This window comes from Loktanella sp. S4079 (genome assembly GCF_000967725.1).
Taxonomy (GTDB): domain Bacteria; phylum Pseudomonadota; class Alphaproteobacteria; order Rhodobacterales; family Rhodobacteraceae; genus Yoonia.
In genome coordinates this window covers 737832-852041 of record NZ_JXYE01000002.1, presented here as the reverse complement: position 1 = coordinate 852041, position 114210 = coordinate 737832, and the positions used below count along the sequence as shown (strand labels likewise).

Here is a 114210-nt window from a genome sequence, read left to right as displayed (position 1 = left end):
ACGATCGAGGTGATTAACACAGACGCTGAGGGCCGCTTGGTTCTGGCGGATGTCATGTGGTACGCGCAGGATCGTTTCCAGCCATCCGGTATGATCAACCTTGCAACGCTGACCGGCGCGATCTTGGTGGCGCTTGGCCATGAGAACGCAGGGGTGTTTTCCAACTCTGATGAGTTGTCTAAGGCATTTATCAAATCTGCAGAAACCGAAGGCGAGGGCGCGTGGCGTATGCCGATGGGTAAGGCCTATGATGACCTCCTTAAATCTCGTGTCGCCGACATGAAGAACGTCGGCGGACGTGTCGCGGGTTCGATCACAGCGGCACAATTTCTGCAACGCTTTGTCAAGGATGACGTCCCTTGGTGTCACTTGGACATCGCTGGTGTGGCAAGTGTGAAGTCCGAAACGGCCCTTGCGCCTGCTGGTGCGACCGGGTGGGGTGTGATGGCGCTGAACCGTTTGATCGCTGACAAATACGAGGGCTAACCGTTGGGTGCCGCCTATTTCTATCATCTGACTGATAGCCCGCTTGAGGTGACCTTGCCAATGTTGATCGGCAAGGCCCGCGGTGCAGGGTGGCGTGTTCTCGTTCGGACGCCCAACCCCATGCTGACCAAGCGACTGGATGATGTGTTATGGCAGGGCCCCGAAGATGGCTTTGCGCCACATGGCGTTGCCGGAGGCCCACATGACGCCGACCAGCCTGTTCTTATCGGGGATACGCCCACCGAGGGATTTCCCTGCGTGATGAGTGTCGCAGGTGCCGAAGTCACGGCCGAAGAAATCAATCTGGCAGAGCGCGTGTGCATTCTGTTTGATGGTTGGGACGAGGCTGCTCTCCAACACGCGCGCGGTCAATGGAAATCGCTAACCGATGCCGGCTGTGCGGCCCAATATTGGGCGCAAGAGCAAGGTAGATGGACTAAAAAGGCCGAGAAATAGGCCTACGTTCTAGAATTCAAAGCTTGGATCGAAATCTGCGGGGAGTTCGGTGGGAGCAGGAGTACAAGCAGCGAGCAAGAGTATCAAACAGAGTGTGTATTTCATCGGCTTAGGATCAGTTGGTTATTACTAATTTCAATGTGATTGAACCGATTGAGGTAAGTCATGCCCAGTAGGGAAATGTCAATTTCGCCACCATTGACGACGGCATTCACGTTTCGGTCGATGACGTTGCCCAGTGTGATGCTTTCTAAAATGACTGCGGCAGTACGTACCTCGCCATTGGCAGTCATCGCGTAACCCCAATAGTCTAGGTTATCAGGATCAAGCCCGATGTGACGCGCGTCTTCTTGACTAAGAACGATTTGGCTCGCGCCGGTATCAACCACGAATGTGAGCGGGCGATTGTTAACCTCGAGCGTCATGTAATAATGGCCATCTGGGCTACGCGGGACTTCGATGCGCCCATCGGCGAGGTAGGCTTGGCGATTGGTCGTATCACGCTGGATGTCTTCCCAGAGGCCGTAAGCCCCGATGACGCCAAGAAAGATGAACAGCCAAATCGCCGCTTGCTGGACTGTTTTGCCAAGGTTTTCACGCCCGGAAACAACAGCCGATCCCAAGACTGCCAAAACGAGGAGCGAAAGATAAATCAATCGCGCTGTTTGATCTGCTGTCATCTAGAATTCCTATCCGCCGATCCCAAAGCCCCGTAAACCATCCAGAATAAACTGCACCGCAAGCGCGGCGAGCAGCATTCCCAGAACCCTTGTGAGAATGTTAAGGCCGGTTTTTCCGAGCGCACGTTCAATTGCGTTCGAAGCCAAAAACGCCAAAAACACGATAAGCAGCACCGCAAGGATCACGCCAGCGATCGCAACAAAATCTGTAGCGGCTTGTGCTTGCCCCGCCAAGAGAATGACGGTGGTGATTGCACCGGGGCCGACGATAAGTGGCAGCGCCAGAGGAAATACAGAGGGATCATCGTGATGCTCGTCGAGACCCTCGGCAGCGTTGTCTTCGCGGCGCGCTTGGCGTTTTTGAAACAGCATCTCAAGCGCCGTAAGGAATAGCATAATGCCACCTGCAATACGGAACGCATCCATCGAGATGCCGATAAAGCCCAGCACAGCTTCGCCCAAAAGGAGAAAGACCATCATCAGGCAGGCCGAAACGATACATGCACGGATCGCGATGGTTCGGCGTTGGGCTGCGGTCATCCCTTGGGTCATGGCAATGAATACCGGTGCCAAGCCGGGTGGGTCGATAATGATGAACATCGTCGTGAATGCGGCGATGAGGGCAGGTAATTCTGTCATAGGAACCTTATGGTCTAGCCGCGATCAAATTTCTAGAAATTTGATGCCTCCGGCAGGGAGTATTTGGGGCAAGATGATGGGTTAGCTGTTTTCGGCCATTTCCAGTTTTTCCAGCGAACTCATCCAGAGCGCTTCGGCACGCGCGAGACCATCCATCACTTCGGCGTATTTTTTATTCCATGTTTCGAGTTCGCCAGCTTTGCCGTCCTCATAGAGCGCGGGGTCTGCAAGTTTCGTCGCAAGTTTGTCGCGCATATCATTGATTTTGTTGTAGCGTTCTTCGTTTTTGCGCACATCGCTTCGCATGGCTTGGAGCGCGTCGCGTGATGGTTTTGCAGGTTTCGCGGGCTTTGGTTTGTCCTTCTCTTCGCGTTTTTCCGGAGTGAGGAGAAGTTTGCGATAGGCCTGTAGATCTTCTTCGTATGGATTGACTTTGCCGTCTTTGACCAGCCAAAGCCTGTCCGCGACCATCGACAAGAGGTGCATGTCGTGGCTGACAAGTACGACCGCGCCGGAATAGGCGGTGAGCGCTTCAACAAGTGCCTCGCGGCTTTCGATATCGAGGTGGTTGGTTGGCTCGTCCAAGATTAACAGATGCGGTGCGGGTAGGGTCGCCAGCAAGAGCGAAAGTCGCGCCTTTTGACCACCCGAAAGCCTGCCCACTTCTGTTTCGGCCTGATCCGCGCCCAATCCAAAGCCTGCCAGTCGCGCACGCAGTTTGGCTTGGCCTTCTTGTGGGCGTTCACGCAAGAGATGTTCGAGCGGGGTTTCCTCGACACGGAGTTCATCGACCTGATGCTGCGCAAAGAAGCCGATGCGCAGCTTATTGGAGGTGACCATTTTCCCTTTGGCAACCTCAAGCCGTCCGGAGAGCATTTTGGAAAGCGTTGATTTACCTTCGCCGTTGCGCCCCAAGAGCGCGATCCGGTCGTCCTGGTCGATCCGTAGGTTCAGATCGCGCAAAATAATGGTCTCGCCGTAGCCGACTGCTGCACCTTCGGTGGCGATGATCGGGGGTGAGAGTTCCTCTGGTTCGGGAAATGTGAAAACAGTGCGGGCAGCGTCTTCGGGGGCGCGGATCGTTTCCATTTTCTCAAGTGCTTTGACGCGCGATTGCGCCTGTTTGGCTTTCGATGCTTTGGCTTTGAACCGATCAACAAATGCCTGCAGGTGCGCACGCTGCGCATCTTGCTTTTTGGCAGCGGCAGCTTGGACGGCACGGTTCGCAGCGCGTTGTTTTGCGAACATATCATAGGTGCCCGTGTAGTAGGTCAGCCCTTTTTCCTCGAGGTGCAAGATGCCACCCACAGATCGGTTCAAGAGCTCACGGTCGTGGCTGACGATCAGCACAGTGTGAGGGTATTTGACCAGATAGGCCTCGAGCCAGAGTGCGCCTTCGAGATCGAGATAGTTGGTTGGCTCATCGAGCAAAAGCAGGTCGGGTTCTGAAAATAGTACCGCCGCGAGCGCAACCCGCATGCGCCAACCGCCCGAAAATGCAGAGCAGGGCATCTGCTGTTCTTCATGCGTAAACCCAAGACCCTTGAGGATCGTCGCCGCGCGTGCTTCGGCGGACCAAGCGTCGATGTCGGCCAGACGTGTTTGTATTTCTGCGATGCGCTCTGGGTCAGTGGCTGTTTCGGCTTCAGCCATCAGGGCTTCACGTTCGGTGTCGGCGCGCAGCACAGTATCAATAAGCGAGACCTCGTTGCCTGGCACTTCTTGGCTGACGCCGCCGATCTTCCAGCCGCGCGGGATATCGACGCGCCCAGTGTCGAGCACCATTTCCCCGCGGATGATTTTGAACAGGGTAGTTTTGCCACAGCCATTTCGACCAACGAGACCCACCTTGTGGCCTGTCGGGATGGTAACTGTCGCATGTTCGACCAGCGTGCGGCCTTCGACGGAGTATGTGAGGTCAGAAATCTTAAGCATGGGTTGGCTATGCTTGATCCCAAGGGCCGGGTCAATCACATGATTTTGGTACTGTCATGAAAACGTCACCGAGGTGTTACGTGACCGTCGCGGAACGCGGGCAAGGGGTGGGCCACAACTAACCTGAGGACAATTATGACCTACCGTCTTTGCTGCCTGACATCCGTGCTGGCCCTAACTGCTGCCGCTGTGCAGGCCGACAGTTTTAACCGTATTTCTTCATTTCCGACGCATCTAAATATTGGCGAGGGCGACCAGTTGGTCGAAACGTCTGCTGAGATCATTGCCGCGACTGCGGATGGCATGACGCTGGTCTATACGGATAGCCCATTGGGTGCATTGGGCCGCGTTGATATCAGTGATCCGTATCAACCGATGCAGCTTGGCAATATCGCCTTAGACGGTGAGCCGACCTCGGTCGCTGTGGTTGGTGATGTGGCCTTTGTTGGCGTAAATACATCGCCAAGCTATACCGAACCATCCGGGCATTTGGCGGTGTTGGATATCAAATCTGGCGCAGAACTGGCGCGCTGCAGTTTGCCTGGCCAACCAGATAGTGTTGCAGTTGCTAAGGACGGATCGTTTCTCGCGGTCGCTATTGAAAACGAACGTGACGAAGATTTGGGTGACGGCCGTGTCGGGCAATTGCCGGGCGGCGCACTTAGCCTTGTCGCGGTGACCGATGGTTCGGCGGATTGTGCGACATTGATTAATGTCGATCTCAGCGGGCTTGCCGAAATCAGCCCCGAAGATCCTGAGCCAGAGTTTGTCGACATCAACGGCCAAGGCGATGTTGTCGTGACGATGCAAGAAAACAATCACATCGTGATTGTCGGGCGAGATGGCGCAATAAAGAGCCATTTCTCTGCGGGGACGGTTGATCTGACGGGTATCGACGCAACCGATGAACGCGGTGCCCTGATCTTTGATGAGATGCTGACAGGTGTGCCGCGTGAGCCGGATGCGGTGAAATGGATTGACGACACGCATTTCGCGACCGCGAACGAAGGCGACATGGACGGCGGCACACGGGGTTGGACCATCTTTGATGTGGATGGCAATGTTACCTATGACGCGGGCACCAGTTTTGAATATGCGATCATTCAGGCGGGTCACTATCCGGACAAGCGATCCGACAGCAAAGGTGTAGAGCCAGAGTCAATTGAGACAGCAACATTTGGTGAAACAACGATTGTCTTTGTCGGGGCAGAGCGCGCATCAATGGTTGGTGTCTACGACGTGAGTGATTTGGCCAATCCGGTGCTCACTCAATTGCTGCCATCTGGGATCGGCCCTGAAGGATACGTCTCAATTCCATCGCGTAACCTTTTGATTTCTGCAAATGAAACGGATTTGACCGAAGACGGCGGTGTGCGTAGTCATGTGATGATCTACGAATACACTGACCAAGCCGCAAGCTATCCGATGATTACCTCTGCGGGTGCTGATGATTTGATCGGTTGGGGTGCATTGTCGGGGTTGGCGGCTGTAGATGAAACAACGCTGGTAGCGGTGAACGACAGTTTCTACAGCTATCAACCAACGATCTTTACCATCGACGTCTCGCAAACGCCTGCGCGGATCACGGATGCAATCGCAGTCACGCGCGCAGGGCGGCCCGCGCAAAAGCTCGACATGGAAGGGATCGCCGTCGACGGTGACGGTGGTTACTGGATTGCGTCCGAAGGGCGCGTGGATCGAATGGTGCCGCACGCAATCTACCACGTAGATTCCGAGGGCGAGATTGACGCAGAAATCGGTCTCCCGAACGCATTGCTTGGCGTCCAGAAACGCTTTGGCTTTGAAGGGATTACAGTGATTGGTGATAGCCTATGGATGGCCGTCCAGCGCGAATGGGAAGATGACCCTGAAGGCCATGTAAAGCTGGTTTCCTATAACCTTGAGACCGAGGAGTGGGGTGCAGTTCACTATCCGCTCGAGACACCAGAAACTGGTTGGGTCGGTCTATCAGAAATCACGGTCCATGGTGACTACGCCTATCTGATTGAACGCGATAACCAGATTGGCGCCAATGCGGTCGTCAAACAGATTACGCGCGTCGCATTGGATCAACTTGTTCCTGCGCCACTCGGCGGCACATTGCCAGTCGTCACAAAGGAAGTGGTCCGAGACCTACTACCAGACCTGAGCGCGACTGGCGGCTATGTATTGGACAAAGTTGAAGGCTTGGCGTTCACACCCGGCGGTACAGCCTATGTCGTGACCGACAATGACGGTGTGGATGATCATTCTGGTGAGACCATGTTCTTTGCGATCACAGACTTGGCGCAATAATCGGCATATTTAACAATATCTGATCGCCTGCTTTCGCGGGCGATCATTGCGTTTCAGGCCAGCGGTGAAACCCAAAGATCGCGGTCATTTGCAAAAGCCCCCGCGCGAATGCGTATCGGAGCGAGCGACCCGCGCCCACAAACCCTGCGCCGACCAATCCATGCAATGGGCTGAGGGCCGTTGTTGAGCGTGAGAACCTGATCGCCCGGCTGGAGAGTTTCGATCCGGCGCTGTCCGGCGGGGGTGTCGATCAAGGTGCCTTCGCTAAAGCAGATAATGACATTTTCGATTTCGGAAAAAGTGACAACTGTCCCGTCAGCCAAGGTGGCAAAGCCATCCAGCCCTCCGGCGGCATCGTCAGTGTTTGTATAGGTGACATCGGCAAACCCAATGAGGTCTTGGAAGTTGAGCGTATCACCGATGGTTTCGCCACCTTCGCCGCCCACGATAGTAATCGTCGAAGCACCTGCCTCTCCTAGGTCAGTGATAAGAAATATATCGTCGCCATCGCCACCATCTGCGCTGTCATCTTCGGCAATAATGAGGGTGTCATCATCACCTTCTCCGAAGATCTGGTCAGCGCCTGTGCCCCCTGTGATCGTATCATCACCTGTGCCGCCAAAGACTGTATCGGCCTCATCACCTGCAAAAACAATGTCATCGCCCGCGCCAGCGCTAATCGTGTCTTCGTTCCGGTTGATACCTGTCCCATCTGCGGTATCGACAAAATCGTTCTCGGGGTCGCCATCGTAACTGCTATCAATAACATTGTCGCCCGAGGTTCCGCTGATCACGCCGTCTGAAGGCAGGCTTGCGCCGCCCACGACATCCATTTCCCAAGTACCGTCTGGGTCGCCGTTCCCGAAATCGGTTGTGTCATAGTTGGTTAGGGCGATGGCATTGCCTGAACCAGGGAGTTCTTCAACATTAGTTGCGCCATCCGTAAAGCCGACCGTTGCATTCCCGGCGGCAGGATAGCCTTCTGTCCATTCGATATTCTCGTAGATGAACTCGACCGAAAAATTGCCACCGCCGGTATCAGTGATGATCGCCTGAAACGAATTGCTGCCAGTACCCGAGAAGGGGGCGACGCTGTCCCAAGTGACAGTAACGGTCCCATTGGCTGGATCAAGATCCCAATAGATTTCCCCACCTGATTGAATATTGACGTCCGACCAAAATGGCGCAATCGCGGGATCACCGTAGCCAGCGATGCCAACAGGTGTATAGGTCGTTTCGGGTCCTTCGAATGTGATCAACCCATTCGAGTTGATGTATATCCCAAAATAGGTGGTCCCAAAGTAATTGATCCCACCACCGAACACAGAAGTGATATCGACGAGGATACTTCCGTCGTCCAAGTTTCCTGCTGTTAATGTTGTTGTCAAAAACTGATTTTCGCCATAGCCAGCAGGCCCGCCCAAGCCTGATACCATCGTGGCCATTGATTTGCCCCTTTTTACCCACGCCGCAATATTGCACGCATAGGGTGATTCGATCAAACCGTGTATCATTCATATGGTTGTGTGGTTGTCTCACCAAGGCGCGCATAACAGAAAATTTGCGGAAAGCAGTGCTTTCTCTTTTCACGCCGCACAACGCGTGCTAGGGGACGCCACAAAGTTAACCCTATGACATGAAAGACCGTTAAAAATGGCTATTCAGCGTACATTCTCGATCATCAAACCAGACGCAACCAAGCGTAACCTTACTGGTCAAATCGCAGCGAAATTCGAAGAAGCTGGCCTGCGCATCGTCGCAAGCAAGCGCATCCAGCTGACATTGGCACAAGCGCAGCAGTTCTACGGCGTTCACAAAGATCGCCCTTTCTTTGGCGAACTGTGCGAATTCATGATCTCTGAGCCGATCGTTGTTCAGGTTCTCGAAGGTGAAGACGCGATCGCGAAAAACCGTGAAGTTATGGGCGCAACAAACCCAGCAGACGCTGCCGAAGGCACAATCCGTAAAGAGTTCGCACTGTCCATCGGTGAAAACTCTGTTCACGGTTCTGACGCTCCAGAAACAGCAGCAGAAGAAATCGCATTCTTCTTCTCTGGTCTTGAACTGGTTGGCTAATCTGCCAAGAGGTTAGGGGTATCCCAACCAATTGTTTTTTGGGTCGTCCGCACCGATTTGGCGCGGGCGGCCTTTTTGTTTAGATTACGCTCTAGCGCGCGATAGTTCCGGATATTCGCGTTATATAGCACGTCAAAGATATCACCGATAATCGGGATACTGCCGACGGCAAAATCCAGTGCCGTATTAAAGATCATGTAGGCCAATGTTCCTGGACTTGCGCCCAGCCGATAGGCCTTGCGAATTGTCCAAAGGGCAGGGGCCGTTGCTGCGATGTCGCCGATAACCGGCACAAGACCCAGCAAGTTATCGAGGCCGATACTAATCCGGGTTCCGGGAATGAAGAATAATGCATCCATGCGCCACGCTATTTTGCGGAGCGCGGATAGTTCCAAATCAATGTCTTGTTCAATGTTCATGTTGTTAACATAAACGAATTCGATGGAAATGTGAAGGGTGTTTACTTCTCAGGTGGTGCAATTACACCAATCTGATCTAGAATACGTTCCAAATCAGAGCGTTGTGGGTCAAAGCTTTGTGATTTAAGGCGATCAAATTGTTTGCGAAGGGCAGATTTTTCAGCGCCTTTGCAGTCATTCCATGGGCGACCTTGCAGAGCCATGTGCAAAACATAGTACCCGATAAAGTGGGGCCGCGCCCCGTTTTCGAGCAAACGTTGATATGCCGCGTCCGCGCCAAGTGCGCGCAATTCTTCGGCGGTTTTGATACCGGCCGCCATCAAAGACTTTTCAAAGGCGGGGCCGATATTTTTGATTGTGGTCAGGGCGCTCATGCGTTGATCTTACGCGGCGCCCCGAAATCTGCAAAGTCTAGATGCTCGCGAAGTCAAAAAAGATCTGACGCGGAGGCAGCTTGGGCTGAGGGGCAGGGGGTTTCACTGGCTCAGCTTTTGAAGTCTTAGGGCGTGAACGGTCCATGGCTGGTTTCCTTTCTCCTGATATCAACAGCTTAGCAGCCGTTGATATGCCGATGCGCGGGGAAAAAAGGATCATTTCAGTTCATAACTGATGCACTACCTACCCTTTCGGGGAGGGGTGTTACCACCTTTGCGTGATTTTGACTTGCCGCCTGGAGGGGTAAAGCGCTTGGACGTGTCCTTTGCATTACCCTTGGGTTTGCCGCCACGTGGTGCGCTGTCTGACTTGCCTTTAAAGGGTGGTTTACCGCCCCCAGCTTTACCTTTGTGGTTGGGCTTTCCACCATCAGAGTTCCGCTTAAAGGGCGGTTTGCCACTGTCCGACCTGCGTTTCGGCCCCTCTGATTTTCCTTTTGGCTTGTGGCGTTTTTCGACCAAGGCGTCGCCATGATCGCGTCGCTCGGGCTTGTGACGTGGTTTGCGCTTGGTGTCATAGTCGTCTGCCGCACCGGGGATCGGTTGGATTGGCGCAACATCTGCCTGTTTCGAGGGTGGCGGCGTGCCACGATCGCGTTGCGGCGCGCGTTTTGCTTTATCACCAAAGTCACGCTTGGGCCGGTCATAATCGCGCTTGGTCTTGCGAGGACCACGCTCCCCTAATTGGGGCGGGCCGTCCAGCGCGGTCAAAGTTGCTTGGTTTTCAAGCTTCATGTCTTGACCGACCGCCCGCAGGAAACCATCAACAGCAGGCTCAGAAATCTCGATAAAGGTTTCGTTTGGCTGGATACGGATCGCGCCGATTTCTTTCTTGGTGATGTCGCCAGCCTTGCAAATCATCGGCAAGAGCCAGCGCGCTTCGGCTTTGCCTTCGCGACCGACATCAACACTGAACCATTTAGACGGGCCAAATGGCGCGCGCTCACGCGGCTGGCGGTCAGATTTTTCGCCGCGTTGTGGTGTGTCTTGGTATTCAGACAGGACCTCGGGTGCAGAGTTTTTACCAGCATAAAGCCGCAGATATGCTGCCGCGATCTTTTCGGCGTCTTGTTCGGCCAAGAGGCGCTGCGCGAATGCCGTTTCGCTTTCGCTGAAATCCTCGGACCAGATTGGATCAGTCAGCAGACGCTCTTCGTCTTTGGCTTGGACTTCTTCAGCGGTTGGCGGCACGGCCCATTCAGCGGTCAGTTTGCCCCATTTCAACAGGTTTTCGGCGCGGCGCTTCATTTTCGCCGGAACGATCATCGCCGAAATCCCCTTGCGACCCGCGCGACCTGTCCGGCCAGAGCGGTGCAGCAGCGTTTCTGCATTGGTAGGCAGTTCAGCGTGAATAACGAGCTGCAAGTTTGGCAAGTCGATCCCGCGTGCCGCGACATCCGTCGCAACGCAGACCTTTGCGCGACCGTCCCGCATCGCTTGCAGCGCATGCGAGCGTTCGTTCTGCGACAGCTCGCCTGATAGCGCCACGGTCGCAAAGCCACGGTTTGACAGGCGTGTTGTCAAACGGGTGACCATTGCGCGGGTGTTGGCAAAGACGATCGCATTGGGCGCATCATAATAGCGCAGGCAGTTGATGATTGCGGCATCAATATCGTGGTTGGCTACCCGCAGGGCACGGTATTCGATATCACTGTGTTGCTTTTCTTTGGTAACAGTCGCAATGCGTTGGGCATCACGCTGATAGGATTGCGCGAGCTTGGCAATCATTGGCGGCACCGTCGCCGAGAACAGCAGGGTCCGGCGGGTTTCTGGTGCCTGCTCAAGAATAAATTCAAGATCTTCGCGGAAACCTAGGTCAAGCATCTCGTCCGCTTCATCAAGCACAACAGCTTTGATGTCGCTTAGATCAATGGTGCCGCGCATAATGTGATCGCGCAGACGTCCGGGGGTGGCAACGACAATATGCGCCCCGCGTTCGAGGCTGCGGCGTTCGTCGCGAAAATCCATCCCGCCAACACAAGACGCGAGCGTGGCACCTGCGCCTGCATAGAGCCACTGCAATTCGCGTTTCACCTGCAGCGCCAATTCGCGGGTTGGGGCAATGATCAGCGCATGTGGGCGACCGGCGGGGCCAAATGTGCCGTCTTCGGCCAAAATGGTTGGCCCAATCGCCAAGCCAAAGCCAACCGTCTTACCAGAACCTGTCTGGGCTGATACCAAAAGATCCTGCGTCTCGAGGCCGGGTTCTGTCACAGCTTGTTGGACTGGTGTCAGCTCGGTGTAGCCTTGTTTGGCAAGTGCATCGGCAAGAGTTTGGATCATAGAGGTCATTTGGGGGCTTTCTGGCGGGTAAGCGTGCGCACTACGCCGATGCGTCGTGTTTGTATAGGGGAAAGACGCGCCAAATATGCGCTTTTGTGCAGAATGCTAGGTGTTTTGTGCAAACCAGCCGTCAATGCGGGCCTTCAAGGCTTCCCAAATCGCTGGTGCGCCGCGTTGAACCTTTGTGCCAACGCGGGTTTGGAGTTGCGCGGGGGTGACCTTGTATTCGGGCCACGTCCCGCCGTCAGTTTCAAGGTTGGAGATGACCGGCTGCACACGGTCTATCGACTTGGCAAAGATCGCATCATCGGTTTCGGCGGCTTCAAACTCGTCCCAGAGCGCGCGAAAATTGGCGCTTTGGTCAGATGGCAAAAGTCCAAAGATGCGATCAGCAGCGGCCTGTTCAACGGCGTCTTGTTCCGCGGGATCGTGGTCGCCATGAATCGGATTGTCGCCTGCGTCAATTTCAACGATATCGTGGATCAACAGCATTTGAATGACCCGGTTCACGTTAATCGGACGGTTGGAATGTTCGGCCATAACCATCGCATATAGCGCAATGTGCCAACTGTGCTCGCCAGAATTTTCGCGGCGCGATCCATCGCAAAGCGTCGTCGCGCGCAGGGTGGATTTCAGCTTGTCGACCTCAACAAGGAACGCAAGTTGGGCCGCGATACGTTCAGACATTAGCGCTTAATCCGGCGCGGCATACCGATGGTTGGTTTTGGGGCGGGTTCTGGTGCCGCAGGCGGTTCTTCGGCAACGGGTTCGGGTGCTGCAGGTTCTTCGACAGGCTCTGCCACCTCTGGCTCTGGGTCAGGCAGACCCTGCATGGGTGCTGCTTCGGGTTTTGGCGCCTCTTGGTAGCCATTGGCCAGTCGCGAATCCAGCAACGCACGGGCGCGTTCTTCGGCGCGGCGAACACGCACCGACGTCAGATAGGTTTCTTGAAGCGTCTGCGAAGACGCCCCAAGAATATCACCAATGGCATCTACGATCGCAATGTCACCTGATGCCTTTTGATCTGCCAACGCAAGGTCAGCGAGTTCATCTGCAACGCGTTGAACGTAGGATTCTGCCATTTTGATTACCGTGTATTTTCAGTGAGACGCCGACGCACGTAGGTTTTTACATTGTCGATCATAGGGTCCATGTGTGGATCTTCAAAGAAGTGTCCAGCACCTTCCATTTCCGTGTGGGTAATGGTGATACCTTTTTGTTCGTGAAGCTTGCTCACAAGATTCACAGTATCAGCAGGCGGCGCCACGCGGTCGTTCGATCCGTTAATGATCAAGCCTGAGGATGGGCAGGGCGCAAGGAAGCTAAAATCATACATGTTCGCAGGCGGGCTGACCGAGATAAAACCGGTAATCTCGGGGCGGCGCATCAGCAGTTGCATTCCGATCCATGCCCCAAACGAGAAACCAGCAACCCAGCAATGTTTTGAATTACTGTTCATTGATTGCAGGTAATCCAGCGCTGAAGCTGCATCAGAGAGCTCGCCCACGCCTTGATCATATTCACCTTGGGAGCGACCCACACCACGGAAGTTAAACCGCAAAACGGTAAAACCCATATTGTAGAACGCGTAGTGCAAATTATAGACGACGCGGTTGTTCATGGTGCCGCCAAATTGCGGATGCGGATGCAGAACAATCGCAATCGGAGCGTCGCGATCCTTTTGAGGGTGATAACGCCCTTCTAGGCGTCCTTCTGGTCCGGGAAAGATGACTTCGGGCATTTTAATCCGTCGCTGCTGTGGTGCATGAGCATTGTTGACGAAAATGCTTGGGCACCTTAGAAAGATTCTAATCTGGGTCTAATCCCAAATTGTCTGGTCTCGGTGGAGTAATGACGCAGCGCCTTGCCGTCAATAAAATTGCGCCTTTGCAGGGGAGAGAGAGATGAAATTAAGCACGAAAGGCCGTTATGCGATGGTCGCACTGGCCGATTTGGCGCTTCAAAAGCCGGATACGCTTGTGAATTTGACTGAGATTTCCAAACGGCAGGATATTTCGCTGCCGTATCTTGAGCAGCTATTTGTAAAGCTGCGTCGCGCCGGATTGGTGGAATCGGTGCGTGGACCTGGTGGGGGATACCGGTTGGCGAAACATGTATCGGAAATTCGTGTGTCTGACATTCTAGGGGCCGTCGATGAAACCGTCTCTGCGATGCATAAGGGGGCTGGTGCCTCGGGCGGGGCATCAGGGTCGCGTGCGCAGTCACTGACGAATCGTTTGTGGGAGGGCCTGAGCGCGCATGTTTATGTGTTCTTGCACCAAGCCCGATTGTCTGACGTGATTGGAAATGGTCTGGCGCCATGTCCGGCCGTGCCTGCGTTGTTTGAGGTTGTGGACGAGGAATAGGGGCGCTGCCCCCGGCCTGCGGCCTCCCCCGGAGTTTTTTTGGCAAGATGATGAGATGAGAACCTATCTGGATCATAACGCGACGACCCCTTTGCGGGCCGAAGCGCGCGGGGCAATGATCGCGGCGATGGATGTCGTTGGGAACCCGTCCTCTGTGCATGCTGAGGGCCGTGCTGCAAAGGCAATCATTGAAAAGGCGCGTTTGCAGGTTGCCGAGGCGGTCGGGGCATCCGGAGCAGATGTGGTATTCACATCTGGCGCAACAGAGGCGGCGGCTCTTGCGCTCGCGGGGCGCGATCTCAAGGCCGCACCGATTGAGCATGATGCTGTTCATGCCTGGATTGATCCTGTTTTACCCGTCGTGAACGGATTGGTGGAAGTTGTCGATCCCGGTCAGTCGGTCTTGCAATTGGCAAATTCCGAAACTGGAATTGTGCAATCGCTGCCAGAGGGTTTGGCCGTGAGTGATATTACCCAAGGGTTTGGAAAGCTGCCTTTTGCATTTGGTTGGTCGGGGGTGCAGATGGTGTTTCTTTCGGCGCATAAATTTGGCGGTCCTAAAGGCGTGGGCGCGTTGATCTTTCCGGCTGGCACCGATGTAGCGGCCCAGATCAAAGGTGGCGGCCAAGAGATGGGCCGTCGATCTGGTACAGAAAATGTTGTCGCAATCGCAGGGATGGGGGCCGCAGCAGTTGCTGCGCAAGCTGACCTTGCGGCCGGAAAGTGGGAACGGGTTGCACAACTTAGAAATATTCTAGAGAAGGCCATTGAGGCTGACGAAAAGAACACTATTTTTGTCGGGAAAGATGCGAACAGATTGCCTAACACCAGTTGCTTTGCAACGCCGGGGTGGAAGGGCGAAACCCAAGTGATGGCGATGGATTTGGCCGGTTTCGCCGTATCGGCTGGGTCGGCTTGTTCGTCTGGCAAGGTCAAGACGAGCCGGGTGCTGCGCGCGATTGGCCTTGATGATGATGGAGCAGCCTGTGCTTTGCGGGTGTCGCTGGGGATTGAGACAACAGAAGATGAAGTTTTGCGTTTCGCGCAGGCTTGGACAAAGAAACGTGCGCGCCTTCGGGCCGCTTAAGAGGAAAGTAAGATGACTGCTATCAAGGACATAGAGGTCAAAGAAGGCGTTGATCAGGAAACCGTTGATGCGGTCTCAAAGCTGTCTGGAACCTATAAGTACGGTTGGGAAACCGAGATTGAAATGGATTACGCACCTAAGGGCGTAAATCCTGATATCGTGCGGTTGATTTCAGGCAAGAACAACGAGCCCGAGTGGATGACAGAGTGGCGTTTGAGCGCCTTTGCCCGCTGGGAGAATATCGAAGAGCCAAAGTGGGCAATGGTCGACTATCCAGATATCGACTTCCAAGATATTTACTACTACGCTCGCCCAAAAAGCATGGAAGAAAAGCCGAAGTCTCTGGATGAGGTCGATCCTAAGCTTTTGGCGACCTACGAAAAGCTGGGCATCCCTTTGAAAGAGCAGATGATTTTGGCCGGTGTTGAAGGTGCCGAGGCCATGCCAGCTGAAGGACGCAAAGTCGCCGTCGACGCGGTTTTTGACTCTGTTTCAGTTGGTACAACCTTCCAGAAGGAACTTGAAAAAGCGGGCGTGATCTTCTGTTCCATTTCAGAAGCCATCGAAAAACACCCAGAGTTGGTCAAGAAATACCTAGGTACAGTCGTGCCACCATCAGACAATTTCTATGCGACGCTGAACTCTGCGGTGTTCTCTGACGGGTCGTTTGTTTACGTGCCACCTGGTGTGCGCTGCCCAATGGAGCTGTCCACATATTTCCGGATCAACGCCGAGAACACTGGTCAGTTCGAGCGTACATTGATCATTGCGGACAAAGGATCATACGTATCCTACCTTGAGGGTTGTACCGCCCCGAAACGTGATACTGCGCAGTTACATGCCGCTGTTGTGGAAATCATCGTCGAAGAAGATGCCGAAGTGAAATATTCGACCGTTCAAAACTGGTTCCCCGGTGATGAAGAGGGGAAGGGCGGTATTTATAACTTTGTGACAAAACGGGCGGATTGCCGTGGTGACCGCGCCAAGGTGATGTGGACCCAAGTGGAAACGGGCTCTGCCGTGACTTGGAAATACCCAAGCTGCATTCTGCGTGGTGACGATAGCCAAGGTGAATTCTATTCCATAGCGATTGCAAACAACATGCAGCAGGCGGATACAGGCACTAAGATGGTGCACTTGGGCAAAAACACCAAGTCTCGGATCGTATCCAAAGGTATCTCGGCTGGTAAGGCCCAAAACACATACCGCGGTCTTGTGTCGATGCACCCCAAAGCCAAAGACAGCCGTAACTACACCCAATGTGATAGCCTCTTGATCGGTGATAAATGTGGTGCGCACACCGTGCCCTATATCGAGGTCAAAAATAACAGCAGCCGCGTTGAACACGAAGCCACCACATCAAAGGTGGATGATGATCAACTGTTCTATTGCCGCGCCCGTGGCATGGACGAAGAGGAAGCGGTTGCATTGGTCGTGAACGGATTCTGTAAGGAAGTCCTGCAAGCGTTGCCAATGGAATTCGCAATGGAGGCACAGGCACTGGTTGCGATCTCTCTGGAGGGGTCAGTTGGCTAAGGAGGCAAAGGCTATTTCCGCAAAGGCACATGCGGCGATTTCGATGGGAGCTTTGCTGCCATCGGAGCCGTTGTGCGTGGTGGATGTAGCGGCCAATCCGCTGAGCGATCAACCTTCTAAGCCGCTGCTTGGTAAGGGGTTTTGTCAGGTGCTGGGGCATGAACCCCAAGACGATGAATTTGCAACAGATGTTCGTGTGTTGCGAGTTTCAGATTCGGTTATCTCTCAGCGGTTCAAAAAAACCGTAGTGATGGGCGATGACGTCGTTCTTAGCGCCAACTTGAATTGTTACCGCTTCAACAATCTAGTGCAGCGGAACGTCATTGGTCTGGATGTGATCTCGGACAATGTTACGACACTTGATGCGGGGTAAGTAGAATGGACACTGTATTCAAATACCCCGACACTGCCCATGTGCGGCCCCGATCTTGCCGTAGTTTGCGTTCAGTTATAGCTGCAAAACGACAAGACGAGAACGCGCAGCATGGCAAATTTGGGTCAATCAGAGTTTCAGCAACGGATCAAGCGTATCAACAATCCGCGCAACAACTCTTATTACGATCCAGACATGAAGATGCATGTCCCGAAACGTCTTGCACGTCCGCAGCCAGTAAAGAAGGCGTCGGAAGGCAATCAGATGTTGTCTGCGGCTCTGGTTGCGATGGTCATCGGCGGCGCGGCAATGTTTTGCGCCCAAGTCGTTCGGGTCCGCTACCTTGGTATGGTTGGTGGCAGTCCAGCCATCAGCTTTACCGATCTACTCGTCGGTCTTTGGATTATGCTGATGTTTTCCGCACTCATGAAGCGTCGCGGGTTTTTGGCGCGGTTGGGCCAGTTCGCCGGTCTCGGTCTGATGATGGTCGTGGGACACAATCTTGTCTGGAAATGGCCCGAGGTGATGACGTCGATCTTTTCTCCCGAGCACGTGGCATATGTCACCTCGCACACCTCCGTCGGTTCTGCGCTGATTCACGGAACAGTCTACGCGTTCTAGGGCAGACGCTCGCTTACAGTTCTCCAGCCGTAGTACGTCGCGATATTCGCGGCGCGCTCGGCCTTTCACACAATCAAAGTGATCACTTATTCGCAGCCTCGTAGCCCGAGGTTGTGTCACGTTATACGCACGTTCGTGCTGAAATCTTGAAGGAAGAAAAATGCTAGAAATCAAAGGCCTGAAGGTCAAACTTGAAGATGAGGATAAGCAAATCCTTAAAGGGCTCGACTTGACCGTTGAGACCGGCAAAGTGCACGCGATTATGGGGCCAAACGGCTCTGGTAAATCGACCCTGTCTTATGTGCTGTCTGGGAAAGACGGATACGAAGTGACTGACGGTTCGGCAGAGCTTGAGGGTGAAGACCTGCTTGAGATGGAACCCGAAGAGCGCGCAGCAGAAGGGCTGTTCCTTGCTTTTCAATATCCGGTCGAAATTCCCGGTGTTGGTAACATGACTTTCTTGCGGACAGCGGTAAACGCACAGCGCAAGGCACGTGGCGAAGAAGAGCTGAGTGCAGGTGATTTCCTCAAGGTCGTGCGCGAAAAGGCCAAAGAACTGAAGATCGACGCGGATATGCTCAAGCGCCCCGTGAACGTTGGTTTCTCTGGCGGTGAGAAAAAGCGTAACGAGATCCTGCAAATGGCGATGCTTGAGCCAAAGATGTGCATCTTGGACGAGACTGACTCGGGTCTGGATGTGGACGCGATGAAGCTGGTTGCGGACGGTGTGAACGCATTGCGCGATGCGGGGCGTTCGTTCTTGGTCATTACCCACTATCAGCGTTTGTTGGATCACATCAAACCTGACGTTGTACACATCATGGCTGACGGTAAGATCGTGAAAACAGGCGGTCCTGAGCTGGCCCTAGAAGTCGAAAACAACGGTTATGCCGACATTCTGGCAGAGGTGTCCTAATGGCGCTTGCAAAACTCAAATCTGAAGCGACAGAGGCGCGTTTGGCCGGGGTGACCTTGCCTGCGGGCGCTGCTTGGTCGACAACTGCGCGCGAGGACGCGCTTGCGCGTGTGCGCACGATGGGTTTGCCGTCTAAGCGCGATGAGTATTGGAAATATACCAACCCGACTGATCTCACGGTTAAGGACGCGCCAAAGGCTGCGGTCTTTGTGTCTGACGAAGCGCCGCTTTTTGATAGCATTGATCGCTTGCGGATCGTCTTTGTCGACGGTGTCTTTGATGAGGCGGCGTCCGATGATTTATCGGCTGAGAACGTCGTGATTGAACGTCTGGCCGATGTCATGGCTGCCGATATTCACTGGGTCAAAGATATCTACGGCGTGCTTGAAGCGCGTGGTCAAAACCCGGTAGAACGCCCGTTGGCTGCGTTGAATACCGCTGTGGCAACCGATGGGATTGTCCTGCATGTGACCGGTAAAGTGGCAAAGCCAATCAACCTTGTCTACCTGCACAAGAATGAGAACTCTGATGCGGTTCTGCATAACCTCGTCAAAGTGGACAGTGGCGCAGAAGTTACGTTGCTGGAAAACGGTCCAGCTGCGGCACGTTTCTCGAGCTGCCTTGAGGTGGACGTAGCAGATGGCGGAACCTTCCACCATGTGCGCGCCCAAGGGCGTGACCACGAGCGTCGCACTGCGACGTACTGCTTTGCAAAGATCGGTTCAGAAGCGACGTTCAAGTCTTTCACGCTCACGGTAAATGGCGTCATGACCCGCAATGAATGCGTGCTTGAGATCGTTGGCGATGATGCCGTCGCCCATGTTGCTGGTGCCTGTGTCGGTGACGGCAAGGATTTTCATCACGATGACACCGTGTTCATCACGCACGACGCCGTGAACTGCGAAAGCCGTCAGGTCTTTAAGAAGGTGCTGCGTAACGGTGCTACGGGTGTGTTCCAAGGCAAGATCTTGGTAAAGGAAGACGCCCAAAAGACCGATGGCTATCAGATCAGCCAATCGCTTTTGTTGGACGATGATGCACAGTTTCTGGCCAAGCCAGAGCTGGAAATCTATGCCGACGATGTGGCCTGTTCACATGGTTCGACTTCAGGTGCGATCGACGAAACGGCACTGTTTTATCTGCGGTCTCGCGGTGTGCCTCTGGCCGATGCGCGCAACTTGTTGACGCTCTCCTTTATGGCCGAAGCGCTTGAGGAGATCGAAGACGAAGCACTGGCAGAAGAACTTCGGGCGCGGCTCGAAGGTTGGTTGGCGCGGCGTAGCTAATGGCATTGACCGCTGATATCGTCCGGACATGGCGCGCCCCGCGTGCCGTGATCCGCGATTTGATGGCACAGGGACGGCGCGAAGATCGTGCCGTCGCCTTTGTTATGATCGCTTGCTTTTTGATCTTTGTTGCCCAGTGGCCGCGACTGTCGCGGATCGCCAATGGCTTTGAGCAATCACCATGGCCGCCAGAGATCAATTTTGAAGGGATGATGACCTACACGTTCTACGCTGTCGTGATCATGTTGCCCTTGGCGCTCTATGGGGTCGCCGCTGTAGCGCACCTTCTTGCCAAAATCTTGCGGGGGAAGGGGAGCTGGTATTCAGCACGTCTTAGCTTGTTTTGGGCGCTTCTGACAACGACACCTTTGCTATTGCTGCATGGTTTGGTCCGTGGGTTTATCGGACCCGGACCACAATCCGTGATCGTGGGCGGGATTTGGGCGGCTGTATTTGCTGTAATCTTCATCCAATGCATGATTGCGACGGAACGCGCGGAATGAAGCTGAGCCTCCAAAATTGGCTTCACGCGGTTGGTGCAACGCTGAATGATCCTGCGCAGACAGCGTCACAGGTGTTGTCCTACCAATTTTCGCGTCGTACCTTGATCCAGGCGGCTGCTTTTCTGGCCATTCTGAATGTGCTGGTAATGGCGGCTGTGTCGATCATCAGGCCACTCCCCGCAGAGGCGGCCTTGATCCAAGTTACGCCGATTTCACTGGGGATCGTTATTTTTGGCAGCATCGTTGTGCTTGCCTTGTCGTTGGCACAATCTGGTCAGGTCTTGGGTGGAATTGGTCAATTTGATCAGGCGCTTATGGTGGTGATTTGGCTGCAAGCGGTCGGACTAACGTTTGATGTAGCCCAAGTGTTGTTGATGGCGATCAGCCCCACACTTGCCGGTCTCTTTGGTATGATCGCACTGGCGATCTTGATTTGGTGCCTCGTGCATTTTGTCAAAACCCTCCATGGTTTCCAATCCACAGGTCGCGCCGTCGGAACAGTAGGCTTGGCGTTGATCGGAACAATTTTTGCAGTCGTCATCATGATGGCGCTGCTTGGTATTACCCCGACAGGAGAGCCTGTATGAGCTTTGATGTAAGTAAAATTCGTGCGGATTTCCCAATTTTATCCCGTCAGGTAAACGGAAAGCCACTGGTTTATCTAGATAACGGTGCATCTGCCCAAAAGCCGCAGGTGGTGATTGACGCCATTACGCGCGGCTATGCCGAAGAATATGCTAATGTGCATCGTGGTCTGCATTACCTGAGCAACCTTGCCACCGATAAATACGAGGCCGTCCGTGGCACGATCGCGCGCTTCTTGAACGCAAGTTCCGAAGACGACATCGTTTTCAACTCGGGTTCGACCGAAGGCATCAACATGGTTGCCTATTCTTGGGCGATGCCACGTCTGCAACCCGGCGACGAGATCGTACTGTCCATCATGGAACATCACGCCAATATCGTGCCTTGGCATTTTCTACGCGAACGATTGGGTGTCGCGATCAAATGGGTCGATGTGGATGCGAATGGCGATCTTGACCCACAAAAAGTCATCGATGCCATTGGCCCTAAAACCAAATTGGTGGCCGTCACACATATGTCGAATGTTTTAGGGACCGTGGTGGACGTGAAAACCATTACGGCTGGTGCACATGCCAAAGGCGTGCCTGTACTTGTCGATGGTTCCCAAGCCGCCGTTCATATGCCTGTCGACGTGGCGGATATTGGTTGCGATTTTTATACGATTACCGGGCACAAACTTTATGGTCCTTCATCTTCGGGTGCGATCTACGTTGCGCCTGCACGCATGAAAGAAATGCAGCCCTTTATGGGCGGTGGCGACATGATCCGCGAAGTATCACGCGATGCAGTGACCTATAACGATCCCCCGATGAAGTTCGAAGCAGGCACGCCGGGCATTGTGCAGATGATCGGGCTTGGCGTTGCTTTGGACTATATGATGGATATCGGTATGTCCGAAATCGCCGCGCATGAAAGGGCGGTTTGTGACTATGCGCGCAAGCGGCTTGATGGTCTCAACTGGTTGAATGTTCAGGGTAAATCAGCGACCAAAGGCGCCATTTTTTCATTCACGCTCGATGGTGCTGCACATGCGCATGACATTTCCACCGTCCTCGACAAAAAAGGGGTGGCGGTGCGGGCGGGGACGCATTGCGCGATGCCGCTGATGGAACACATGGGGGTTGGTGCAACCTGTCGCGCGTCTTTTGCGATGTACAACACCGCGCAAGAGGTCGACGCCTTGGTCGATGCGCTCGAACTCTGCCACGAGCTTTTTAGCTAAGCCAAGATATCTGCGGCGGCGTCCCACGTCGCCGCAACAGCACAAACTTCACCGCGCCCAATTTTCGAATAATTCTCATACGTTGAAGGTGGCGCACCCGAGAGGATTCGAACCTCTGGCCTCTGCCTTCGGAGGGCAGCGCTCTATCCAGCTGAGCTACGGGTGCCTAGCGCTCTGATAGCTGCGGTGAACGGCGGGTGCAAGTCATTCCAATCAAATCATCCGAGTTTCGAGAATTGTTTTGGCGATCGATAGGGTTGATCGCGAAATTACCCATATCTTGCGAACACCCGATTGCACCGGGCGATTGAGTGGGTTACTCAGCCGATATGAATCTGACATTTTTAGTCGGAATTACTCGCTTGTGACCTTACCAAGACTGGAAAACCAAATGAAATCATTTGCTTCGTCTATTGCGCTAGTCTGCGCACCATTTGCCTCTTTTGCCGAAGAGGTAACCATCGCTGTATTTGATGGAGAGGCAACGCTTGAGGCTGCGCCAGAAACCGTTGTTGCGTTTGATCTCGCCGCCATTGATACGCTTGATGCGCTTGGGGTGAAGGTGGACGGCGTACCTGCCTTTGGACCGCCTGCGTTTTTGGTGGGTGCGATGGGCGATGTCGACACGATGGGTACATTATTCGAGCCGGACTTTGAAAAGCTCGCTGTTTTGGGACCCGATTTGATCATTGCGGGTGGACGTTCACAGGCCGCAATCGAAGGCCTGTCTGAGGTTGCAACAACGATCGACATGACCCTGCGCGGGGCTGACCTGCTTGCTGATTCTCGCGCACGGATCGAGGCATACGGTACTTTGTTCAATAAGCAGGACGAAGCTGCAGAGGTGATCGGCACCATTGAGGCCAAGCTAGAAGCAGTGAACACCGCCGTTGAAGGGAAAGGCGGCGCACTGATCCTGATGACAAACGGTGGCAAACTCTCTGCCTATGGCGACGATAGCCGCTTTGGATGGTTGCACACAGCAACAGGTATCCCCGAGGCATTCGCGGAGATCACAGCGGAAAACCACGGTGAGTCAGTATCGTTCGAGTTCATCGCCGACGTGAACCCTGATTGGATTTTGGTGATCGACCGCCTATCCGCGATTGGCCGCGAAGGCGAAGCGGCAGCAGTGACGCTAGACAATCCTTTGGTGGCGGGTACGACAGCGGGACAAAATGGCCAGATCATCTATCTCGATAGCGCGCCGTTGTATTTAGCAGCAGGTGGCGCGAATGCTTTGCAGATCATCTTGGATCAGTTGATCGACGATTTCGGCGGCTAAGGCTTTGCGTGGGCTGACCGTTGCGGCGGTCTTGGGGTTCGTCCTGTTGATCGGGGCGAGCCTTTTGATTGGCGCAACCAATATTGTAAATGGTGATTTGGATGCCGGCCTGCTGCTCGCGGTGAGCCGCTTTCCCAGAACTTGTGCCGCCATTCTGGCTGGGGCAGGGCTTGCCTTGTCGGGCGTTGTGATTCAACAGACGGTACAGAACCGGCTGGTTGAACCGGGGCTTGTGGGTACGCCAGAGGCCGCGATGATTGGTCTATTGGCGGTGACAATGATCGCGCCGGGTGCGGCGCTGATCATCAAGATGTCTGCCGCGACTGTATCGGCATTGATCGGGACTTGCGGTTTCTTTCTGCTTGCGCGTTTGGTGCCTCGCAAAGATCCAATGCTGCTCCCGCTGGTTGGGTTGATCTATGCTGGTGTGCTCAGCTCGATCGCGCTTTATGCGGCTTGGCTCACGGATTTGGTGCAATATATCGGGGTTTGGCAATCTGGCGAATTCTCGGGCGTACTGAAGGGCCGGTACGAGCTGTTGTGGCTGGTGGCTGGTGTCGCTGGCGCGCTCTACCTATTGGCGGATCGGATCACGATCCTTGGCCTTGGCGAGGATTACGCGCGTTCGTTGGGTTTGAACTATCGACAAACTGTCTACTTGGGTTTGGCAATTGTTGCGGTTTGCGTTTCAGTCATCGTTGTGACGGTTGGCTCACTGCCTTTTGTCGGATTGGTCGTTCCAAATATCGTTTCACGGATTTGGGGGGATAATTTGCGGCAAAACCTGCCAAAAATCGCGCTTCTGGGCGGTGGATTTGTGCTTGCTTCGGATGTGATCGGCCGGATCGTTCGGTGGCCTTATGAAATTCCTGCAGCGACAATTTTCGCGATGATTGGCGCCGTCATTTTCTTGTGGTTGTTGAATATCCCAAGGTCGAGCAAACATGGCTGAGCGGCGATTGTTTATCTTGGGCGCGCTGCTCGTGGTCGCCTCGGGCATGTTCCTGTTTTGGAACTTGCGCGGCCCAACATGGTTTATCTTGAACTTGCGTGCTGAAAAACTGGTGACGCTTGTCGTTGTTGGGGCATCGGCTGGGGCGGCTACGGTTGTTTTCCAAACCATTGCTACGAACCGTTTGCTAACGCCGGGCGTTGTTGGCTTTGACGCACTGTTTGTCTTTGTTCAAACGATGTTGGTGCTGATCTTGGGGAGCTCTGCCTTTCTGGATTTGCCCGCGATGGCAAAGTTTGGCGTTGAAACCGCGTTGCTCACGCTTTTTGCAGTTGGGCTATTCGGCATCCTTTTTCGCAAAGGGGCGGGCGACATCATTCGTATGATCCTGACCGGCGTCATCATTGGCACGCTCTTGCGAGCGTTGGCGGGATTTGCGCAGCGCCTCTTGGATCCATCTGAGTTTGCTGTGCTGCAACAGGCCACAATCGCAAGCTTTAACGTCATCGATGACGAGCTGATCGGGATCGTGAGTATCTCTCTGTTTGTAGCCTTTGGGCTGTGTCTTGGGATTGCGCGCAAATTGGATGTCGTCGCTTTTGGACGCGACAAAGCCCGTACATTGGGCTTGGGGTATGACCGGTTTATCCTCATCGCGTTGTCTATCGTGTCGCTTATGGTGGCCGTTTCCACCGCGCTTGTGGGGCCTGTGGTGTTCTTGGGGTTGATCGCCGCCAGTCTTGCCCATGCCTGGCTCAAAGATCATCGACATTTGGTGTTGATCCCTGGGGCGGCATTGATTGGCGCGGTGATCCTCGTTGTTGGTCAGACAACCTTCGAGCGCGTTTTCGCATTCCAATCGTCGCTCGCGATTGTCGTCGAATTTGTCGGTGGCCTGCTTTTCCTTATTCTTGTGCTGCGGAGGCCCTCATGATCAGGGTAAATGATGTCAATCTGTCCAGAGGGGGCGTGGAAATCTTGCGCCAAGTTTCTCTGGAAATTCCCAAGGGCGGTATCGTTGCAATTGTCGGGCCAAATGGCGCAGGTAAATCCAGCCTATTGCATGTGATTGCCGGGCTCGTTCAGCCAGATAGCGGGCAGGTAACGATTGATGGTCAAGACCTACACCAATTGGGCGAACAGGCACGCGCCCGCGTCTTAGCGTTCTTGACCCAAAACCAAGGTGCGGTACCGCGTTTAACCGTGCGGGACTTGGTGGCCTTTGGCCGTTGGCCGCATCATCGGGGGCGCCTCAAAGCCGAAGACCACGCCGCAATTGCCGATGCGCTCAGCCGATTTGACCTCGAGACCTTAGCGCAGCGGGATATTGAAACGCTGTCAGGCGGGCAGAAACAACGGGCATTTGTGGCAATGTGTTATGCCCAAACCACGCCTTGGATGCTATTGGACGAGCCGCTGGCCGCGCTTGATCCGAAATATACGCGCGACATCATGGAACGTTTGCAAGGGTTGGAAGACCGCACTGTTTTGCTCGTGCTGCATGATCTTTCGATCGCGGCGAATTACGCTGACTGGGTCGTCGCCGTTAAGGATGGTTGCGTGCATTCGGTCGGCCCTTGCCAAGATATGATTACCTCAGAGCGGCTCACAGACCTGTATGATGTGCCGTTAGAGCTTGCAGAGGTTAACGGCAAATCTGCGGTGATTTGGCGGTAAGGTGCCGCCAAATCAATCGGGTCCTAGGGGGAAATCACCACGTCAAAGAAGACAGAGTCATCTTCGCCCGGTTCATATGTCCCCGTGCAATCCCAGCGTAGCGGTCCAACATATCCTGCCACATTGTTGGTTGGCTGTGACACAACGCAAATGAGGTTGTTGCCCAATGTTGTCGGCGAGGCGATTGGCGAAGCGAGCGCCGTGTATGACGGTGTCTTGTCATAGATAATCACGTTGGTCGCCGGAGCACTGCTTGGGTTGCGCAGGTAGATCTGGTAGCGCAAGACATCTCCAATCGCACCGCCATTGGACGCGCCTTCTGGGGTGTTTTGGGTGATGTTGCGTACGGTTTTTCTCAGTTCAAGCCGCCCAGCGCCACCGCCAGCCACGATCCGGTCGGTATTTTGGCTGGTGCTGACAACGGTTGTCGCGCTCAGTGCGGTAGATGCCACCAAATCGTATGTATAGCTGCTACCGGGGCCGATGCCTGAATTGGCGGTCACACGCGACACCAGACACAAGCGGTCTCCGGCGGACACCGTGATCGGAGCGTTTATCGGTGTGTCAGGTGTCGTATCGCAATCGGTATCGCGATAGAGCGTCGCACTAAAGCTATTCGGCGGAGCCATATTCGGATTGGCATAGCTAAACGTAACCGTACCCGATGTGAAGGCCGTGTATTCGTGCTGGAGTGTCGCGACTTGCCCGCTTTCGACGCTGGCTTCTTGATCGCGGGTGAGCGTCGGTGCACGTACAATCCCGATATTGAGGCCAGAGTAATTGCTACTCGCATCAGGGGTGAAGGTGAAATTGCCATCATGTGGGTCGCTGTTCGCCAAAGCTGGCAATCCGCTGTCATTTTCTGAAACCGTGATAAAGCCGGGCAGGGGTGCAACGCTGACGCTCAGCGGGCCGGAATAACTGCCATCCAATGCATATGCCCAACTGCCATCTGCGGCGATGGTCGGTGTGGCGATGACTGATCCCGAACCATCTAAGATCGTCAAAGTCGCGCTTTGAGTGCCAGTCTCGGACCCGTTAACGATGGCGTCATGGGCTGTCCCGCTATTCACACCGTTGTCGATAAAGACCCGACCAGACAAAAGCCGTTCACCATTATCGAGAGCGACTGTGACGGATGCTTCATCATCATCTGGAATTCCGTCGCTGAGGTCATCAGTTGCGGTCCCCACAGATGGGTCGCTATCGGGATCATCGACAGAGCTAAAGATGATCTCTGCGATGTTGGTGTGGTTACCACTGCCCAACATCGTCACAGTGATCCGCAAGGTCTTGGTTTCACCGATGGCAAGCCCGCCAACATCCCAGCGCCCGGTTGAGGCGTTGTAGGTATTGCCCTGCGATGCCGCGTCATCCGAAACATAGGCAAAGCCGCTCGGTAGAATATCGTTCACCAACACGCTGGCAACTGAGGCAGGACCGCTATTTGTGACGCTGATCACGAACTCTAGCTCGGTACCTTCGGCAGCAGATGTTACGGTAGCACCATCAGAGGTTCGTTCCACAGTTTTAGTGATCGACAGATCTGCCTCGCCGGGGGCAAAACCAAAGTCCAGTCCGCCGCGCGTACTGCCCGCAGTTACACGGATTGCAGTGAGCGGGTTGGGTGTCACGCTTTGATAGCCTGCAGGCATATCAGCATCGGCATCTTCGACCTCGATACGGTAGGTGTTCAAGGCGGAGAGATTTTCGACCAGATAGCTACCGTCGGCAGCAGTGACGACAGAGGTAACCAACACATCATCTACAATCGTGCCGGGTGTCCCGTTGTCGTTGTAGATATCGACCGAGATATTGGGAATGCCGGTTTCACCATTGTCAAAGGCGCCAGAGCCATCGGTGTCTTCGTATACCGTGCCGGCCAATGCGCCTTCTGGGGGCAGCGGGCCCAACCGAGACGGGCAGCCAGCGCCATCGTTGCGGAACTCTTCGCTGATGGTGATCACGCTAATCAACTCGCGATTGCCTGTGCCATTACCCTGAATGCCAACGTCAACTTCGTACATCTCATTCGAGGTGTTTTGGTTCACATACATCCGACCATAGAAATCAAACCAGATTGCGCCATAAGCTTCGGTCCAGATTGCAGGGCCGAATTCAACAGGTGTCCGTGTGCCGGGGGCACCATCCGCAGGATCAAAGTAGAACAACCGATCCGTCACATGGTTCACACCATAGATCATACCGTCATTGGGGTTAAAGGCGATGTCGAATGGATCAACCGCAGAGGTCAGCGTCACAAGCCCCGCATCAATTGGATTCGTCGGGTCGGTGATATCAAGGAGTTGGAAATCATTGGTCCCTTGGACCCGGTAGATCATGATCCCGTTCGACAGAATATCGCCCGAGTTATAACCGGTCGCGGCTGTCGGTGGCAGTGTTGAGACAACCGTAAATTTGCCAGTTGAATCGAGCTGTACGAGGTCGCGTTCAAATTCGCGCACACCGTAAAACAGGCCGTCAACTGCGTTATAGCCCCAACCACCGTTATAGGCGACCCCTGCGGGTGCACCGACATTGGTGGCGTCGATCGTGTAACCGCCTGATCCGTCTTCGCTAAAGACGAGCCGCTGCAACTGGGAATCCACTCTTGCGACACGGTAGAGTGTACCGTCGCATTCGAATGGCACCGCCCCAGCCGAGAGCACAACCTCGTAGTCTTCGACCTCACCGTCAAAGTTGAGCCCGTCAAATGGGTCCGACACCAGCGCGCTCGAGGTGGACCAACGCAAACGGGCGTAAGTATATCCGCTGCTAATGGTATTGGGGACGGTCACATCAAAGCTAATCTGGTTGTTGAAAATCCCGTCAGTGTCGCCGATGCCACCATCACGGTAGTTCGTGGCAACTTGTTCAGATGGCTCAAAGGTGCCGTTCTGATCAAAGTCGATCCACGCTTGCAGGTTTGTGACGCCACTCGTGACGGGGATGCCCAGCGCGTATTGTAAACTAAGTGTTTCATGTGTCTGGACTGTTACGGACACAGTGGTGCCGACCTCAAACACTGGGAAAACAGCGACAGAATCTTCATCATCTGCACCCGCGAAGTCATCGGCGTCCGCATCGACACTATTCTGTGGATCCGTTTCAGAGTCAGGAATACCTGCCCCAAGGAAAATATCATCGACAATGATATGACGTGGATCGCCATAGCTGGCTGGCGCGTCGCCGCGGTCAACCAGATCAGCTGCAGCAATAACCAGCGAATAGTCCTCGACTTCTCCGTCTGGGGCGAAATCCGTGGGTGATAGGCCTGGGCTGGTTGAATAGCGGAAACGCGCAAATGTGGTATCCGTAGTGGCGTCTGTTGGCACGGCAACGTCAATTTGGATGACACCGTCACCTGCGACATTGTCAAAGGCGGAACCATCGTCTCTGAGGTCGGTTGCGATACGTTCGCCCAGCGTTTGTTCAAACAGGCCATCGCCATTAAAGTCGATCCATGCCTGAAGTGTCCCGTTACCGGTAACGCCGACATCCAGTGTGCTGATTGTCCCTTGCGTCAGGATGGGGAACGATACCGCGTCTTCATCGTCGATGTTGAAAACATCGTCAGCCGTCGCTGTCGCGTCAGATTGCGCAACGAGTTCTGCGTCGGGTGGAACCACGCCGAGATAGATAACGGGCGTATCGGGGACGCCATGCGACGCCGTGAGGTAGCTGGGCGGCGCATCACCGAAATCAAATCCATTACCATCGTAAACCGATATGGTGACCTTTGCCCGGTCGCAATCCGTTGTATCCGTGGCATCGCAAAGCAGATATTCGATAAAGTAATTGCCAGCAGGTACACCATCGGGAACGACCACGCGGCCCTCATCGACACCACTTGTCACCAGCGTGGGAACCAAAGCACCCGTGGTGACAGGCGTGGCCTCTGAGATCACACTAATTGTTGCGTTGAGGAACGTTGCGGGCAGTCCGTTGATGGTGTCATTTGCCATGACCTCACCAGTGGTGCCACCACCAACAGAGTTGATCGGAGTTGCGGTGTAGTCATCATCTTCGGCGACCACAGTGGGCGAAGTATTGGCAATCGCACAGAGCAAGATACCAGATCCCCGGGTCGCGGGATTTATCGAAGTGCCAGTGTAGCCGTGAATGAAGGTTCCTTCTTGGAACGAGTCGAACTCGTAAGTGACGTAGTTGTCAAAGGCGGTCTCGTTTGGCTCGTCGGTCCAGTTGGTTGGGTCACCCGTTTTTGCGGGGTCCATGGCAATCGCAGTGCCAGCCGCTGGAAACGAAGCGAGTGGTGCAGTGTTGAAATGCGTGAGCGTGGTGGGGGTAAGAGAGACGCCAACAACGTCTGATGAATCGTCACCAGCACCGCGGCTATCGACGTCAGTTTGTTGCACGATCACGCCGTTGATGCGGCTTAGCTCGATTGGGGTACCCTGCGGGTTTGACGGTGTCGCGGAACCATCCTGCACTAGCCGCAAGCTATAGGTCACGTATCCGTTGTCGGCCGGAACCATCCGTGCCTCTAGACCGCTGCTAATCTCGACGTTGATAGCGTTGCTGATTTCTTGCAACTGCATTACGATATCAATTGGGTTCCCATTGGTGTCAAATGTGACGTCGTCATAGAGGAAAATGTCAGAGGTCGTCGGTGCCGCCGCACTGCCTGGACCAGCCAGTTGTGTGCGTGTTTTGCTGAAAACCGACTCTGGTGAGCAGGTCTGTGGACCAGGCTCGCCTGGCGGTGTGATTGTAACGACATTCAAGTTAGCCGTATTTGACTGTAGACGCGTTGCAAAAGGTTGGCCAATCGCACCAATCCCGGCAGTTGCGTTACTATTTACTGAACCAGTAAGCGCATCCGCAGGCGTGATCGTATAGGGGGCTGTACAGGTTACTGTGCCACCCGGCGCGACAGGTGCCGTAATGGCTGGGCAGGTCACCGTACCCAGTAAATCATCTTCGATAATCAGGTCTTGTCCGGTGTTAAATGGCAGAGCCCCGTTATTGGTGACGACATATTCATAAGTAACTGAATCGCCGGCCAATCCTGTCGTCGGTGTCACAGAACGGCTAAGCGAAATCGACTGATCGACATTGAATGCAATATCTCCAAGAACACCTATGCCACGCGCGGCTGGATCTTCTCCTAGAAAGAGCGGGCGTACATTGCCAATTGATTCATCGTAAAAAATGGTCGTTGACGACGTATCGTTGGGGTAGGTCGCTATGATCGTTCCGGTGTCGTCGTTATTCGACGTTGGTGATGCTCCAAAACCGTCGACATAAATACATTGCGCTTGGTTCGCAGCCAGTGCCCCGGTCCCGCCAGAGCCCGGACCCGGACCAACCAACACCGTCGGCGTTGCAGATGCAACGGTCAAGAGTGGATTACCGTTGTTCCCGGTCAAAGTGACAAAGTCGCACCGATCGGATGCGTTGTTATTATCTGTCGCGTCAATATCCAGAACTCTGAGCTCTAACCCATCGACGGGAAACACGATACCGCCCGATGAAAAGCTAAGGGTTGTACTGACTGTTGCATCCCCAACATTCGCTGAGCCGACGGGTGCATCTGACACCAAAATTAGGCTTTCGACGTTGCCGCCAAAGATGACGTCATCGTTTGGTGAATTAGCGGGTCCATAGCTCTCAAAAATGCCTGACATTTGGATTCGTGAATCAATCTGAAACCCATATTGGTCAGTCAATGTATAGGTATTTGGACCCAGTGACCCTTCGGGCCAATCTATAACGCTCCAATCAAACGTGAAATCACCAGCATCAAGCCGATCTGGCGTCACCAATGCGCTGCTCAGGCTGAGCGCGGCAAGAACCGCAATCGCTTTGCGGTCGAAGCGTTTCGGAAAAATCGTTTTCTGCGTAATCGTCACGATGGTAACCTTTCTGTCTGCGTTAACCCACCAACGCAGCATGATTTTAGTCTATCGCTCGTCCGTTGGAATTTAAACTCAAGATTGAGTTGATGAATGAATGGACGATCCAAACCTGATATCAATCCTAGTAAATTGCCAAGCCAATCCATAAAGTGCGGATGCACATCCTCTGGGTCATTTGAGTAAATAGCTATACTTTTGCATAGTTTTTGGCGATCTCGTCAGAAGTAGGGTAAAATGCAGATCTCCGAGGCTATTGCACCTATTAGTTGATCGAATAAAAATTTGCCCCCGGGCAGGGCAGGCCGGGGGCAAATACAACGCTCTGAGGTCGGTACTGGTGTCGTCGCTATTCTGATACGCGGGGGAAGAGTTTTATCCGAATATCGAAGACATTTCCCGGTTAAATGTGGACCAGCTGATGGTTGCTCGGTTGCCAGCATAACCATGATAGGCTGATCGTCCGGTACTTGTGGGCAGTCCAGCCCAGACCTTGGCGAGGTTGTTCATAAAAGCGGTACGGTTCATGCGCCCATCCACAAATTCCTGGAACCCTGCATCATGGAGCAAGATCCACGCAAGATTATCCTGAAGTTCGGCACTAAAGCGCATGTTGTGTGAATAGCCTGCGCGATACATCAGATCTCGCAGAGTGGAGGGGATAAATTGGTAGCGACCAATGGCATGCGGTTGCCCGGGCGTATCATCGACCCAAGCGAGAACCTGACCGACTGTCATTTCCGTCGGCAGTGACGGGGGCAGGCGTCGTGCCCCTTGATGAATGGTATCGTAGCCGCGTTGGTCGGCCTCGGCATAAGCAATGAGCGACAACAGCCGAGAGATCGGGCTGCCGCTTGTTTGAAGTGAGGAGGGGGCAGGAACGACTTGCCGTGTTGTCGGCGCACGGAGTTTACCTGCACGGGCGGCAGCCCAAAACTGCGAGGTCGATGCTGTATCCCATTCAAAATTTACGTTGATGGGTACCATTGTTACCGAGGGGCGCGGCTGCGCATGTGCCATGCTCCCCGAAATCAAACAGGCTGAGACCATTAAATGCCAGTTCAAACGTTTCATGGATGTACCTTTACCGCGTCTACTAAAACCCTTCGTCTCGTTCAGGTTGCCATGGGACATCACAAATATCTTGTCAGGGGACGGATAGTTGAAACGGATAAAGGATAGCCCTATCGCCTTTCGGATAGGTTTCAGACGGGATCGACGAGCTTTGTCATTTCCAGTAGTTGCTGGCGGGTCTCAATCCAGCAATCCTTTGCACGCTTTAAATTTTGCTCGACCGACGGTGAGTCAATCGATTGGCAAGCCTGTTCTACACGACCCAGAATTGAAACAATTTTCGTCGCGCCAAAGGTGCCGAGAGACCCCATAAGGCGGTGCGCTAAAGGTTCGATCTGATCCAGCGGAATTCCAGATTCGATTTGCCGAAACGCCTCGTCAAATTCGTTTTCCAATTTGACAAGATGCTCGTCAAAGCGCGCCGGGCCAAACAAGTCGAGCATGTCGTTCAAGACCGAATGGTCTATGAGATCACCAGCAGGCGCTGGGGGTTCGTGTGTTTTCGCCGCCTCAGTGATCGGCACCAACGCGCGTTCCAGCGTGCTGCGCAGAGTTTCCATGCGCACTGGCTTCGTCAAATAATCTGACATCCCGGCCTCTCGGAAGCGCGCCCGTTCGCTAGGCTGCGTATGTGCCGTCAACGCCACGATATAGGCATCCGAGCTCTTGCCGTCCGATTCGAGTATCTCGCGGGCAGCCGTGACGCCATCCATGACAGGCATGCTGATATCCATCAAAATCAGGTCAAACGCATGTTGGTTGGCCAGCATCACGCCTTCTTTGCCGTCATGCGCCTCGACGACGCGATGGCCGAGGTTTTCGAGCATCTCGCGCGCGACAAATCGGTTAATTTGATTGTCCTCAACTAAAAGAATCGAGCGATGATCAGCTTTGCCTCGGTCGAGGGATGGCGTGGGTTTCGGTGTGGCGGTCTCGGTGTGGCTTGTTTCACCCTCAATCATCTGTAGCGGGACGGTAAACCAGAACGAACTGCCTTCTCCGACGATGCTTTCGACACCGATCTCGCCGCCCATTGCCTTAACAAGGCGTTTGCAGATGCCAAGTCCAAGGCCAGTGCCGTCAGCACGTCGGCTGTACGACGTATCAAGCGCAACAAAATCGTCAAAGATCGTGTTCAACTGATCATCGGGGATGCCGATACCGTTGTCGGTGACCCGGAACTCAATCATCTCGCTGTCGTGGGCACCTTTGAGCGTACTTAGAGAGAATTCAATGTCGCCATTAGAGGTGAATTTGAGAGCATTGCCAGCAAGGTTCATGAGTATCTGACTGATCCGGAACTGATCACCGATGATCTTTTGCCCTGGAGCAAAATCACAATTCACCGAGACATCATTTCCCTGAGAGGCCGCTAAAAGCTGGCTGCCTTCTGCCATCTCTTGCAAAAGAGCAACAGGCGAGAAGCGATTGCTCTTGAGCGTTAGTTTTCCGGCCTCAAATTTGGAGATATCCAGAACGTCATTGATGTGACGCAACAGAAACTTGCTCGATTTCTGAGCGACTTCGACATAGTTGCGCTGCTTTGGTTTGATGTCACTTGCCGAAAGCAGATCAAGCGTTGCCATGATCCCATTCAGCGGTGTCCGCATTTCATGGCTCATTACTGCAAGGAACTCGGTCTTGGCCTTATCTGCTGCGAGGGCTTCGTCGCGGGCAGTTGTGAGTTCGCGTTTAGCCGTTTCACGCTGTGAAATATCACGTAGGAACGATACAAATATCATCCCGTCTGCACCTGCTGACGATGCGACCGACACTTCAATAGGGAATTCGTGCCCATCTTTATGCTGGGCCACGATCTTGGAGAGGCCGCTGCCGACAAAACCTGTACCTTCGTCAGAAAAGAGCCGGGCAAAGTCGGCGCTCCGTTCTTCGTGGCTTGAGGCTGGGCTAATCAAATCTGAAAGTGTGGCGCCAATGGCCTCCTTTCTTGCATAGCCAAAAATGCCAACGGCTGCATCATTATAGTCTAAAACAGTACCCGCTTCATCTGTCACGATAATCGCATCCAGTGAGGCCCCAACGATGGCTTGCAATCTGACATTGGTGAGCTTGTGTTGGTGACTTTCTTCTTGTGCGCTTTCAAACTGACGAAAAAGAACGGACAGCGACGCAATGAGAAATACAATCAGGGAAATGGCAAGCACCGATATCTGGTAGAGCAGGGACGATGCATGTTCGCGGTGTTCGTCGGCTTCTTCTGCAAAGCTTGTAATTCCGTCGATTGCAATTTGGCGGGCATCGGCGCGTAGATCGCGCAGTTCGTTCGCCATAATAAGGGTGCGCGCGGATAATTCTGTATCCGGCCCGTCAATGGTTGGCGTGTGAGTGACCAAAAAGGTTTCGATCTGTTGGAGCGCCGCGAGAGTGGTGGGGTTGACGCGAATGATTTCAAAAGTGCGGCCCGAACTTAACGCATTGTAGCGACTGTACAAAACATCAAACCGACGGCGTACATCCGTCACGGTTGTCGGGGCGACCGGGTTATTGAACCGATCAAGCGAATCTTGAAAGGTAAGCATATCTACCTCAAGTTGTGATAGGTTCCATTGAATATTATCGATCGACGCGCGTCTCAGGTGATGGATTTCATTGCGGACTTGGGTCCCCAGTGTAGAGAGAACGGCAATCGACAATAGCGTAATCACAGCGAGAAGCGCGACTTTACAACGGTGTCGCGTGCATTTGCAGGTCAATGCACCCGCTAAAAAATTCGAGATTCGTGCCGAAACAATCATGCTGAGACTGCCACAGGATGCGCAGTTTCATTGTTCACGCGCGCAGACGTTGGACCAATGCCGCGCCAGCCCGTTCGGCCACGCGATGCAGCGGATGATAGGATACCATTCTTGCACAGCAGAAGTTTTGATGTACGCGTTAACAAATTACTCTCCAAGTCTATATTTCTGCCTTTGGTTGTATTGACCCCGTGTTAAGATCGTACCTAAACTTATTGGTATAGATGTTGAGGAGACATCGAAATACTCTCCATGGGATAGTTCTGTACACGTTTGGATAGGTAAATTGCGTAGGCGAACAATATGCGTCCAAAAGTAAACAGGCTATTAATATGGTATCGCGTTTAGTCCGAATGGTGACGAGTATAGGGGGCTGTGCTCTGGTTGACGCTCGGAATGTTAGTTGGAAAGAGGATAGTGATGAAGATTCTGATCGCTGATGATCATGATATGGTACGCGAAACAATGGCCCTATATTTGCAACAAGAGCAGGGCGTGCAAGTTGCGCAGGCAGCCTGCCTTGACGATGCGCTAACCGAAATTGACAAAAGCTCCCCGATGGCGCTTGTTTTGCTAGATTATGCGATGCCGGGAATGAACGGATTGGCCGGACTGGAAAGGGCGCTGGAAACCAACGATGGTCGGCCAGTTGCATTGATTTCTGGTTCAGCAGATAAATCAATTGCTGAGAAGGCGCTCAGCATGGGGGCGGCTGGTTTCCTGCCCAAAACGATGGCGGCAAAGTCATTGATCAATGCCTGCAAGTTTATGGCGATGGGCGAGATTTACGCGCCACTGGATTTCATGACGGCGCAAGAAGAAGAAAACAGTGCGACCAGTCATCTGACCGAACGTGAAAAGCAGGTGCTCAAGGGGATTACCGAAGGGAAATCCAACAAGGAGATCGCCCGCGATACGGATCTCAAGGAAGTGACCGTAAAGCTGCACGTCAAGACACTCTGTCGGAAACTACAGGCCAAAAACAGAACGCACGCTGCGATGATTGCACGTGATCAATATATGGTCTGAACGGACAGTTAAGGCCTGACTTACTTTTCGGGCATTTCTTCAACGCCTCGCAGATCTTCTCGCGGGGCGTCTTTATTTGTTGAGATCGAATTTTAGACCAAAGGTCCAAAGATGGGCGAAGTCACCCATTTCGACGTCGCCCGGTAAATACTGGATAAAGGCTGGTACCGCTTCGTGCGTTAGCTCCAGCCCGACAATTGGAATGATATCAGACTTACCGACGTTGATGGGTACTTCATCGCCAGAACCCGGATAATGGGCAAATCCAAAGAACGGGTGGAGATCAAATCCAGCTTTGCTCAGTTTCAAGAAATCTGAAGTGAATGAAATAGAAGTGGATATTTCCGACATGCTATTGCGGTGAACCCCAACACGTGGATTTGCGATATCACAGTCCCACGACAGAAAGACGCCAGGGTTGAATTCATTAAAGTCCTGCTGCGCCTGAATGTGATGAGACCCGAGCAAAACCGCCACGCCGTCAGGCTGAAGAGGGCGACATCCACCCGCGATCACAGGGCTTGCGCTCAAGAGTGCAATCGCAGTTGCTAAAAGTCGGCGGGTCATGATTGCTCCTATTCGGGTTAACAGGTCTTACTAGAGATGGTCACGGGCTACATCATATCACGTGCGTTGGTTCAATGGTGACATGACAGTTTCACACGGTAGGAGCGAGTTGAGGCATAGTCACGTCGCACATCCGTATACTCCGATAGCCTTTCGTATAGTTCTCTCGTGGTCTGGTTGTCAAAAACGGACTCTGTTTTAGCCGTTCTTGCGTTGCGCACATGTGACAAATGTCACAAAGCCCAAAATTTGCTGAGAATCGCGGGAAAGCGTGTTCGGTAAAGCAATTTAATATCAGCAGGTTGTGTCGCTGCAATTGCGCCGTGCGGGCGCCTTGTTTCTGCCCGAATGCCTGTCGGTTTGGGTATCTCTATCTACACTTTCGGATAGTTATGAGCCGAAAGATACGCGCTGTGTCCTTTATTGAGGATATCGCGCGGTCACGTTTTCGCGAAATCTAGAGGCATCGAAAGCACACGTTTGAGTGGAGCTTTCTCGCGAGTGTATATGCCGGCGCGCGGCCGGCTGTTCAAAAAGGAAGAGATACAATGTCTATGCCTCATTTGGTTAAAGTCGTGACTGTTTCATTTGCTGCTTTGGTGTCAGTCGCGCCGCAAACTGTCGCGGCTCAAGAGCTGGTAAGTACCGCAGACTTTAAGATCGTTGAAGTCGATGCCGCAGGCGAAGAAACACTAGTCGCACGCAGTGAAGTGCGCCCTGGCGAGACGATCGAATACGCGATCACCCACAGCAACATGACAGAGGGCGATATTTCGGGATTGTCTGTTTTCGCGCCAATCCCCGACGGTGTCACGCTTGCTCTTGGAACAGAGTTCTCGAGCGTAGACGCGATCTTTGAAATTCAGGCCGAGATTGATCCGGAGCTGGAAGGGTTGGAATGGTCCACCTTGCCAGCTTTTCGCACTGTGATTGCAGAAGACGGATCAAAATCCCAAGAGCCTGTTCCCGCAGACGCGATTGCCGCTGTCCGCTGGAATTTGGAATCCACCTTAGCTGGTGGCGAGACGACGCTGAACACCTATCGGGTTGTCGTCAACTGAGAGGGCGAACCCCGCTCAGTTGATCGGGTTTGTCATTTTTAAATCGTAGAAAGGTAAAAGATAGTGAAACAGCAACGAAAAATCCTACTGTCTAGTAGCGCTCTGGTCGCTGCAACGCTTGTCGGATCGGCCGCATTTGCGGCGCCGCCCGATGCGGGTACGGTCATCGGCAACCAAGCGGTCGCAACCTATACCAATGCTGCTGGTGACACGATCACAGTGACGTCGAACAAGGTGGAAACAGTTGTTCAGCAAGTCGCAGGTGTGACCATTACTTCAGATAACACTGAAAACATCGCACCCGGTGGTAAGGCGTTCCTGCCGCATATCATCACCAACGATGGTAACGGTCCAGACGCATTTACGTTGACAGCAACCGAAGGCGCCGGTGGGTATGACTTCGACTCTGTCACGTTCTATGCGGATGCTGACATGGATGGTGTCGCTGATAACGCAACACCCATTACCCAGACCCCGACACTTGCTGCTGGCGAACGGTTTGGTGTTGTCATTGATGCAACTGCACCTTCGACAGCGACAGCTGGTCAGTCTGAAACTCTGACTGTTGCTGCAGCCAGTATTTTGACCGCAGCGGTGACGTCTTCGAACGTTGATACATTGACGGTTTCTTCAGCCGCTATCATGGAATTGGTCAAGTCGATGGTCGTCGACAAGAGCGCAGGCGATCCGAGCATCGTTGACGCGGGCGATACCGTTACAATCACTTTGACCTACACCAACACTGGTCTTGCAGCTTCGACGGCTTACTCAGTCGAAGATATCATTGACGCTAACCTGCCATTCACATCGGGTTCCGCACAATGGTCAGACCGTGCCGTAGCTGGTGGTTTGGACGAGACCAACGGGACGGGTGTTGATGCGACAAACGGCTCTGGCGAGACAATCGTCTTTGAGGTCAATACTGCAACAAACACAATCGACTTTACTATCTCAAACGTTGATCCAGGTCGGACAGGCTCGGTCACGTTTGAAACTACGATTGGTGCGCTGGCAGATGCGGGTTTGATCGAAAACACTGCAACGCAGTCTGACGTGAACGGCGCGTTCCCTCCGTCAAATACGGCCTCTGTCGAGGTTGATCCGCAGTATGCGCATGTGATGGATGACACCTACACCCAAGCTGACACCACTGTTGTTCGTTCTCTGACCGACGATGGCGCAGCGGGTGACGACGAAGTCACCGAAACGGGTGATGTTTCACAAGGTGGCGTGATCGCGTTTGAGTTCGTTATCGGTAACGACTCGAACAAAACAGATAGCTACACGCTCGACTTTGCGAACACTGACTTCCCTGCGGGTACGTCGTTCCGCTTTGTTGGTGCTGATGGGGTTACACCTATCGTCGGAAGTGTCGGTCCTCTGGCACCGGGCGAAGCAACTAAGGTGACATTGCTAGCAACACTACCTAGCAACACTGCGCCGACGGCTGCGGGTGCAACCAACTTTACCGCGACTGTTGATGCGATTTCAGAGGCATCGGGTCAGGTGAATAGCTCTACTGCTGAATTCACTGGTGCGGTTCAGGCAGCCTCAGTTGATCTCGAGAACAGCGTTGTTGGTTCCGAAGGTGACGGTGCTGCGCCGACAAATGGCGGCAATCCATGGGTGACAACGAACACCGATCCTGGTGTTGCTGTGAGCTTCCCAATGTCCATCGAAAACCTTGGGCCAACATCCGACAGCTATAACCTGTCGCTTGCGGCACCGCTGCCTGCGGGCTGGTCGTATGAGTTCCAACTGGCCGATGGCACAGTTGTAACCAATACGGGCACAATTCCATCAGGAAGCACCGCTGACATCGTTGTTGTCGTGACACCAGAAGATGGTGCAGCGCCACAAGATGTGCCGTTTGAGGTTGTTGTCAGCTCGCCTGTCTCTGGTCAAAGCGATAGCATCGTGAACCAAGTTACAGTCAACGAAGTTGTCGATGTCGCGATTGTGGCAAGCCAGACAGTGCAAGCCGCCCCAGGTGGTGTTGTCGATATCCGTCACACGATCACCAACGAAGGTAACATCACAATTACCGAAGGTGCGATCACCCAAACGGGACTGACTGACTTCTCGGGCGCGATCTATTGGGATCAAAATGCTGATGGTGTCTTGGATCCTTCTGATCCGGTAATCGACAACATTGATGACATTGGTGGCTTGGCCGCAGGTGCAACAGCAGCGTTGATCTACCGCGTGCAGGCTGGCTCTGTGCCGGGATCATCGGAAATCGGAACGCTGGCCCTTGCGACGAGCTTGAATAGTGCATCGGTAACTGACGGTGATACCGCAGACAACGCTGTTGAAGACCGCATCGTCGTGGTTTCGGGTGACGTGACACTGGTGAAAACACAAGCCATCGACCCAACCTGTACGGGTGCTGTCGGTGCGTTCTCAAAAGATCGTCAAGACGTGGAGCCGGGTCAATGTATCCGCTACCGTGTCGAGGCAAGCAACACAGGTACAGCCCCAGTTGCAAATGTGGAAATTAAGGACATTGTGCCTGCTTACACCACATTTGAAAACTGCGGCGGCGGTTGTGATGCAGCAGTGACACCAGTTGCAACGAGCACGGTCACCACTGCGACTGCTCCGAACATCTCGAGCACACACGGCACTGTAGAGCCGGGCAGCTTTGCGACGCTCGAGTTCACAGTGAAAGTGGACGAGTAGGGGGCTCTTTCCACATGAAATCGTTCCTTCCGGCCCCGGCCGGGAGGAGCACACCCAGCGTTTTTCTGGTGTTCCTTGGTTGAAGGTTACAATAATGGAAAATTTTAGATCTTTTTGCTCCTTAATCGCTAGTATTGGGATGCTATTGATCGGTTCCAGCGTGGAAGTGGCAGCGGCTCCGACAATGTCTGGTACACGGATCATCAACGTCGCAGGGGCGACATACTTTAATCCTAACTTGGGCGTTACCGAAACGGTCTATTCCAACACGGTCGAAGCCATCGTCGCAGATGTTCCTGCAATCGAAGTCGCTGGCTTTTCTGATCTGACACTGTCGCGTGGGACGGCGGATCAGCATCACTTTGAAGTCATGAATATGGGGAACACCGATCTTGCCGTTAACATGGCGATCGCGCTTTCTGGGGACACCAATGTTGTCGAAGGCGGGGTGTTATATTGGGATCAAGACTCGGATGGCATCATTGACGCCGATGAACCGATCGTTGAGGCCAGCGATGAGCTGATGCTTCCGATGGGCGGAAACATGAACCTAATCTATGCTTTCCAAGTGAACGAACTTACCCAACCGGGTGAAACCGCGACCGTAAGCCTTCACGTGGATTCACATAGCACAACAACCGGCGCACAAGCGACGGGTGTACAAACGGCGGCTGGCCGGATTGCGATCGTCCAGGGCGGTCTTGAGGTGCTCAAGTCAGTATCGCGCCGTGCACTAGACGATGGCGAAGAGCTAACCTACCGTCTGCGTTTTCACAACGACTCCGAAACCGACATCGCGCCCTATGCTGAGATTGACGGCGCGCCCATTCGCGTGGACGGTTCCGCCCGGAACGGGGTGTTGGTGCGCGACGTCGTGCCCCTCAATACTGTATTCACGGCATTTGGGGCTTCGGCAGAATTGCAGCCATTGTACCATCTGCGCGATACACCCAAGCAGGATTATCAGACCGCGGCGCCAGTCGATCTGTCCTATGTTGATGCGGTCGCGTTCATTCTGGATGGCAGCTACGGTGTGGGGCGCGCAACCGATCTGTATTTCTCGGTTTTCGTGCGCGACGACTTGGGTGATGTAACGATCAGGAACATTGCGCAGACCTACAACGCAAACAGCGGTACGGCGCAAACGCTGGATTCCAACGTGATTACGACGCGCTACAGCTCTGACATTGGGGCCGCGCTGAGTTTCGTGAGCGCAGATACGCGCGAACCGACGGACTATGGCACAATTGGCGCAGACACGATGCTCCAGGTTAGTGCGGGTGCCTGTAACATCAGCGATTCAGTTGATGAGATTTCAGTCACCGTAACCAGCCGTATCACGGATGACTCCGAAGTCGTAATCGCCCGCGAGACTGGCGCAAACACTGGCGTTTTCTACACGACAGCCTTACCGGTCGCTTATATGGATGATCCAGTTGTCAATGATGGTGTTCTTGCTGCAGCAGATGGCGATACACTAGAAAGCCAAGCGCTTTGTGGTGATGACGTGATCACGGATACGCTGCTGGTGAATCCAGGTAACTTTGTCTTTAACAGTGTGACCAATGCCCCCGTTGAAGGCGCGATCGTGCGTGTTGTTGATGCAAACGGCAATGTGGTTGCCGAAGCAACAACCAACCAACAAGGTTTCTTTGCGCTGGGTGATGTTGCTGCGGGCACCTACAGCTATTCTGTTACGCCACCTAGTGATTTTGCTTTTCCATCGTCGCGGCTGACGTTCCCGAACTATGACCGGGATACGGATACACAGATTTCTTATGGCGAGACTTTCCAGCATGCTGGTGGCGCACTCCATGTAGCGGACGTGCCTGTTGACCCGTTTTACGGTGTGCCGCTGACGTTGGAAAAAACCGCCGACAAGGATGATGTTCGCACTGGTGAGTTTGTGGTCTACACGCTCAAGCCCGTGAATATGATGGATGAGGCTCTCATCGGTGCCGAAATTCTGGATCGCCTGCCTGCTGGCGCGGTCTATGTGGCTGGTTCCACGCTTTATGATGGGCAAGCATGGCCAGATCCGATCGCTGATGGGACTGGTGACTACCGGTTTGAGCTGGGAAATATGCTGCCACGTCAGGAAAGTGAGCTGACATATGTTCTGCGCTTTACGTCGCTTGCGCGGGTGGGCCGTAACTATAACTCTGCGATTTTGGATGGCCGTCAGGCCGGAACGGGCGACTATCGTGCGTCTAATGTCGCAAGTACCTTTGTGACCTTGGATAATTCTGGCGGTGTCTTTGCGCGTGAGGCAACGATTGCTGGCTCTGTCTATATGGATTGCAATGGTAACGGGCTGCGTGACGACGCATCAGAGCCCGGTGTTCCCGGTGTGAAACTGGTCACCCAAAGCGGATTATCCGTCGTGACAGACATTGATGGCAAATACTCTTTGTTCGGTTTGCGCCCGGTGTCACATGTGCTTGCGGTCATGAGTGACACGCTGCCCGTAGAGACAGAGGTCACAGTAACGCGGACCAACGACATGCGTCGCGGCGGATCACGTTTGGTGCCGTTGACACGTGGTGAGCTTCAGACTGAGAACTTTGCGCTTGCGTCATGCTCTCCAGAGGCGATGGCCGATGTTGAAGCACGCGTAGAACGCTTTGAGACACGTCATACCGGCGACAGCAATACGATTTCTGATCTGCCGATGACACCATCGCGCGGTGATGTCCGTTCAGTCCGGACAGAGGCAGGTATCGCGACGACAACGCATATTTACACAGCGTCCCGTCGTGCAGGTGCCACTCCAGCCCCAGAACTCGCCGAAAAGGCGCGTGAAACCGCGCCAGAGCGCCAAAGTCTTGAGCCGCTGATGCGTAGCTTTACCAATGAACCGGGCTTTATCGGGCTCGAAGATGGTCAGGCCATGACCCGGCGGACGACGAATATCCAAGTCAAAGGTCCAGCGGATTTGACTTTGAATGTGCTGGTGAATGGTGATCTGATTTCTGCGGCGCAGATCGGTGAGAAATCTGTGCTGGCGAGCGAAAATCTACAGGCGATGGCCTATATCGCGGTGCCGCTGCGCGCAGGTGAAAATCGGATCGTATTGACCGGAGCGGATCCTTTTGGCAACGAACGTGTCCGCGAAGAAATCACGGTAAAAGCACCCGGTGACCCCGCCAAGATCGAACTGATCGCCCCCGAGACAGCATCAGCGACACCGGGGACTGTGATTCCAGTGGTCGTGCGTATCTTGGACGCCAATGGTGTGCGCTTGGATGCATCGAGCACCGTAACGCTGCGGGCGCGCAATGCGACTTGGGATGTGGTCGATATCCGCGATAACCAACCCGGCACTCAAGTCTACATCGACAATGGCGAAGCGACCTTTGGTTTGCTTGCACCGCAGGTGACCGGACCAGATGTGATCGAGGCGCGCAGCAGCTTTGACGAGGCGCAAGTCGAAATCATGTTCACTCCAAATCTGGATGAACGCATCATGGTAGGTGTGATCGAAGGTGCTGTGGCCCTCAAGGGGCGCGGTGATCTGATCGAAGAAAACCGGATCAGCCCGTTTGAGGATACAGCAACTGGTCTGCGCGGAGAGGTATACCTTAAGGGGCGTATCTTGGGTGATGCATTGCTGACGCTACGCTATAGCTCGGATAAGGACACAGATGATCGTCTGTTCCGGGATATCCGTGGTGACGAATACTACCCAGTTTACGGCGATAATTCAGAGCGTGGATTTGACGCGCAATCCTCGAGCAATCTCTACGTTAAGATCGAGAATGGACAGTCCTATGTTCTTTATGGCGATATGGCCATTGAGCCCGAAAACACGGGGTTCCGTCTAGGCGGTTACAATCGCGTCGCAACGGGCGGCAAGGCCTACTGGGAAGGCGACGATGTATCAGTCTCGATCTTTGCAGCGCATATTGCCCAAGAACAGCAGGTCGAAGAAATCGCGGGTCGCGGGATTTCTGGACCATATGATCTGGATCTGTCCGGTTACATCGAGGGCTCTGAGAAAGTCGAAATCCTGATCCGTGATCAGGACACAAACGAAATCATCGAGAGCTTTACGCAGCGGCGTGGCACAGACTATGTGCTTGATTTCTTCAGGGATGCGTTGGTCTTTAACAGCCCAGTTGCGCAGGCGGATGAGGATGGAAACCCGATCAGCATTCGCGTGACCTATGAAACCGACGATGACAGTGGCGAGCGTTACTGGCTCTATGGCGGCGAAATTGGGTACCAGCTTTCTGAGGAAACGGAATTGGGCCTGCGTGTTGTCCACGCGGATGCCGATGGTGTCTCAGCGGAAAGAGAGCGCGTTCGCGCAGCCTATGTGCGCCGTGAACTCAGCCGCGCCTCTCATATCGAGGTCGAACTGGCGCAATCAGAAAACAATGATGGCGATCTGGGGCATGCTGGTCGCGTTGCCTACGAATTCGATGGTGTGGTCAGCACATTGCGTGTCGAGGCAACCCGCACAGACGAAAATTTTGATCCCACAGGATCACAGGCGCGCGTGGACAGTGATTTGGTCACCGTTGATCTGGATCGTAAGCTGACACGCTCGACCAGCCTGAACGCGAGCGCACGCTACCTCGCTGATCGGCAGGCCGGAACAGAAACAGCCACCGCAGAGCTGACCTATAATCGCAAGGTCAACAATCACCTGAGCGGCAACATCGGTCTGCGTAGCACAGTTGATCTGGCGGCAGATGGACGACCACGCGAAACCTTTGTGCTGTTTGGCCACAAGTGGCAGCCAGAATCGGCGCCTGCATTAACCTTCACTTCTGAGTTAGAAGTTCCAGTTGAAGGCAGCGCACTGACAACGGCAAACCTGGGTGCGAATTATCGCTTCGGGCAGGGATGGACACTGGGTGCTTCGGTTGATCTGAGTTCGAATAGCGAAACAGGCGAAGACAAAGTCACCGACGTGCGCCTGAGCGCGGACTATCGGATCGGCGAACTTGTTTCTGGATACACCAACTACACTGCGAGCGGCGACGACCTCGAACGTGCACAACTTGTTCAGGGGTTTCGTGCAAACTGGAACGCAACCGATCAACTCAAATTCCAAGCTAACCTTGAGCACAGCGAACCTATGTCCGGTGACGGCAATACCTTAACGAGCCTTTCCGTCGGCGCGTCATGGGAATCCGAAGATCGCTCGTGGATTGTTGATATGGATGTAGATCAAACCTTTGAGGACGCAGGCAACACCTTCTACGGTGATTTCGGTACGGCGGCGCAAATTTCGCCCGACCTGACCTTCCTTGCGCGCTCTCGGCTTGGGGTAGATCGCCGTGGCGATGGACCAAAGCACACACGCCAACGGACCCGCGTCGGCGTTGCCTACCGCCCAGTTGAAAACCCTCGGCTGAATATGCTGGCGTGGTACGAACATCAGCTTGAGCAGCGCGCGCAAACCAATGCAACGCATCTGTGGTCTATTGATGGCGCCTATGAAGCAAGCGAAAATGTGAAGCTGAACGCAAAATATGCGGGTCAGGTGACCAAGGTCGAGGTTGGTGAGGGCGGTGACGCTGTCACGGCCGAAACGACCACGCAATTGCTGCAAGCGGGCGCTGAATGGGACTTTGGCGACAATCAATGGATCGCCGCACTCAATGTGATGCACCTCTGGGACGATGCAGATACCAGCACTAATGCGGTGGGCGCGGAGCTGGGCTATGCCTTTGATGAAGGCGCCATGCTGTCAGTCGGCTACAACAAGTCAATCGGCCGTTCCCCAATCGAAAGCACCATGTACCAAGAAGGGATGTACCTACGGATGCGCCTGATGCTCGACGAGACCCTCTGGGATCGGCTCGATCAATTTGGTGGTCAATAGAGCTTGAAAACTACACCGTCATACGCGCGCAGATCGGTCAGCAGATCCTTAGAGTTGGCTGTGGAGGCTATCCGTTTCTTTATGGTATACTAACAAAGAACGCCCCATAAAACGCGAAACAGCATCAAATGAAATTGAGTGAAAATGATAGGTGGCGGAGAGACAGGGATTCGAACCCTGGGTGGACTTGCGCCCACAACGGTTTTCGAGACCGCCCCGTTCGACCACTCCGGCACCTCTCCGCGGGGGGTGCTGCCTCGTAGTATGGCTCTTGTTTGGGTGCAAGGGGAATTTGTAACCTATCGGGGAGAAGGAGGATTATTGCGATTTGGATCGGGTTGGCATTTGTTTTTTGCTGGGTATGGTGGCGCCATAAAGTCACGAAAAGGAAAGAGCATTGTCTCCGATTAAAATGTCCGCGTTTGCTTTGTGCGTATTGGCTGCATGTGATCAAACGCCACCCATTGTTGTTGAGGATAATTTGCCTGTTGATGATCCGCGTCAGCAGGCCCTCGTTATGAGCGAGTGCGCCATTTATTATGCGGCAGTCACCAAGAGCGCAGAGGCAGGGCAAGCGCTGAGTGGAAATCCGACCAAGGATTGCCCGATAGAGGCACGTGCGCGTGCGGCGGATATTAATCCAATGGTCAGCGTGCCACCGGTCACACCCGGTTATCCTGAGACCTTATATCAACGAATGATCGCACGTGGTGTTCCCGTCGCGATGGCCGATGATATCGCCAAGTCAAAAGCATTTTGGGATTTGGTCGCGCAACGCGATTCCGCATACGCCGATTTCTAAATCAAGTTTCGTTGGCCCTGATCCGTTGCGATTGGGGCCTGCGCTGCTATTGCCCGTAGACCATTAGCGCGACGATGAGCGCTTCGGGGCTTGTTTCATAAAGCGCGATGTCCGCGGAGAGTTGGATGATGCGCGCATTTCGATCTGTTGTCGGGATCTGGGCGATATCCATCGCCTCATCCAGATGAGCCCCGCCATTATTTCGAATGTCCGATAGGATCGCGGGGTGGTTGGTTTTGACATAGACCTCGACTGCGCCACGCCTTTGGTTGTAGATGGCATTACCCAAGAGGGTGCTCCCGCCAGAAAGAGGGAGCAAAAGTGGGTTGCCAAGGTGATTTGCATCACCGCTGCATCCGCTCAGAATAACAAGGGTGACAAGGACGGCACGCATCGTTCAAAGGCCCTCTTTATGGGTTGACTTATAACGGTATTGGGCAGATAAGCCGCCATCCGTACAAGTATCTTGTGCGTGAATATGCGAAATCACGCCCAATGGGCGCGCTGTTTACAGGCGGCTTTTGCCACTAACGCCGGAAATCCGGGGCCTCAGAGACGCGAAAAACGAAGGAAGACCATATGTTTGCGGTTTTGAAAACCGGCGGCAAGCAATACAAAGTCGCTTCTGGCGACGTGCTCCGCGTAGAAAAGCTGGCAGCAGCTGCTGGCGAAACAGTTCAATTCAACGAGATTTTGATGGTAGGCTCAACTGTGGGCGCGCCATTTGTTGAAGGTGCTGGCGTTCAGGCTGAAGTGATTGATCAAATCAAAGGCCCAAAAACGATTAACTTCGTAAAGCGTCGTCGTAAGCACTCTTCTGCACGGAAAAAAGGTCACCGTCAGCAACTGACACTGGTACGTATCGGCGACATCCTTGAAAAAGGTGCTGATAAGTCTGGCGTAAAAGCTGCCGTAAACGGCGCTGCACCAGTTGCGGCTGCACCTGCGGCGAAACCTGCGAAAAAAGCTGCGGCACCTAAGAAAGCTGCTGCACCTGCAGGCGCAGATGATCTGAAGCAATTGTCGGGCGTTGGTCCTGCTCTTGAAAAGAAGCTGCATGAAGCTGGTGTAACAACCTTTGCACAGATTGCTGCATGGACACCCGAAGACGTGGCTGCGATGGACGAGAAACTGTCCTTCAAAGGTCGCATCGAACGTGAAGGCTGGATCGCGCAAGCGGTTGAGCTGGCTAAAGGCTAAGGAGAGACACCAATGGCACATAAAAAAGCAGGCGGTTCATCCCGTAACGGACGCGACTCAGCTGGTCGTCGTCTGGGCGTTAAGAAATTCGGTGGCGAGTCAGTTATCCCTGGCAACATCATCATGCGTCAGCGCGGCACAAAAATGTGGCCAGGCGCTGGTGTTGGCATGGGCAAAGATCACACAATCTTTGCAACTGTCGAAGGCAACGTCCAGTTCCACAAGGGCCTCAAGGGCCGCACCTTTATTTCGGTTCTCCCAGTGGCGGAGGCCGCTGAATAAGCCGATTACCTTAGGTAGCAAATTTCAGGGATCGGCAATCGCCGGTCCCTTTTTTTATTCATACTCTTGCCACGTTAGAGATTTATGCGTGCCTCGGGGTGATCGTGTTTTCGAGGAGGGGAAGCAATGATTCATGAAGAGATAACAATTCAAGACACGATTACTGCAGAGCGGTTTGTTCTGCGGCCATGTCGTAAATCTGATGCCGGGCTGATCGCCATGTATGCCGCCGATGAACGTGTGGCGCGCGGGACGCGGTCCATTCCGCATCCTTTGCCACCGGGTACCATCGAGGCGTTGATTGATCGCGCGTCCCAACCGGACCGGACCGAAGACATTTGGGTCATTGATGGATCGGAACAGGGTCATGCCGAAGCGCTTGGGATGATTAGCCTAGAGCGGATGGATCGGAACCAGTCCGAGGTGTTCTTTTGGATTGCACCGGCGTTTTGGAATACTGGGCTCGCGTCCGAGGCCGTGCGCGCATTGATTGCCGCGAACCCGCATAAGTCAGAACGCGTCTTTGCTGAGGTGTTCCAAGACAACCCGGGGTCCGCGCGTGTATTGACCAACTGTGGTTTCGACTATCTTGGCGATGCCGAGGCATTTTCTGTCGCGCGTGGTGCGACTGTGCCGACTTGGACATATACGCTCAAGGTGGACTAATGCCTGTTCCGACACTGCAAACCGATCGGCTCGTTCTGCGGGCGCTGCATGAAGGCGACCTTGAAGAGGTCACACTTCACGCAGGCGATTTTGCTGTGTCGAAATGGCTGGTCCCGGTTGCGCATCCCTACACCTATGCAGACGCTCAGGAATTTCTTGCGATGGATCGCGCGGGCGAGATTGGTCAATTGTGGGTCATTACGCTGGATACGGCGTTTCAGGGGGTGATCTCTGTCGGAAAAGAGCTTGGATATTGGCTGGCGCAGCATGCTTGGGGGCAGGGGATCGCGACTGAGGCAGCTCAGGCTGCCTTGTCCAACTTCTTTGAAACGCAGACATTGGATACGGTGCATTCAAGCTATTTCCTAGGCAACGAACGCTCTGCCCGTGTTCTGTACAAGCTGGGGTTCCGCGAGGTCGGACCATCAGTGCAGTTTTCCAAGGCGCGCGGGCAAGAGGTGGACGCACGTTCCGTTGCTTTATCTCGGCAAGATTGGCTGCGAGCAAATGGCTGATATTTTGTACCGAAATCTGGTTGAAACGGATATCGAACAACTCCACGCGCTTGTAAGCGACTGGGAGGTCGTGCGCCAAATGGGCAGTTGGCCTTGGCCTGCTGATCGGGAGTTTACAGCAAATCGTTGCAAACCCTACGCGGGTCGCGGGTTCGTGTGGGGTATATTTGCGCCCACTTTAATCGGTACGGTTTCTGTCACCGAAGGCGAGCTAGGATATATGTTAGCCCCATCTCATTGGGGGCAGGGGATCATGTCCAAGATGACAGTGATAGCGATCAACCACGGTTTTCGCGACCCTAGTTTGCTTGAGATGACAGCGAGTGTTTGGGCCGACAACCCCGGTTCACGGCGTGTGTTGACCAAGCTGGGGTTCACCCTGTCCCGAAACGGCACCGAACATGCGCTCGCGCGCGACGAAGAAACCGCATTAGAGTATTATAGTCTGCAACGCGACGTCTGGCAGCGCTTGAGAAGCGGCGCACAATAGACTATCGCCTGCTGAAACAGCGCGGAAAGCAAACAATATGAAATTTCTCGATCTCGCTAAGGTCTATATTCGCTCCGGCGCAGGTGGCGGCGGGTGTATTTCCTTTCGGCGCGAAAAGTTCATCGAATACGGTGGCCCGGATGGTGGCGACGGTGGTAAGGGCGGCGATGTAATTGTCGAGGCCGTCGAAGGTCTGAATACGTTGATCGACTTTCGCTATCAGCAACACTTTTTCGCTGGAAACGGTCAACACGGCATGGGCAGTCAACGCACCGGTAAGGATGGCGAGGACAAGGTCCTGCGCGTTCCCGTCGGGACCGAGATTATCGACGAAGACGAAGAAACGGTGATCGCCGATCTGACCGAGGTTGGACAACGTATCGTTGTGGCTAAGGGCGGTAACGGCGGCTGGGGCAACTTGCACTTTAAGTCGGCGACCAACCAGGCGCCGCGCCGTGCGAACCCAGGCCAAGAATGTGTGGAGCGCACGATTTGGCTGCGCCTAAAACTGATTGCTGATGTCGGCTTGCTGGGCATGCCGAATGCGGGTAAATCGACGTTCCTGTCGGCGACTTCAAACGCGCGGCCCAAAGTTGCTGACTATCCCTTTACCACGTTGATTCCGAACCTTGGTGTGGTTGGCATTGATGAGGTCGAATTTGTCGTCGCAGATATTCCCGGCTTGATCGAGGGCGCATCAGAAGGGCGTGGATTGGGTGATACATTCCTCAGCCATGTTGAGCGCTGTGCCGTGCTTTTGCATCTCATTGATGGAACTTCGGGTGATCCGGCAGGTGACCTCACCACGATTGTCGGAGAGCTTGAAGCCTATGGTGGTGAGCTCGCCGAGAAGCCACGGATTACGGTTTTGAACAAAATCGATACTCTCGATGACGAAGAACGCGCATTCCTAAAAGAAGAAATCGAAGCGGTTGCCGAAGGTCCCGTGATGTTGATGTCTGGCGTCAGCCGCGAAGGTATTCCAGATGTTTTGCGTGCTTTACGCTCTGAGATTGACGAAAACAGATTGCGACATCGCAAGGCCGCGGAGGAAGCGGAAGAGGACGCCCCATGGCAACCTTAACCCAAGCAAAACGGCTTGTCGTCAAAATTGGTTCGGCACTTCTGGTTGATGCGCAAACTGGCGCATTGAGTCGGGAATGGCTCACCTCATTGGCCGGCGATGTCGCGCGTATTCGTGCGCGTGGGACCGATGTTGTACTGGTTTCATCTGGGTCGATTGCCTTGGGTCGTGGCGTGCTGGGACTGCCGCCTGCCGCCTTGTCACTCGAGCAATCACAAGCTGCCGCCGCAGTTGGGCAAATACGACTAGCGCGTGCTTACGAAGAGGCGCTGGCGCTTCATGGTATTGTCACCGGGCAAGTGTTGGTCACGCTCGAGGATTCGCATGATCGGCGCCGCTATCTGAATACGCGCGCGACGATGGAAACCATGCTGTCACTGGGCGTCACCCCGATCGTTAACGAGAACGACACCATTGCGACCGATGAAATCCGCTACGGAGATAATGATCGTCTTGCCGCCCAAGTTGCGGTGACAATCGGGGCCGACCAACTGGTTCTATTGTCTGATGTAGATGGCTTATACACAGGTAATCCGCGCATTAATACTGATGCAAAACACATTGAAAATGTGTCAAAAATCACGCCTGATATTGAAGCAATGGCGGGGGATGTCGGGTCTGGTTTGTCCAAGGGGGGCATGATCACCAAGATCATGGCGGCTCGCATGGCAACAGAGGCTGGTTGCGCCATGGCAATTGCCTTGGGGACCCAGAATAGCCCGCTCGCTGCGTTAGAAAATGGCGCGCGGACGACCTGGTTTGCGGCGCAAACTGATCCACAAGCGGCGCGCAAGCGTTGGATATTTTCGATGAAACCCACAGGATCAGTTGTTGTTGATGACGGGGCGAAGGCTGCATTGATGTCGGGCAAAAGCCTGCTTCCGGCCGGTATTTCAAAGGTGACGGGCCGATTTGGCCGAGGCGACGTGATTGCCATTATGGACGCGCAAGGGAACCAGCTCGGGCAGGGATTGTCACGCTACACGGCAGAAGAGGCCGGTAAGATTCGTGGCCGCAGATCAAATGAAATTTCCGCAGTTCTGGGGTATGAAGGCCGGGCTGCATTGGTGCACCGTGATGACATGGCGCTTTAAGGGGGCGAGACGATGAATGAGCAAACGCAAATCGCAACAATGATGACGCAAATCGGAACAGCGGCGCGAGCCGCTGCGACCGTTCTCGCTACTGCTCCGGCACAGGCAAAGACAGATGCGCTAAATGCAGCTGCAGATGCCGTATGGGACCAGCGTGACGCGATCATCGCCGCCAACAAGAAAGATATGGCGTTCGGCGCGAACAAGGGCCTTTCTCCTGCGATGATGGACCGTCTCATGCTGAACGAGGACCGGATTTCCGGGATCGTTGATGGTTTGCGGGCTGTTGCCGCGCAGGATGATCCGATTGGTGCAGTGACCGAAGAATGGACCCAACCAACAGGTTTGCATATTCAGCGCGTTCGGACTCCAATCGGTGTGATCGGCGTCATCTACGAAAGCCGTCCAAACGTAACCGCCGATGCCGGAGCGTTGTGCCTCAAATCTGGTAATGCGGTGATCTTACGTGGCGGTTCCGAGAGCTTTCATTCGAGCCAAGCTATTCATGCCTGTCTCGTTGCCGGCCTCAAGAGCGCCGGGCTTCCTGAGGCCGCGATCCAATTGATCCCGACACGTGATCGTGCGGCCGTTTCCGCGATGCTGCAGGCGACGGATTACATCGACGTTATCGTCCCTCGGGGTGGTAAAGGGCTGGTTGGTCTCGTTCAAAAAGAAGCGCGTGTGCCCGTATTCGCGCATCTTGAAGGCATCTGCCACGTCTATGTCGATGCCAGCGCTGACCTCGAAAAGGCACGTCAAGTCTTGCTGAACGCAAAGACCCGTCGCACCGGAATTTGTGGGTCCGCCGAATGTTTGCTTGTCGATCAGGCGTTTTATGATCTGCACGGCGATATCCTTACCCGTGACCTATTGGGCGCAGGCGTCGAAGTGCGTGCAGACGGTGTTCTAGCCGAAACAGAAGGCACAGTCGTGGCACAGGCATCTGATTTTGGTCACGAGTTTCTGGATATGATCATCGCCGCAAAAGTGGTCGATGGGATTGACGGGGCGATTGCCCATATTCGTGAGTTTGGGTCGAACCATACAGATGCGGTGATCTGTGAAGATGACGCAGTTGCCGATCAATTCTTCCGCGGATTGGACAGCGCGATCCTGATGCGCAATGCATCCACGCAATTTGCTGACGGCGGAGAGTTCGGAATGGGCGCTGAAATCGGTATCGCGACAGGCAAATTGCATGCGCGTGGCCCAGTGGGTGCGGTGCAACTGACCAGCTTTAAGTATTTGGTAACCGGGGATGGCACGCTGCGCAGTTAAAACTGCGCAGTTAGGGTCGTTTCGGTGGCATGAAAACGCAACGTTCGATCAGCTTCGGCTAAAGCTTGCGGTAGCAGGGCGAATTGCACCTGCGCCGCGGTATGTTGCTGGTCATTGCGTGGCATTTGAACATTATTCCAAAGCGCTTCATCAAAATTGATACGTCTGGCGTTGGCCGTAAACTCCCATGTGTCGCCGTTCAGCACGATTGTGATTTCGCCGCCCATAGGCAAGGCGCTTTCAAAGCATAGCACAACCAATAACGCCAAACGTACACAGCGACGTTGTTGATCACCCGCAACTTGCCAGTTGATTTTATTGCGCCCACCTTCCGAGATGGCAGCGAGAATCCCCTGCACCTCGCCGTTACTGATCCGGTGCCCGTCTCCAGCGGCGCCAAAAGCGATCCGAAAGAGCCGAATGCGTGCGTTCGCATTTTGAACGCTATCATTGATCAGCGCCATTTCGGCTGCGGTGCTGCCGTTGGTGAGCGATAATAGCTCAACCCCATTGCCGATCGCGCCGATAGGGCTGATAAGGTCGTGACAAATACGTGAACCCACAAGTGCGGCCAAATCAGGTTGCATGGTGTGGTCTCCTTTGGGAGGGAAGTGAAATGATCGGCATAAATGCCATTTTGGAACCCGGTATGTTGGTGCGCCATCCCGCGCAGCCTGACTGGGGTGTTGGACAGGTCCAGTCAAATGTGGGCGGCAAGATTACCGTCAATTTTCGAGAAGAAGGTAAAGTAGTCATTGATGGGTCACAGCTCGGGCTCATCTTGGTTGATCGTTAAGGATGTTTTCTACGTTTAGACGTAGTGCCACAATGGTTGTCAAATCGTTAACGCAACCGTAGAAAGCCGGACCTAGGCCAATGGCTCTGACACAGGTATCAATGTCTTACCACGCTCCACAGTTTGAGGTTTCTATGGCCCAAACGCCCGATGATATCCGGGCAGCGCAACGTTTGCGCTATGATGTGTTTGTACGGGAACTTGGTGGTGCAGGCGCATTGGTCGATCATGAACAACAGCTTGAACGCGATAGATACGACGAAAATGCACTGCATCTTCTGCTAAAGGATCGGGCGCGTCCCGAGGACGATCAAGTCGTTGGTGTTTACCGTTTGCTCACCAAAGAGCGTGCTCAGCAATCCGGGCAATTTTATTGTGCGGATGAATTTGATCTTTCGATCCTCGAGCAAAGCGGGAAACGTCTACTTGAATTGGGGCGGTCGTGTTTGCATGCCGACTATCGCGGTGGGGCGGGTATGATGCATCTTTGGGGTGCACTGTCTGACTTGGCAGAGCGTGAAAAGATCGAAGTCATGTTTGGGGCCGCATCTTTTCATGGGACAGATCTAGAAAGGCTTGCTGCTCCGCTCAGCCTTTTGCACGACAGGCATCTTGCGCCCCAAGAATTGCGGGTGACCGCCCAAGGAGATACAGCGGTGGCGCTGAATATGCGGCCAGCTGATCAGATTGATCGGGTTGCGGCAATGCGCGACACGCCAGCCTTGATAAAGGCGTACCTGCGGCTAGGTGGTACGGTCGGTGACGGTGCATTTGTCGATCACGCGTTCAATACAACCGATATTTGCCTGATATTGGCGGCCGACGCAGTGTCAGGATTGCAGCGCGCAATCTATGGGAAAGGGCGCACACGTGTCTAATGCATGGACAAGCATCAATCAGCCGCCCGAGCTGAAGATCGGCTGGCTTGACTGGTTGCGGGTGGTTGCACGTGCGGTGCCGCTTATCGTTTTGGTCTTTGGTGGCTTGTTGGTTTTGCTTGTCGTGCGGGCATTTGAATATCCCATCTGCGGTCTGCGTCGCCCTGTTACCCCATATATCACGCAATTTGTGTGTCGAGGCGCGTTTGTCATTCTAGGAATGCGGTTTCGTACAATCGGCACCCCTATGAAAAGCGGTGGCGCGGTCGTTGCCAACCATGCCTCGTGGTTAGATATCTTTGCGCTGAATGCCCGTAAACGGATCTATTTCGTCGCAAAACACGAGGTCTCGGGATGGCCCGGCATTGGTTGGCTCGCACGGGCGACGGGCACATTGTTTATCCGGCGCACGCGCTCAGATGCGGTGGCACAAGTCGGGTTGTTCAAAGAACGGCTTACTGTGGGCCACCGGCTTTTGTTTTTTCCAGAGGGGACATCGACTGATGGGCTGCGGGTCTTGCCATTCAAACCGACGTTGTTTGCGGCATTTCTTGACCCAGCGTTGCGCGATAAATTAGAAATTCAACCCGTTTCGCTTTGCTATACGGCCCCAGAGGGTGCGGATTCACGCTTTTACGGCTGGTGGGGCGATATGGAGTTCGGACCACATCTTTTGTCGACCTTGGCCGCCAAACGCCAGGGCGGCGTTACAGTGGTTTACCACCCGCCAGTGCGGGTGGCTGCGTTTCATGATCGCAAGGTACTGGCCAAACAGCTAGAGGCAACAGTGCGGGCAGGTCTAGAGGATCATCGCAGCGGTTAGGTCCGCGAGCGCCTTTGCCGGATTGTCCGTGCGCCAAATTTCATCACCGATGCCAAAGAAATCGGTATGAGGCGCAAAGGACTTGATGAGTTCAGCGTCAAGTGCACCTTCGGCGACAACGGGAACTTCGATCATCATGGACCACCATTCGAACAGGTCACGACCTGCTTGTTCTCCGGTGCCGAGTGGTGATTTTCCGATGGGGCCAAAGCTTACATAATCCGCACCCATTTCACCGGCGGTCATGCCTTCGTGACTGGATGTGCCGCAAAAGGCACCCACAATTGCGTCTTCGCCCAATTCCTTGCGGGTCTTGATCACGGATTTCGCTGCATCAAGGAGATGCACGCCATCTAGCCCAAGGCGCTCAACCATCATAATATGGCTGTCGATGACCAGTGCGACATCACGCGCATGGGTCACCTCGCGCAGTGCGTCGGCAGCTTTGGCGATGCGTGTTTCGTCCTTGGTCCCAAGCGACAAGCGAACGCAGGCGACTTCAGTCTGATCAAGGCATGCTGCCAGTTGATCTGGAAAGGTGGATAGCTCGAATTCTGAGGGAGTGATCAGGTAGACCTGAGGCTGTTCTGGGGCGTCTGACATATTATTATTCCGCGGTGGTCTTTGCTTTGGCGGTTCTAGCGTGGATTGGCGGGCTTGGCTATGGGGCAGCAACGCTAGGCTGTCGTTTGCATTCCTTGCGTTGCGCGGCACCCCGGCGTATCACGCGACCCGAACCCAAAGGAAGCCAGATGCCAAGCTCAAATCCTCAACCCGCTTTTGTCTTAATCCGTCCGCAAATGGGCGAAAATATCGGCGCGGCGGCGCGTGCCATGTGGAATTTTGGTTTGGACCGTATGCGGATTGTCGATCCGCGCGATGGCTGGCCGAACCAAAAGGCCGTCGCGATGGCCAGTGGTGCAGGACGTTTGCTGGACGAGGCGCAGCTGTTCGATGACACGCCGAGCGCGATTGGCGATTGCGATTATGTCTATGCGACCACTGCGCGTCCGCGTGATCTAACGAAACCTGTCTTTACGCCAGAGGCTGCGATGCAAGACGCGCGCAAACGGATCGCAGCGGGCGGAAAGGTTGCGGTTATGTTTGGACCAGAACGCGCGGGGATGGAAAACGACGATATCGCACGCGCAAATGCGATTATTTCGGTGCCGGTGAATCCTGAGTTTGCTTCGCTTAATCTGGCGCAATGTGTTTTGCTGACGGGCTATGAGTGGCGTCGCGAGAGCGTCCCAGCGACACCAATGTCGATGGGTGCCGCAGGCGATATGGCCGAGCAAATCGAAATCGAAAAGCTAAGCGAGCATTACGAACAGCGATTGGATGAGGCAGGGTTTTTCTTTCCCGAACATAAAGCTGCAAATATGAAGCTGAACCTGCGCAATCTTTGGTCGCGGATGCCGCTGACCCGCGCTGATGCGCAAATGCTGCACGGTATTATGCGCCAAATGGTGCGTTGGAAAGAACGCGGGTAAGGTGGATCAAGATCCACCCTACGGGGCCTTGCGTCATACTGCCGCTTGCAGCGGTATGGGTGCGGCCCTACTTTCCACTTCAAGACTAATCCGGAGGCCATGATGGCGACTAAACGTTCTATTTTTGAAGAGGTCGGGGATACCCCGAAACAGGTTGCCGCACCGGGTGCGATAGATCGGGCCGTGAGCGGTGCGCGTCGTGCGATCCGCGTTTGGTTTTTGGTCCTTTTCGCATTGGTTGTCGTGATGATCGCGGTTGGTGGTCTGACGCGACTAACCGACAGTGGCCTGTCGATCACGGAATGGAAACCCGTAACGGGTGCTGTGCCTCCAATGAGCGAGGCCGCGTGGCTCGCTGAGTTTGAAAAATACAAAGAGATTCCAGAGTACCAGCTTCAGAACAAGGGCATGAGCCTCTCGGAATTTAAATCCATCTATTGGTGGGAATGGGGTCATCGCCAGCTCGGTCGGTTGATTGGGCTTGTTTGGGCTGTCGGTTTTGTCGCCTTTGTCGCCCTACGCAAGGTGCCGACAGGTTGGACTGGTCGGATGTTTGCTGTCGGTGCACTGATCGGCCTGCAAGGAGCAATTGGATGGTGGATGGTTTCTTCTGGTTTGGGTGAGGGGATGTTGGATGTCGCCTCGTACAGATTGGCCACCCATTTGGGGCTTGCGTTTGTTATCGTCGGCATGATCATCGTCTATGCGCTGCATCTAGGACGTACACAGGCGGATCTTTTGCAGGCGCGTCGAAACGCAGATCACAAGATGCTGCGGCTTTCGACGGTGCTGATCGTGCTCGCCTTTGTCCAAATTTTGCTGGGCGCATTGGTGGCTGGCATTGACGCGGGCCGTGGTTATCCCGATTGGCCGCTGATGGCTGGTGGGTTCTTGCCGCCGCATCCATTGGACATCGAACCGATGTGGCGCAATTTCTTTGAAAACGATGGCCTTGTGCAGTTCATGCACCGGATGGCGGGCTATACGCTCTTTGCTTATGGGTTGTTTGTTTTCTTGCGTGCCCGCAAATCGGCTAATCGCAAAATTAAGGCGGCCTATCACGGTGTCTTTGGGATGATGTTTCTACAAATGGTGCTTGGGATCTTTACCGTTATTTATTCTGCGCCGTGGCATATTGCGATCGTGCACCAGATTGGTGCGGTTGCCTTGTGGGTGTTGATCCTGCGCGCGCGCTTCTTGTCGCAATATCCTGTTTCTCAATCTGTACGGGGCTAAATTATGACCGCATATGACGAACTCATGCAGTTTCAGCGCGAGACTGAGGCATTAGGCCAAATCGCGGGGCGCTTGAGCTGGGATCAGGAAACCCATATGCCTGAGGGGGCGACGCCGCAGCGTGCCGAAGAACATGGTGCGATGGCGAATATTCTACATGCGCGTCGGATTGATCCCCGTGTAGGGGAATGGCTCGCTAAGGCAGAGGCCGTTGATGAGGTTGCGCAAGCCAATCTGCGTCACATTAAGCGGAGCTATGAACGCACATCGAAGGTCCCCGCCAAATTGGCAGCGGAACTTGCGAAAACGACATCCCTTGCGCACCGCATTTGGGCCAAGGCCCGTGAAGACGAGGACGTAGCGAGCTTTCTGCCGATTCTGGAAAAGGTGGTCGCGCTACGTAAAGAAGAGGCAGCGGCCGTTGCTGGTGATGCCGATCCTTATGACGCGTTGCTGGACGATTATGAACCGGGCGCAAGTGGCGAGAGCCTGAGCGCAATGTTCGGTGCGTTGCGCCCACGCTTGGTCGCGTTGCGTGAGGCGGTTTTGGATCGTCCGGCACCCGACGCGCTGAACGGTACATTTGATGAGACAGCGCAGCTGGCCTTGTCGGAAAAACTGGCGTTGGCGTTTGGATACAATCTGAATAATGGCCGCATTGATAAGGCCGTTCATCCGTTTTCATCTGGATCGGGTTTGGATGTCCGCATTACGACGCGGACCAATCTAACGGATCCGTTTAACTGCTTTTATTCGACAATCCACGAAGTCGGTCATGCTGCCTATGAGCAGGGGATCGACACCCAACATTTGTTGACGCCCTTGGGGGCCGGAGTCTCGATGGGGGTCCACGAAAGCCAGAGCCGAATATACGAGAACCAATTGGGGCGCAGCCGTGCCTTTACCGGTTGGCTTTATGGTCAGATGCGCGACAGCTTTGGTGAATTTGGTATCAACGATGAAGAAGCGTTTTATGCAACGGTCAACCGTGTGAACGACGGCTTCATCCGCACTGAAGCAGACGAGGTGCAGTATAACTTGCACGTATTGCTTCGCTTTGATTTAGAGCGCGCGCTGATTTCAGGTGATCTGGCGGTGTCTGATCTAGAGGCCGCGTGGAACGATCGCTTTGCGGCTGACTTTGGGTTTGCAGTGGATAAACCTTCAAATGGCGTATTGCAGGACGTGCATTGGTCTGAAGGATTGTTTGGCTACTTTCCAACCTACACCTTGGGTAATGTCTATGCGGGTTGTCTGCATCAGTCCTTGCGAGATGCTTTGCCAAACCTCGACGACGACCTTGCGCGTGGTGATACCTCTGCCGCGACTTGTTGGTTGCAAAGCAATCTGCAACAATTTGGTGGATTACGCACGCCGGTTGACACAATCACACATGCCGCTGGTTTTGAGCCAAGCGAAGCGCCTTTGCTGGACTACCTAGAGCAGAAATTCGGGGCAATCTACGGATTGTAATCGAATGTATTGCTGATTGTACCCGATTTGATCGGTACAATGCCTGAAAAAGGGGCCGGAGAATGTCCGGCCCAGTCAGGAAGATGCAAACGTGTCAGGCTTGCCAGAAAGGTTTGGCTGCTTCTGTCGATGCAGTGTAGGCATCCAAACCAATATCATTCAATAAATACGGTGGCATATTCCGCAGATGGCGGCGCGTCTTTCGGCGTACGTCCCATTTCGTCACGGCCACAGCAAAGCGAACCGCAACAATGGCCAGAAGTGGCAATGTAGGTTGGGAGCTGAGTGCGGCGAACTGCGCCGCTGGGAGCGCGTGTGACATATCGAAATGTTCCTCTATTTGTATTGACACAATGTAGCAATGTGCTACTGGTGAATTGATACAAAGGGTTTTTGTGTAGGTCTAGAAAATGATTGTACCTGATACAATTTGGCAGCCAAATCTCGCCAATGCAGGGCGTGCAAAGTATCAGGCCTTGGCGCAGGCCATTCGTGAGGGGATTGCGACAGGTCAGCTTGAGGCTGGTCAGAAATTGCCCCCGGTCAGGGATTTGGCCTATCGGGTAAGTGTGACGCCGGGCACGGTCGCGCGGGCCTACAAAATGCTGATCGACGAGGGGCAGCTCAACGCCGGGGTCGGGCGTGGGACTTTCGTCGCCGAACCCAAGGCTGAACCGGTGCGCAGCCTGCCGCCAACGGATCGCTTCTTTGACCCGGCGCTAGATCAGGAAGGGCAGGCGCATTTGCTCAGCCCCAAGATGCCTGATGTTGGTCAAACCGAGATGATCCGGCGTCTAATGCGTGAACTGGCAGATAGTACCGCTCCCGATATGCTGTTGCGCTATCCCACCCGGGAAACCGATCTTCCCGCACGTTTGGCTTTCGCGAATACCCTTGATCCGCAACATATCGGCCAGTTTGGTCTAGATGATATTATCGCAAGCCACGGTGGGCAGAATGCAATTCTGATGATTTTGCAGAGCGTGCTGGCCGGGCCAACACCTGTTATCGCTGTTGATGAGCTGAGCTATGGCGGCTTTCGATCCGCTGGCGTCCTGTGTCGCGCAGAGGTGGTCGGCATTCCATGGGACGAGGAGGGGCCCGAAGTTGCCGCTCTTGAGGCTGCGATCAAAGAACATAAGGTTCAGGTGTTTTGCACCTCGGCCGAAGTGTGTAATCCGACAGTCAAACAAACTACACCCGCGCGTCGCGCCGAAATTGCAGCTCTTGCACGCACCTACCGCGTTCATGTCATTGACGACGATTGCTATCGTTTGATGCACACAGAGAGAGGCGGACCCAGTTATCGCGCGCTGTTGCCTGATCTGGGGTGGTACCTGACCTCGCCATCGAAATCACTGACGGCATCGTTGCGTTTGGGTTTTGCAGTTGCGCCCGATGGTTGGGCCAAGTCTTTGATCCGCACCGCGACTTTCACCTCATTCGGGGTGACGCGCATTGTGACAGATCTTTACGCCGCAATGTTGAATTCGCCGGAGCTCGATGAAGTTATCGCACGCGTTAAGGGACGTATTCGGCAGGATATTCTAGCGGCCAAACGGATTCTTGCTGGCTATGAGATGCGCTATTCTGAAACTGTCCCGTTTTTGTGGTTGGATCTGCCGATGGGCTGGCGGGCAGGCGAGTTTTGTCAAGCCGCAGAGGCGTCAGGTGTTCTCATTAAGTCTGCCGATGATTTTGCCTTGCGGGATAGTCGTTCGGTTCATGCGGTTCGGATTGCCGTAAATGGGTTGGTTTCGCATGCAAGTTTCGTGCAGGCGATGGAGCGATTGCGCGACTTGCTGGATCATCCGCCAGAACGGATCGCGATTTGATGGGGTAAAATAATACCTAATTTATAAAGTATTGAATTGTAACGAAAATTACAGATAAACTGTTCTTGACTGTGTTTTGGCTACCTATATAACGCCCCAATCCGAATGACTGTGGCGCAAAGCCACCCCAAACCTTTGGTGAGATATGAAAACCTTTACCGCAACTCCAGCGGATATCGACAAGAAATGGATCCTGATCGACGCAGAGGGCGTTGTTCTGGGCCGTCTTGCTTCGATCGTCGCTATGCGCTTGCGCGGCAAGCACAAGCCTTCGTTCACTCCGCACATGGATATGGGCGACAACGTGATCGTTATCAACGCTGACAAAGTCCAGCTGACTGGCAAAAAGCGTGACGAAAAATACTACTGGCACACTGGCCACCCTGGTGGGATCAAGTCCAAAACAAAGGCTGAGATCCTCGAAGGTGCACACCCAGAGCGCGTCGTGATGAAAGCTGTTCAGCGCATGTTGCCAGGTGGCAAACTGTCCCGCCAGCAAATGACTCACCTGCGCGTTTTCGCTGGTGCAGAGCACGGCATGGAAGCCCAGAAGCCCGAAGTTCTGGACGTTAAGTCCATGAACAAAAAGAACACGAGGACTGCATAATGGCTGATCAAGTGAATTCCCTCGAAGAGCTGGGTCAAGTTGCAGAAGCATCTGAAGCAGTTGTCGAAGTTGCAGCGCCACGCGAACCTGTGCGCGACGAGCTGGGTCGTTCTTATGCGACTGGTAAGCGTAAAGACGCGGTTGCACGTGTTTGGGTTAAGCCAGGTTCCGGCAAAGTGACCGTGAACGGCAAAGAAATGAACACATACTTTGCGCGCCCTGTGCTGCAAATGATCCTGCGTCAGCCATTCCAGGTTGCTGGTGTAGTTGATCAGTTCGACGTCATGGCAACTGTTGCTGGTGGTGGTCTGTCTGGTCAGGCGGGTGCGGTTAAGCATGGTATCTCAAAAGCGCTTCAGCTTTATGATCCATCTCTGCGCGGCGCACTGAAAGCAGCTGGCTTCCTGACACGCGATAGCCGTGTTGTTGAGCGTAAGAAATACGGTAAGCGTAAAGCGCGTCGTAGCTTCCAGTTCTCGAAGCGTTAATCGCTGTACCGAGTTTACGAAAGGGCGGTCCAGTGGGCCGCCCTTTTGCGTTTATCACAGTGGGAAAGGGGCGTTATGTACATCCCAACGCATTTCAAAGAAACGGATTCGGACGTCATTCGCGAAATGGTGGCGGAATTTCCATTGGCAACAATCGTGGTGCAAACCGCTGACGGATTGATTGCGAACCACATTCCCGTGATATTCACCAAGGATGATCAGTTGATCGGCCATATCGCGATAGCCAATGATTTGCACCGCGTCTTGTCCGACGGGGCCGAGGTCTTGGCCATTTTCCAAGCGCACGACGCCTACATCTCGCCCAATTGGTATCCGTCCAAAGCGGAAACGCACAAAGCAGTTCCGACGTGGAATTACGACGTCGTGCATATGCGTGGCAAGATCAGTTTTCAACACGACAACAAGTCAAAGCGCGCTGTTGTTGGCCGCCTTACGCTACAGCATGAACGCGCGACCAATGGGGATCAAGCCTGGCGGATGGCCGATGCGCCACCCGATTTCATGGCCGACATGCTTGATCGGATCGTGGCCTTTGAAATCGCTGTCGATCATATTCTTGCGAAATCAAAGCGAAGCCAAAATCGGTCGCCTGAAGACCAAAAGGCAGTCGCGAGCCAGTTGGAGGCCTCTGGCCAGCAAGCATTTGCACGCAAGATGCGAACAGATGAAAATGAAAGCTAAACGAGGCGCAGAACTGAAAAACTTGTGTCTCAAGACGGCATAGATCACTTTGTATATTGATCTTTTTCATTCTTGCGTGAAAGCATCTCAGGATGTTGAGCCGATTTATCTCTTCTGAAAGTGGACGTGGGTTGTTGATTGTCAGCCCGCCATTTCTATACGCACTTTTGCTAATGGCCTGTCCACTGCTGGCGATTTTTTTGTTCAGTTTCTGGACCCAAGATTTCATGACGTTGGACACTAGTTTTACGCTGGATAACTACCGTGAAATCGTTGAAAAACCGATATATGGCGCGCTGTTACAGCGCTCTCTTTATGTGTCTTCTTGCGTCACATTTGTCACTGTTATGCTTGCTTTTCCGGTCGCATATTTCGTTTCGTTTCATGTGCGACCAGATCGCAAATCTTTGTGGCTTTTCTTGATCACCATCCCGTTTTGGACCTCGTATTTGATCCGGGTATTTTTGTGGAAGGTGATCTTGGGCTACAATGGCGTGATTAATACCGGGTTGATCAATGTCGGGCTGATCGACGAACCACTGACGTTCATCTTATACAATGTAAATGCCGTGATCATAACATTGGCGCATGCATTCGCGCCTTTTGCGATCTTGCCAATCTTTGTCGCGCTTGAAAAAATCGACCGATCACTGCTTGAGGCCTCGCAGGATTTGGGAGAGAGCAAGTTCATGACCTTCTTGCGTGTGACGCTTCCACTATCAATGCCGGGTGTTGTTGGCGCGGTCCTGATCGTGTTTATTCCCACGATCGGCGACTATGTGACACCAGAATTGATGGGTGGTGCCGGTGGCAAGCTTGTCGCGAATATGATCCAGACACAGTTTCTTGCGCTAAATAACGCGCCTCTAGGGGCCGCGTTGGCGATTGTCGCCATGCTGTGTGTTACGGTGATCAGCGTGATCTTTGTGCTGATCAATCGACGATGGCTAAAGGGACGATCATGAGCCTACGAATTTATGCCATCGCTTATCTGCTGTTTCTATACGCGCCGATCATCTTGCTACCGATCTTTGCCTTTAATGATGCGACGATTATTGCATTTCCGCTAAGCGGGTTCACGACCAACTGGTTTGCTGAACTTGCAACCAACAAGTCCCTACATGCCGCTGTTGAAAACTCTTTATTCATTGCCGTGATTACTGCGCTGCTATCAACGTGGTTGGGGCTATGCGCGGCACGGGCAGGGGCGATGCATCAATTTCCGCTCAAGGCTGGGATCATGGGGTTTATCATGTTGCCGCTTGTCTTGCCCGAAATCATCGTCGCAGTGTCACTGCTGGTTGTCGTGGTGCAAGTGCTCGAGCTGGGCATGTCGAATTGGACGATCATCGCCGCACATGTCCTGATCTGTACGCCCTTTTGCATCGCCATCCTGAACGGCGCATTTCAGAACCTTGATCCATCATTGGAAGAGGCTGCAATGGACCTCGGAGAAAGCAGGTTCTCGGCCTTTCGACTGGTCACTTTGCCATTGGTGATGCCGGGCATCATTGCATCAATGCTGATTGCTTTTACGATTTCGCTTGATGAATTCATTATCGCTTTCTTTTTGTCGGGGTCTAGCCCGACAATGCCCGTTTATATTTGGGGGCTCTTACGGTTTCCCGCGTCGCTGCCAGTTGTCATGGCGCTCGGGACCATATTGGTCGCGATGTCGATTATCCTACTTACAATAGCAGAGCTGTTACGACGCCGAGGCATGGCGCGTGCTGGCGTAAAAGACAAAGGGGGCTTTTTGTGACTGCTCTGATTACGCTCACTGGTGTGAATAAATATTACGCCGACTATCATGCGCTCCGCGATATCAATCTGACCATCAATGAGGGTGAGTTCTTTTCGCTTCTTGGTCCGTCAGGCTGTGGCAAGACCACGCTATTGCGGACAATTGCGGGCTTTGAAATGCCCTCTGATGGTGTTGTGATGATCGGTGGCAAGGATATGGCGGGTGTTCCCGCAAATTTGCGCCCGACCAATATGGTGTTTCAATCCTATGCCATCTTTCCGCATCTGACTGTGGCGGAAAATGTGGCCTTTGGGCTGCGCAAGTCTAAAGAGATCGACAAGCAAACCAAGGCCAAAATGGTCGCAGAGGCTTTGGCGATGGTGGGGTTGGACGGCTATGGCAAACGCGCAGCGCACGCCTTGTCTGGGGGGCAACGGCAACGCGTTGCTTTGGCTCGCGCACTAATCCTGAAACCGAAAGTGTTGCTCTTGGATGAGCCATTATCTGCACTCGACAAGAAAATGCGCGAGCAAATGCAAGTGGAACTGATCCGCCTGCAGCGTCAGGTTGGGATCACCTTTATCCTTGTAACACATGACCAAGAAGAAGCGCTCGTGATGTCTGATCGTATCGCGGTCATGTTTGAGGGCGAGATCGGTCAACTTGCCGATCCAGAAACACTGTACCGTCGCCCTAACTCACGACGTGTTGCGCAATTCATTGGTAAAATGAATATGTTAGATGCCACGGTTGAAGTGGTGGATGAGGTGATCGATTTGACGGTACGCGGGCTTGGCTCCATGCAGATTGAGCGCGAACAAGCCCCCGAAGGCGGTCAAGTTGGATCCGCTGTCGTTGGTATTCGTCCAGAAACACTCGGCATTCTTTTCGAGGGTGAAACAACCGAGCGTAAGCTGGTTGATGGCGTGGTTGATGAGGTCGTCTATTATGGTGACATGACCTATTACGACGTCCGCATTGAGGGTGTTGAACAACCTCTCAATATTGCGATGAAGAACCTGATCGGTCGTCCCGTGCTCGAGGTCGGCGCAAAAACCCAAGTGATCTGGGATGAGCGTTCTCTGGTGCTTTTGCCTTAGTCGATCATGAATGCATAACGCAGCGCGATGGTTTCAAGGCCAGGGTTCAAGCTTTGGGTGTCGCCGTTTGATCGATGATCATAGAGTAGGGTGATCGTCGCATCATTTTTGAACCGATAGCCGAGGCCAATTGCAGACCGAAAATGGAGGCTCCCGCCAAGGTTTTCACCGTTCCCACGCGCGTAAAGCCCTGGCATCAGAGAAGTTTCAAGGAAAAATGGGCTGTTGAACGCCTCTGTGCTCGTCCACTTTACGCCAGCACCCAGCCAAACATCATTGTCGTCGGTGACTGATCCGCCAATAACGGGCTGAAACGGTCCAAAGCGGCGTGGGCTGTCATAGGCAAAGTATATTTCTTGGCCAGTTTCATGTTCCTGAAAAACAACCTGTGCTGCTTGGACTGCAAAGCGATCAGTCGCAATTTGTTGATCTAAGCAGTTCCCAGTCTTGCAATAATTTGAACCCATATCAGTAAGGCTCGTTAGTAAAAAAATCAGCGCGAGCGTGCCGTCCATTATTTCAAATACCTAGTTAGTTATCCGCGTCTAGCAGCCCAAGGCCGCGTAAATAAACTCCGATCCCACTTTCCAATAAATCTTCTGGGGCGAAAGGGCTTTTCGTGCCGGGGTTACCCCGCGCGAATAACTCTACAACCCCGTGTGAAAGGGCCCAAATGTGGGCGCTAAACATTTGCGGAGGGGCGCGACGGTCAGCGGGAATATGTTGCCCCAACTCTTCGGCGGCCTTTTCGAGAACCCCCATTGCGCGGGTTGCCACAGCGTGCAGCTCTGGCGTGCGGTTCATGGAAATTCCAGATTCAAACATCGCAATGTAATGGCCCGGATAATCGCGCGCAAAACGCAGGTATGCCCGCCCGGTTGCCTCAAATGCCGCAAGAGCTGAGGGTTGACCGCTACCATATGCGGCCTCCATAGCGTCCCCGAACATTTCATACCCTTGATGGGCCGCAGCCGCGATCAGGTCTTCGCGCCCTTCAAAATGGCGATAGACGGCGGCAGGGGTTACACCAGCCTCCCGCGCGGCCTCAGAGAGGGTAAAACCTGTCGGCCCGCGTTTTTCAATCAGCGTAAGACATCCGTTAATCAGAGCCTCACGTAGATTGCCGTGGTGATAACCGCGTTTAGACATGCCAGAGATCCGGTCCACCCGCCACTTTGGGGTCGATTTGGCCAAGTGCATCGGTGTCTTTGTGCGGGTAATCCAGTTGGGTCAGCACAGATCGGATCGCATTGACGCGCGCGCGACGTTTGTCATCTGACCGGATGATCGTCCAAGGTGCGGTTTGGGTATGTGTGCGCTTTAGTGTTTCGTCGATAGCTTCGGAATAGGCATCCCATTTTGACAGCCCTTTGACGTCAATCTCGCTCAGCTTCCATTGCTTCAGCGGATCTTTTTCACGGTCAAGAAATCGGTTTAGCTGCGTCGCTTGGCCGACGTTCAGCCAAATCTTGAACAGCTTAATGCCCTCGCCAATCAACATTTGTTCAAATGCCGGGACTTGATGGAACCATCGCTCGCGTTGATCATCGTTGCAAAATCCAAAGACATGTTCGACCACACCGCGATTATACCAGCTGCGATCAAAAATCGTGATTTGTCCTTGGTGCGGGAGATGCGCGATGTAGCGTTGAAAATACCACTGTGCTGCTTCGACATCTGTGGGTTTTGAGAGGGCCACGACATTTGCGACACGTGGGTTTAGGTTTTCGCGAAAACGCTTGATCGTGCCACCTTTCCCGGCAGCGTCGCGTCCTTCGAACACAATCGCGATGCGCTGCCCCGTATCGCGCACCCATGCCTGCATACGGACCAATTCAAGCTGTAGCTTTTCAAGCGCGTCTTCGTATTCGTCTTTGTCCCAGCGTTTTTTATATGGGTAATCAGGATTGATAATATCGGATTTGCCCCGGTTCGCGATTGCCTCGCGGACGGTTGCAGGGGCGTCTTCGTTGTAAAAGCGGCTGATGCCACCGTGAAAGGGCAAATCCATCGAGTCCTCCTAAAGTTACGTTATATATGTAACCTTCCGGACCCAAGCGCAATTGATCGGCGAAAGAACCTTGCTATTTCAGGTTTTTGGATCGTTACGGACAAACAAAGCCATAACAGCCGCGGCCAATCCTGCAAAGCCGGCAGCCCCGCCGATGCGCCCAAGCGTTTGCCCGACCAGTTCAGGGTCTGTCGAAATAGGTGCAAGGATCGAAAGCAGGATGAATGCACCTGCACAGATGGTAAATCCAAAGCAGGAAAGTATGATCATGCGTGTACGACGTAGATTGCGACGTGCCATGTGATAACCTCAAAGTGTGAATTTTGTATCAGTTGGGTAGGGTCCTGATACAGCGGACACAATAGCAGTTTTCGGATGCGCGCAGTTCTTCGCCGATTGGCCTAGTGGCGTCGCGATGCCGCCCGATCAATGGCTGCAATAACGTCAGTCTGATTGGTCTGTTGCGGCATATGTCCAATGCCATCCAGCCGTGTAAGCGACGCGCCCGGGATCAATTTGATGACTTCTTCGGCATGAATATGGATGGGAACGGTTGTATCCGCAGTGCCATGCACGATCTCAATCGGGAGGCGTAGGTCCGGGTAGTGTTGCGACAACTGCACAACATGGGGTCGCAGCGTGTTCACCTGTCTGACATTCGCCCGAAAGGTATCAGGCCGCAAAGTCAGCCCAGCGCCGATGTAATCAGCATAGCCTATCGGCGCAGCCTGAGGGGTGAAGGTACTCTCGATTCTTGAACGCACGACACTGCGCGGCGCAAAAGCAGAAATGAGCGGGACCGTGACAGCGCCACCAAACGCGCTACCGTTCACGGTATAGAACCGATCCAATTCTCCGGGCCAAGGCATTGTGACGCCAGCGATTGAAACAACCGCACTCGCGTTTGCGGTGCTTGGGTGTTCAAGGTCGGATACAGCCCAAGCATAGGCAACAATTCCGCCATAGCTGTGGCCTGCGACAATGGGTTGGGTGATACCCAGTTGCTCAGCTGCGGCTTTGAGCATCGCCGCTTGATCTTGTGGGCTGTCACCTTGGGTTGATGTGGGCGCAGCAGACACGCCCGGCGTTTGATCCGTATATCCCAATCCGGGTCGATCGAATGCTGTGACCGTATAGCGGTCAGTTAATTGATCCATCAGGGAAAAGGTGAAATCACGTAGATTGCCACCTGCGCCATGAAGCAACACCAGATGCGGCCCGGTCCCTTGCTGGACATAGTGGACTTGGCGTCCATTCACCGAGACAAAGTTCCCAAGCGGCGGATATTGGGCCTCTGCCTTGGTGGCGCGTTGCTGGGCACCGCATCCGGTTAGCGCGGCCCCCATGCCCAATGCAATCGCAGCAAGTTTAAGTTTCGTACGTGCCAATTTTGTCCAACTCGAAATGGGTGGTCTGGTAAATTTGGTTTATCCAGTTTCCATATAGGAGATGGGCGTGACTTTTCCAGCGGTTGAGCGGCTGTTTAGACGGATCGTCATCCGGGTAGTAGTTTAGCGGCACGTTGATCGCGGTTCCCGCAGCGACATCGCGGTCGTACTCTTGCTTGAGCGTCCCACTGTCGTATTCAAAGTGGTTAAAGATATAGAGCGCGCGATGTACCGGATCCTCGACCAAGCAGGGGCCCGCCTCATCACTGGTGATGAGTGTCTTCAGGCCGGGAACTGCATCAATTTCGGACTGACGCATCTCGGTCCAGCGGCTGACGGGAATGACGCAATCATCCGAGAACCCCATCAAATACGGAGAGCTGGTATCGTTCAGGTGGTGGCGATAGCAGCCAAATAGCTTCTCGTTCAGAATGTGTTTCTTGACGCCGTGGAAGTAGTTGATCATCGCCATGCCGCCCCAACAGACGCCAAATGTGGAATGCACATTGGTTTGGGTCCACTCAAAGACCTGCTTGAGTTCATCCCAATAGGTGACGTCGTTAAACGGCAAATGTTCGATTGGGGCGCCCGTAATGATCAGCCCGTCGAACTTTTGATCCAGCACTTCGCTAAAGGGCACGTAAAACTCTGCCATATGCTCAGCTGCGGTATTTCTGGTCTTGTGCTCTGACATACGGATCAAAGTCAGCTCAATCTGAAGCGGCGTTGCACCAATCAGACGGGCGAATTGGTTTTCCGTCTGAATTTTCTTGGGCATCAGATTGAGGAGCGCAATCCGCAATGGTCGGATATCTTGACGCGCGGCTTGTTCTTCACCCATGACCATCACACCTTCACGCGACAAAACGTCAAAGGCGGGTAGGGCAGAAGGCAATTTAATTGGCATAGCGTATGGTCCTTAAGCGGCAGGGAATAACAAATAGGCGTGTTATTCGCGCATCTCAAGTGCGTCAGCGATCATGCCGACAAAGCCCTCCGCAGTATTGACCGCCGCCACGGCATCCATGGAAACGGTGATCCCCCAACGTTCGGCCATTGCGCGATAGCGGGGCTGGCGATGCGCGAGCGCTTTGGCAAAGGCCCAACGGATGAAATCGTCAGGGTTCACCTTGTCAGGGGCAACATTGAATTCGGCCAGATAGGCATTCCATGTATTCAGAAGGAACACAGGGTCATACGACATTGGCTTGGGCTCGCGATCAAATCGCCGGATCAATTCAGCGGTATGTGCGTCCGACCCTTCGATCCAGACCATCAGTGTTTTGGAAGCCAGATCCGCCATGATCGGATCATCCGGATTGTCCACATCAACCCATTCACAGATGGAGCCACCCGTGTCGCAGATAAAGTGCGGATATTGATACAAGTCATATGACCGATCAATGAAATGCCCAGTATCATAGAGGGCTGAGATCTCAGCTTTTTGAAACTGGTCTTGGCGGCGCGTATATTCATCCCACGGTAGCCCACCTTGTTCGGGGTCACCGGGTTTACCAAGATAAGAGGACATCGGCTTGAGGTCATTGAACGAAATGTTTGACCCGATATAAATACTGTCCGAACGCAGCAAATCCCGCAAAAATGGCACCTTCATCGCTTCACGCTTGGCGTTATCGGCGATCAGTTCCCCCATGTAACGGGTGCCAATTCGGTAATCGATCGAATAGTGAAACCAGTCACCCTGCTGGCGCAGCATGGAAGATAGATAGGTCTTGCCCAAGCCAGACATAGCAAAGAGCAAAACACGTTTTTGCGGCGCAGCGAGCCACTCGGATGCGGAATTGTAAATCATGTCCAAAGAGTTACTGCGCAAAGTAGCAAAGCGCCAGTGGGATTTGGTTTAATTTCCGCGCCAAATCCAACCACCGCCCAAGACCCGCGTGCTATCAGGTTCATAGAACACGCAGGCTTGTCCCGGTGAGACACCTTGTTCTGCAACCAACAATTCAACTTCGGCTTCGGTTTCCGAGATTGGGCGCAAAATCGCATCTGTGGGCGGACGTGTCGAACGCACACGAACCATGATGTTCCGTTCTTTGTCGTCGGTGAATTTGTGGTCGCCCAGCCAGTTGACTTCACGGATCGGCACCCGACGGGTGGCAAGCATTTCGCGTGGGCCAACGATGACTTGCTTTTTGTCGACATCAAGCTTGACCACATACAACGGATCGGCCAGCCCGCCGATACCAAGCCCGCGGCGTTGGCCGACAGTATAGTGGATTACCCCTTTGTGGACCCCAAGCACATTGCCGTCGATATCGACGATATCGCCCGGCTCTGCTGATCCGGGGCGTAGTTTTTCAATGAGCTTGGCGTAGTTCCCATCGGGAACAAAGCAAATGTCCTGACTGTCCGGTTTATCCGCAACGCTTAGCCCATACTTGGTGGCCAAGGCACGAGTCTCGTCCTTGGATTTCAGATGGCCAAGTGGAAAGCGCAGGTAATCTAATTGTTCTTGCGTTGTCGAAAACAAAAAATAGCTTTGATCACGGTTGCGATCAGCGGCCGCATGCAGCTCTGCCTTGGCGTCACCCATTTGGCGTTGGATATAGTGACCAGTGGCCATGCAATCGGCATCCAGATCTTTTGCCGTTTCAAGTAGATCCTTGAATTTCACACGTTCGTTGCATCGGATGCAGGGGACGGGCGTCGCACCAGCAAGGTAGCTATCAGCGAATTCGTCAATCACGGCTTCACGAAATGTGTTTTCATAATCCAGCACATAATGTGGAAAGCCCATTTCCTCGGCCACGCGACGTGCGTCGTGAATATCACGCCCCGCACAGCACGCGCCCTTTTTCGCGAGCGCCGCGCCGTGGTCATAAAGCTGCAGCGTGACACCAACAACATCATAGCCTTCTTCGGCCAACTGCGCGGCCACAACAGAACTGTCCACGCCGCCAGACATGGCGACAACAACGCGCGTTTGCGCGGGCGGTTTGGCAAAGCCGAGAGAGTTCAGCGGCGAATCAAGGGGCATAGCATGTCCAACTGGATAGAGTTTGAGATGAAATATAGGAAAATGCACCGCACTCTCAAGGGGCGGCTATACGAACCGTTAAGTCCTTATCGCGATAAATTGTGGCGGGAGTAATCAAAAGAGGGTGAATTATGTACCTAAGAAAAGTCGAAGGACCGCGATCCGTGACGCTACCCGATGGAACGGTCATGACGCGGGCGGATCTACCAAAGGAAAACACGCGCCGCTGGGTCGCATCACGCAAGGCCGCTGTCGTGCGCGCTGTGGCTGCAGGCCTTATTCTACGTAAAGAAGCACTAGAGCGATACGCGCTATCAGACGAAGAATTTGCCGAATGGGAAAACGCAGTTGCTCAACACGGTGAGGCGGCCCTCAAGGCCACAGCATTGCAGCAATACCGACAATCTTAGATTGAGCGTGAAAAGGAAAGTGTGTGGTAACGGGTGGTTAACCATTCCGTGTTTAGGTTAACAAGACAAACGATAGAGCGGAGAACCCCACATGCGTGTCTTGCTGGTCGAAGACGACCCAACCACATCAAAGAGCATCGAATTGATGCTGACACATGCGAACCTCAATGTTTATGCAACCGACCTTGGTGAAGAGGGTATCGATCTCGCCAAACTGTACGATTATGATTTGATCCTGTTGGATTTGAATCTGCCAGACATGAACGGGTATGAGGTTTTGCGCCAGCTTCGCCTCAGCCGCATTGATACCCCCATTCTGATCCTATCGGGTGATGATGGTACGGAAAGCAAGCTCAAAGGATTTGGCTTTGGCGCGGATGATTACTTAACCAAACCTTTCCATCGCGAAGAGTTGGTGGCCCGCATTCACGCGATCATCCGTCGGTCAAAAGGTCACGCGCAATCAATCATCAAGACGGGCCGCATCGATGTGAACCTTGACGCCAAGACCGTCAGCGTTGCTGGCAGCACAGTTCATTTGACCGGCAAAGAATACCAGATGCTGGAACTTTTAAGCCTGCGGAAAGGAACGACACTGACGAAAGAAATGTTTTTGAACCATCTCTATGGCGGAATGGATGAACCAGAGCTCAAGATCATTGACGTCTTCATCTGTAAGCTCCGGAAAAAACTGAGCGAAGCGACCGATGGTGAGAACTATATCGAAACCGTTTGGGGGCGTGGTTACGTGCTACGTGATCCCGAACCCATCGCACAATCTGAACCGATTGCCGTCAGCGCGTAATCGCATGTCACACCGCTCGTAAGTGCCAGAGGGTCCGCAAACCCTCTGGACGCCCAAGAGCAGGTTGCCTAAGAATTGCACCAGTCGCCAGCACAGTTTGGTCGTGAAATTCCGGGGGATCAGGTGGAACAAAAAACGCAGTCTCAGCAACATCAGTCGGCGCTCTTACCCGTTGAAAAACTCACTGCTGAGCAGGCTGAAACAGAACTTGCTTGGCTGGCAGAGCAGTTGAATGCGGCCAATATAGCCTACCACCGGGACGACACACCTGACATCTCTGACGCTGAATATGACCGTTTGCGCCGCCGCAATACGGCCCTAGAGGAAGCGTTTCCAAACCTCAAACGTAAAGATAGCCCCAGTGAACAGGTCGGTGCCGCGGTTTCAGACGGTTTTGGCAAAATTCAGCATGTCGTGCGTATGCTTTCACTGGGCAATGCATTTAACGACGATGACGTCTTTGATTTTGACGCACGTATTCGAAAATACCTATCCATCAGCGCAGATTCTCCGCTCGCATATACAGCCGAACCTAAGATTGACGGGCTTTCGCTGTCGCTCCGTTATGAACAGGGGCAGTTAATCCAAGCGGCCACGCGTGGCGATGGCACGACGGGCGAAAACGTGACTGCGAATGCGCGGACGATTGCAGACATTCCGCAAAGCATCGCCGGCGCGCCAGATGTTCTAGAGGTGCGCGGTGAGGTTTATATGAGCCATGCTGATTTCGCGGCCCTCAATGAACGTCAAGCGGCAGCCGGCGGAAAAACCTTTGCAAACCCGCGCAATGCGGCCGCGGGCTCCTTGCGCCAGTTAGACCCAAACATCACGAAAGAACGACCACTTAAATTCTTTGCCTATGCGTGGGGTGATTTGTCTGCGCCATTGGGTGAAACCCAGTCAAAGGCGATTGAACGACTGGCTAATTTTGGCTTTTCAACCAATGATTTGACCCAACGCTGCGACGGTCCCGATGAAATGATCGCCCATTATCGCATGATCGAGGAACGTCGCGCGGCTCTGGAATACGACATTGATGGGGTCGTCTACAAGGTGGACGATCTTGATCTTCAGCGCCGCCTTGGTTTCCGGTCGACAACACCGCGATGGGCGATTGCACATAAGTTCCCGGCCGAGCTCGCTTGGACCCAGCTTGAGGCAATTGATATCCAGGTTGGCCGGACTGGGGCATTGTCTCCGGTTGCGCGGCTTGTTCCGGTCACGGTTGGCGGGGTGGTCGTTTCAAACGCGACGCTACATAACGAAGACTATATTGCGGGCCTTGGTGGGGATGGAAACCCTATTCGTGAGGGCCGCGATATCCGGGTTGGCGACTGGGTGCAAATTTATCGTGCTGGCGATGTTATTCCAAAAATCAAAGATGTGGATTTGGCTCGCCGCGATGAGAGTGCGGTTCCCTATGCCTTCCCGACCACCTGTCCTGAATGTGGATCTACGGCGATCCGCGAAGAAGGTGATGCTGTGCGGCGGTGTACCGGCGGGATCATCTGCCCTGCGCAAGCCGTTGAAAAGCTAAAGCATTTTGTATCGCGCGGCGCATTCGACATAGAAGGTCTTGGCGCGAAACAGGTGGAACAGTTCTTTGCTGACGAATGGGTCAAAACCCCAGCAGATATCTTTACGCTGCGCGCCCGCTTTGGCAGCGGGTTGCAGCAACTTAAGAACCGTGAAGGCTGGGGTGAGAAAAGCGCGAATAACCTGTTTGATGCCATTGATGATAAACGGAAAATCGACCTTCATCGATTGATATTTTCACTGGGAATACGTCATGTGGGCGATAGTTCGGCGACGCTTCTGGCGAACCATTATGGGTCGTGGAGTGCGTTTGAAGCTGCGATGACACGGGCGACGGTTGGCGATGGCGCTGAGTGGGATGATCTTGTCAGCATTGATGGGGTCGGTGCAGTTATGGCCACCTCATTGGTAACGACCATGCAGCAGGAAACGGAGCGCGCACAGATTGATCGTCTTGTTTCCGAGTTGGAAGTGCATGATGCGGTCGCGGTCAGCACCGAGAGCCCGGTTTCAGGCAAAATCGTTGTCTTTACGGGAACCCTGGAACGTATGACACGCGCCGAGGCGAAATCTCGGGCAGAGAGTTTAGGCGCCAAGGTATCTGGTTCGGTGAGCAGCAAGACCGATATTTTGGTGGCGGGTCCGGGGGCTGGATCCAAGGCGAAAAAAGCTGCTGATCTAGGTGTTGAAACGATGGACGAAGATAGCTGGCTTGCGCTGATTGGCGACGCATGACGGGGCGGCCAGAGGTTCTATTCCCGCTCTTTGGCGCGTTAACCAAGCTGGACGGCGTTGGCCCCAAAACCGCGCAGTCGTTTGAAGCGGCTGGCCTGACCAAACCACGTTCGATTTTGTTCACGTTGCCGGCGTCGGGGATCGACCGTCATAGGCGCGCGTCGATCAAAGAAGTAATAGCGCCAGCCGTGGCAACGGTTGAGGTGACGGTCGGTGACCACTACCCGCCATCAACGCGTGGCCGCCCGTATCGCGTTCACGTCAATGACGCAGGCACCACGTTTCAGTTGGTCTTTTTCCACGCCAGAGGGGACTATTTGCAGAAAATTCTGCCAACCGGCCAGCGGCGTGTGGTCTCGGGTAAGGTCGAAATATTCGATAGTGTCGCGCAGATGGTTCATCCAGATCATATTGTGACGCTTCAAGAGGCCGAGGAAATACCAGCATTTGAGCCGGTCTATCCGCTTCATGCAGGTATCACCCAAAAGCTGATGTATCGCGCAACGCGTTCTGCGGTGGGAATGGCTAAGGCATTGCCAGAATGGATTGATCCGGCACTCAAGCAAAAGGAAAGCTGGCCGGACTGGCATGATGCTTTGACCGCCGTGCATAATCCGCAGGCCGCGACCGATCTGTCGCCGCATCATCTGGCGCGACAGCGGCTGGCCTACGATGAACTGCTGGCGCATCAGTTAACTTTGGCGATCGCACGTGCAAACAGCCGTCGGGCCAAAGGGCGTGTTTCAAAGGGGAATGGGCAGCTGGCGGCACAAGTGTTGGCGGCGTTACCTTATCAGCCGACGGGCGCGCAAACCCGTGCTGTTGATGAAATCCGCGATGACCTTGCCCAGCCATATCGTATGAATCGCCTTCTTCAGGGGGATGTGGGCGCCGGTAAAACACTTGTTGCGTTTCTGGCGTTGCTTACTGTGGTCGAGGCAGGCGGGCAGGGCGTGATGATGGCGCCGACCGAAATTTTGGCGCGCCAGCACCTTGAAGGGCTCAAGCCACTTGCGACAAGCGCTGGTGTACGTTTGGAGATCTTAACTGGTCGCGACAAGGGGGCAGAACGTAAGGAAAAGCTGACAGCCTTGTTGAACGGCGAAATATCTATTTTGGTTGGAACGCATGCCGTGTTCCAGAAAGATGTCGCGTTCCACGATCTGCGTCTGGCCATCATTGACGAACAGCATCGTTTTGGTGTCGCCCAGCGGATGGAATTGGGTGCAAAAGGTGCGGCGACCGATGTTTTGGTCATGACGGCAACTCCGATTCCGCGCTCTCTTGCGCTTGCGCAATATGGCGACATGGATGTTTCGATCCTTGACGAGAAGCCACCGGGGCGAACGCCCGTTCAAACCGCATTGGTGTCGACATCTCGGATGGACGAGGTCGTGCAAAAACTGCGCAATGCGGTCGCCGAAGGTCGGCAGGCTTATTGGGTCTGCCCGTTGGTCGAGGAAAGTGAGCTGGTCGATATGACCGCGGCCGAAGAACGGTTCAAGCACCTCCGCGCGGCATTGGGAGAGGGCGTTGTGGGCTTGGTCCATGGGCAAATGCCACCGGCAGAAAAAGACGCGGCCATGGCTCGCTTTGTCGCGGGTGAAACCAAGGTGCTTGTCGCCACAACTGTCATTGAGGTTGGTGTCAACGTTCCTAACGCGTCAATCATGATGATCGAACGCGCAGAGAGTTTTGGCCTTGCGCAGTTACACCAGCTGCGCGGAAGGGTTGGCCGTGGGGCTGCTGCATCAACTTGTCTGCTCTTGTATCAAGCGCCGCTGAGCGAGACGGGCCGCCGTCGGCTCGAGATTTTGCGCGAGACCGAAGATGGGTTTCGGATTTCCGAAGAAGACCTCGCCATGCGGGGTGCGGGTGATGTGATTGGTACGGCCCAGTCAGGTATTCCCAGATTCCTTGTTGCCGATCTGGAACGTCAATCTGGGCTGATGGGGCTTGCCCAAAGTGATGCGCGCAAGCTGCTGCACGATGATCCAAAATTGGAAACGTCACGCGGAAACGCAGCAAGAACGCTGCTGTGGCTGATGGAACAAGAAGTTGCTATTCGTTATATATCAGTGGGTTAGCATTTTTGTTCACAAATGTTCTCAAAAAGTTCTTTACTGAAGGTTAATTATATGAGAACAAATTAGCAACACAGCAGAGGAGCACCAAAATGGCTAAGGAAATCAAAGACGTTTTTGTCCGATCCCGGGGCACAATTTTGTCTGATGCGCTTGGCGTTGTTGCTTTGATGGTGATGTTGTTTGTCGGACTATCCTTGCCCGGTTTCGTCTGACTTGCCCGCACAACGCGGGGTCGGTCGCCTTTGCATTGCCCTGTCCCACTTTGGCAATGCGTCTTGACCTGCCTGTCGAATGTCCAAAAGGGGTTTTGCCTCTCCCGATGGAACTGACTGACCTTGCGTTGTGAATATCTGATCCGCCGCCATCTTGTCCCAGATGCGCGGCGGTTTTTTTATGCGCTGGTTTCTAACGTCGACAGCGCATCAAGTGTGGCATCAAACGCCAACATAATTGACGCGTGACGATTTTTGTAATCCTTGGCCGGTTGCAGAACCTCAAGCGCGTCAAACGGGGCCTCAGGAATGTCGCCATCGTTCTTGAGCATATCCAACAACTGATCGCGGGCGATCTTGATTTGATCGGTGCGAAGCCCAACGATATGGGCACCGACCACAGCGGCAGCAGCCTGACCAAGGGCACAGGCTTTGACGTCTTGGCCATAGTCAGTGACGATCCCATCGGCGACTTTGACATCAACGGTTACAGTCGATCCACATAGGGGGGCACGTTTCTTGGCCGTTGCCGAAGGCGCATCCAAACGTTCTGTGCGGGGCATATCCGCAGCCAGCGCCAATATCCGCCCGGAATACAGTTTGATCATATCTGTTTCTGCTGACATGATATTTGCCCTTCTTAGCCGTCCCCCTTAGATAGGGCCAAGACGTTCCGTTGCAAAGGGTTCACTGATGTCATTTGATCCAACCACACTGAAATTTAACGAAGCCGGATTGATCCCCGCAATCGCACAGGACGCCACATCAGGCGAGGTGCTCATGATGGCTTGGATGAACGTCGAGGCCGTCGCCAAAACACTGGAAACGGGCCGGGTGACATATTGGTCCCGTTCACGGCAATCATTCTGGATCAAAGGCGAAACAAGCGGCCACACCCAGGAATTGGTTGCGTTCAAAGTTGATTGTGACCGTGATTGCCTGCTGGTCGAGGTTAATCAAACTGGCGCGGCCTGTCACACCGGGCGGCGAACCTGTTTTTATACCTCAGTCGAAGATGGCAAAGAGATTGTCACGATGGAGCCCATGGACGACTAGCGTTACTCTGCCATCCCAATCATGCGCCGAATGTCAGATGGGCTGGCGCCTTCGGCCCTGTATTTTGACAGCGCCTTTGAACGATCAATCTTGGCAAGGCGCTTGCCATTCTCATCAGTAATCAGACGGTGGTGGTGGTATTCAGGGCGCGGCCATCCCATCAACGTCTGTAGCAGAACTTGAATTGGCGTTTGTTCCCATAGATCCATACCACGGACAACATGGGTGACCTTTTGCAATGCGTCATCATGAACACAAGCGAGATGATAGGCCGGGTCGCCTGTGTTCTTGCGGATCAGAACAGTATCTCCAACACGGCTAAGCAATGTGTTAGGATCAACCTCTATTGTGCTGGATCCATCGTCAGAGTGCGCAACAAAGGTCATTTCAGTTTGAATTTGGCTAACGGCCACCTGTAGGTTCAGACGGATGGCATCGCCCGGCTTTGCATCAGACATTGGGCGAGAGCGGCAGATACCTGGATAGACAAGCCCCTCAACACCGGGCTTTGCACCTGCATTTTGGATGTCGCGCCGTGTACATGAACACGGATAGACAAGCCCGCGTTCTGCAAGCTGCTCAATCACGACTTGGTAATCTGCGTAGTGGTCTGATTGCCGTCTGACGGGCAGGGGCCAAGTTAACCCAAGCCAAGTCAAGTCTTGGTAAATCGCCTCTTCGAATTGCGGTCGGGCGCGCGTGCTATCAGTATCCTCGATCCTAAGCAAAGCCGTTCCGCCGAAGTGCGCGGCAACATCCCAAACTGTCAAAGCAGAAAGCGCATGCCCAAGATGCAAAGGTCCCGTTGGCGAAGGCGCGAACCGCGTGATCATTGCTACACAGCCTGATCGAGCCAGGCCTTCCAATCTGCCTTGGCCCGGTCGGTGTAGGCCTTGTACCTATCCTTGCGGTTCCGGCGTCCGTTTTTGACGCCATCAACAGGTGGGAACAGGCCAAAATTCACGTTCATTGGTTGAAAGGTCTTTGCCTCCGCCCCGCCTGTGATATGCGTGACCAAGGCGCCCATCGCTGTGGTGTGTGGCACAGCCGGGAGTGTCTTTCCTGTGATTTCTGCGACGGCCAAACGCCCTGCCAGCAATCCCATTGCTGCGCTTTCGACGTAGCCTTCCACACCAGTGATCTGGCCTGCGAAACGCAGATTGGGGCGCGTCCGAAGCCGCATTTGATCATCCAGCAGCGTTGGAGAATTGATAAACGTATTACGGTGGATACCACCAAGACGCGCAAACTCGGCATTTTCGAGTCCGGGAATCTGTTTGAAAACAGATTTCTGCGCCCCGTATTTCATCTTTGTTTGGAAGCCTACAATGTTATAGAGCGTCCCTAGTGCATTATCCCGGCGTAGCTGCACGACGGCATAGGGCTTGTTTTCGGGATCATTCGCGTTTGTCAGGCCGACGGGTTTCATCGGTCCAAAGCGCAGGGTCTCGCGCCCGCGCTCTGCCATCACTTCAATCGGCAGACACCCATCAAAATAGCCCGCGGTTTCACCGTCTTTGAATTCAGTTTTCTCGGCGGCAAGAAGCGCGTCGATAAAGGATTCATACTGCTCTTTGGTCATCGGGCAGTTCAGATAGGCGGTTCGCTCTTCTTCGGTCTCACCCTTGTCGTAGCGGGATTGAAGCCACGCGACATCCATATTGATGGATTCTTGATATACAATCGGCGCAATCGCATCAAAAAATGCGAGTGACTCGGCGCCAGTTTCCTGTTGGATCGCCTCTGCGAGCGTCCCTGATGTCAGCGGACCGGTTGCGATGATCCATGTCCCATCGTTTGGGAGCGTCGTGATCTCATCATATGAAATCGTGATATTGGGATGGCTGGCCAATGCAGCAGTCACGCTTTCGGCAAAGGGATCACGATCAACAGCCAAGGCGCCGCCCGCAGGCAGTCGATGCTTGTACGCGGTTTGCATGATCAAGCCACCTGCTTGCAGCATTTCCCAGTGCAATAGGCCAACGGCGTTTTGTTCGTGATCGTCTGATCGAAACGAATTTGAGCAAACCATTTCGCCTAGGTTGCCTGTACGATGCGCAAAGGTTTCGACCTTGGGCCGCATTTCATGAATGACAACCTGCAGCCCCGCATTCGCCGCCTGCCAAGCTGCCTCTGATCCGGCCATACCGCCGCCGATGATGTTTAATGTCTGATCCATGACGCTGATCTAATCGCGGCTTTGATAAATGAAAAGCCCCGGCAGTGAATGCCGGGGCCAAAATCAAGACTTCTTCAAGCTCGCAAATTTGGGCTTAGAAGCGATCCAATGAAAACGCGGCGAGATCCATAAACGAACGCGCCTTTGTAAATGTGCCGCCATTCCCACCAAAGTCATAGCTCACGTTGAGGCCAACATAAACTTCTGGATCGGCTGCAGTGTAGTTTGTCGCTCCGTCGTTTGCCGTAATGCCAAGACGGCCCAGCTCTGCTTCGACACCAAATCCATTTCCGAAGTCATATCCGGCGCTCACTGCGACATCCGTCACAGTCGCTTCGATCAGAGCACCACTAGAAGTGATACCAATAGATGGGGAGAATGCGTCATAGCTTGCCCCGACGGTGAAACCTTGAGCCAAACCAACTTCAAGAGCCATTCCTCCAAATGTATAGTCTTCGCTGGAGTTTGCCGCCAAATCGGTCATGGCATAGTAGGCATCAAACGATGTCTTACCTGAACGCATCCCGAATTCGACGCCAACGGCATTGATATTGTCTACATGCGCATCAGTCGATTCAGTGGCAACAAAAACACCAATAGCAGATGTTGGCGTAGCTTTGTAGAGCGCGTGGGCGGTCAAATTGGTCGCATCATAGCTGCTCGGCTCATAGTAGTAGGAATCCCCACTGTGGCCGTAGAGACCCAGACTGGCACCAAGCGTAAATACGGGCGTGATAGCAAATTCTGCTGTTCCTTCTAGGCTCGTTTGGTTCGCATCTGAACCGTCACCGGTCAGAAATGCTGTGCCAACCTCGACAGAGGCAGCGCTAAGCCCCATGTTCTGCGCAAAAGCAGGTGTCATCGCCGTGGTAACCAGAAGTGAGGCAAGAGCAATTTTGGAGGTCATGTTTTTTAAAACCTTATGATGAATTATAAAAACACCTATAAATTGTTTCGTTGGGTTGACTAGGCGAGGCTGCAAAACAAAATCGGGTGTTTCTCAAACGCCACAAATAACCCGCCCAGAACAACGCGTTTTGGGCGGGTTATTTAATCGTTAGGTCTGTCGGCTGATTAGCTATCGTCGCCTTCCTCTTCGCCTTGATCGGCAATCCAAGCGACGCTTACAACGGTTTCGCCTTTGCCGGTGTCAAAGACTTTGACGCCGCCAGCACCGCGAGAGCGGAAAGAGATCCCGTCGATGGGAACGCGGATGGATTGGCCAGTTGAGGTCACGAGCATGATCTGGTCCGACATTTCCACTGGGAAAGAGGTAACCAGTGGGCCGCCGCGCATGGCTTTGTCCATTGCGGCCACACCCATGCCGCCACGTCCACGGACAGGGTAGTCGTGGCTTGACGATAGTTTGCCTGAACCTTTGGCCGTGATCGTCAGGATCAGATTTTCAGCGGCTGACATCTCTGCATAGCGTTCTTGGCTGATTGCACCTGCGACGGCTTCGTCGTCGTCGTCCGTCTCAGCATCATCGGCAAGCCCAGCCATTGCGCGGCGCATTTTCAGATAGGCCGCACGCTCATCAGCTTCGGCCTTAAAGTGGCGAATGATCGACATCGAGACGACCTTGTCTTCGCCTTGCAGCTTAATGCCACGAACACCGACCGAGGCGCGCGAATTAAAGACCCGAACATCCGTTGCCGGGAAGCGGATTGCACGACCTGAATCTGTGACCAACATCACGTCATCTTCGTTTGATGCAATGCGGGCATTGATCAAAGTAGTGCCTTCATGCTCGCCTTCAAACTTCATGGCGATTTTGCCGTTGCGCATCACGTTTGTGAAGTCTGACAGTTTGTTACGACGCACAGTTCCAGCAGAAGTCGCAAAGACAACTTGTAAGTCATCCCACTCTTCTTCGGGGCGGTCGACGGGCATAATCGCCGCAATAGAGACCCCTTGCGGGATCGGAAGGATATTCACGATCGCCTTACCTTTGGCGGTGCGGCTACCCAGCGGTAGGCGCCAAGTCTTGAGCTTGTAGACCATCCCATCTGTGGTGAAGAACAACAGCTGCGTGTGCGTATTCGCGACAAAGAGGGTCGTAACGACATCCTCTTCTTTGGTCTGCATCGAGGACAGGCCTTTGCCACCGCGACGCTGTGCACGGAAGTCAGCCAAAGCTGTCCGTTTGATATAACCGCCTGAGGTGACCGTGACGACCATATCTTCGCGTTCGATCAGATCCTCGTCGTCCATATCACCGGCCCAATCGACAATCTCGGTCCGGCGGGGCACAGCAAAGAGTTCCCGCACCTCATGAAGCTCATCACGGATGATCTGCATGATGCGATCACGCGAGCCAAGAATTTCGAGATATTCCCGGATCTTACCCGCAAGTTCTTGAAGTTCATCTGTAACTTCTTTGACGCCAATTTGGGTCAATCGTTGCAAACGCAATTCGAGGATTGCGCGGGCTTGGGTTTCCGACAGATTGTAGGTGCCGTCATCGTTCGCCGTATGGGTCGGATCATCAATCAACGCGATATATTCAAGGATCGTTTCAGCGGGCCAACGACGTGTCATTAGCTTTTCACGTGCGGTTGCGGCATCTGCTGACGAACGAATGGTGGCAACGACCTCGTCAATATTTGTGACCGCAACAGCCAAGCCGCAAAGTATATGCGCACGTTCACGGGCTTTGCGTAGTTCATAGGCCGTACGGCGGGCGACAACATCTTCGCGGAAATCAATAAACGCAGTCAGGAATGTCCGGAGCGTCAGCTGCTCTGGTTTACCACCATTAAGCGCCAGCATGTTACAGCCGAAATGCGTTTGCATAGGCGTAAAGCGGAACAATTGGTTTAGCACCACTTCCGCCGTTGCATCGCGCTTGAGTTCGACAACAACGCGTACGCCGTTCCGATCGGATTCATCTTGGACATGCGCGATGCCTTCGATCCGCTTTTCGCGGGCCGCCTCGGCGATCTTGTCGATCATGACCGATTTATTCACCTGATAGGGAATTTCGTCGATGACAATCGCGTAACGATCTTTGCGGATTTCTTCGACGTGGGTCTTGGACCTGACAACAACCGATCCGCGCCCTTCGAGGTAGGCTTTGCGTGCACCTGAACGACCTAGGATAATCCCGCCAGTTGGGAAGTCTGGGGCAGGGATGTAATCGATCAGTTGCTCGGACGTCAGATCGGGATCGTCAATCAGCGCAAGGGTGGCATCGACAACCTCGCCCAAGTTATGAGGCGGAATATTGGTAGCCATACCAACGGCGATACCACCAGCACCATTGACCAGCATATTCGGGAAACGCGCAGGCAGAACCGTTGGTTCACGGTCCTTGCCATCATAGTTGTCCTGAAAATCAACAGTATCTTTGTCGATATCCGCCAACAAGAACGTGGCTGGTTTGTCCATACGGACTTCGGTGTAACGCATAGCGGCGGCACGGTCGCCATCCATGGAGCCAAAGTTACCTTGACCGTCTAGCAGCTTGACGGACATCGAGAATTCCTGCGCCATCCGCACCAGTGCGTCGTAGATCGCGCTATCGCCGTGCGGGTGGTATTTACCCATAACGTCGCCGACAGGGCGGGCAGATTTACGATAGGCCTTGTCTGGCGTATTGCCGCTTTCGTTCATGCCATAAAGGATACGGCGGTGCACGGGTTTCAAGCCGTCCCGCAGGTCGGGGATCGCGCGGCTGACGATCACGCTCATCGCGTAATCCAGATAGCTGTTTTTCAGCTCGTGTTCGATGGTGACTGCTGGCCCGTCATAGACGTAGCGCGCGGGCGTGTTTTCACCTTCGTTTTCAGGGGTTTCTGGAGTATCGTTCACGTGGACCGCCTGTTGTTATTCTTACTGCTATATCTCGTTCAAGATATCTTATCAGACACTTGATATAGGGTGCAATGGGCGATGCAAAGTCAGTGGGTTAGACGCAGTGATTTACGCCTAACCCCTTGATGTTTATATTCAAGTTTCCGCCCTGATGATCAGCTTTCAGGGCGTCATGAATTGGCATTAGCCAGCGCGATTGATCATGCCAAACAGATCACGCGGATCGTCCGGGTCTGCGATCAAGTCGATATCAACGTAAAACGGGGTGTCTTTAGTCTGCTGATGAACATAGCGCAGGGCGCTAAAGTCCGCGATCGCAAAGCCGACACCGTCGAAGAGCGTCACCTCGGATGCACTCGTCCGCCCCTTTGTTTCGCCTCTGATGACCTGCCACAGTTCTGTGACTGGGTGATCCTCAGGCATCTGCTGAATTTCACCTTCGATACGGGTTTGCGGTGTGTATTCAACAAAGACATTGGATCGCGCAACAATATCACGGTGTAGTTCTGTTTTGCCGGGACAGTCGCCTCCAATCGCGTTGATATGTACGCCTGCGCCGACCATGTTGTCCGTCAAAATCGTCTGCATATCTTTGTCGGCCGTTGCCACGGTAATTACATCAGCCCCTTCAATCGCTTCTTCAGGGGTGGCGCATGTCGTAATACTGAACCCAAGCCCCGAAAGGTTTGCTGCACATTTCTTGGTTGCCTCAGGGTCAATGTCATAGAGGCGGATGTCCGAAATTCCGCAAACGGCCTTGATCGCGAGACATTGAAACTCAGACTGCGCGCCATTCCCGATCATCGCCATCGTTTTCGCATCGGGCGAGGCCAAATGTTTCGTGGCAACTGCGGACATCGCACCCGTGCGCAGCGCTGTCAGGACCGTCATCTCTGAAAAGAGGATCGGATAGCCCGTGTAGACGTCCGAAAGCACGCCAAATGCGGTGACGGTTTGCAGCCCTTCCTTCATATTTTTCGGGTGGCCGTTCACATATTTGAACCCATAAAGTTCGCCGTCAGAGGTTGGCATCAGCTCAATTACACCGACGTCAGAGTGGCTGCCCAAACGCGGGGTTTTGTCGAACAATTCCCAACGCGCAAAGTCTTGTTCGATCTCAGCCGCCAAATCGGACATGAATTTCTCAATCCCAATGCTGTGGATCAGCCGCATCATGTTATCGACGCTGACAAAGGGCACCATGGCGAGTTGTGATGCTTTGGGGGTCATTTATAGCTCCGGGTTGGACGGTCAAAAACACGACGGCCTAGCAATGACGCTGTTAGGTCGACCATGAGGTTTGCGGTCTGGCCGCGATCATCAAGAAATGGGTTCAATTCCACGAGGTCCAAAGAGGTCACCAATCCAGAATCGGACAGCATCTCCATAACCAAGTGGCCTTCGCGAACAGTGGCGCCACCGGGAACGGTTGTTCCAACAGCTGGCGCGACCGAGGGATCAAGGAAATCGACGTCGAGGGATACATGTAGTATGCCGTTAGCCGCGTGTACTTTGTCCAAGAAAGTTTGCAGCGGCGCACTGATCCCTTGTTCATCGATCATCCGCATATCCACCAGCATGACGTCCCCGTCATCCAGCACTGCATGTTCTGCATCGTCAACAGATCGTAGGCCAATCATACAGATGTTTGCGGGATCAACAGGCGCTGGCACAGGCGGGTAGGCGTCAAATCCATCGCGCCCTGTTACATAGCCGACTGGCGTGCCATGTAAATTGCCGCTGTCGGTCGTGTCAGGTGTGTGGATGTCGCTATGCGCATCAAGCCACAACACAAAGAACGGGCGCCCCAACGATTTGGCGTGTGCCGCCATACCCGCGACGGTGCCTGCCGCCAGCGCGTGATCGCCACCCATGAAGATGGGCATGCCACGGGGGGCTGCCTCTTGCGCTGCCGTCATCAGGGTCTGCGTCCAGCCGACATTCTCAGCAAGCTTATAGACCTTGGGATTTGAAGCTGGGGCAACATCAACCGTCGCCGGTGCGAGATTACCTAGGTCTTCGACGGAATGGCCAAGTGCAGTAATCGCCTCGGCGATACCTGCGGTACGATAGGCATCAGGCCCCATAAGGCACCCGCGAACGCGTTTCCCGCAGTCCACAGGCGCACCAATTAAGATACAGTGTTTTTGTGTCATGTCGCGATTATTGGCCAAAACAACGGGTGGAGATAGGGCGCAAATTGTGCAAAATGATACATCATTTGACAAAACGAGTGATCATAATGGACAAATTGGATACTCGGCTAATCGGCGCTTTGCGACGCAATGGACGTGCGTCTTTGTCGGAATTGGCAGCCGAGCTGAAAGTCACCCGTAGCACGGTACGTAGCCGATTAGATCGGTTGGTGGATGGTGGTGAAATTGTTGGATTTTCGGTGCTTACCCGCTCCGACGTCAGGCCCGATCCGGTCCGCGGCTTTATGATGCTGGAAATCGCCGGGCGTGGTGCTGAAAAGATATCCAAAAGCCTGACACGGATGCCACAGGTGCAGATGGTTCATTCCACCAACGGCACCTGGGATCTGATCGCGGAAATCGGCACCGCGACCCTTGAAGAGTTTGATCATGCATTGACGGCTATTCGCCGTCTCGAAGGCGTCACGCGGAGCGAGACGAGCCTTCTGCTGTCGACGCGCCGCTAAGCAGCACAGCCTTGATCCAAAAACCCACCAAAATGAACGAGAAAATCCCATTCCATGTCGGCATCGAGAGGGTCAGGAATTCCCACGAAACCTGATCGCACATGATGACTTTGGGGCCCTCAATAGCCAAAAGGCCCGCGCCATCCAAACCATCAAGCACGCCATTGCCCGTGCAGCTTGATGGGCCGTCCCACCAGTCGCGCTCCACACCCATATGGAAGAAACCAATTGTACCGGTTGTGGCTGCGGCCAATGCGCCCAAGATGGGTAACAAGCGACCCCGTATTTTCCACGCAAGGAAACCGATCGCTATCGCGATCACATGTGGCCACCGTTGCCAGATGCACATCGCACATGGCGGGTAACCGAAGAATTGGAACAAGAATGCCCCACCAAGAAGTGCAGCAGATCCGCCTGCCGCCAGCAGCACCATAAGATTACGCATTAAAGTAGACCCACCGCGGCAAAGCCGCCGATAAGCAAGACACAGAATACGATGAAGACAAGCCCCAGTCGGCGTTCGATAAAGTCACGGATAGGTTCCCCGAATTTCCACAAGAGCGCCGCGACCAAAAAGAAACGCAGCGCACGGGCGATAATGGCGGAAATGACAAAGACAGGGAAAGAGAGTTGGGTCACACCTGACGCGATCGTGATGACTTTGAACGGAAATGGCGTAACACCCGCCGTCAGCACAGCCCAAGCGCCCAATTCATTGTATCGCATCGCGAATTCTTCGAATGCTTCACCTTTGTGATAAAAGTCGAGAATTGGCTGGCCGATTGTCTCCATCAAGGCAAAGCCGATGTAATAGCCGAACATGCCGCCCAAGACCGACGCGACGGTCGCAATACCTGCAATGAGGAACGCGCGCGATGGCCGCGCAATAATCATCGGGATCATCAGGACATCAGGCGGAATAGGAAAGAAGGATGATTCAACGAACGCGACAATCGCAAGCGCCCAAAGTGCATAGCGCGTCTGCGCCAAAGAGAGCGTCCAATTGTAGAGACCGCGCAACATAATTCATCCTTTCAATGCTTTTAGCGTTAGGCCACGGCTGTCCAGCGGGGTCAAGCTTGTGTGGTCGTGTGAAGCAGGTAAACTAAAGTTTATTCAGCGGGAGAGTATAAAATGAAGTGGCAGGGACGGCGCGGTAGTCGCAATATCGAAGACAGACGCAGAGCAGGCGGGACGCGAAGTGCTGGCGGTATTGGTGGTGTCGGCGCGATCGTCGTCTTGATTGTTGGTTGGTATTTCGGTGTCGATGTCAGTCAATTCGTCAATCTGGGCGGCGAAGGGCAGGGTAGTGCACAGTCCACTGAACTTACGGCTGCTGATGAACGTGCCGGTGAATTTGTTTCTGTGACGCTCGCCGATACAGAGGAAGTTTGGACTGACATTTTCAGGCAGCAATTGGGACAGGTCTATAATGCTCCTGCTCTGGTTCTGTTTAAGGGGCAGACCCAATCCGCATGCGGTGGTGCCTCGGCTGCGACGGGCCCTTTTTATTGTCCGCCCGAGAAGAAGGCGTTTCTTGATACGGCCTTCTTTACGACCCTTGAGGAACGGCTGGGGGCGGGCGGTGATTTTGCCGCGGCCTACGTCGTGGCACATGAGGTCGCCCACCACGTCCAGAACGAATTAGGTATTCTAGGGCAGGCTAATCAGATCCGTGCCAGATCATCAGAACGCGAATCAAATGCGATTTCGGTGCGAATCGAACTCCAAGCAGACTGCTTTTCTGGAATTTGGGCGCGTGCGGCGCAGGAAAAATTCGGAAGCTTAGAGCGCGGGGATATTGCAGAAGCCATGAATGCGGCAGCACAAATTGGGGACGACACATTGCAACGCAATGCTGGTCAGCGTGTCCAACCACACACGTTTACTCATGGATCAAGCGAACAACGGCAACGCTGGTTCGTGCGCGGCTACGAGAGCGGATCGCTGAGCGATTGTGATACCTTTGGTGCTGCGCGACTTTAATTCATGAAATTGCATTCGATAGATTGACCTTGGTCGCGGTCCTGTTTAGGAGGTCCGCACTGGCCGATGTGGCGGAATGGTAGACGCAGGGGATTCAAAATCCCCCGATAGCAATATCGTGAGAGTTCGAGTCTCTCCATCGGCACCAGTACTACCAATGATATGCTTATAGTATTCGTTCAATTGCCCATTAGGGGCAATTCATGCTGACGTTGTAAACATGTTGTAACAGCTATCCCCACACTGATATGTTTCTACAAAATTAGTAATTTGGTTTCATGAAACATTTTGTGGGAATGACGAATGTCAGATTCGAACCGCCAACAGTCGACGTCTGAACTATGGATCCCTGATCCAGTGCGTAGCAAAACATTTGTTCCGTGTTTTACACCCGGTACACTTATTGCGACGCCACGGGGAGAGACGCGCGTTGAGGATTTGATCGTCGGGACCCGGATTATTACCCGCGATAGCGGTATTAAGCACATCAGTTGGGTTGGCCACAAAAAGCTGACGACCGAGGCGCTGGAGGCGTCGCCCGCGATACGCCCGATTGTCATCCAAGCTGGCGCCCTTGGTAATGGTCTGCCCGAACGAGATATGTCCGTCTCACCGTTTCATCGCATGCTTGTCGTATCAGAAGTCGCGCGTAAACATTTTGATGAAGCTGAGGTGCTGGTTTACGCCAAAGATTTGATCGTTCTTGAAGGCGTGTCAGTGTCAAACCCCTCGGCTGCAACCTATGTGCATTTTATGTGCGAAGATCACGAGGCAGTCCTTGCTAACGGTAGCTGGACTGAAACTTTTCAGCCAAGCGATTACGCAATGCAGGGCGTAGAAGAAGATCAGCGCAAAGAGCTGTTTCGCCTATTCCCAGAACTTGCCACAATGGAAGGCCTCAAGAAATATCGCGCAGCACGTAAGACGTTGAATAAGAACGAAACCAAACGGCTGTTTCGGTCTTAGTGTTGTTTCCGCCAGTTCTCCCAGTCTTCGGGCGTATCGAGGTCAAGCAACGCTTGCGGGCCAAGCTTTATATGTTTGGTCTTTTGCCTGTGCGCGGCAATAATCGGGGCCGCCCCTTTATCCCCATCTAAATGTGCAAACGCGGATCGTAGTTGGCCGTCGAAAATGACAGGGTGGCCGGGTTTGCCTGCATTATCAGTTCCCCGCCAAATCAATACGTCGCCATCAGTGTTACTCAAATCTATCATCTTACGTAGATCACTGGTTTCGAGCGCTACGAGATCGGCGAGCGCGATCATAAAACGTGGCACATCAGGGAGCGACGCAACCCCGTGTCGCAGGCTCGCCGACAGTCCATCTTTATGATCAGGTACAGAAATAACCTCGACGGGTAGATCAGCGATTGCCGTCGCGCGTGCATGGGTTTCAGAGGGAACCGTTACAAACACGCGCTGTCCAGTCGCAAGCGCGCGTTCGCATTGCAGCCGGATCAGTGGCATGCCCCGAACCGGCTCAAGTAATTTGTCGCGACTACCCATCCGTTTTGATTGTCCAGCCGCCGGAATTATAATCGGGCAGATAGGGTCATCAGCTTGGGTGGCGCGCATGTGATCAGTCTAGGGAATAATCCGCGTGTATTTCGTGCCCTCGAGGGTGGCACCCAAACGCAGACCAGTCTGACCAAAGACAACCGCGATCACCGGAGAAAGTGAAGTAGTGGTTTCTGCGCGCAACATTTCGCTTTGGGCGCTGACCGCATATTCGATATCGGCGCCAGCCGCCCAACCGGGGGATTGACGGAAGTCCATCAGCGCATCTTGGGTCATAAAGAACAGCACGTGACTATATTGTTGCGCCCCGATCTGAAGTCCCGCACTGCCAGATGTCGAAGAATAGTAATCAACAGTCGAATTGCCGATCCGTAAGGCGCCACGGCCAAACGATCCACCAAGCCCAAGACCGACCTCGGTGATCAGTGGCATTACCAAGATCCCACTTGCACGGCTCGCCAGCTGTTGGGTCCCCGGATATTGGGCATACATCGCATTGAGAGTCGTATCGACACGCGCATCAATCGTGGCAGGTCCTGTGCTGCCAATGCCATTGCTACATGCACTTAGCCCTGTTGCAGCCATCGCGCCAAGCGCGAAATTGCGCCGGGTAAAATTGGTCATAATATCTCTGCCTTGTTTGCCTGTTATGCGAAGCGTTGCTCGCTTCTTGTGTTAAAAGTATAGGCAATAACCCATAGGCTGTCACCCATTGGTTTGTTTCGTCGCCTCTGGCCAGGCCGTCTACTGCATCAGGCGGGCTGCTGTGGGGGCGAAATATGTCAGGATTCCATCGCATCCCGCGCGTTTGAAGGCCAGCAGGCTTTCCATCATGACCTTATCTCCGTCGAGCCATCCATTTTGGATGGCCGCCTGTAGCATCGCGTATTCCCCGCTGACCTGGTAGGCAAATGTCGGCACGCCGTAGGCATCTTTGACGCGGCGACAAATATCGAGATATGGCATTCCCGGCTTTACCATGACCATATCGGCACCTTCTGATAGGTCACGCTCAACTAGCCTTAGCGCCTCATCACTGTTGCCTGGATCCATTTGATACGTCTTTTTGTCGCCAGTTAGCGCCGATGAGGCCCCGACGGCATCCCGAAATGGCCCGTAAAAGGCAGAGGCGTATTTGGCGGTGTAGCTCAGGATTGTGACGTTCTGATGATTTTCCGCCTCAAGAGCAGAGCGGATCGCAGCAATGCGTCCATCCATCATATCAGACGGTCCAAGAATATCCGCGCCAGCCTCGGCCTGTGCTAGGGCCATTTTGACAAGCGCTTCGACCGTGCGATCATTAACGATCTCACCATTTTCAACAAATCCGTCGTGGCCGTTGATATTATAGGGATCAAGCGCAATATCCGTCATCACTGCGATATCGGGTGCCACATCTTTGATGGCGCGGATCGCCTGATTGGTCAGGTTGTTTGGGTCCCATGCCATCGCACAATCTTCGGTGCGGGCCTCCATTCCGGTGTAAGGAAACAGACAGATCGCAGGAATGCCCAATGACTGCGCCTCAAGGGCTGCCTTGGCTACGCGGTCAACCGTTTTACGGGTCACGCCCGGCATTGAGGTGACTGGCGTTTCATCATCGTGACCATCCATCACAAAGACAGGCCAGATGAGATCATCAACCGTGAGCGTATTTTCGCGTGTCAGCGCGCGAAGACTAGCAGATTGCCGGTTCCGGCGCAGGCGCGTAGCGGGAAAGGGGGCGACAGTCGGTTTCATCAGATGGCCTTTCGTAGTTGTTGCCTTGGTCGCACGGTTTTTTCCGCTTCACAAGTCTGGGCATCTGCGCTTCATAGCGCTAACGTCCAAGAACATATTTTAGATCAACAGGACACAACATTGGATCGGATGGAGTTCATTTCACGTTTGCTTAATCTGCAAACGTTTTCAAATATTTGGTTCTGGGGACTCATGTGTGTTTTGTGGATGCTCGTCAGTTATTGGGTGCTTGGTGTGCCCTATGACATGATCCAGCGTGCACGCAGACTTGGCGGACAGGCCGAAAACGAATTGCTTGTTTTGCTGGAAATCAAGGCGGGGCGCCTCGCAAGGCTCTGGTCAGAAGGTGGGGCGTTTTTCGTCGGCATCGTGGCCTTTGTGTTAACCAGTATGGCCGTCACCGGTTTCTACTATGGTATCGAAGCAGCTCAGGGGCTGTTCTTACTACTTACACCACTGGCAATCGTTGGCGCGATGAACTTACGCGCCGGAATTGTCATTTCGCAGCGCGAAATGAGCCACGCAGAAAGACTGCGTCGGCTGCTCAACCTGCGGATATGGGTCCAAGTAGTTGGTGCCATCGCGGTTTTTGTCTCTGCAGCCTATGGGATGGTTTATAATCTGGCGATGCATTTTCATTTGCTGAGCGGTTGACACCAAAGACGGGAAGGTTAGTTGCTCGATCATGTCTGATCAAACTCATATCACCGTGAGCGGCGCGCCAGAAGGCTACGACGCCAAGCTTATCTTGGACGAACTCGCTAAGGGGCGGCCTGTTGTACATGTGGCGCGCGACGACAAGCGTCTGGCAGCAGTTAAATCTGCGCTGGCTTTCTACGCGCCCGATGTGCCGGTGTTTGTTTTTCCTGCTTGGGATTGTCTGCCATATGACCGCGTGTCTCCGAATGCTGATGTCTCGGCCGGACGGATGGCAACCTTGGCCGGTCTTGTTCATGGCATGCCCGAGCAGTTTATTCTTTTGACAACAATTGCGGCTGCGACCCAGCGGGTGCCAGCGCGCGCCTTGCTGCGCGAGGCCGCATTTCAAGCGACCGTTGGATCACGCATTAACGAAGAAGCGCTGCGTAACTTCTTGGTTCGTATGGGATTCACGCAAAGTCCGACGGTGATGGAACCGGGCGACTATGCGATCCGTGGCGGGATTATTGATATCTTTCCGCCCGGACAGTCAGGGCCTGTTCGCTTAGACCTCTTTGGCGACGTCTTGGATGGTGCGCGTCGGTTTGATCCGGCCACACAGCGCACGACTGAAAAGCTCAGCGAAATTGAACTGGCACCCGTTTCAGAGGTGATTTTGGACGAGGCCGCGATCACGCGTTTTCGTCAGAATTACCGGATCGAATTTGGTGCAGCAGGCACAGACGATCCGCTTTACGAGGCGGTCAGCGCCGGACGGAAACATGCCGGGATAGAGCATTGGCTCGGCTTTTTCCAAGAGGATTTGGAAACGCTATTCGACTATTTGCCGCGCGCCACCATCTCGCTGGATGATCAGACCACACCGATGCGGCTATCGCGATGGGAAAGCATCAATGACCAGTACGGCACAAGGATGCACGCCCTAAGCCAAAAAGGGCGGATGGATAGCGTTTACAAACCCGCACCACCGGGATTGCTCTATCTTGATGACGAAGCATGGGGCGCTGCCGTGGCAAACCGGCGTGTTCTACAATTTGCGCCGCTCAAACAGGCCACAGGGATTGGCGTCATTGATGCAGGCGGCCGCATCGGGCGTAATTTTGCACCAGAGCGGCAGCAAGAAAAGATCAGCCTTTTCAGTAGCTTAGCAGATCACCTTAAAGCCCGCTTACAGCAGGGGCCCGTCGTGATCGCATCTTACTCTGAAGGTGCGCGCGAGCGGATTGAAGGATTGGTGGAAGACGAAGGGATCACCGAAGCAATTCCGATCAAGGATTTCAGCCGCGTCGGCAAAACCGGGCTTCACCTTGCTGTTTGGCCGCTGGATCACGGGTTTGAAACCGACGCTCTGACCGTCATCTCGGAACAAGATGTGCTTGGTGATCGGCTCATCCGGAAAGGCAAACGCAAACGACGTGCCGAGAATTTCCTATCCGAAGTGAACAGCCTAAACCCCGGTGATTTGGTTGTGCACGTGGATCACGGCGTCGGGCGTTTTCGCGGGATGGAAGTCGTCACAACTTTGGGTGCCGCGCACGAATATCTATTTCTAGAATACGCCGAAGAAACAAAGCTTTATCTGCCGGTTGAAAACATTGAACTGCTCTCAAAATACGGTCATGACACTGGGCTGTTGGATAAGTTGGGCGGTGGTGCTTGGCAGGCGAAAAAGGCCAAGCTGAAAGAACGCATTCGCCAGATTGCCGAGCGATTGATCCGCGTGGCTGCCGAACGCGAGTTGCGTACTGCACCCGCCATGGACCCGCCCGATGGGATGTGGGATCAGTTTCTCGCACGTTTCCCCTATGTGGAAACCGATGATCAGCTTTCGGCAATTGCAGACGTGTTGGATGATCTGGGTGCGGGCAAACCTATGGATCGGCTCATCTGTGGGGATGTAGGTTTTGGCAAAACAGAGGTCGCAATCCGCGCGGCATTTGTCGCGGCCTTGTCTGGTATTCAGGTTGCGATTATCGCGCCGACAACATTGCTCGCGCGCCAACACTATCAGAATTTCGCAGAAAGGTTTCGTGGATTTCCCGTTAACGTGCGTCCGCTATCTCGTTTTGTTTCGACGAAGGATGCAGCGCTGACCCGAGATGGTCTGGCCAAAGGCACTGTTGATGTTGTCGTTGGAACACATGCGTTGCTGGCCAAAGGGGTAAAGTTCAAGAACCTTGGGCTGCTTGTCATCGATGAGGAACAGAAATTTGGCGTGCAGCACAAAGAACGCCTCAAGCAGCTGCGGACGGATGTCCATGTGCTGACATTGACCGCAACACCAATTCCACGAACGTTGCAGTTGTCACTGTCTGGGGTGCGTGACCTTTCGATCATCGGCACACCGCCGATTGACCGTTTGGCCATTCGCACCTACGTCAGCGAATTCGATACCGTCACCGTGCGCGAAGCGCTGCTGCGCGAACATTATCGCGGTGGCCAGTCGTTTATCGTGGTGCCACGCATTCGCGATATGGCCGAGATGGAAGAGTTCCTGAAAAAGGAAATGCCAGAAGTCAGCTACATCACGGCGACCGGACAGATGGCTGCCGGCGAGCTAGATGATCGTATGAATGCGTTTTACGACGGAAAATACGATGTGCTATTGGCGACGACGATTGTTGAATCGGGGCTCGATATTCCGACAGCGAATACGATGATTGTCTGGCGCGCCGATATGTTTGGCCTGTCACAGCTTTATCAAATTCGTGGTCGGGTTGGGCGCTCAAAAACACGCGCCTATGCCTATCTAACGACAAAACCGCGCCAAAAACTTACAGAGTCCGCACAGAAACGACTACGTGTTCTTGGGTCAATTGATAGTCTGGGTGCTGGGTTTACTTTGGCATCGCAGGATCTTGATATTCGTGGGGCAGGGAACCTATTGGGCGAAGAGCAATCCGGCCAAATGCGTGAAGTTGGATATGAACTTTATCAGCAAATGCTAGAGGACCAAATCGCCGCGATTAAATCGGGCGATGCCGAAGCGATTATTGACGACGGTCAATGGGCGCCGCAAATCAACCTTGGCGTCCCTGTGATGATCCCAGAAGACTACGTGCCTGATCTAGATGTTCGGTTGGGTCTATATCGCCGCTTGTCGGAACTGACGACCAAAGTTGAACTCGAAGGCTTTGCAGCCGAACTTATTGATCGCTTTGGCAAGCTGCCACGCGAGGTCAACACATTGATGCTGGTTGTTCGGATCAAAGCCATGTGCAAACGTGCTGGCATTTCCAAGCTCGACGCCGGACCCAAAGGTGCGACAATTCAGTTCCACAACGATAAATTTGCATCGCCGCATGGGCTGGTGGAATTTGTCCATGCACAAGGTGGCGCAGCGAAAGTCAAAGACAACAAGATCGTGGTCATGCGGGATTGGACCAAAGAGCGCGACAAGATCCAAGGTTCGTTCAATATCGCCCGTGATCTGGCGCAAAAGCTGGCCGAAGAGAAAAAGAAAAAGGCTGGGTAAACCCAGCCTTTGTTTTGAGTATTTTGAACAAAGCGAGGGTTATTCCTCGCCGGGTCGTTTGATCAATGTCGTCAGCGCCAAGGCAAGGCTAGACAGGACCAGTGCGCCATAGGCCATGGGAAGTGGCGTGCCATCAAACATCATTGCAATAGGTGCTGCGATAATCACCGCACCAACTGTCGCGACCGCTGCGATGACGGATGCTGCGAGGCCAGCGATATGGCCCATTTCCTCCATTGCGAGCGCGTTGAGGTTACCAATCGTCAGGCCCGCTTGGAAGAAGTTGCCCGCGACCCAGATCAAATAGGCACCAAAGCTGAGCCAGTAAGGGCCATCGATAAAGGTAACAACGATCAGCATAAGTGTGAGCGAAATTTGCGCGGTGTACATGGCTTTGATGATCGCGCGCATCCCAAGGCGGACGACAAGCTTCGCATTTAAGACACTTGCTGAGGACGCAAAGATCGCAATGGCACCGAACCAGAGGTGGAAGTTCTCGCCTTGGTCAAAGGTTTGGTCAAAGACCTGTTGAGTGGAAGAAATCAACGTAAACAACATTCCGAAAGTCAGGGTCTGCACCATAATTGACAGCCGCGCGGTTCGGTGGACGAACATCTCTTTGATGGCGCTGAGTAGAGCGCGAATGCTCAGCGGGCGGCGATTTTCTTGAGTCAGTGTCTCGGGTTGGCGCATGAAAAGCCAGAGCGTCACGATGGATGCAAAGATGACGAACGCGGCAAAGATACCATGCCATCCGAACCCCAAGATGATGTAGTGACCGATGGTTGGTGCAAGTGCCGGAACAATTGAGAATACGATCATCACAAAGGACATGATGCGTGCCATCTCGCGTCCAGAGTAGAGGTCGCGCACCAACGCCATTGCCACCACCCGCGGTCCAGCAGCACCGAGCCCCTGAACGACACGTGCGACGAGCATCACCTCGAGTGTTTGTGCAGCCCAAGCCGCGACACAGGCCAAGATATATATCAATGCGCCGCCGACCATGACAGGTTTGCGCCCAAATGCGTCTGATAAGGGGCCGGTGAACATCGTCCCTACGCCCATTCCCAGAACGAAACTGGTGACGATTAACTGGGCGCGGTTCATGTTCAGCGGGGTAAGGTCCATGCCGATTTGCGGCAAAGCGGGAAGCATCGCATCAATTGAAAAGGCGACGGTCGCTGCAAGCATTGCCATCAAGGCAATGAATTCTGTTTGTGGGAGGCGTTTCATGTGGCTAGTCCAATAGAAAAAATGGGCCTGCGATGTCCTGTCATCGCAAGCAATAGGAAAAAGATAGGCGTAAGTATTTGAACCCCTAGGGGGCCATGGCGACCTGATGTCCGTCTTTTGTGTGCCAGGCTGGCTGCGCGGGTCTCATGCGTCTTCTTCTAACTTTTCCATGATCTCTTGGATCACTTTGGTCCAGACCTCAGGCGGTTGGGCACCGGGGACGGCATGTTTCTGAGCCACAATAAAGGTAGGGACCGAGTTTACACCCATTTTGCGACTATGGAGATCACGGGCTTTGATGTCGTCTGTGTCTGCATCAGAGCCAAGCAGTTTCATCACTGTAGCCGCATCCATTTCGGCGGTATCCGCAATATCGGCGAGCACTTCATGATTGCCGATGTCGCGTCCTTCGACAAAGTAGGCCTTGAACAACAAATCGACGACAAATGTCTGACGTCCTTCGATTCCCGCCCAATGGATCAGCCGATGCGCGTCAATGGTATTGGGTGTGGTTTTGATTGCTTCAAAATTGATCACGGCACCGGATTTTTCGGCATGTTCCGCCACGGGTGCATAGGCGCGCACTGCGCCTTCTTGGCCGCCAAACTTTGCCTCGAGATAAGCGCGTCGATCCATACCCGATGCGGGCATATCAGGGTTCAGCTGGAACGGATGCCATTCAATCACAAACGGATGGTCGGGAAAGTCCAGCAGCGCCTTGTCCAAATTGGTCTTGCCGATGTAGCACCAAGGGCAAATGGGGTCTGAGATGATATCGAGTTTAACCATTTGGGTCTCCTGACGCGTGGCACCGGTGAATTTGGTGTGACATCCGTAGGCAACATGCCAGCGTGCGCGTATTGCTACCCTTGATGCATAACATCTCAGGATCGCAGGACCAGTGCCTGAGCGAAGATTTAATGTGCGCAGATGCGCAGAGTCCGTAAGTCTCTGTGCGAATGGTGCGACCGCATTGCGCTGTGGTTGCAAGCGCGAAAACCACTGATTAAGAAGTGCGCTATGACAGAAAATGACCCCAAGAGCCTGATCCGCGTCGCCCATGAAAATGGAGATAGCACTATCGCGCAGCCGCTTGATCTGGGTGCGCGCGTGCGTGAGCTACGTAAGGCAAGAAGTTGGACGCTGGAACAGGCTGCTCAGCAGGCCGGTCTGGCGCGTTCTACATTGTCCAAAATCGAAAACGGTCAGATGTCACCCACCTATGACGCGTTAAAAAAGCTGGCAGTCGGATTGGAAATTTCTGTCCCCCAGCTATTTACGCCACCGTCTAAGGGGCAAGTAAATGGCCGCATGGCCGTGACCCGAAATGGTGAAGAAGGCACCAAGATCACGACAACCTACGAGCATGCGCTGCTGGCGGAAACGCTAACAATGAAAAAGATGCTGCCCTACCGTGCACGCGTTCGTGCGCGGTCAATGGATGATTTTGATGGTTGGGTTCGCCACGACGGCGAAGAGTTTCTTTATGTGCTGACGGGGCAGATCCGGCTGTATACCGAATTCTATGAACCTATTGAGTTAGGGCGCGGTGACAATGCCTATTACGATGCGTCGATGGGGCATAATGTGGTTTCAATTAGCCAAGAGGACGCCACCATCCTATGGGTGACGTCGCTCGGTTAATCCTTGAACAGGCGGGGCAAGATCGCCATCCCAACCCCAACCGCAATGATCTGCATAACGATGAACATAGGGATATGCGCGGGATTGATCCCGGCAAACGTATCACTGAAACCTCGGGCGATTGTGACCGCAGGGTTCGCAAAGCTGGTCGAAGACGTAAACCAATACGCCCCTGTGATATAAAGGGCGACAAGCGTCGGCACCCGGTCGTGGGCTGTCGCAATGCCGCCAAAGATCACAAAGAGCAATCCAAACGTGGCGAGGATTTCAGAGAACCACTGAGAGACACCGCTGCGTGATGTCGTGGAAATCTGAAGGATCGAGAGATCAAACATCAAATGTGCAGCCCACACGCCAAGGATCGCGCCAACAATCTGGACGATGACATATTGTCCGGCATCGGTGACCGAGATTTCACCCTTGATCAGAAACGCGAGCGTCACTGCCGGATTGAAATGTGCCCCAGAAATTGGCCCTAGGGTCGTGATAATCCCATATAGAATACATCCCGTTGCAATCGCATTCGCAAGCAAAGCAATCGCGACGTTTCCGTTCGACAGCGTATCGCCCATGATGCCAGACCCGATCACACCAATCAGCAAAAACGCAGTACCAAGTCCTTCGGCGGCAAGCTTACGCATGATCCGCACCGATTTTGTTCAATGCAGCGTGGAGTTCTGACTGTGAAAAGGTTTCAAATGGCAATGCGAACAAGGACTGCGCACGCGCATCTAGCTGTGCATAGGCGGCCTCAAACGCGTTTTTCCAATCGTCGGGGGTGGCTGCTGCGGGGTCTTCGACACCCCAATGCGCGCGCACGGGCGCACCGGGCCAATAGGGGCATTCCTCGGCAGCGGCAGATCCGCAAACGGTGATAACGGCATCCATTTTCGGGGCGTCATCCGTGGCAAAGTCATCCCAGCTCTGAGATTTCAATCCGTCGGTCGGAAAACCATGTTCCGCCAATAGTGTCAGTGATTGCGGATGCACCTTTCCCGCGGGTTTTGACCCAGCAGACCAAGCGCGGATTCGACCATTCGACCGATGTGACAGGATGCTTTCGAGCAGGATAGAGCGGGCAGAATTGCCAGTACAGAGAACGAGGATATTCATAGTGACCTTCTTTGCGTTCTGGCCCCGCCTAAGGATGCTTTGTAACAAATCCATGACAGCGGGGCCAAAAGCTTAGTCTTCGGCGTACCACCAAACGTCTGGCTGCCAACCCGGCCAATCGCCAAAGATCGGCATTGTCTCGGGGAAGTGCAGGTTCTTGGAATGGGCAATACGGCTAATGTTCCATTGGTAGATCGGGATGACATAACGCCCAGCTGTGAGGGTCCGGTCCAGAGCTTTGACTGCCGCGACAAAGTCATCTTGGCTTTCTGAAGTCAGCAAACGCCCGATCATCGCGTCAACAGCAGGGGATTTCACGCCCATCAAATTGCGGCCGCCGGTTTGATCCGCGTTTTCCGAGCCAAAATAGTTATACTGCTCGTTGCCCGGCGACAGTGAAACCCCGCGACGATAGTAAACCATGTCAAATTCGTAGACGTCAGTGCGTTCTTTGAATTGTGCGCTATCGGCAACTGTGACGGTGGGTGTCACACCAATGCGCGACAAGGATTCCACAAACATGTCGATGATCGCTTGGTTTTCGGTCGCCCCCTGATCAAGCAGGATATCAAAGGTGAACTCTTGTCCATCAGCGTTTTTCATGACGCCGTCTTGCACAGTCCATCCGGCAGCAGCCATTTGATCGAGCGCCGCCCCAGTTCCCGCGCGGTTGCGTTCGCTGCCATCAGCGACGGGTAGGCTATATCCCTCGAGCGTGCCAGGAACCAAATCTGCTGCAAACGGTTCAAGGAAGGCGCGCACTTGGCCCTCGGCAGGACCGTGCGACATTGCCAGTGGAGAATTTGACCAATATGACGTGATCCGTGGCTGCACAGAACCCGTCATCGTTTGGTTGATGAACTCAAAGTTAAAGACATGCAGCATCGCGTCGCGCACGCGCCAGTCCTCAAAAATGGGGCGGCGCGTGTTCATCGCGAAACCAGTCATGCCAGATGGACGTTCATGCGTCAGAACCGATTTTATCACGTCACCGCTTTGCACAGCAGGGAAGTCATACCAGCTATCCCAACGCGCGACGTTAAATTCGCGGTTCGAATTTACCTCGCCGACCTTAAATGCCTCAAAGGCCGCTGTTTCATCACCAAAGAACTCTAGGCGTACCTCGTCGATGTTGTTGGTCCCAACCCGGAATGGCACGTCAGCGCCCCAATAGTCTGGGTTACGCTTGAGCGACACAAAGCGCCCCGGCTCGAAATCGTCGATGACATAGGGGGCCGACGTGATCGGCACGATATCGGTGGTGCTTTCGGCGAAATCGACACCTTCCCACTGCGCCTTTTTCAAGATCGGGCGCATGCCAGCCAGTAGGGCAAGCTCGCGATCTTCGACATTGAAATCGAAACGGACGGAACGCTCGCCAGTCTGTTCCATGCTTTCAACCTTGGACCAGAAACCCAGATAGCGTGGATGCCCAATCGTGCCGAGTGTCTCGTAGGACCACATCACATCTTCGATGGTCATTGGGCTGCCATCAGAGAATGTAATCCCTTCACGTAGGGTAAACTCGACCCACTCACGATTCGGTCCCGTTTCGACCGATTCGGCCAAAACACCGTATAGAGAGAAGGGTTCATCAAGGCTGCGCCCCATCAGGCTTTCGCCCAAAAAGTAGCGCAACTGCCAGGGCACAGAACCTTTTCGGATAAATGGGTTCAGGCTATCAAAGCTCCCCACCTCGGCGGTGACGATATGACCACCCTTGGGGGCTTCGGGGTTGGCATAGGGCAGGGACACAAAATCCGGTGGTAGTGCCGGATCACCATACATAGCTATGCCATGCTGCGGTTCTGCGCTGGCCAAGCTGCCAGCCGCGATCAATGCCAGCGATGCCGAAAAGCGCTGCCATCTTCGTTGAAAATGAATTGTCATTTGTATGGTGCCCCGTTGCTTTGACTTGGTTATTTCTTCGGATCGTAAAGCGGCTTTTGGGGCTTTTCAAACTTTTAGCTTGGAGCCACGCAAGGGATTGCTTATAAAGAGGTTACTGCTCGATAGGTTTCTTGCCTGTATGAAACCTGCCTCAATAACTTCACGCCCGCCTTGTGCGGGCGTTTTTTTATTGGGTTTTCCAACATTTTGTGGCCTTTGCAGTTGCAGCATGTAGACTGAGTCGCAACGCAACATGACGGAGCAGGATTCCATGTCACTTTCAGGAAAAACCGCGGTAATTACAGGGTCCAATTCAGGCATCGGGTTGGGTGTCGCACGCGAATTGGCCAAGGCTGGCGTCAATGTGGTGCTAAATTCCTACACTGATACGGCAGAGGATCACGCGCTCGCAGCTGAAATTGCGGCTGAAACCGGCGTCACGGCCCGATACATCCAAGCAGACATGTCCAAGGGCGATGAATGCAGACGTTTGATCGCTGATGCACGTGGATGCGATATCTTGGTGAATAATGCGGGTATTCAGCATGTGGCTCCGGTTGAAGAGTTCCCCGGTGGCAAATGGGATGCGATTATCGCGATTAATTTGTCGTCGGCATTTCACACCACTGCTGCTGCGATCACAGGGATGCGCGAAAAGGGCTGGGGACGGATTATCAACATCGCCTCCGCCCATGGGCTGACTGCTTCACCTTACAAATCGGCCTATGTCGCCGCGAAACATGGTATTGTGGGCTTTACAAAAACAATTGGTCTGGAAACCGCCCAAGAACCAATCACCTGTAATGCGATTTGCCCCGGCTATGTGCTGACTCCCTTGGTCGAGGCACAGATCCCCGATACAATGAAAGAATATAATATGTCGCGTGAAGACGTGATTAAGAACGTCATGCTCGAGCGGCAACCATCCAAGACATTTGCAACGACCGAACAATTGGGAGGCACTGCATTGTATTTATGTTCTGATGCAGCAGCGCAGGTGACAGGGACAACCATCAGCGTCGATGGTGGTTGGACTGCGCTATGATCCGGATCAACCTCGCGCTTCAGGGGGGCGGCGCGCATGGCGCTTTTACCTGGGGCGTGTTGTCCAGATTACTACAAGAGGATGATATTGAAATCGCAGCCATCGCTGGCACATCAGCGGGGGCACTCAATGCGGCAGCGCTCAAGTCTGGTTGGGTGACAGGTGGGCGGCAAGGCGCAATCGATAATCTTGAATGGCTATGGGGGGAAATCGGCGCAGTCACTGATCACAGACTGTCTGACTGGATTTCGTCCATTGCCCCCACAGCACATATTTGGGCGAATGCGCTAAAATACTCGCCGGCCTATGCCGCCTTTGATATCACCACGCGGTTACTGTCACCCTATACATATGGGCCCGCAATCCGGAATCCTCTCGAGGCGATCGTCAATCAGTTTCACTATGACACCATTTGCGGAGAAGAGGGGCCCGAGCTCTACATTTGTGCAACCAATGTACGATCAGGAAAGGTGCGGGTCTTTAACAATTCAGAGGTTTCACCCAACGCTATTTTGGCTTCTGCTTGTTTGCCCAACATCTTTCAAGCTGTGGAATTCCAAGACCCAAAGACGGGCCAGACAGAGGCATATTGGGACGGTGGGTATACCGGGAACCCGGCGCTTTTCCCGTTGTTTGAGAAACATTTGCCAGACGACATTCTAGTCGTGAACATCAACCCGCTCTACCGGGATGACGTGCCAATTGACGTGCAAGGTATTCACAACCGGATCAATGAAATCAGCTTTAACAGTTCTCTTTTGCGCGAACTGCGTGCGATTGCCTTTGTCAAAAGGCTCATCGCCGACGGCTCGGTTCCGCGGGGTGCCATGAAAAATGTGCTCGTTCACATGATTGCCGATGACAGCCTCATGAACGAACTCAACGTTGCAACCAAGACGATCCCAACCCCTGTGGTCCTAAGCCGCCTGCGCGAAGCAGGTGAGAGCGCGGCGGATAGTTTCCTTGTCCAGCATAAGTCGGACCTGAATAAGAATGGGACCGTCGATCTGGTCGAGATGTTTAGCTAAGCAATTTGTAGGCAATCGCCCACATCACGAAGCCGATGATGACGTCTAAGACCTGCCATGCCTTGGCGGACTGCATCACGGGGGCAAGCAACCTTGCCCCGTAGCCAAGCCCAAAGAAAAACACGAAGGAGGCCAAGACCGCACCCGCGCCAAAGATCAGCTTTTCCGGTCGCGAGACATATTCGACAGAAATGGCCCCGATCAAGCCAAGCGTATCCAAATAAACATGCGGATTAAGCCATGTGAGAGCAGCGGCTGTGCCCAACGTTGCCCATAGCCCCGCCGATTTTCCGGCAAGCCGCATCGCATATTCACCTTTGTAGGCGGCCCACAAACGCATTGCGCCGTAAACGATCAAGAACGCCGCGCCGCCCCAAGTCATGATTTGGGGAAGCAGGGGGTATAACTCAACGATCGCGCCGAACCCCAGCACGCCCGCCGCAATCAGCAAGGCATCGGATCCCGCACACAAAAGGCAAAGCCAGAAAACATGGTTCCGTGCGAGCCCTTGACGCAAAACAAAGGCGTTTTGCGCACCTATGGCGAGGATCAGGCTAAAGCCAGTTGCAAATCCGGTTAGTCCTGCACCAAACACTTAACTCGCGTCCTCAATCTGTTCGGTGCCATTCTTTTTCGCTGGGTAGACAAGACCCGCCGAGATCACCAGTTTCGCTGCATCCTCAACCGTCATGTCGAGAACTTTGACCTCGCTTTCAGGCAAAAACAGCAAGAACCCGGATGTGGGGTTAGGCGTTGTCGGTAAGAATACGGTCACGACGGGTTCACCATTGGTCAGTTTTTTCTCGATCTCGCCCTTGGCATTGGTCGAAATAAACGCAATCGCCCATATTCCCTTGCGCGGGTATTCGACCATACAGGCCTTATCAAAAGAGGTATCTCGCTGAGAAAAAACCGTTTCTGCCAATTGCTTGGCAGCGTTGTAGACCGACCGAACCACGGGCATCCGATCAACAAGGCGTTCGCCGATCCCCAAGAATGACCGCCCAATCAGCCCCTTACCAATCCAGCCGACCAGAACGGTAAAGATGAGAAAGATGAATACGCCAATGCCGCGTACATTCACCGTGATTTGATCCGCAGGACCACGGTTAAGAATGCGATTGATCAGTGCTTCTGGATGATATGCATCCGGCACAAATGGCCAGACCCAACTGTCGATCCAGCCCACAACAGTCCAGATCAACCAAAGCGTCAAACCAATTGGCGCAACAATGATAAGCCCAGCTAGAAAGTTGCTACGGAGCCGCGCAAACAGCCGCAATCGGCCACGGCGTTTTGGATCGTCATTTGACGCTTCAATCATGTGTTTATTCTCAAAATCGCTCTGATGTTTGATCTAGGGGGCGGGCCATCAGCCGACAAGCCCGCCTGATAAAGCTTTATGATATTTTTGCCAGTTCGATTGCAATTTGAGCAGCCAGACGCGCATTGTTTCGAACAAGTGCGATATTTGCTGTCAGTGAACGACCCTCGGTGAGTTCAAAAATACGCCCAAGCAAGAAGGGCGTCACAGCCTTGGCGCTGATGTTTTGATCCTCTGCTTCTTGCAAGGCTTGCGAAATAATCGGAGCCAGTGCATCAGCAGGGATCTGGTCCGCGGCAGGGATAGGATTTGCAACGAGTTGTCCACCCGACAGCCCCATTGCGGTGCGCGTCAACTGTGCGCGCGCAATGTCAACGGCCGCATCCATGCGTATTGGCGCGGCGAGGTCGCTTTGCGCCGACCAAAATGCAGGCAAAACGTTTTGGCCAAACGCAATCACAGGAACACCAAGCGTTTCAAGCACCTCAAAAGTCTTGGGCAAATCCAAAATCGCTTTTGCACCTGCACCAACGACAGTGACAGGTGTTTGCGCCAATTCCTGTAGGTCGGCAGAGATGTCAAAGCTGAGTTCCGCACCGCGATGAACCCCGCCGATACCACCAGTTGCAAAGACATGAATGCCCGCAAGATGCGCCGCGATCATCGTCGCCGCCACCGTTGTCGCTCCGGTTCCGCCTGTGGCAATACAAGCAGCCATATCAGCACGCGATAGCTTGGCGACGTTTTCAGCTTGGCCCAGTTGATCTAGTTGATCGGCCTCAAGCCCCACGTGTAGCAAACCGTCAATGACGGCAATCGTTGCAGGAACAGCCCCCGCGTCGCGCACGTCAGCTTCGACAAGGCGCGCGGTTTCCACGTTCTGCGGAAAGGGCATGCCGTGCGTGATAATTGTGCTTTCCAAAGCCACAATAGGGCGGCCATCTGCGCGCGCATGTGCAACTTCGGTGCTGTAGTGGATTGAGATGGTCATAGGGGTGTTTCTCCGGATACGTAGGTCGCGGCGGCATTCAACGCGCGTTGTAATGCGTCTGAACGGTTCATTCCTTCAGCCTCGGACGCGATATGGGCAGCCATAAAAGTGTCGCCAGCACCGGTGACGCGGGTCACCATGACCGCTGGCGGGGTTTGCGTGATGATATCTTGGCCTGTCGCCTCTGAAGCAGATTTTCCGCCATCGGTGACCAGCACACGGTGCGCACCACGTTTCGTAAGGGCCAGCGCCGCGGCAGCGCTGTCGTCAAATTCCGTGTGACACAGCAAACTCGCTTCTTCGAGGTTCACATAGAGTGTCGCCGAAGGATGGCCGAGCAGGGCGAGCAGGCGCTCCGCCTTACCGGGTGAGGCAGGTGCCACGCGTAAATCTGCGCTGCGAAAGAGTTCGGAACGCGCGATCTCTTGGAGGAGCTCTTCGGTCAGATTTCCATCAAGCGCGACCGTCCCCGCATATGGGCGATCAGCTGACCCAAGCGCACCATTCGCCAAAGCCCGGAGGATCTTATCGCCCGCAGCCTCAAGCGAATGCGCATCGGCGATTGCAGCAATCAGCCCGTTCGCACCTTCCACCGCCATATAGACATCAGTAGGCAAGTCATCAGACCGATAGATGTGATCGCAAATCATACCCATACGGGTTGCCTCGGCGACCAGTTCATCACCCTCGGCATCACGACCGATCGCGGTCAAAAGGGCAGGGGTCATGCCAAAGCGGCGCAGGGTCATTGCGATGTTCATCGCAACACCACCGGGTAAACGTGTGATCCGCCCCGGAACATCGGACCCCACACGCATAGAGCTCGCGGTGCGGCCGATCACATCCCACAGGACGGACCCAATACAAAGAATATCAGCAGAGTTTGTCATTTGCCTGTTCTGACCGAGCACGCAGCGAACCGCAAGCGCAGTCACAGCCCATCGGCCACCATTTTGCGAATTTTGATCGCCTTTTCAAAATGGTCGAGCTGATGCGTTTCAATCCACCATGTCGCACAGGCCATGAGCGTTTCAGGATCGTCGTTCTTGTTGGTGAAAAACGCATAAAACGAGAGGCCGACATTCTCGCCCTTTTGCGCGATTTTCTTGTCGCAGGTGGCCACTATTTTGGCACGCAAGTTTTGCTTCATTTTGGCACCGCAAATGTCAAATTCGCCCAAAGCGTTTCCCAAACCGCGCCTGTTTCCGCAGCTATCGCGGCAGCGGGCTCTCGCAAGACGACAGCATCGACCATGTAACTATTGCCCGCGATGACAGGAAATTGCGCAATGCCATCGGTGTTTGTGCGGTGGTACGTCACCGCGACCGCACCATCTGGCTGCTTTTCAAAAACTTCAACTTGAACATCTGCGCGCGGATCATGCCGATAAAACACCTGTACGGTCATGCCGTCTTGTAGGTCATCCGTGTAAGGGTTGTTCAGCGCGACGATTTCGGTCTCAAGTCCCACGCGCAAGTCCTGCCCAGCACCATCGCCAACGGCGATCAATGTCTTGGAATAGCGTGAATAGATCTCTTTAAAATCAGCCTCTGGCAGCCCGCGCGCGCGCTGGCGTGACAAAACATCGCCGAAATCCTTGTGATCCACGAAATTCTGGAACTTTTCCCAAGTTGCATAATCAACTGTCGCATTGGTGGATTGATAGGCGACGACATTCAGGCCTTCTGCGACCGGGGCCTGGTTCAGCGCAGGGCGATCCCCCATGCGCCCTTCAACATTCCGCCCGGTTTCACCCGCAATGTTCACGAAATGCACCAACCGTTGTGGTAAATACACCTGACGCGTGCCAACGAAATTCTGACCATTGACAATATGCGCCTCAAGGCTACCGTCCGGATCAATCTGATAAGCTATTGGTTCCAACCAAAACTCGTGGGCCACAGCCGGCATCGCAATTACAGAAAAGAGAAAAGCAAAAATGCGCATAGGTGTTTCCTTGTCCAACGCCGCAAAGGTCGTTCATCGCTCGATATTGTCAAGCATGATCACGCTAATGTTGATCGTCAGCGGGATGGCACAAGCGCATGAAGTTCTCCCGAGTATCATGAACCTCAGCGCCTCTGAAGGCAGCTTGAATGTTGAAATCGACGTCAATGCTGAAGCACTGCTCGCAAACGTTGACCTGAGCACTGTCGAAGACACAGATGCAGCCGAAAACGCAGCCGATTATGACGCGCTACGCGGCTTAGCGCCTGACGAAATCGAAACACGCTTTGCAGATTACTGGCCCATCTTCTTCGACAATTTTTCAGCAAACGCCGATGGGACCCCTATCGATTTTGCTGAAATGGATATCACCGTTCATGAATCTGAAAACGAAAGCGTTATTCGTATCAGCACCTTGCGACTGACGGGTAGCTATCCAACGGATGCGACACATTTTCAGATCGGTTGGGATAGCGCATATGGCACGTTGATCGTGCGCCAAAACGATGTTGACGGCGAAGCCTATACTGCAACCCTGAACCAGGGTGCCACGACAGAGCCGTTCTTGATCCAAGGCGGATCGCTCCAGACAGGCTGGCAGGTCTTTGGCGCCTATATTCCGATTGGATTTGACCATATTGTGCCAAAGGGTCTCGACCACATCCTCTTTGTCTTAGGGCTGTTTTTCTTGTCCGCACGAATTGGGCCGCTGTTGACACAGGTCTCTCTCTTTACCTTGGCGCATACACTCACGCTCGCGCTTGCTGCATTGGGCTACGTGCGCTTACCCGGCAGCATTGTCGAACCTCTCATCGCCGCATCTATCGTCTTTGTCGCGCTCGAAAACATCTTTACCAAAGGCCTAAGCCGCTGGAGGCCAATTGTCGTCTTTGGCTTCGGTCTTCTTCACGGTCTCGGCTTTGCTTCTGTCCTTGCTGAATTCGGCCTGCCGGACCATGCGTTCATTCCAGCGCTGATCGGGTTCAACATTGGGGTCGAGGTTGGACAGCTCGCCGTCATCGCCGTCATGTTCCTCTGCGTCTGGCAAGCACTGCGCATCGACCGCGGCGCGAACGAGGCCAACCAAGGCTTTGCCCTCTATGCCGTACTCTTGATCGCCGCTGTTGCGCTCTCGATATTGAACCCATCAGGGTTGCAAACATTGGCCGAAGGCCCTGTCTGGCTTTTCACCGGCCCGTTGGCGCTCATCTTTGTTCTCTGCATAGGATCGATCCAACTGCGCGATCAGGTCGATGCCTTCCGGCGCATCGTCGCAATCCCAGCCTCGATCGCGATTGCGGTCATAGGCGCCTATTGGTTCATCGAGCGGGTCTTTCTTTAAAATAAACCCTCGCTTTGTACAAAATACTCCCGCCGGAGGCATCCAAAGGGTTGCGTCCGGCGCGATGGGCGGTTAAAGCGCACCCACTTAATCCCGCAGGCGGGGACGGGTCCAATGGGGAGACATCCCAAAGGGTCCAACGGTTGTTCTGAATGTTTCAGGATCTTCCCCCGCTGAGGTTGAAACCGGAAAAGGAAAAAAGACATGGCTCTTCCTGAGTTCTCCATGCGTCAACTGCTCGAAGCTGGCGTTCACTTTGGTCACCAGACCGCGCGCTGGAACCCTAAAATGGGTCAGTACATCTACGGTTCGCGCAACGGCATCCACATCATGGACCTGACACAGACTGTTCCAATGCTGGATCAGGCTCTGCAAGTTATCCGCGACACCGTTGCCAAAGGCGGCCGCGTTCTGTTCGTTGGCACCAAACGCCAAGCAGCGAAACCAATCTTGGAAGCTGCCGAGAAATCCGCACAGTTCTACATGAACCACCGTTGGTTGGGCGGCACACTGACAAACTGGCAGACAGTTTCTCAGTCGATCAACCGTCTTAAAGCAATCGACGAAGCTTCTGCAACTGGTTTTGCTGGCCTGACCAAAAAAGAGCGTCTGGGCATGGAGCGTGAACAGGCGAAACTCGAAGCGTCTTTGGGCGGTATCCGCGAAATGGGCGGCGTTCCTGACCTGCTTTTCGTCATCGACGTCAACAAAGAAGATCTGGCCATCGCAGAAGCGAAAAAACTGGGTATCCCAGTTGTAGCAGTTGTTGATACAAACTGCTCACCAGAAGGCGTTGACTATGTGATCCCAGGCAACGACGACGCAGCACGTGCGATCGCGCTCTACACTGACCTTGCTGCTCGCGCAGCACTGGACGGCATGTCCGCTCAACTCGGCGCTGCAGGCGTTGACATGGGCGCCATGGAAGAGCTGGCCGAAGAAGTTCTGGCTGAAGAAGCTGCTGCTGAATAAGCGTCACAAAACGGTCGGGTAGGGGGATTACCCCCTTCCCACAGATGAATGAATTCCGTTTAAGGAGAGATAACATGGCAATCACCGCTGCAATGGTGAAAGAACTGCGCGACAGCACTGGCGCAGGCATGATGGACGCAAAAAAAGCGTTGACCGAAAACAATGGCGATATTGAAGCTGCTGTTGACTGGCTGCGCACAAAAGGCCTCGCAAAAGCTGCGAAAAAAGCTGGCCGTACAGCTGCTGAAGGTTTGGTTTCTGTTGCGGTTTCCGGTGGCACAGGTGTTGCTGTCGAAGTGAACTCTGAAACAGACTTCGTTGCGAAAAACGCTGACTTCCAAGCAATGGTAGGCAAAATCACACAGGTTGCTCTGGGTGTTGCAGATGTTGACGCGCTGAAAGCGGCTGATCTGGACGGCAAATCTGTTGAGCAGACTGTGACTGACGCTGTTGCTGTGATTGGCGAAAACATGTCCGTTCGCCGCATGACCAAAGTCGAAGGCGCATCCGTTGTGAACTACGTCCATAACGCTGTAACTGCTGGCATGGGTAACATCGGCGTTCTCGTCGCACTGAGCGGCGAAAACGAAGAGTTCGGCCGTCAGGTTGCAATGCACATCGCTGCTGCAAACCCTGCTGCGCTGTCCGAGGATGATCTGGACCCAGCAGTGGTCGAAAAAGAAAAACAAGTTCAAATGGACATCGCACGTGAATCTGGCAAGCCAGAAGCTGTGATCGAAAAGATGATCGTTGGCCGTATGAAAAAGTACATGGCTGAAATCACTCTGCTCAACCAACAGTTCGTTGTGAACCCAGACCTGAC

The 114210-nt window shown here is 53.8% G+C and carries 110 protein-coding genes and 3 tRNA genes (2 of these 113 running past the window's edge); 62 read left to right on the top strand and 51 right to left on the bottom strand.

The annotated features are described in order from the left end of the window. Together TW80_RS05365 and TW80_RS05360 are read left to right on the top strand one after the other, a co-directional pair. Nucleotides 1-486 carry the end of a leucyl aminopeptidase gene (locus TW80_RS05365; protein ID WP_045996265.1) on the top strand. It extends 981 nt beyond the left edge of the window, so 486 of the gene's 1467 nt are visible here — the last part of the coding sequence; its start codon lies beyond the left edge, outside the window; the stop codon is at nucleotides 484-486. 3 nt (nucleotides 487-489) lie between these two features. Beyond that, a complete protein-coding gene (locus TW80_RS05360) occupies nucleotides 490-942 on the top strand; it encodes a DNA polymerase III subunit chi (RefSeq protein WP_045996264.1) in 453 nt (150 codons plus the stop codon). A gap of 101 nt (nucleotides 943-1043) precedes the next feature. On the opposite strand, the gene TW80_RS05355 is transcribed toward TW80_RS05360, so the two are convergent. The 3 genes from TW80_RS05355 to abc-f form a co-directional block, all read right to left on the bottom strand. Beyond that, a complete protein-coding gene (locus TW80_RS05355; RefSeq protein WP_045996263.1) occupies nucleotides 1044-1622 on the bottom strand; it encodes a retropepsin-like aspartic protease family protein in 579 nt (192 codons plus the stop codon). A gap of 9 nt (nucleotides 1623-1631) precedes the next feature. Continuing rightward, a complete protein-coding gene (locus TW80_RS05350; RefSeq protein WP_045996262.1) occupies nucleotides 1632-2261 on the bottom strand; it encodes a MarC family protein in 630 nt (209 codons plus the stop codon). A gap of 81 nt (nucleotides 2262-2342) precedes the next feature. Further along, nucleotides 2343-4196 carry a ribosomal protection-like ABC-F family protein gene (abc-f, locus tag TW80_RS05345; RefSeq protein ID WP_045997031.1) on the bottom strand — a complete coding sequence of 618 codons (1854 nt, stop codon included), beginning with the start codon at nucleotides 4194-4196 and terminating at the stop codon, nucleotides 2343-2345. Nucleotides 4197-4331: 135 nt separating this feature from the next. Between abc-f and TW80_RS05340 the strand changes: the two genes are divergently transcribed. Continuing rightward, on the top strand, nucleotides 4332-6491 hold the full coding sequence (locus tag TW80_RS05340; RefSeq protein WP_045996261.1) for an esterase-like activity of phytase family protein: 2160 nt from the start codon (nucleotides 4332-4334) through the stop codon (nucleotides 6489-6491). A gap of 53 nt (nucleotides 6492-6544) precedes the next feature. Here TW80_RS05340 and TW80_RS17600 read toward each other — a convergent pair whose 3' ends face one another. Further along, nucleotides 6545-7936, bottom strand: a complete 1392-nt coding sequence (locus tag TW80_RS17600; protein ID WP_052700892.1) for a Hint domain-containing protein — start codon at nucleotides 7934-7936, stop codon at nucleotides 6545-6547. A 208-nt stretch (nucleotides 7937-8144) separates the two neighbouring features. On the opposite strand from TW80_RS17600, the gene ndk reads away from it, so the two are divergent. Further along, nucleotides 8145-8567 carry a nucleoside-diphosphate kinase gene (ndk, locus tag TW80_RS05330; protein WP_045996260.1) on the top strand — a complete coding sequence of 141 codons (423 nt, stop codon included), beginning with the start codon at nucleotides 8145-8147 and terminating at the stop codon, nucleotides 8565-8567. On the opposite strand, the gene TW80_RS05325 is transcribed toward ndk, so the two are convergent. The 6 genes from TW80_RS05325 to TW80_RS05300 form a co-directional block, all read right to left on the bottom strand. Then, complete coding sequence (locus TW80_RS05325; protein ID WP_045996259.1) at nucleotides 8564-8986, bottom strand: DUF4112 domain-containing protein; 423 nt, start codon at nucleotides 8984-8986, stop codon at nucleotides 8564-8566. The two genes, ndk and TW80_RS05325, sit on opposite strands and share 4 nt — an antisense overlap. Nucleotides 8987-9027: 41 nt before the next feature. After that, nucleotides 9028-9360: a TfoX/Sxy family protein gene (locus tag TW80_RS05320; RefSeq protein WP_045996258.1), complete on the bottom strand. Its 333-nt coding sequence runs from the start codon at nucleotides 9358-9360 to the stop codon at nucleotides 9028-9030. A gap of 240 nt (nucleotides 9361-9600) precedes the next feature. Next, nucleotides 9601-11703, bottom strand: a complete 2103-nt coding sequence (locus TW80_RS05315; protein WP_045996257.1) for a DEAD/DEAH box helicase — start codon at nucleotides 11701-11703, stop codon at nucleotides 9601-9603. 105 nt (nucleotides 11704-11808) lie between these two features. Next, entirely contained in the window at nucleotides 11809-12390 is a 582-nt protein-coding gene (locus TW80_RS05310) for an HD domain-containing protein (RefSeq protein ID WP_045996256.1), read from the bottom strand. Further along, on the bottom strand, nucleotides 12390-12785 hold the full coding sequence (locus tag TW80_RS18510) for a hypothetical protein (protein WP_342585887.1): 396 nt from the start codon (nucleotides 12783-12785) through the stop codon (nucleotides 12390-12392). The genes TW80_RS05310 and TW80_RS18510 overlap by 1 nt, the downstream gene beginning before the upstream one ends. 5 nt (nucleotides 12786-12790) lie before the next feature. Then, nucleotides 12791-13444 carry an alpha/beta hydrolase gene (locus TW80_RS05300; protein WP_045996255.1) on the bottom strand — a complete coding sequence of 218 codons (654 nt, stop codon included), beginning with the start codon at nucleotides 13442-13444 and terminating at the stop codon, nucleotides 12791-12793. A 163-nt stretch (nucleotides 13445-13607) separates the two neighbouring features. On the opposite strand from TW80_RS05300, the gene TW80_RS05295 reads away from it, so the two are divergent. The 10 genes from TW80_RS05295 to TW80_RS05250 all read left to right on the top strand — a co-directional run bounded on the left by TW80_RS05295 (nucleotide 13608) and on the right by TW80_RS05250 (nucleotide 22198). Beyond that, nucleotides 13608-14069 (top strand): Rrf2 family transcriptional regulator, encoded by a 462-nt coding sequence (locus TW80_RS05295; protein ID WP_045996254.1) that lies wholly within the window; start codon nucleotides 13608-13610, stop codon nucleotides 14067-14069. A gap of 55 nt (nucleotides 14070-14124) precedes the next feature. Continuing rightward, nucleotides 14125-15156: a cysteine desulfurase family protein gene (locus TW80_RS05290; protein WP_045996253.1), complete on the top strand. Its 1032-nt coding sequence runs from the start codon at nucleotides 14125-14127 to the stop codon at nucleotides 15154-15156. Nucleotides 15157-15168: 12 nt separating this feature from the next. Then, nucleotides 15169-16692 carry a Fe-S cluster assembly protein SufB gene (gene sufB / locus TW80_RS05285; RefSeq protein WP_045996252.1) on the top strand — a complete coding sequence of 508 codons (1524 nt, stop codon included), beginning with the start codon at nucleotides 15169-15171 and terminating at the stop codon, nucleotides 16690-16692. Between the two features lie 43 nt (nucleotides 16693-16735). Further along, the gene (locus TW80_RS05280) at nucleotides 16736-17065 is read left to right on the top strand and encodes a hypothetical protein (RefSeq protein WP_045996251.1); all 330 of its coding nucleotides are present in this window, start codon (nucleotides 16736-16738) and stop codon (nucleotides 17063-17065) included. A 111-nt stretch (nucleotides 17066-17176) separates the two neighbouring features. Further along, a complete protein-coding gene (locus TW80_RS05275) occupies nucleotides 17177-17686 on the top strand; it encodes a hypothetical protein (RefSeq protein ID WP_045996250.1) in 510 nt (169 codons plus the stop codon). A gap of 160 nt (nucleotides 17687-17846) precedes the next feature. Next, nucleotides 17847-18602 carry a Fe-S cluster assembly ATPase SufC gene (gene sufC, locus TW80_RS05270; RefSeq protein ID WP_045996249.1) on the top strand — a complete coding sequence of 252 codons (756 nt, stop codon included), beginning with the start codon at nucleotides 17847-17849 and terminating at the stop codon, nucleotides 18600-18602. After that, complete coding sequence (locus TW80_RS05265; RefSeq protein ID WP_045996248.1) at nucleotides 18602-19888, top strand: SufB/SufD family protein; 1287 nt, start codon at nucleotides 18602-18604, stop codon at nucleotides 19886-19888. Before sufC ends, TW80_RS05265 begins: the two co-directional genes overlap by 1 nt. Beyond that, entirely contained in the window at nucleotides 19888-20391 is a 504-nt protein-coding gene (locus tag TW80_RS05260; protein WP_045996247.1) for a YIP1 family protein, read from the top strand. The genes TW80_RS05265 and TW80_RS05260 overlap by 1 nt, the downstream gene beginning before the upstream one ends. After that, nucleotides 20388-20978 carry a YIP1 family protein gene (locus TW80_RS05255; RefSeq protein WP_045996246.1) on the top strand — a complete coding sequence of 197 codons (591 nt, stop codon included), beginning with the start codon at nucleotides 20388-20390 and terminating at the stop codon, nucleotides 20976-20978. The genes TW80_RS05260 and TW80_RS05255 overlap by 4 nt, the downstream gene beginning before the upstream one ends. Further along, nucleotides 20975-22198 carry a cysteine desulfurase gene (locus TW80_RS05250; RefSeq protein WP_045996245.1) on the top strand — a complete coding sequence of 408 codons (1224 nt, stop codon included), beginning with the start codon at nucleotides 20975-20977 and terminating at the stop codon, nucleotides 22196-22198. Before TW80_RS05255 ends, TW80_RS05250 begins: the two co-directional genes overlap by 4 nt. A gap of 89 nt (nucleotides 22199-22287) precedes the next feature. Here the strand turns inward: TW80_RS05250 and TW80_RS05245 are convergent. After that, a tRNA-Arg gene (locus TW80_RS05245) sits at nucleotides 22288-22364 on the bottom strand. A gap of 225 nt (nucleotides 22365-22589) precedes the next feature. Here TW80_RS05245 and TW80_RS05240 point away from each other — a divergent pair. The 4 genes from TW80_RS05240 to TW80_RS05225 are packed head-to-tail and all read left to right on the top strand — an operon-like array spanning nucleotide 22590 to nucleotide 26112. Then, complete coding sequence (locus TW80_RS05240; RefSeq protein ID WP_045996244.1) at nucleotides 22590-23483, top strand: siderophore ABC transporter substrate-binding protein; 894 nt, start codon at nucleotides 22590-22592, stop codon at nucleotides 23481-23483. Between the two features lie 4 nt (nucleotides 23484-23487). Next, entirely contained in the window at nucleotides 23488-24435 is a 948-nt protein-coding gene (locus tag TW80_RS05235; RefSeq protein ID WP_084625716.1) for an ABC transporter permease, read from the top strand. After that, complete coding sequence (locus tag TW80_RS05230) at nucleotides 24428-25369, top strand: iron chelate uptake ABC transporter family permease subunit (protein ID WP_045996242.1); 942 nt, start codon at nucleotides 24428-24430, stop codon at nucleotides 25367-25369. Before TW80_RS05235 ends, TW80_RS05230 begins: the two co-directional genes overlap by 8 nt. Then, nucleotides 25366-26112 carry an ATP-binding cassette domain-containing protein gene (locus TW80_RS05225; protein ID WP_045996241.1) on the top strand — a complete coding sequence of 249 codons (747 nt, stop codon included), beginning with the start codon at nucleotides 25366-25368 and terminating at the stop codon, nucleotides 26110-26112. The genes TW80_RS05230 and TW80_RS05225 overlap by 4 nt, the downstream gene beginning before the upstream one ends. Before the next feature lie 23 nt (nucleotides 26113-26135). Here TW80_RS05225 and TW80_RS05220 read toward each other — a convergent pair whose 3' ends face one another. The 3 genes from TW80_RS05220 to TW80_RS05210 form a co-directional block, all read right to left on the bottom strand. Continuing rightward, nucleotides 26136-31985 carry a GEVED domain-containing protein gene (locus tag TW80_RS05220; RefSeq protein ID WP_239450490.1) on the bottom strand — a complete coding sequence of 1950 codons (5850 nt, stop codon included), beginning with the start codon at nucleotides 31983-31985 and terminating at the stop codon, nucleotides 26136-26138. A gap of 378 nt (nucleotides 31986-32363) precedes the next feature. Further along, on the bottom strand, nucleotides 32364-33062 hold the full coding sequence (locus TW80_RS05215) for a hypothetical protein (protein WP_157033212.1): 699 nt from the start codon (nucleotides 33060-33062) through the stop codon (nucleotides 32364-32366). Nucleotides 33063-33193: 131 nt separating this feature from the next. Further along, entirely contained in the window at nucleotides 33194-35602 is a 2409-nt protein-coding gene (locus TW80_RS05210; RefSeq protein WP_162197153.1) for a hybrid sensor histidine kinase/response regulator, read from the bottom strand. 636 nt (nucleotides 35603-36238) lie between these two features. On the opposite strand from TW80_RS05210, the gene TW80_RS05205 reads away from it, so the two are divergent. Beyond that, on the top strand, nucleotides 36239-36847 hold the full coding sequence (locus tag TW80_RS05205) for a response regulator (RefSeq protein ID WP_204218469.1): 609 nt from the start codon (nucleotides 36239-36241) through the stop codon (nucleotides 36845-36847). A gap of 72 nt (nucleotides 36848-36919) precedes the next feature. Here the strand turns inward: TW80_RS05205 and TW80_RS05200 are convergent, their stop codons facing one another. Next, a complete protein-coding gene (locus tag TW80_RS05200) occupies nucleotides 36920-37414 on the bottom strand; it encodes a hypothetical protein (protein WP_045996238.1) in 495 nt (164 codons plus the stop codon). Between the two features lie 548 nt (nucleotides 37415-37962). Here TW80_RS05200 and TW80_RS05195 point away from each other — a divergent pair. From TW80_RS05195 to TW80_RS05185, 3 genes are all read left to right on the top strand, one after another. Next, nucleotides 37963-38475, top strand: coding sequence for a hypothetical protein (locus TW80_RS05195; RefSeq protein WP_045996237.1), 513 nt, complete (start codon nucleotides 37963-37965; stop codon nucleotides 38473-38475). 63 nt (nucleotides 38476-38538) lie between these two features. Next, a complete protein-coding gene (locus TW80_RS05190; protein ID WP_045996236.1) occupies nucleotides 38539-41157 on the top strand; it encodes a DUF11 domain-containing protein in 2619 nt (872 codons plus the stop codon). A 184-nt stretch (nucleotides 41158-41341) separates the two neighbouring features. Then, entirely contained in the window at nucleotides 41342-46993 is a 5652-nt protein-coding gene (locus tag TW80_RS05185) for a DUF7925 domain-containing protein (protein WP_162197152.1), read from the top strand. A 152-nt stretch (nucleotides 46994-47145) separates the two neighbouring features. Here TW80_RS05185 and TW80_RS05180 read toward each other — a convergent pair. Then, a tRNA-Ser gene (locus TW80_RS05180) sits at nucleotides 47146-47235 on the bottom strand. Between the two features lie 155 nt (nucleotides 47236-47390). Here TW80_RS05180 and TW80_RS05175 point away from each other — a divergent pair. Then, nucleotides 47391-47795 carry a hypothetical protein gene (locus TW80_RS05175; RefSeq protein ID WP_239450489.1) on the top strand — a complete coding sequence of 135 codons (405 nt, stop codon included), beginning with the start codon at nucleotides 47391-47393 and terminating at the stop codon, nucleotides 47793-47795. A 46-nt stretch (nucleotides 47796-47841) separates the two neighbouring features. On the opposite strand, the gene TW80_RS05170 is transcribed toward TW80_RS05175, so the two are convergent. Then, nucleotides 47842-48189 (bottom strand): hypothetical protein, encoded by a 348-nt coding sequence (locus TW80_RS05170; RefSeq protein ID WP_045996233.1) that lies wholly within the window; start codon nucleotides 48187-48189, stop codon nucleotides 47842-47844. A 185-nt stretch (nucleotides 48190-48374) separates the two neighbouring features. Here TW80_RS05170 and TW80_RS05165 point away from each other — a divergent pair, with 185 nt between their 5' ends. From TW80_RS05165 to TW80_RS05130, 8 genes are all read left to right on the top strand, one after another. After that, a complete protein-coding gene (locus tag TW80_RS05165; protein ID WP_045996232.1) occupies nucleotides 48375-48995 on the top strand; it encodes a 50S ribosomal protein L21 in 621 nt (206 codons plus the stop codon). 12 nt (nucleotides 48996-49007) lie between these two features. After that, entirely contained in the window at nucleotides 49008-49277 is a 270-nt protein-coding gene (gene rpmA / locus TW80_RS05160; protein WP_045996231.1) for a 50S ribosomal protein L27, read from the top strand. Nucleotides 49278-49403: 126 nt separating this feature from the next. Next, nucleotides 49404-49943, top strand: coding sequence for a GNAT family N-acetyltransferase (locus tag TW80_RS05155; protein WP_045996230.1), 540 nt, complete (start codon nucleotides 49404-49406; stop codon nucleotides 49941-49943). Next, entirely contained in the window at nucleotides 49943-50458 is a 516-nt protein-coding gene (locus TW80_RS05150) for a GNAT family N-acetyltransferase (RefSeq protein ID WP_052700890.1), read from the top strand. The genes TW80_RS05155 and TW80_RS05150 overlap by 1 nt, the downstream gene beginning before the upstream one ends. Beyond that, on the top strand, nucleotides 50451-50948 hold the full coding sequence (locus TW80_RS05145; RefSeq protein ID WP_045996229.1) for a GNAT family N-acetyltransferase: 498 nt from the start codon (nucleotides 50451-50453) through the stop codon (nucleotides 50946-50948). Before TW80_RS05150 ends, TW80_RS05145 begins: the two co-directional genes overlap by 8 nt. A 37-nt stretch (nucleotides 50949-50985) precedes the next feature. Then, nucleotides 50986-52032: a GTPase ObgE gene (obgE, locus tag TW80_RS05140; protein WP_045996228.1), complete on the top strand. Its 1047-nt coding sequence runs from the start codon at nucleotides 50986-50988 to the stop codon at nucleotides 52030-52032. After that, nucleotides 52020-53126 (top strand): glutamate 5-kinase, encoded by a 1107-nt coding sequence (gene proB / locus TW80_RS05135; protein WP_045996227.1) that lies wholly within the window; start codon nucleotides 52020-52022, stop codon nucleotides 53124-53126. Before obgE ends, proB begins: the two co-directional genes overlap by 13 nt. Nucleotides 53127-53138: 12 nt before the next feature. Beyond that, nucleotides 53139-54404, top strand: coding sequence for a glutamate-5-semialdehyde dehydrogenase (locus tag TW80_RS05130; protein WP_045996226.1), 1266 nt, complete (start codon nucleotides 53139-53141; stop codon nucleotides 54402-54404). Here the strand turns inward: TW80_RS05130 and TW80_RS05125 are convergent. Then, nucleotides 54401-54991, bottom strand: a complete 591-nt coding sequence (locus tag TW80_RS05125) for a histidine phosphotransferase family protein (protein WP_045996225.1) — start codon at nucleotides 54989-54991, stop codon at nucleotides 54401-54403. The genes TW80_RS05130 and TW80_RS05125 overlap by 4 nt on opposite strands. A gap of 29 nt (nucleotides 54992-55020) precedes the next feature. Here TW80_RS05125 and TW80_RS05120 point away from each other — a divergent pair, with 29 nt between their 5' ends. From TW80_RS05120 to TW80_RS05110, 3 genes are all read left to right on the top strand, one after another. Next, nucleotides 55021-55200, top strand: coding sequence for a DUF3553 domain-containing protein (locus TW80_RS05120; protein ID WP_045996224.1), 180 nt, complete (start codon nucleotides 55021-55023; stop codon nucleotides 55198-55200). 101 nt (nucleotides 55201-55301) lie between these two features. Next, nucleotides 55302-56078, top strand: coding sequence for a GNAT family N-acetyltransferase (locus tag TW80_RS05115; protein ID WP_045997025.1), 777 nt, complete (start codon nucleotides 55302-55304; stop codon nucleotides 56076-56078). Beyond that, nucleotides 56071-56901, top strand: coding sequence for a lysophospholipid acyltransferase family protein (locus TW80_RS05110; RefSeq protein WP_446720129.1), 831 nt, complete (start codon nucleotides 56071-56073; stop codon nucleotides 56899-56901). The genes TW80_RS05115 and TW80_RS05110 overlap by 8 nt, the downstream gene beginning before the upstream one ends. Here the strand turns inward: TW80_RS05110 and TW80_RS05105 are convergent. Continuing rightward, the gene (locus tag TW80_RS05105) at nucleotides 56878-57504 is read right to left on the bottom strand and encodes a thiamine phosphate synthase (protein ID WP_045996222.1); all 627 of its coding nucleotides are present in this window, start codon (nucleotides 57502-57504) and stop codon (nucleotides 56878-56880) included. The two genes, TW80_RS05110 and TW80_RS05105, sit on opposite strands and share 24 nt — an antisense overlap. A gap of 149 nt (nucleotides 57505-57653) precedes the next feature. Here TW80_RS05105 and TW80_RS05100 point away from each other — a divergent pair, with 149 nt between their 5' ends. The 3 genes from TW80_RS05100 to TW80_RS05090 all read left to right on the top strand — a co-directional run bounded on the left by TW80_RS05100 (nucleotide 57654) and on the right by TW80_RS05090 (nucleotide 61103). Further along, nucleotides 57654-58394: an RNA methyltransferase gene (locus TW80_RS05100; RefSeq protein WP_045996221.1), complete on the top strand. Its 741-nt coding sequence runs from the start codon at nucleotides 57654-57656 to the stop codon at nucleotides 58392-58394. 102 nt (nucleotides 58395-58496) lie between these two features. Continuing rightward, the gene (gene ctaA / locus TW80_RS05095; RefSeq protein WP_045996220.1) at nucleotides 58497-59630 is read left to right on the top strand and encodes a heme A synthase; all 1134 of its coding nucleotides are present in this window, start codon (nucleotides 58497-58499) and stop codon (nucleotides 59628-59630) included. Nucleotides 59631-59633: 3 nt separating this feature from the next. After that, on the top strand, nucleotides 59634-61103 hold the full coding sequence (locus tag TW80_RS05090) for a carboxypeptidase M32 (protein WP_045996219.1): 1470 nt from the start codon (nucleotides 59634-59636) through the stop codon (nucleotides 61101-61103). Nucleotides 61104-61197: 94 nt separating this feature from the next. On the opposite strand, the gene TW80_RS05085 is transcribed toward TW80_RS05090, so the two are convergent. Then, nucleotides 61198-61425, bottom strand: coding sequence for a DUF1127 domain-containing protein (locus TW80_RS05085; protein WP_045996218.1), 228 nt, complete (start codon nucleotides 61423-61425; stop codon nucleotides 61198-61200). Nucleotides 61426-61513: 88 nt separating this feature from the next. Here TW80_RS05085 and TW80_RS05080 point away from each other — a divergent pair, with 88 nt between their 5' ends. The 7 genes from TW80_RS05080 (at nucleotide 61514) to TW80_RS05050 (ending at nucleotide 67579) form a co-directional block, all read left to right on the top strand. Further along, complete coding sequence (locus tag TW80_RS05080; protein WP_045996217.1) at nucleotides 61514-62938, top strand: aminotransferase-like domain-containing protein; 1425 nt, start codon at nucleotides 61514-61516, stop codon at nucleotides 62936-62938. Nucleotides 62939-63083: 145 nt separating this feature from the next. Next, nucleotides 63084-63545, top strand: coding sequence for a 50S ribosomal protein L13 (gene rplM / locus TW80_RS05075; protein WP_045996216.1), 462 nt, complete (start codon nucleotides 63084-63086; stop codon nucleotides 63543-63545). After that, entirely contained in the window at nucleotides 63545-64033 is a 489-nt protein-coding gene (rpsI, locus tag TW80_RS05070; RefSeq protein ID WP_045996215.1) for a 30S ribosomal protein S9, read from the top strand. The genes rplM and rpsI overlap by 1 nt, the downstream gene beginning before the upstream one ends. A 75-nt stretch (nucleotides 64034-64108) precedes the next feature. Further along, nucleotides 64109-64735 (top strand): FMN-binding negative transcriptional regulator, encoded by a 627-nt coding sequence (locus TW80_RS05065; RefSeq protein ID WP_045996214.1) that lies wholly within the window; start codon nucleotides 64109-64111, stop codon nucleotides 64733-64735. Nucleotides 64736-64827: 92 nt separating this feature from the next. Continuing rightward, the gene (locus TW80_RS05060) at nucleotides 64828-65700 is read left to right on the top strand and encodes an ABC transporter permease (RefSeq protein ID WP_045996213.1); all 873 of its coding nucleotides are present in this window, start codon (nucleotides 64828-64830) and stop codon (nucleotides 65698-65700) included. Then, complete coding sequence (locus TW80_RS05055) at nucleotides 65697-66497, top strand: ABC transporter permease (protein ID WP_045996212.1); 801 nt, start codon at nucleotides 65697-65699, stop codon at nucleotides 66495-66497. The genes TW80_RS05060 and TW80_RS05055 overlap by 4 nt, the downstream gene beginning before the upstream one ends. Next, nucleotides 66494-67579, top strand: a complete 1086-nt coding sequence (locus TW80_RS05050; RefSeq protein WP_045996211.1) for an ABC transporter ATP-binding protein — start codon at nucleotides 66494-66496, stop codon at nucleotides 67577-67579. The genes TW80_RS05055 and TW80_RS05050 overlap by 4 nt, the downstream gene beginning before the upstream one ends. On the opposite strand, the gene TW80_RS05045 is transcribed toward TW80_RS05050, so the two are convergent. From TW80_RS05045 to mnmA, 8 genes are all read right to left on the bottom strand, one after another. Further along, a complete protein-coding gene (locus tag TW80_RS05045) occupies nucleotides 67576-68094 on the bottom strand; it encodes an acyloxyacyl hydrolase (protein WP_045996210.1) in 519 nt (172 codons plus the stop codon). The genes TW80_RS05050 and TW80_RS05045 overlap by 4 nt on opposite strands. Before the next feature lie 16 nt (nucleotides 68095-68110). Beyond that, nucleotides 68111-68728, bottom strand: a complete 618-nt coding sequence (locus TW80_RS05040) for a TetR/AcrR family transcriptional regulator (protein WP_045996209.1) — start codon at nucleotides 68726-68728, stop codon at nucleotides 68111-68113. After that, a complete protein-coding gene (ppk2, locus tag TW80_RS05035) occupies nucleotides 68721-69590 on the bottom strand; it encodes a polyphosphate kinase 2 (protein WP_045996208.1) in 870 nt (289 codons plus the stop codon). Before ppk2 ends, TW80_RS05040 begins: the two co-directional genes overlap by 8 nt. Nucleotides 69591-69668: 78 nt before the next feature. Then, nucleotides 69669-69890 carry a hypothetical protein gene (locus TW80_RS05030; protein WP_045996207.1) on the bottom strand — a complete coding sequence of 74 codons (222 nt, stop codon included), beginning with the start codon at nucleotides 69888-69890 and terminating at the stop codon, nucleotides 69669-69671. A gap of 101 nt (nucleotides 69891-69991) precedes the next feature. Beyond that, a complete protein-coding gene (locus TW80_RS05025) occupies nucleotides 69992-70978 on the bottom strand; it encodes an alpha/beta fold hydrolase (protein WP_052700889.1) in 987 nt (328 codons plus the stop codon). Next, nucleotides 70959-71885 carry a homoserine O-acetyltransferase MetA gene (gene metA, locus TW80_RS05020; RefSeq protein WP_045996206.1) on the bottom strand — a complete coding sequence of 309 codons (927 nt, stop codon included), beginning with the start codon at nucleotides 71883-71885 and terminating at the stop codon, nucleotides 70959-70961. The genes TW80_RS05025 and metA overlap by 20 nt, the downstream gene beginning before the upstream one ends. Nucleotides 71886-71927: 42 nt before the next feature. Further along, a complete protein-coding gene (locus tag TW80_RS05015; RefSeq protein ID WP_045996205.1) occupies nucleotides 71928-72791 on the bottom strand; it encodes a hypothetical protein in 864 nt (287 codons plus the stop codon). Nucleotides 72792-72839: 48 nt separating this feature from the next. Further along, nucleotides 72840-73979: a tRNA 2-thiouridine(34) synthase MnmA gene (mnmA, locus tag TW80_RS05010; RefSeq protein WP_045996204.1), complete on the bottom strand. Its 1140-nt coding sequence runs from the start codon at nucleotides 73977-73979 to the stop codon at nucleotides 72840-72842. Between the two features lie 131 nt (nucleotides 73980-74110). Between mnmA and sciP the strand changes: the two genes are divergently transcribed. The 5 genes from sciP to TW80_RS18455 all read left to right on the top strand — a co-directional run bounded on the left by sciP (nucleotide 74111) and on the right by TW80_RS18455 (nucleotide 79764). After that, nucleotides 74111-74389: a CtrA inhibitor SciP gene (sciP, locus tag TW80_RS05005; RefSeq protein WP_045996203.1), complete on the top strand. Its 279-nt coding sequence runs from the start codon at nucleotides 74111-74113 to the stop codon at nucleotides 74387-74389. Nucleotides 74390-74480: 91 nt separating this feature from the next. Further along, nucleotides 74481-75194 (top strand): response regulator transcription factor CtrA, encoded by a 714-nt coding sequence (gene ctrA / locus TW80_RS05000; protein ID WP_045996202.1) that lies wholly within the window; start codon nucleotides 74481-74483, stop codon nucleotides 75192-75194. A gap of 216 nt (nucleotides 75195-75410) precedes the next feature. Beyond that, nucleotides 75411-77465 carry an NAD-dependent DNA ligase LigA gene (gene ligA, locus TW80_RS04995; protein WP_446720132.1) on the top strand — a complete coding sequence of 685 codons (2055 nt, stop codon included), beginning with the start codon at nucleotides 75411-75413 and terminating at the stop codon, nucleotides 77463-77465. Further along, a complete protein-coding gene (gene recG / locus TW80_RS04990; RefSeq protein ID WP_045996201.1) occupies nucleotides 77462-79552 on the top strand; it encodes an ATP-dependent DNA helicase RecG in 2091 nt (696 codons plus the stop codon). Before ligA ends, recG begins: the two co-directional genes overlap by 4 nt. 89 nt (nucleotides 79553-79641) lie before the next feature. Next, the gene (locus tag TW80_RS18455) at nucleotides 79642-79764 is read left to right on the top strand and encodes a hypothetical protein (RefSeq protein WP_275041300.1); all 123 of its coding nucleotides are present in this window, start codon (nucleotides 79642-79644) and stop codon (nucleotides 79762-79764) included. Nucleotides 79765-79943: 179 nt separating this feature from the next. Here the strand turns inward: TW80_RS18455 and TW80_RS04985 are convergent, their stop codons facing one another. Continuing rightward, the gene (locus TW80_RS04985) at nucleotides 79944-80390 is read right to left on the bottom strand and encodes an iron-sulfur cluster assembly scaffold protein (protein ID WP_045996200.1); all 447 of its coding nucleotides are present in this window, start codon (nucleotides 80388-80390) and stop codon (nucleotides 79944-79946) included. A gap of 67 nt (nucleotides 80391-80457) precedes the next feature. Between TW80_RS04985 and hisI the strand changes: the two genes are divergently transcribed. Next, nucleotides 80458-80820 carry a phosphoribosyl-AMP cyclohydrolase gene (hisI, locus tag TW80_RS04980; protein ID WP_045996199.1) on the top strand — a complete coding sequence of 121 codons (363 nt, stop codon included), beginning with the start codon at nucleotides 80458-80460 and terminating at the stop codon, nucleotides 80818-80820. Between the two features lie 2 nt (nucleotides 80821-80822). Here the strand turns inward: hisI and gluQRS are convergent, their stop codons facing one another. The 6 genes from gluQRS to rocF all read right to left on the bottom strand — a co-directional run bounded on the left by gluQRS (nucleotide 80823) and on the right by rocF (nucleotide 88971). Next, the gene (gluQRS, locus tag TW80_RS04975; RefSeq protein WP_045996198.1) at nucleotides 80823-81653 is read right to left on the bottom strand and encodes a tRNA glutamyl-Q(34) synthetase GluQRS; all 831 of its coding nucleotides are present in this window, start codon (nucleotides 81651-81653) and stop codon (nucleotides 80823-80825) included. 2 nt (nucleotides 81654-81655) lie between these two features. After that, the gene (gene trmFO / locus TW80_RS04970) at nucleotides 81656-82999 is read right to left on the bottom strand and encodes a methylenetetrahydrofolate--tRNA-(uracil(54)-C(5))-methyltransferase (FADH(2)-oxidizing) TrmFO (RefSeq protein ID WP_045996197.1); all 1344 of its coding nucleotides are present in this window, start codon (nucleotides 82997-82999) and stop codon (nucleotides 81656-81658) included. Between the two features lie 94 nt (nucleotides 83000-83093). Continuing rightward, nucleotides 83094-83906 (bottom strand): hypothetical protein, encoded by an 813-nt coding sequence (locus tag TW80_RS04965; protein ID WP_157033211.1) that lies wholly within the window; start codon nucleotides 83904-83906, stop codon nucleotides 83094-83096. Between the two features lie 167 nt (nucleotides 83907-84073). Further along, complete coding sequence (gene gyrA, locus TW80_RS04960; RefSeq protein ID WP_045996195.1) at nucleotides 84074-86812, bottom strand: DNA gyrase subunit A; 2739 nt, start codon at nucleotides 86810-86812, stop codon at nucleotides 84074-84076. A gap of 186 nt (nucleotides 86813-86998) precedes the next feature. Then, a complete protein-coding gene (locus TW80_RS04955; protein ID WP_045996194.1) occupies nucleotides 86999-88045 on the bottom strand; it encodes an ornithine cyclodeaminase in 1047 nt (348 codons plus the stop codon). Further along, nucleotides 88042-88971, bottom strand: coding sequence for an arginase (rocF, locus tag TW80_RS04950; RefSeq protein WP_045996193.1), 930 nt, complete (start codon nucleotides 88969-88971; stop codon nucleotides 88042-88044). The genes TW80_RS04955 and rocF overlap by 4 nt, the downstream gene beginning before the upstream one ends. An 86-nt stretch (nucleotides 88972-89057) precedes the next feature. Between rocF and TW80_RS04945 the strand changes: the two genes are divergently transcribed. Further along, nucleotides 89058-89477: an Lrp/AsnC family transcriptional regulator gene (locus TW80_RS04945; protein WP_045996192.1), complete on the top strand. Its 420-nt coding sequence runs from the start codon at nucleotides 89058-89060 to the stop codon at nucleotides 89475-89477. Here TW80_RS04945 and TW80_RS04940 read toward each other — a convergent pair. Together TW80_RS04940 and TW80_RS04935 are read right to left on the bottom strand one after the other, a co-directional pair. Next, nucleotides 89434-89922, bottom strand: coding sequence for a disulfide bond formation protein B (locus TW80_RS04940; protein ID WP_045996191.1), 489 nt, complete (start codon nucleotides 89920-89922; stop codon nucleotides 89434-89436). The genes TW80_RS04945 and TW80_RS04940 overlap by 44 nt on opposite strands. After that, a complete protein-coding gene (locus TW80_RS04935) occupies nucleotides 89922-90500 on the bottom strand; it encodes a YqaA family protein (protein WP_045996190.1) in 579 nt (192 codons plus the stop codon). The genes TW80_RS04940 and TW80_RS04935 overlap by 1 nt, the downstream gene beginning before the upstream one ends. A 111-nt stretch (nucleotides 90501-90611) precedes the next feature. Here TW80_RS04935 and ypfJ point away from each other — a divergent pair, with 111 nt between their 5' ends. From ypfJ to TW80_RS04920, 3 genes are all read left to right on the top strand, one after another. Then, the gene (ypfJ, locus tag TW80_RS04930; protein ID WP_045996189.1) at nucleotides 90612-91463 is read left to right on the top strand and encodes a KPN_02809 family neutral zinc metallopeptidase; all 852 of its coding nucleotides are present in this window, start codon (nucleotides 90612-90614) and stop codon (nucleotides 91461-91463) included. 62 nt (nucleotides 91464-91525) lie between these two features. Next, nucleotides 91526-91611: transfer RNA gene (locus TW80_RS04925), tRNA-Leu, on the top strand. A 155-nt stretch (nucleotides 91612-91766) separates the two neighbouring features. Continuing rightward, a complete protein-coding gene (locus TW80_RS04920) occupies nucleotides 91767-92429 on the top strand; it encodes a Hint domain-containing protein (RefSeq protein WP_052700888.1) in 663 nt (220 codons plus the stop codon). Here the strand turns inward: TW80_RS04920 and TW80_RS04915 are convergent. The 3 genes from TW80_RS04915 to hemB all read right to left on the bottom strand — a co-directional run bounded on the left by TW80_RS04915 (nucleotide 92426) and on the right by hemB (nucleotide 94720). Continuing rightward, nucleotides 92426-93037, bottom strand: a complete 612-nt coding sequence (locus TW80_RS04915) for a nucleotidyltransferase family protein (protein ID WP_045996188.1) — start codon at nucleotides 93035-93037, stop codon at nucleotides 92426-92428. The two genes, TW80_RS04920 and TW80_RS04915, sit on opposite strands and share 4 nt — an antisense overlap. 9 nt (nucleotides 93038-93046) lie before the next feature. Beyond that, complete coding sequence (locus TW80_RS04910) at nucleotides 93047-93604, bottom strand: lipid-binding SYLF domain-containing protein (protein ID WP_045996187.1); 558 nt, start codon at nucleotides 93602-93604, stop codon at nucleotides 93047-93049. A gap of 120 nt (nucleotides 93605-93724) precedes the next feature. Next, nucleotides 93725-94720, bottom strand: a complete 996-nt coding sequence (gene hemB / locus TW80_RS04905; RefSeq protein ID WP_045996186.1) for a porphobilinogen synthase — start codon at nucleotides 94718-94720, stop codon at nucleotides 93725-93727. Nucleotides 94721-94723: 3 nt separating this feature from the next. Here hemB and TW80_RS04900 point away from each other — a divergent pair, with 3 nt between their 5' ends. Continuing rightward, nucleotides 94724-95374, top strand: coding sequence for a hypothetical protein (locus tag TW80_RS04900; protein ID WP_052700887.1), 651 nt, complete (start codon nucleotides 94724-94726; stop codon nucleotides 95372-95374). Between the two features lie 31 nt (nucleotides 95375-95405). Further along, the gene (mfd, locus tag TW80_RS04895) at nucleotides 95406-98855 is read left to right on the top strand and encodes a transcription-repair coupling factor (protein ID WP_045996185.1); all 3450 of its coding nucleotides are present in this window, start codon (nucleotides 95406-95408) and stop codon (nucleotides 98853-98855) included. Between the two features lie 39 nt (nucleotides 98856-98894). Here the strand turns inward: mfd and TW80_RS04890 are convergent, their stop codons facing one another. Both TW80_RS04890 and TW80_RS04885 read right to left on the bottom strand, forming a co-directional pair. Beyond that, the gene (locus TW80_RS04890) at nucleotides 98895-100091 is read right to left on the bottom strand and encodes a multidrug effflux MFS transporter (RefSeq protein ID WP_045996184.1); all 1197 of its coding nucleotides are present in this window, start codon (nucleotides 100089-100091) and stop codon (nucleotides 98895-98897) included. Nucleotides 100092-100235: 144 nt separating this feature from the next. Next, nucleotides 100236-100880, bottom strand: coding sequence for a DsbA family oxidoreductase (locus tag TW80_RS04885; RefSeq protein WP_045996183.1), 645 nt, complete (start codon nucleotides 100878-100880; stop codon nucleotides 100236-100238). A gap of 231 nt (nucleotides 100881-101111) precedes the next feature. Here TW80_RS04885 and TW80_RS04880 point away from each other — a divergent pair, with 231 nt between their 5' ends. Continuing rightward, a complete protein-coding gene (locus TW80_RS04880; protein ID WP_045996182.1) occupies nucleotides 101112-101735 on the top strand; it encodes a helix-turn-helix domain-containing protein in 624 nt (207 codons plus the stop codon). On the opposite strand, the gene TW80_RS04875 is transcribed toward TW80_RS04880, so the two are convergent. From TW80_RS04875 to TW80_RS04865, 3 genes are all read right to left on the bottom strand, one after another. Then, nucleotides 101732-102376 (bottom strand): aquaporin, encoded by a 645-nt coding sequence (locus TW80_RS04875; RefSeq protein ID WP_045996181.1) that lies wholly within the window; start codon nucleotides 102374-102376, stop codon nucleotides 101732-101734. The two genes, TW80_RS04880 and TW80_RS04875, sit on opposite strands and share 4 nt — an antisense overlap. Then, complete coding sequence (locus TW80_RS04870) at nucleotides 102369-102848, bottom strand: arsenate reductase ArsC (protein ID WP_045996180.1); 480 nt, start codon at nucleotides 102846-102848, stop codon at nucleotides 102369-102371. The genes TW80_RS04875 and TW80_RS04870 overlap by 8 nt, the downstream gene beginning before the upstream one ends. A 72-nt stretch (nucleotides 102849-102920) precedes the next feature. Next, nucleotides 102921-104738 carry an extracellular solute-binding protein gene (locus TW80_RS04865; protein ID WP_045996179.1) on the bottom strand — a complete coding sequence of 606 codons (1818 nt, stop codon included), beginning with the start codon at nucleotides 104736-104738 and terminating at the stop codon, nucleotides 102921-102923. Between the two features lie 271 nt (nucleotides 104739-105009). Here TW80_RS04865 and TW80_RS04860 point away from each other — a divergent pair, with 271 nt between their 5' ends. Together TW80_RS04860 and TW80_RS04855 are read left to right on the top strand one after the other, a co-directional pair. Further along, the gene (locus tag TW80_RS04860) at nucleotides 105010-105783 is read left to right on the top strand and encodes a 3-hydroxybutyrate dehydrogenase (protein WP_045996178.1); all 774 of its coding nucleotides are present in this window, start codon (nucleotides 105010-105012) and stop codon (nucleotides 105781-105783) included. Then, nucleotides 105780-106811: a patatin-like phospholipase family protein gene (locus tag TW80_RS04855; protein ID WP_045996177.1), complete on the top strand. Its 1032-nt coding sequence runs from the start codon at nucleotides 105780-105782 to the stop codon at nucleotides 106809-106811. Before TW80_RS04860 ends, TW80_RS04855 begins: the two co-directional genes overlap by 4 nt. Here the strand turns inward: TW80_RS04855 and TW80_RS04850 are convergent. From TW80_RS04850 to TW80_RS04825, 6 genes are all read right to left on the bottom strand, one after another. Further along, complete coding sequence (locus TW80_RS04850) at nucleotides 106804-107406, bottom strand: LysE/ArgO family amino acid transporter (protein ID WP_045996176.1); 603 nt, start codon at nucleotides 107404-107406, stop codon at nucleotides 106804-106806. The two genes, TW80_RS04855 and TW80_RS04850, sit on opposite strands and share 8 nt — an antisense overlap. Continuing rightward, on the bottom strand, nucleotides 107407-108135 hold the full coding sequence (locus tag TW80_RS04845; RefSeq protein ID WP_045996175.1) for a DUF502 domain-containing protein: 729 nt from the start codon (nucleotides 108133-108135) through the stop codon (nucleotides 107407-107409). Between the two features lie 76 nt (nucleotides 108136-108211). Further along, a complete protein-coding gene (locus tag TW80_RS04840; RefSeq protein ID WP_045996174.1) occupies nucleotides 108212-109126 on the bottom strand; it encodes a pseudouridine-5'-phosphate glycosidase in 915 nt (304 codons plus the stop codon). After that, nucleotides 109123-110016 (bottom strand): PfkB family carbohydrate kinase, encoded by an 894-nt coding sequence (locus TW80_RS04835; RefSeq protein ID WP_045996173.1) that lies wholly within the window; start codon nucleotides 110014-110016, stop codon nucleotides 109123-109125. Before TW80_RS04835 ends, TW80_RS04840 begins: the two co-directional genes overlap by 4 nt. 41 nt (nucleotides 110017-110057) lie before the next feature. Then, nucleotides 110058-110276, bottom strand: a complete 219-nt coding sequence (locus TW80_RS04830; RefSeq protein ID WP_045996172.1) for a DUF6500 family protein — start codon at nucleotides 110274-110276, stop codon at nucleotides 110058-110060. Beyond that, nucleotides 110273-111073 (bottom strand): DUF4198 domain-containing protein, encoded by an 801-nt coding sequence (locus TW80_RS04825; RefSeq protein ID WP_045996171.1) that lies wholly within the window; start codon nucleotides 111071-111073, stop codon nucleotides 110273-110275. Before TW80_RS04825 ends, TW80_RS04830 begins: the two co-directional genes overlap by 4 nt. Before the next feature lie 10 nt (nucleotides 111074-111083). Between TW80_RS04825 and TW80_RS04820 the strand changes: the two genes are divergently transcribed. The 3 genes from TW80_RS04820 to tsf all read left to right on the top strand — a co-directional run. After that, entirely contained in the window at nucleotides 111084-112415 is a 1332-nt protein-coding gene (locus tag TW80_RS04820; RefSeq protein ID WP_239450488.1) for a HupE/UreJ family protein, read from the top strand. A 204-nt stretch (nucleotides 112416-112619) separates the two neighbouring features. Continuing rightward, the gene (rpsB, locus tag TW80_RS04815; protein ID WP_045996169.1) at nucleotides 112620-113387 is read left to right on the top strand and encodes a 30S ribosomal protein S2; all 768 of its coding nucleotides are present in this window, start codon (nucleotides 112620-112622) and stop codon (nucleotides 113385-113387) included. A 74-nt stretch (nucleotides 113388-113461) separates the two neighbouring features. After that, nucleotides 113462-114210: the 5' portion of a translation elongation factor Ts gene (gene tsf, locus TW80_RS04810; RefSeq protein WP_045996168.1), read on the top strand. 124 nt of this gene lie beyond the right edge of the window; 749 of the gene's 873 nt are visible here — the first part of the coding sequence; the start codon lies at nucleotides 113462-113464; its stop codon lies beyond the right edge, outside the window.

Bases quoted from the DNA above. Each gene is read 5' to 3' on its own strand.
- TW80_RS05355 (WP_045996263.1), bottom strand. From the start codon at position 1,622: ATGACAGCAGATCAAACAGCGCGATTGATTTATCTTTCGCTCCTCGTT.
- TW80_RS05350 (WP_045996262.1), bottom strand. From the start codon at position 2,261: ATGACAGAATTACCTGCCCTCATCGCCGCATTCACGACGATGTTCATC.
- abc-f (WP_045997031.1), bottom strand. From the start codon at position 4,196: ATGCTTAAGATTTCTGACCTCACATACTCCGTCGAAGGCCGCACGCTG.
- TW80_RS05340 (WP_045996261.1), top strand. From the start codon at position 4,332: ATGACCTACCGTCTTTGCTGCCTGACATCCGTGCTGGCCCTAACTGCT.
- TW80_RS17600 (WP_052700892.1), bottom strand. From the start codon at position 7,936: ATGGCCACGATGGTATCAGGCTTGGGCGGGCCTGCTGGCTATGGCGAA.
- ndk (WP_045996260.1), top strand. From the start codon at position 8,145: ATGGCTATTCAGCGTACATTCTCGATCATCAAACCAGACGCAACCAAG.
- TW80_RS05325 (WP_045996259.1), bottom strand. From the start codon at position 8,986: ATGAACATTGAACAAGACATTGATTTGGAACTATCCGCGCTCCGCAAA.
- TW80_RS05320 (WP_045996258.1), bottom strand. From the start codon at position 9,360: ATGAGCGCCCTGACCACAATCAAAAATATCGGCCCCGCCTTTGAAAAG.
- TW80_RS05315 (WP_045996257.1), bottom strand. From the start codon at position 11,703: ATGATCCAAACTCTTGCCGATGCACTTGCCAAACAAGGCTACACCGAG.
- TW80_RS05310 (WP_045996256.1), bottom strand. From the start codon at position 12,390: ATGTCTGAACGTATCGCGGCCCAACTTGCGTTCCTTGTTGAGGTCGAC.
- TW80_RS18510 (WP_342585887.1), bottom strand. From the start codon at position 12,785: ATGGCAGAATCCTACGTTCAACGCGTTGCAGATGAACTCGCTGACCTT.
- TW80_RS05300 (WP_045996255.1), bottom strand. From the start codon at position 13,444: ATGCCCGAAGTCATCTTTCCCGGACCAGAAGGACGCCTAGAAGGGCGT.
- TW80_RS05295 (WP_045996254.1), top strand. From the start codon at position 13,608: ATGAAATTAAGCACGAAAGGCCGTTATGCGATGGTCGCACTGGCCGAT.
- TW80_RS05290 (WP_045996253.1), top strand. From the start codon at position 14,125: ATGAGAACCTATCTGGATCATAACGCGACGACCCCTTTGCGGGCCGAA.
- sufB (WP_045996252.1), top strand. From the start codon at position 15,169: ATGACTGCTATCAAGGACATAGAGGTCAAAGAAGGCGTTGATCAGGAA.
- TW80_RS05280 (WP_045996251.1), top strand. From the start codon at position 16,736: ATGGGAGCTTTGCTGCCATCGGAGCCGTTGTGCGTGGTGGATGTAGCG.
- TW80_RS05275 (WP_045996250.1), top strand. From the start codon at position 17,177: ATGGCAAATTTGGGTCAATCAGAGTTTCAGCAACGGATCAAGCGTATC.
- sufC (WP_045996249.1), top strand. From the start codon at position 17,847: ATGCTAGAAATCAAAGGCCTGAAGGTCAAACTTGAAGATGAGGATAAG.
- TW80_RS05265 (WP_045996248.1), top strand. From the start codon at position 18,602: ATGGCGCTTGCAAAACTCAAATCTGAAGCGACAGAGGCGCGTTTGGCC.
- TW80_RS05260 (WP_045996247.1), top strand. From the start codon at position 19,888: ATGGCATTGACCGCTGATATCGTCCGGACATGGCGCGCCCCGCGTGCC.
- TW80_RS05255 (WP_045996246.1), top strand. From the start codon at position 20,388: ATGAAGCTGAGCCTCCAAAATTGGCTTCACGCGGTTGGTGCAACGCTG.
- TW80_RS05250 (WP_045996245.1), top strand. From the start codon at position 20,975: ATGAGCTTTGATGTAAGTAAAATTCGTGCGGATTTCCCAATTTTATCC.
- TW80_RS05240 (WP_045996244.1), top strand. From the start codon at position 22,590: ATGAAATCATTTGCTTCGTCTATTGCGCTAGTCTGCGCACCATTTGCC.
- TW80_RS05230 (WP_045996242.1), top strand. From the start codon at position 24,428: ATGGCTGAGCGGCGATTGTTTATCTTGGGCGCGCTGCTCGTGGTCGCC.
- TW80_RS05225 (WP_045996241.1), top strand. From the start codon at position 25,366: ATGATCAGGGTAAATGATGTCAATCTGTCCAGAGGGGGCGTGGAAATC.
- TW80_RS05215 (WP_157033212.1), bottom strand. From the start codon at position 33,062: ATGAAACGTTTGAACTGGCATTTAATGGTCTCAGCCTGTTTGATTTCG.
- TW80_RS05210 (WP_162197153.1), bottom strand. From the start codon at position 35,602: ATGCTTACCTTTCAAGATTCGCTTGATCGGTTCAATAACCCGGTCGCC.
- TW80_RS05205 (WP_204218469.1), top strand. From the start codon at position 36,239: ATGAAGATTCTGATCGCTGATGATCATGATATGGTACGCGAAACAATG.
- TW80_RS05200 (WP_045996238.1), bottom strand. From the start codon at position 37,414: ATGACCCGCCGACTTTTAGCAACTGCGATTGCACTCTTGAGCGCAAGC.
- TW80_RS05195 (WP_045996237.1), top strand. From the start codon at position 37,963: ATGTCTATGCCTCATTTGGTTAAAGTCGTGACTGTTTCATTTGCTGCT.
- TW80_RS05185 (WP_162197152.1), top strand. From the start codon at position 41,342: ATGTCTGGTACACGGATCATCAACGTCGCAGGGGCGACATACTTTAAT.
- TW80_RS05170 (WP_045996233.1), bottom strand. From the start codon at position 48,189: ATGCGTGCCGTCCTTGTCACCCTTGTTATTCTGAGCGGATGCAGCGGT.
- TW80_RS05165 (WP_045996232.1), top strand. From the start codon at position 48,375: ATGTTTGCGGTTTTGAAAACCGGCGGCAAGCAATACAAAGTCGCTTCT.
- rpmA (WP_045996231.1), top strand. From the start codon at position 49,008: ATGGCACATAAAAAAGCAGGCGGTTCATCCCGTAACGGACGCGACTCA.
- TW80_RS05155 (WP_045996230.1), top strand. From the start codon at position 49,404: ATGATTCATGAAGAGATAACAATTCAAGACACGATTACTGCAGAGCGG.
- TW80_RS05150 (WP_052700890.1), top strand. From the start codon at position 49,943: ATGCCTGTTCCGACACTGCAAACCGATCGGCTCGTTCTGCGGGCGCTG.
- TW80_RS05145 (WP_045996229.1), top strand. From the start codon at position 50,451: ATGGCTGATATTTTGTACCGAAATCTGGTTGAAACGGATATCGAACAA.
- obgE (WP_045996228.1), top strand. From the start codon at position 50,986: ATGAAATTTCTCGATCTCGCTAAGGTCTATATTCGCTCCGGCGCAGGT.
- proB (WP_045996227.1), top strand. From the start codon at position 52,020: ATGGCAACCTTAACCCAAGCAAAACGGCTTGTCGTCAAAATTGGTTCG.
- TW80_RS05130 (WP_045996226.1), top strand. From the start codon at position 53,139: ATGAATGAGCAAACGCAAATCGCAACAATGATGACGCAAATCGGAACA.
- TW80_RS05125 (WP_045996225.1), bottom strand. From the start codon at position 54,991: ATGCAACCTGATTTGGCCGCACTTGTGGGTTCACGTATTTGTCACGAC.
- TW80_RS05120 (WP_045996224.1), top strand. From the start codon at position 55,021: ATGATCGGCATAAATGCCATTTTGGAACCCGGTATGTTGGTGCGCCAT.
- TW80_RS05115 (WP_045997025.1), top strand. From the start codon at position 55,302: ATGTCTTACCACGCTCCACAGTTTGAGGTTTCTATGGCCCAAACGCCC.
- TW80_RS05105 (WP_045996222.1), bottom strand. From the start codon at position 57,504: ATGTCAGACGCCCCAGAACAGCCTCAGGTCTACCTGATCACTCCCTCA.
- TW80_RS05100 (WP_045996221.1), top strand. From the start codon at position 57,654: ATGCCAAGCTCAAATCCTCAACCCGCTTTTGTCTTAATCCGTCCGCAA.
- ctaA (WP_045996220.1), top strand. From the start codon at position 58,497: ATGGCGACTAAACGTTCTATTTTTGAAGAGGTCGGGGATACCCCGAAA.
- TW80_RS05090 (WP_045996219.1), top strand. From the start codon at position 59,634: ATGACCGCATATGACGAACTCATGCAGTTTCAGCGCGAGACTGAGGCA.
- TW80_RS05085 (WP_045996218.1), bottom strand. From the start codon at position 61,425: ATGTCACACGCGCTCCCAGCGGCGCAGTTCGCCGCACTCAGCTCCCAA.
- TW80_RS05080 (WP_045996217.1), top strand. From the start codon at position 61,514: ATGATTGTACCTGATACAATTTGGCAGCCAAATCTCGCCAATGCAGGG.
- rplM (WP_045996216.1), top strand. From the start codon at position 63,084: ATGAAAACCTTTACCGCAACTCCAGCGGATATCGACAAGAAATGGATC.
- rpsI (WP_045996215.1), top strand. From the start codon at position 63,545: ATGGCTGATCAAGTGAATTCCCTCGAAGAGCTGGGTCAAGTTGCAGAA.
- TW80_RS05065 (WP_045996214.1), top strand. From the start codon at position 64,109: ATGTACATCCCAACGCATTTCAAAGAAACGGATTCGGACGTCATTCGC.
- TW80_RS05060 (WP_045996213.1), top strand. From the start codon at position 64,828: ATGTTGAGCCGATTTATCTCTTCTGAAAGTGGACGTGGGTTGTTGATT.
- TW80_RS05055 (WP_045996212.1), top strand. From the start codon at position 65,697: ATGAGCCTACGAATTTATGCCATCGCTTATCTGCTGTTTCTATACGCG.
- TW80_RS05045 (WP_045996210.1), bottom strand. From the start codon at position 68,094: ATGGACGGCACGCTCGCGCTGATTTTTTTACTAACGAGCCTTACTGAT.
- TW80_RS05040 (WP_045996209.1), bottom strand. From the start codon at position 68,728: ATGTCTAAACGCGGTTATCACCACGGCAATCTACGTGAGGCTCTGATT.
- ppk2 (WP_045996208.1), bottom strand. From the start codon at position 69,590: ATGGATTTGCCCTTTCACGGTGGCATCAGCCGCTTTTACAACGAAGAC.
- TW80_RS05030 (WP_045996207.1), bottom strand. From the start codon at position 69,890: ATGGCACGTCGCAATCTACGTCGTACACGCATGATCATACTTTCCTGC.
- metA (WP_045996206.1), bottom strand. From the start codon at position 71,885: ATGCCAATTAAATTGCCTTCTGCCCTACCCGCCTTTGACGTTTTGTCG.
- TW80_RS05015 (WP_045996205.1), bottom strand. From the start codon at position 72,791: ATGATTTACAATTCCGCATCCGAGTGGCTCGCTGCGCCGCAAAAACGT.
- mnmA (WP_045996204.1), bottom strand. From the start codon at position 73,979: ATGCCCCTTGATTCGCCGCTGAACTCTCTCGGCTTTGCCAAACCGCCC.
- sciP (WP_045996203.1), top strand. From the start codon at position 74,111: ATGTACCTAAGAAAAGTCGAAGGACCGCGATCCGTGACGCTACCCGAT.
- ctrA (WP_045996202.1), top strand. From the start codon at position 74,481: ATGCGTGTCTTGCTGGTCGAAGACGACCCAACCACATCAAAGAGCATC.
- recG (WP_045996201.1), top strand. From the start codon at position 77,462: ATGACGGGGCGGCCAGAGGTTCTATTCCCGCTCTTTGGCGCGTTAACC.
- TW80_RS18455 (WP_275041300.1), top strand. From the start codon at position 79,642: ATGGCTAAGGAAATCAAAGACGTTTTTGTCCGATCCCGGGGCACAATT.
- TW80_RS04985 (WP_045996200.1), bottom strand. From the start codon at position 80,390: ATGTCAGCAGAAACAGATATGATCAAACTGTATTCCGGGCGGATATTG.
- hisI (WP_045996199.1), top strand. From the start codon at position 80,458: ATGTCATTTGATCCAACCACACTGAAATTTAACGAAGCCGGATTGATC.
- gluQRS (WP_045996198.1), bottom strand. From the start codon at position 81,653: ATGATCACGCGGTTCGCGCCTTCGCCAACGGGACCTTTGCATCTTGGG.
- trmFO (WP_045996197.1), bottom strand. From the start codon at position 82,999: ATGGATCAGACATTAAACATCATCGGCGGCGGTATGGCCGGATCAGAG.
- TW80_RS04965 (WP_157033211.1), bottom strand. From the start codon at position 83,906: ATGACCTCCAAAATTGCTCTTGCCTCACTTCTGGTTACCACGGCGATG.
- TW80_RS04955 (WP_045996194.1), bottom strand. From the start codon at position 88,045: ATGACCCCCAAAGCATCACAACTCGCCATGGTGCCCTTTGTCAGCGTC.
- rocF (WP_045996193.1), bottom strand. From the start codon at position 88,971: ATGACACAAAAACACTGTATCTTAATTGGTGCGCCTGTGGACTGCGGG.
- TW80_RS04945 (WP_045996192.1), top strand. From the start codon at position 89,058: ATGGACAAATTGGATACTCGGCTAATCGGCGCTTTGCGACGCAATGGA.
- TW80_RS04940 (WP_045996191.1), bottom strand. From the start codon at position 89,922: ATGCGTAATCTTATGGTGCTGCTGGCGGCAGGCGGATCTGCTGCACTT.
- TW80_RS04935 (WP_045996190.1), bottom strand. From the start codon at position 90,500: ATGTTGCGCGGTCTCTACAATTGGACGCTCTCTTTGGCGCAGACGCGC.
- ypfJ (WP_045996189.1), top strand. From the start codon at position 90,612: ATGAAGTGGCAGGGACGGCGCGGTAGTCGCAATATCGAAGACAGACGC.
- TW80_RS04920 (WP_052700888.1), top strand. From the start codon at position 91,767: ATGTCAGATTCGAACCGCCAACAGTCGACGTCTGAACTATGGATCCCT.
- TW80_RS04915 (WP_045996188.1), bottom strand. From the start codon at position 93,037: ATGCGCGCCACCCAAGCTGATGACCCTATCTGCCCGATTATAATTCCG.
- TW80_RS04910 (WP_045996187.1), bottom strand. From the start codon at position 93,604: ATGACCAATTTTACCCGGCGCAATTTCGCGCTTGGCGCGATGGCTGCA.
- hemB (WP_045996186.1), bottom strand. From the start codon at position 94,720: ATGAAACCGACTGTCGCCCCCTTTCCCGCTACGCGCCTGCGCCGGAAC.
- TW80_RS04900 (WP_052700887.1), top strand. From the start codon at position 94,724: ATGGCCTTTCGTAGTTGTTGCCTTGGTCGCACGGTTTTTTCCGCTTCA.
- mfd (WP_045996185.1), top strand. From the start codon at position 95,406: ATGTCTGATCAAACTCATATCACCGTGAGCGGCGCGCCAGAAGGCTAC.
- TW80_RS04890 (WP_045996184.1), bottom strand. From the start codon at position 100,091: ATGAAACGCCTCCCACAAACAGAATTCATTGCCTTGATGGCAATGCTT.
- TW80_RS04885 (WP_045996183.1), bottom strand. From the start codon at position 100,880: ATGGTTAAACTCGATATCATCTCAGACCCCATTTGCCCTTGGTGCTAC.
- TW80_RS04880 (WP_045996182.1), top strand. From the start codon at position 101,112: ATGACAGAAAATGACCCCAAGAGCCTGATCCGCGTCGCCCATGAAAAT.
- TW80_RS04875 (WP_045996181.1), bottom strand. From the start codon at position 102,376: ATGCGTAAGCTTGCCGCCGAAGGACTTGGTACTGCGTTTTTGCTGATT.
- TW80_RS04870 (WP_045996180.1), bottom strand. From the start codon at position 102,848: ATGAATATCCTCGTTCTCTGTACTGGCAATTCTGCCCGCTCTATCCTG.
- TW80_RS04865 (WP_045996179.1), bottom strand. From the start codon at position 104,738: ATGACAATTCATTTTCAACGAAGATGGCAGCGCTTTTCGGCATCGCTG.
- TW80_RS04860 (WP_045996178.1), top strand. From the start codon at position 105,010: ATGTCACTTTCAGGAAAAACCGCGGTAATTACAGGGTCCAATTCAGGC.
- TW80_RS04855 (WP_045996177.1), top strand. From the start codon at position 105,780: ATGATCCGGATCAACCTCGCGCTTCAGGGGGGCGGCGCGCATGGCGCT.
- TW80_RS04845 (WP_045996175.1), bottom strand. From the start codon at position 108,135: ATGATTGAAGCGTCAAATGACGATCCAAAACGCCGTGGCCGATTGCGG.
- TW80_RS04840 (WP_045996174.1), bottom strand. From the start codon at position 109,126: ATGACCATCTCAATCCACTACAGCACCGAAGTTGCACATGCGCGCGCA.
- TW80_RS04835 (WP_045996173.1), bottom strand. From the start codon at position 110,016: ATGACAAACTCTGCTGATATTCTTTGTATTGGGTCCGTCCTGTGGGAT.
- TW80_RS04830 (WP_045996172.1), bottom strand. From the start codon at position 110,276: ATGAAGCAAAACTTGCGTGCCAAAATAGTGGCCACCTGCGACAAGAAA.
- TW80_RS04825 (WP_045996171.1), bottom strand. From the start codon at position 111,073: ATGCGCATTTTTGCTTTTCTCTTTTCTGTAATTGCGATGCCGGCTGTG.
- rpsB (WP_045996169.1), top strand. From the start codon at position 112,620: ATGGCTCTTCCTGAGTTCTCCATGCGTCAACTGCTCGAAGCTGGCGTT.